The following is a 115,343-nucleotide window of genomic DNA, read 5'->3' as shown; positions in this document are numbered from 1 at the left end:
CGGAAAGCTTCCAGAACGCCATAGATGCCGGTGGCCCGGCGGGGACATCGCCAAATCCGCCTTTTTCGGCAATCGCAGCTTCAAGCGGTAATTGCGGTGCAAATCCATTTGCCACATCCCCCTGACTGGGCGGGGCGCCGGTTTTATAATCAATGATCGCAATCCCGCCATCGCGAAGCGCATCAATCCGATCCGCACGGGCATAGACCTGAAAACCGCTGCTGGTATCAAGGGTGCCTTCCTGTTCGGTATAGGATTTGCGCACCGAATCGCGCCGGGACGCTTCGGTCTGGATGAACCATTTGGCAATGCGTTCAAAGCGCGGCCACCAAAACGCCCAAAGCCCCGGACGGGCCGCCATTGGTTTAAAGACCTCCCGCCCAATGATCAGCAATTCCTGTTCGCCATCTGGCGGCAAATGGTCAGGATAGCGCGCAATGAACTGATCAAGTGCGTCATGGATCAGATTGCCATAATCGGCCGCACCGGGGTCTTCATCGACCCCGTCCAGCTTGCGCAAGCCCAGAATATGGCGGGCATAAATCGCATAAGGATCGCGCATCCATGTTTCGATCTGGGTCACCGACAAACGTTGCGGGCGCGCAAACACGGGGGGTTTGGGGGCTGGACGGCCGATTTTAAGGCGCATCTCATCGGCGGGTTCATCCAATGTTTCGGCCAATGCCCGCCAATCGGCGGCCTCGGATGTTTCCATTGCCACACCCCATTTGCGCAGAATGTTTTCAATCCTGAGCAACCAGCGCGACGGCACGGTTGGCGTGCCTTCAATACGCAAGGCGCGGGTCATCACGACATTGGGCGAGCAAAACAGTTGCTGAAAATCATGGGCGGACTGACCGACCCGATGTTCGGGGGCAGGCAGACCAAAATTCCGGCGCATCGGGCGGCTCATCCACGGATCGGCCCCGGCTTCGGGTGGCCAGACACCTTCATTCAGGCCGCCTAAAATCGTCAGGTCAGCTTGTTGCATCTGGGCTTCGACCGTACCCCAGATAAACAGGCGCGGATGTTTGCCATAACGCGGGCGCACCGCACGATCCGCCATCAACGCATCAAGAAACGCGCCATACCGATTGCCCGGCATGGCAACAAATTCACCCAGTGCATTGAGCAATTCATGGACAAAATCGGCCAAAGCTTCGCCTGCTTCACCGCGCCATAGGCGATCTGCCCCCGATTGGGTATCACTTGCTGCCAAGGCCTCAGCCGCGGTGATGTGACTGCGCAAGGCATGGACCGGCGAGAGTGTCTTTTCCGCATTCAAATCAGAAAGCGGGGCCAAACAGGCTTCAAACCGGGTGACAAGATCGCTCATGCGGGCATGATCGTCGCGAATGCGTTCAATTCGGGACGCTGCATGTTCTGATTGGCTGTTTTTCAAGCGTTCGATAAATTCATCGCGCCAACCATCAAGAGCCGTTTGTAACCCATCCAGTCCCGGCCCGGGACGCGCACCGCGCAAAACGTGTTGCTCCAGCAAGCGGGTCAAAACACGGAAGGTTTCAGGCGGCAATCCGGCTGCGGACAGCGGATGTTTTAACAATTCAAGCAACGGCACAGGTGCGAACTGTTCCTGCACCGCACGGACGACCAAGCGCAGATAAATCGCAGGGGCCGTGTCATGAAGCGGGATACCGGCTGAATCATCGATTTCGATTTCCCAGCGGCGCAATTCAGTTGCAACACGCCGGGCCAAACCACGGTCCGGTGTCACCAGCGCACAGGTCATGCCGGGATTTTCAAGGGATTCACGCATCATCACCGCAATGGTGGTGGCTTCTTCGCGTGCACCGGAACAATCGACACGCAACACCCCGTCCAACACATCCGGGACGAAGCCCGTGATATGACGCCAATGATGGGTGGTTTTGGCCGGGCGCAGGGCTTCGCGTGCCAAACGGCGGCGTTCGATGGTGGCGTCATTTTCCTGTGCGAGTGCCGGCCAGGGTAAAACACTATCGGGATGACGGCCCATATGGCCCAATGTCTTGCCCAGCAGATGTTGGGGGTGGGTGGCATCCTCATGAATTGCCGACCAGTCTTCATGGTTAAGCCCCATCATCAGACCCGGCAGGACCACGCGGCCCTTTGGCATGGCAAGAACGGCCTTCATCAAATCCCGCAAAGCCGGAAACGGTCCGGTTGACCCCACAATAAGAACCGGGGTTTGCGGCGTATTTTCCCGCCACAGATCAATCTGGGCCTTGATCAGGGCATTACGGCGCAGTGCCCGGTCACTGACATCCTGCGTTGCCAGAATGCCCGGCCAATGCAAGGTCAGGATTTGCAGAAATTCTAGCGTGAGCTGCCAGTGTTCGGCGAATTCTTCAGGCACCAGACCTTTGAGGTCATCAAAGACGCAATTTTCGGTTTGAACCTGATCAAGAAACCGGGCGAGTTCGCCTGCCAGACGGGCGGCTTGGTCTGCGGTCGGTTTTTCGCCGCGATGATCGGGCCGGTTCATGATCAGGCGGGTAAGCAGCAATTTACGCTGTAAATCGGGAATGGCTGGCGGCAGGTCAAGGGCGGCCTGTTGCCCGCCTGCGCCATAGATTGCCAATTCATCTTCATCCGCCTCCCCCAAGGGGCGAATGGTTGGCAGCAATGTTACTGCCCCACCCGACTGACGCAAGAAGGCATCGCGCATCACCTTGGCAGATCGACGGTTGGGCACCATTAAAACGTAATCGGGCAGTTCAACCGGCTGATCGGCGGTTTCGGTAATCAATTGTTTGGCGATCAGGTCGGCAAATGCTTCGCCCGGCGGAATGAAAAACAGGTTTTCCGGGTTTGCAGGCGATCCTGCAAACGGATCATCGTTCGGATCAGATGCGTCCATGTAATCAAACAGGTCCGCCATCAAATTCCCCCGGATGTGGATTGTTTTGCCCGTTCGATCGCCAAGGCGTCGGCGATCACGGGGGCTGAGTCGGTCAGTGCTTCGGGCGTGCCGATATGGAAATGCCCGCCATCATGAACCAGACCATAGCACCGCCCGGCCACCAGGGCCTTGTCATAAACAACATTCAACGAAAAGGCGCCATCTGGCGTATTTTCAAACAATCGCGGCGAAAGGATTTGAACCCCGGTAAAGAAATAAGGCGCCGATGGCGCATCCCCGCGCCGTTTCAATCGGCCATCCACCTGCCAGAAGAAATCCCCCGCCCCGTCATAACCATAGCCATCCGTGACCGGATAAAGGGCGAGCAACGCATCCATATGATCGGGATCAAAACCGGCAATCAGACGATTAAAAAGCGGATCAGCACCTTCGGTCCAGAACACATCGGCATTGGCAATCAGAATGGCGTCCTGATCAAGCATCGATAGGGCGTTTTTAACCCCGCCGCCAGTTTCGAGAATGTCTTGTTCCGGGGAAGTCAGAACCCTAGGTGCTGTGCGATCTGCAACATGATCAACGATCATCTGACCGAGATAGTGGCTATTGACCACCGCCTGATCAAATCCGGCCAAGGCCATTTTATCAAGCACATGATCCAGCATCGGCTTTCCGGCAACCGGCACCAACGGTTTTGGCATTTTATCGGTAATCGGCCGCATGCGTTTGCCAAAACCAGCCGCCAGAACCATCGCCTGTGCGCTATGTGCCGTGCTGGTCATTGATCTGCCTCGTTACCTGTATTGGTCGTCGGGATAATGGTGGTTTTTTGCATGTTCGGCGCGTGGCGAGCATCTGGCGGGATGTGGGTATCGACCCAGTTTTGCAAGGCAGGCAAGTTGGTCGCGGCCCCGCGCAGGATCAAATCCCAGCAACGCGGGATAAAATCAAAATACCGCTGCTTTCCCGCCTTAACCGCAAGCCAGCCAAACCGACCAAGAATGCGGAAATTGCGCACCATGGAGGTCGCAATATAGGCGGTTTCGAAATCAGTTTGATGGATGCTCGGGAAGGCTGCGAGATAAAACTGCTTCATCCGGTCTTCAAGGTCCGGGCCAATGTCATGACGGACATCGCGCAACAATGAGGCCAGATCATAAGGCCGGGTGGCAATGGCGGCGTCCTGAAAATCAATGATGCCGCAATCATCACCGCCATCGCCGTTTTCAACCAGCATCAGGTTATCAACATGATAATCACGGTGAATGATGACTTCCCCCGCCAGCCAACACAGTGGCAAAACTTCATCAAGCAATTGATCAAACGCGGCGATTGCCGCAGCACGCATTGACTCATCATCAATGATCAGGGGCAAATAGTCATTCTTGAAACTGGCCAGCATCCGGCGAAGGTTTTCGGGCGCATAGTGCACAAGCCCGCATTCCGCCATGCCGCCATCATCACAAAACCGATGCAAGGTAACCAGTTGTTCGACCGCGCGAAGATAAAGGGCGTCCTGTCCCGCACCGTTTAAAACACCCCCCGCCTGCAAGGCGCGGGTAAAGGTCAGTTCGCCAAAATCCTCGATCAACACAAGACCGCGTTTTTCATCCGATGTCTGAATTGCCGGTACGCGCCAGCCCGCCCGTTTAAACAAGGAAGTTGTGTGCAGGACCGGTGCCACCGATGCCGGGCGTTCGGGATCATCGTAAATGCCATGCGGATCGACATGGATCGCATCTGGCGGGAAATCCATCAGAAGGGCTGTGTCATGGCGACGTTCAAGCCGGAAATATTTCCGGGCCGAGGCATCATCAACCAGCGGGGAAACTTGCGCATTTTGCCAGCCGCAGGACACCAGAAAATCCAGACGTTCAAAATTGCGGCGTTCCTGATCGGGGTTTGGATGGGTCATTGGGCATCCCCAGACAGGGCATCAACCCGGTTTGACCAATCATCGCCATGCGGATCAAGCTTAAACACCCGTCCATCAACGCTCGATCCGGGTTCGATATGAATATCAAGCCGGTTTTCCGGCGTGAGATACTCCAACCGATCGGGCCATTCGATCAGGCTGACCGCATCGGCAAAGGCATCTTCGATATCAAGTTCGTGGATTTCTTCGGGGTCTGACAACCGATAAAGATCAAAGTGCCATACCGGCAAGGGATCAAGTTCGTAGACCTGCACCAATGTAAATGTCGGACTGGGGACTTCTTCATGGGGGTTATCGGCAATCGCGCGGATAAAGGCACGGCAAAAGGCACTTTTGCCCATGCCAAGGGTGCCATGCATCAAGATCACATCGCCGGGTTTGGCCATGGCGGCAAGCGCGCCTGCAAGGGCTTCGGTCCCGTTTTGATCACTGACAGTAAATGTCTTGCTCATAATGTCCGTTTATCGGTTTGGATGTCTTTGATGTCCTCTTTTGTAGGGTGTGAGGCCCTTTGTTCGCAATGATTTTACGTTGCGATAATTGTGCGCACAGCAAATCGGATCAAACACAGCTTATTTGCCCGGTTTACATTGCGATAAATGGCCCTAAATGCTATTTCGCCCATGTTAGTTTTCCCGCACATCGACGGGCGCACGGTTAGACCAAGCCCAAATTCAATGTTATTTGGATGGAATAAATATGTCAGACGCATCAAACAGCACAGATATTGCCATTATTGGCGCAGGCCCGGTCGGGCTTTTTGCGGTTTTCGAAGCCGGTATGCTGGGGCTTAAATCCCACGTGGTTGATGCGCTTGGCATGGTCGGCGGCCAGTGCAGCGCGCTTTATCCGGAAAAGCCGATTTTTGACATCCCGGCCCATCCGCAGATCGCAGGTCAAGACCTGATTGATCAGCTGGCCAAGCAGGCTGAACCGTTTGAGCCGACCTATCACCTTGGTCAGCAGGTGACCAAGCTTGAAAAACGTGACGATGGTCGCTTTACCCTGATCACCAATACCGGCACCGTGATTGATGCCGGTGCGGTTGTGATTGCGGCTGGTTGTGGGGCGTTTGGCCCGAACAAACCCCCCATGGACGGCCTTGAAGATTATGAAGGTTCCGGCGGGGTTCAGTATTACGTCAAACGCCGGGCTGATTTCGCAGGCAAGAAAGTCGTGATTGCCGGTGGTGGCGATTCGGCCGTCGATTGGGCATTGTCGCTGCATGATGTCGCGGAAAAGGTGATGGTTGTGCACCGTCGCCCGAAATTCCGTGCCGCACCCGATAGTAGTGCCAAACTTCAGGCCTTGGCCGAAGCCGGCAAGATCGAAATGGTCATCCCCTATCAGCTTAAGGGCCTTAAGGGCGAAAACGGTATATTAAGCCACGTTGTCGTCGCGACCCTTAAGGGCGAAGAGCTTGAACTTGAAGCCGATCACCTTCTGCCGTTCTTTGGTCTGGCGATGGAATTGGGCCCGATTGCCGATTGGGGCCTTAATCTTGATAAAAACCATATCGGGGTGACGCAGGCGACTATGCAAACATCGGTTCCGGGCATCTTTGCCATTGGCGATATCGCAACCTATGAGCATAAATTGAAACTGATCCTGTCGGGCTTTGCCGAAGGGGCGAGTGCCATTCATGCCGCCCGGTCCTATCTGTTCCCGGACAAAGAATTCCATTTCGAATATTCGACCACCACGGGTGTTCCGAACGAATAATCACGTTCCAGTATTTTGGGGAAGCGCACCATGACCGCAAATCAAACGCTACATTCCGGTGGATGTCTTTGTGGCGCGGTGCGCTTTTCTGCTTCTGGCGACCCGATTGGCGGCAATCATTGCCATTGTGCCATGTGTCGCAAGGATAGTGGTTCGGGTGTATCGACCTTTGTCACCTTCCCGACCAATGCGGTTACATGGAACGGCACGCCGACCGATTACGAAAGCAGCCCGAACCGGTTTCGCGGATTTTGCCCGAAATGCGGGTCCAGTTTGACATGGCGCGATGGTGGCTCGGCCGAGAGCATTGATTTGCGTCTTGGCAGCTTTGACGACCCGACACCTTTCAAAGCGACCAAACACCTTTGGGTGAGCACGGCCCTTCCCGGCTTTGTCGAACTTGATCCTGACATCGACCATTTCGATCAGCGCAGCTAAAGCCCCCCGCGTTAAATCCGGCCTATTCCAAAGCGATTGGAATGATAAGCCTTACTTCTGGCTCTTGGTTCGCATTCATGTCAGGCTGTAAAATTCGACTGCAGATAGAAATCTGCATGTAACGCAACCAAGGGGACTTTTATGAGCGACGAAAATCCGGAAACACAAAAGAACCCAAGCAAGATTAGCAATATGCACAAACTCATCCTTTTCGGGTCTGGCACCTTGCTCCTTGGAACTTTGCTTTTGCTGGTGACGTTTCAGGCCGCACTTCAAATGATGATGCATGGCCAGTCTGCGGGCAGCTTCGTCGTTGTCATTGGCACGGCTGTTGCCATCGGCCTTCTTGTTGCCGGTTCGACCATTATCTCGAAATGGGTCTCGCACAAAGTTCAGATGATTTTGCAGGAATAGCCAAGGGCAATGAAGTGCGATCCGATGGTGGGATCAGATCGCACCAACCTTCAAAAAATCCGTAAGCACATCGACAATCATTCCGTGATCTTCATGTGATGCAAGGCCCGATACCGTAATCGCCCCGATCACACCAACACCGGCAACCCGGATCGGGAAACTGCCACCGTGATCGGCATAGTCGGCGAAATCGATCCCGTGATCAGCAAGCGTCTTGCCGTTGGCCTTCAATCCCGAACCAAACCGCATTGAGCTTGCATGTTCACGCAAGGTCAGATTGCTTTTGCGCCGCGCCCACGCGTCATTTGCCGGTTTGGCACCGGGCAGAGCCGCATGAAACAAGGTTCTGTCGGACGTTCGGATATTGATAACCACCGGGGCAGATTGGGCCGTTGCAACAGCCACCAATTTCGATCCGACTGCCCACGCGGTGGTTTCATCAAAGCGATCAAAAACCAGCGTCTGTTCTTGTTTGGCAAGCAGTTCTAGGTCCATTGCGTGGCTCCTGTGGCAAATGATTTAGCTGCCTCATGCATAGCGCAGCATCGGATATTCTGAAAGTATGAAAGAAAAAGGCTGTATCCTGAACGGGATACAGCCTTTGTTTCGGAAGCGTAATTTCAATTGGTTACTTATCGTCGCTCATTTTCAGGGCGTTGATAAAGGCCGATTGTGGAATTTCGACCTTACCGAATTGACGCATCTTTTTCTTACCGGCCTTCTGTTTGTCCAGAAGTTTGCGTTTACGCGACACGTCACCGCCATAACATTTGGCTGTAACGTCTTTGCGCATCGCAGAAACGGTTTCACGGGCAATCACCTTGCCCCCGATGGCGGCCTGAATGGCAACCTTGAACATCTGGCGCGGGATCAGGTCTTTGAGACGTTTGCAAATCTCGCGGCCGCGATGTTCGGCAGCGGAACGGTGAACCATCAATGCCAATGCATCGACCGGTTCTTCGTTCACAAGGATGGATACCTTGACCAGATCACTTTCGTCATAGCCACCCAGTTCGTAATCGAAGCTGGCATAGCCGCGCGAAATGGATTTCAGACGGTCATAGAAATCAAACACCACTTCGTTCAAGGGCAGTTTGTAAACCGCCATTGCCCGGTTCCCGACATAGGTCAGGTCCTGCTGAACGCCACGACGTTCGGTGCAAAGGGTCAGGATCCCGCCAAGATATTCATCGGGCACCATGATCGATGCTTTGATCCATGGTTCTTCGATCATTTTGATTTTGGTGACATCAGGGAAATCTGCCGGGTTATGCAGCAGAATTTCTTCACCCTTGCTCATCGTGATCTTATAGGACACCGAAGGTGCGGTCGTGATCAGGTCAAGTTCGAACTCGCGTTCGAGACGTTCCTGAATGATCTCAAGATGCAGCAATCCAAGGAAACCACAGCGGAAGCCAAGACCAAGTGCGGTCGAGTTTTCCGGTTCGAACTGGAACGATGCATCATTAAGATGCAGCTTTTCAAGCGCATCACGCAGGGTTTCATATTCGCTGGTATCAACCGGGAAGATGCCACAGAAAACGACCGGAATGGACGGTTTAAAACCGGCCAGCGGTTTGGCGCATTGGCGTTTTTCTTCGGTAATCGTGTCACCGACTTCACATTCGGCCACGGTTTTCATACCGCAATTGATAAAGCCGACTTCACCCGGACCAAGTTGATCAAGTGCAAGCGGCTTTGGTGTGAAGACCCCGACGCGATCAATCGTGTGGGTAACCTTGGCATTCATGAAGCGGACCTTCTGGCCGCGTTTGAGCGTGCCTTCTTTGACACGCACCAAAATCATCACGCCAAGATACGAATCATACCAGCTATCAACCAGAAGAACTTCAAGCGGTGCGGTTGCATCGCCGGTCGGTGCCGGAAGACGGGTCACCAGTGCTTCAAGCACATCAGGAACCCCAAGACCGGTCTTGGCCGAAATCATCACAGCGTCAGAGGCATCAATGCCAATAACTTCTTCGATCTGTTCTTTGACACGATCAGGTTCCGCAGCCGGAAGATCGACCTTATTGAGAACCGGCACGATTTCGTGATTGTTTTCAATTGCCTGATAAACGTTGGCAAGGGTTTGTGCTTCGACACCCTGCGCGGCATCAACCACCAGAAGCGATCCTTCGCACGCAGCAAGGGAGCGTGAAACTTCATAGGCGAAGTCAACGTGGCCGGGCGTGTCCATCAGGTTGAGCGTGTATTCGATCCCATCCTTGGCCGTGTATTTCAAACGCACGGCCTGTGATTTAATGGTGATGCCACGTTCACGTTCGATATCCATCGAATCAAGAACCTGTTCGGCCATTTCACGTTCGGTCAGACCGCCGGTCAACTGGATCAGGCGATCCGCCAGGGTCGATTTTCCGTGGTCGATATGCGCGATGATCGAAAAATTACGAATATGATTAAGGTCAGTCATTTTGGCTGCTTCTGGCACTAAAATTGGCTGGCATTTCGCCGCGTGGCACATTTGTTTCGAAACGATGTGATTGCCATTATCTGGCCGATATCTAACCTGCAAGCCGCACGGTTTCTTTCTGCGCTCCGTCCCGGTCAGCGGACCTTACCTTGGTCGCGACGCTGGGTTGGATCACATCCGTTTATCGGACTGGCATAACCAGGAAAACCCATCTTGCATGATCATCATATCGCTGGGAAAATCGGATATCCAATTGCCCGGATCAATCACCAGCCGGTTTATAGGGGTTTTTGCCCGCAATTAGAAGCGTTGTGTTGCGTTCAATCACCAACGATTTCACATGCCAGACACGCAAACCCACTGACAAATCCCCCACACAGGCACAAGACAGCCAACATCGCCTGCCAAATAGGCGGCGTTAAAGGCTTTTTCTGAACCCACGCGCGCGAATTCATCCGTTTGTCTCCTTTTCATCCGGGCCAAAAGAACATAAGTTTTATGTGAGGAAACGATAAACAACCCTGATCGGGCCCCTTTAGAACATGTTCACGACGTCAATCGAGCCATCCCTGTCCCGGCGCAGCCTTGTAAAATTGCGCAAGCGGCTCGCAGCATTGACCCTGACAGGCGTGTTTGTTCTGCTGTTTTCTTTCTTCTTCATCCAGAAGACCCTGTATGACAGCGCCGTCGAACATGCCAGCGCCCAGCTTGAAGCAACCTCCTATCGTTTGGGATCGATGTTGCTGCAGCATCGCGATGTTAATCTGCAAACAATCGTTGAAGATAATTCCGGCATCACGATTGGCGTGTTGAACAATCAGCTTGAACAGATTGACGGTTTTATCCCGCCACATTTGATCGGGGACCTTGCCGAATATATCGGGAAACAGGAAGCCAGCCGCGATTCGCTTCTGTGTGTTCATGGGCAGCAGGTCATGGTGATGGCCTATAGCAAATTACCGCAAATTGACCGGATTGTGGTTGCCTTTACCCCGCGCAGCACATTGATGGAAAACTGGCGTGATGCCATCATTTTGCACGCGTTGCTGTTTGTTATGGCCATGGCCATTTTATGCGGGTTGGCCGTGTGGTTGTGGCAGCGCCTTAAACGCCAACACATGCGGGCCGCCCACCTTGCAGAGCATTTCAGCGATACTGAAAACACCCTGTCAGAATGCGGCTGTGCGGTGATCAGTTGGCCGATAAGCACCGAAGACGGGAAACTCAGCACGCAAATGAACTGGCCGGAAATTCTGGGCCCGACAGATGAAACGGTCGGTCCATATATGACGGAGTTTCTGGATCGCCTGTCGCCGGCCTCCCGCGAGAAGCTGCGCGGACCTTTGATCGACAATATCTGGCCCGATGCCCGCGTTGGCGCAATGGTTGATATCCGTACAGACGCCAACATGATGCAGCGATTTTATCTGATGGCGCATCGTATTGACGATAATGAGCGCGGATTCATTTCGGTTTTGCTTCTTGAAACCGCCGCCCAGCAGGAACTTTGCCATCCGTTTGAGACCTATCTGCATCACACCCCTGAACCATCGGTTGCGATTGACGAAGACGGCATTTTGTGTGGCTTTAGCCCCGCCCTTGAAGAACTGGTTGGCTTGCAGCTCAACAATCATATCGGGCAGCCCTTCTTTAAGCTGTTTGAACCCGAAGACCAGCAAGCAGCAATGGCGGCATTTCATCGGAAACGCGGAAAACAGCAAGTCGGCGATGGTAAATCCATCCTGCGTCTGCGTGACCGCAATGGCGATTTACGCTGGTTGTCATGGCACGGGATTGGTCCGTTTGATGGCATGGTATTTGGCAGTGCGCGCGATGTGACTGAATTTGTTGAAAACGCCAACAAGCTGCGCGACACCATGGATCAGCTTAAACGCAGCAATGAAGACCTTGAACAGTTTGCCTATGTTGCCTCCCACGATTTGCAACAGCCGCTGCGCATGGTGGCAAGTTATACCCAGCTTCTTAAGCGACGCTATGGCGGAACGCTTGATCAGGAAGCCGACGAATATATTGATTATGCGGTTGATGGCGCAAAACGGATGCACAAGCTGATCAGTCATCTGCTTGAATATGCCAAAACCGGAACCAACGAGGATTTTGTCGAAATCGACTGCGATCAGGTCCTGAACGAAGCACAGGCGGACCTGAAAACCGACATTGCACAGGAACAGGCAACCATCATTCATGGGGGCTTACCGACCATCAAGGGGGATCGTATCGCCCTGTCCCGCCTGTTTTTGAACCTGCTGTCCAATGCGATCAAATATCGTCGTCCCGGCGTGGCGCCGCATATTGAAATCACCGTAGAACCCGATCCGGTCAACAGCGAATTCTGGCGATTTGCCATTCGCGATAACGGCATTGGCATTCACCCGGAACATGCCCAGCGAATCTTCCGCTTGTTCCAGCGCCTGCATAAGGACGAGTTTTCCGGCACCGGGCTTGGATTATCCCTGTGCCGTAAAATTGTTGAACAGCATGGCGGGCGCATCTGGCTTGATACCACCCGCCCGATCAGCGATCCCGGCGCAACCATCATCTTTACCCTTCGCGCCAATCGCGCAGAATAACCCACGCTCACGGCATTCCATGCAGTCGCGCTGACATGCGGTCCAATTTACCGACCAGAAGTGGCAAGCATATTGCTTATGAAACGAGGTAATTGGATGGCCGGGTAAAAGCTGCCCTGTCTTGGCTGATGGAGTATTGCATGTTCAAAATTACTGCCGGATCGCGGCCCTCAGTCAAAAGCATGGTCGCAATGCTGGGTCTTATGGCCCTGAGTGCGTGTAGTTCGGACATGCGGACCATGAATGACAGCCACATGCAAAATCTTGCCCATTACTTCGCTACCCATGAACCGGGTGAACCCTTACCGCGCGGCTGGCGCAAGCTGAATGGTGCGGAAATCAATTACCGTTTCGTACACGAAACATATGCCATCTACTCAATCGACGAGGATGAGCAGCTTCTTGTCCTGCATCTATATGACAATGGCGAAGGCCGTCTTGAGGCAGATGATGATCGTGAACGCTGCATCTGGAACAGCATGATGGATCAGCTCACGATCGAATGCGACGACACGGATATGGAATGGCACATTTTTACCAATGGTCCCGATTTGATCGCACTTGATCTGGATGAAGATGAATATGCCATCCTGCGCAAACGCCCCGGTCGGTAAATTAATCCCTATTGCACTAAATGCCTAGGCTCAGGGCTTATCCCAACACTTTAATCAAATAAAAACGGGCCGCACAAGGCGACCCGTTTTTGATATTTGATCGGCTAGATGCGTTACATGCTTAAGCGCGCAAGGACCCGCCGGTTGCTTTTTCAACAGCCTCGACGACCTTTTTGCAGACCGCTTCAATTTCTTCTTCGGTCAAGGTTGCCTTGGTCGGCTGTAGCGTGATCGAAAACGCCAGTGACTTCTTGCCATCATCAATGCCTTTGCCGGCATAAAGATCAAAGATCGACACATCGCTGATCAAATTACGGTCAGCACTGCGCGCCGCCTTAATGATCGCTTCGGCCTTGACGCCCCCATCCATCAGGAAGGCGAAATCACGTTCAACCGACTGGAAGCTTGATGCATTCAGGGCCGGACGCGAGGTGCCTTTTTTCTTTGGCATCGGGACGTTTTCAACAAACAGTTCAAACGCCACAACCCGGCTTTTTACACCCAGCGCCTTAAGCACTTTGGGGTGCAATTCACCGAAATAGCCAAGCACGTTTTTCGGACCCAACTGCAAGGCTGCTGAACGTCCCGGATGATACCAGCTTGGCGCACCATCGGTGTTCAGCTGCACATTGGCGGCATTGGTACCAAGTATCTCAAGCAAGGCTTCGGCATCGGCCTTAACATCAAAGACATCAACGTCACGGCGCGAACCGGTCCAGCTGCGCTGTGTGGTTGCACCGGAACGAAGGCCCGCAGCCACCAGACGCTGGTCCCCCGGTTGATCCCCGAAGAATTCCGGACCGACTTCAAACAGTGCCAGATCGGCAAATCCGCGTGCCTGATTGCGACCGGCAGCAGCGATCATGTTGATCAATGCATTGGGACGCATGACGTCAAGATCAGAACTGATCGGGTTGGCCAAAAACAGACCTTCTTTAAGCTCGCCAAACAGTTTCGCCCAACGAGAATCGGTAAAGGCCCATGTCACGGTTTCATACAGACCGCGCGATGCCAGAACACGACGGGTCAGACCAACGCGCTTTTGCATCGGTGACAAAGCCGGAACCGGAAGACTGGTTTCACGTTCCAGTGCCACGGTCGGAATTTTGTCATAGCCGACAATACGCAGGACTTCTTCGACCAGATCGGCTTCGCCAATCACATCAGGACGCCAAGTCGGTGCCACTGCGGTAATCACCGGTGCGGAACCGCTCACCTCAAAGCCAAGCGATGTCAGGATTTCAATCGCTCGATCCGCCTCGACGGCAACCCCGCCAAGTTCAAGAATGCGATCAATGCGCAGATCAAAGCTGTTGCGCGGGTTTGGAACTTCGCCCGCTTTGACGACGTTCGAAACTTCACCACCACAGATTTCCGTAATCAGATGGGTAGCGACTTCCATGCCCCACGCAATCGATTGCGGATCAACACCACGTTCAAAACGATAGCGCGCATCAGAATTGATCTGAAGCTTACGCCCGGTCTTAGCAACGCTGATCGGATCAAACAACGCGCATTCGACAAACACATTTACTGTGTCTTCAAGGCAGCCGGTTTCTTCGCCACCGATGATGCCACCAATGCCAAGTGCCTTTGCCGTATCGGCAATGACAACCATGGTGTCAGACAGCGTGTATTCCTTGTTATCAAGGGCCGAAATCTTTTCACCATTGGTCGCATAGCGCACATTGATGTCACCCGACAATTTGTCGGCATCAAACACATGCAATGGACGACCGAGATCGTGGGTGACCAAATTGGTGATATCGACAAGGGCCGAAATCGGACGCAGGCCGATGGCTTCCAGACGGGCTTTAAGCCAATCGGGGCTTTGCGCATTTTTCACGCCGCGAATATAGCGGCCATAGAATGCCGGAACCGCGTTGTTTGCGGCGATATCGCTGCTGATCGTGACACCAACCGGACTGTCAAACGTACCAGCAATGGCTTCCTGACGCGGATCGACTTTAAGCGTCCCAAGACCGGCAGCCGCCAGATCACGGGCTATCCCGCGCACACCTGTGCAATCGGGGCGGTTCGGGGTCAGACCGATTTCAATGATCGGATCATCAGCCCCCAGAACAGTTGCAACCGGTGCACCGATTTCAGCATCTTCCGGCAGCTCGATGATCCCGTCATGGTCATCGCCCAAGCAAAGCTCGCGGGTGGAGCACATCATGCCCTGGCTTTCGATGCCACGGATTTTACCCGGTTTGAGTTTGGAGCCATCAACCGGAATGATCGCACCTGGCTGTGCCAATGCGACTTTAAGGCCGGTGCGGGCGTTTGGTGCACCACAGACAACCTGAATGATCTTGTCACCGGTATTGACCCGGCACAATTTCAGACGGTCGGCATCTGGATGCTGGCCTGCTTCCTCGATATGGGCGACACGAATGTCGGCCAATGCGGCCGCGCGGTCGGTAAGACCTTCGATTTCCAGACCGATATCGGTCAGTTTTTCGGCAACCACATCGATCGAGGCATCGGTATCAAGATGCTGTTTTAACCAGTTAAATGTGAATTTCATGATCTCAGCCCCTTACCATGTTCGGTACATCCAGCGGCACGAAACCATAATGTTTCAGCCAGCGCAGATCGGTATCGAAGAAGGTGCGAAGATCAGGAATGCCGTATTTCAACATGGCGATACGTTCGATCCCCATGCCAAAGGCAAAGCCCTGATATTCTTCCGGGTCAAGGCCACAGGCGCTGAGCACGCGCGGGTGCACCATGCCGCAGCCGAGAATTTCCAGCCAATCGTCGCCTTCGCCAATTTTCAGCTCCCCACCTTTGCGTGAACAGCCGATATCCATTTCAGCACTCGGCTCGGTAAACGGGAAGAAGCTCGGACGGTAGCGCACCGGCACATCATCAAGTTCGAAATAGGTTTTCACAAACTCAAGCAGGCAGCCCTTAAGGTGGCCCATATGGGTTTTCTTGTCGATCACCAGACCTTCGACCTGATGGAACATCGGTGTGTGGGTCATGTCGCTATCTGAACGATAGGTACGCCCCGGCGCAATGATGCGGATCGGCGGGGTTTTGTTCTGCATGGTTCTGATCTGCACAGGCGATGTATGGGTGCGCAGCACAAGGCGCGACCCGTCTTCGCGTTCGGGCAGATAGAAGGTGTCTTGCATTTCACGCGCGGGATGTTCCGGCGGAATGTTAAGTGCTGTAAAGTTATGGAAATCGTCTTCGACGTCGGGGCCTTCCGCCAGTGCAAAGCCCATCTCGCCAAAGATCGAGACAATTTCGTCAATCGTCTGGCTGATCGGGTGAATGCGGCCTGCGGTTTCATCCGGGCGTGATGACAGGGTCACGTCGATCCGCTCGCCAGAAAGACGCGCCTCAAGGGCTGCATCTTCGAGGCCGTTCTTGCGGGTTTCGATTGCGCCTGCAACCTGGTCTTTGACCGCGTTTAGCGTCTGACCAAATTCACGACGCTGATCGGGGTCCATCTTGCCAAGGTTTTTCATAAGGCCGGTAATGCGGCCTTTCTTGCCAAGGGCGCTGATGCGGACATCTTCAAGTGCAGTCAAATCAACCGCATTTTCGACTTCCGCCAGAACCTCTTCGCGCAATGCTTCGATGTTTTCCATAACTTCCGACGCTTTGGCTTGGGTTTAAAAAACAAAAAGAACGTAAAAACAAGAAAGGGGACGGCCAATATGGCCGCCCCCGATCAAATCAGGCAAGTGCCTATATAAACCTTTTTACAAAGGTTTATTAGCCGAGTGCAGCCTGCGCCTGAGTTACCAGAGCTTTGAAAGCTTCTGGTTCACGCACTGCGATGTCAGCAAGCACCTTGCGGTCCAGTTCAACGCCAGCCTTCTTAAGGCCGTTCATGAACTGCGAATAGCTCAGACCGTTCTCACGTGCACCGGCGTTGATACGCTGGATCCAGAGCGAGCGGAACTGGCGTTTCTTAACGCGACGATCGCGGTATGCATACTGCAGACCTTTTTCCACAGCCTGAACGGCGGTGCGGAATGTATTTTTGCGGCGACCGCGGTAACCCTTGGCAGCCTTAATAACCTTGCGGTGACGGGCGTGTGAAGACACGCCCCCTTTTACACGAGCCATTTAACTCTCCTTCACCTTAACCGTACGGCAGGAATTTTTTGACGATGCGGGCGTCTGCGTCACAGAGAATCTCTGTGCCACGTGCCTGGCGCTTCATCTTGGTCGATTTCGCAGTCAGAAGGTGGCGCTTGTTTGCCACGTTGTGACGCACTTTCCCGCTTGCGGTCAGGCGAAAGCGTTTTTTCGCACTCGCTTTAGTCTTCATCTTGGGCATTTTTCTATCCTTGCATAAGCAATGAAAACGAAATCCCCCACGGCGGCTGGGCATGCCCTGAAAGTTCATAACAAACTCTCCAGCCTCACCACCTGTTTTGGGGACGGGTGGTTATAGACTCCGGAATTGCCTTTTTCAAGGGCCAATTCACCCCTTTCCCCTTGCTTTTTGCGGGCCTGACCCGCCATTGTGCCTTTGCTGCGCCCGAGCTTACCTCATCCGCCAACCTGATTTCAGCTATCTGACTGAACATATGACACAAATCACCTCTATCATTCTGCCCTTCTTCGCCCTGATCGGACTTGGCTGGATTGGTGGCAAATTCAAAATCGTTTCGCCCGACGGAATGCGCGGGATCAATGGATTTGTCTTTTACTTTGCTTTACCGGCCCTTTTGTTCCGGGCGTTGGCAACCCGAACCCCGGCTGAGATTTGGCAACCTGATATCATGTTGGCCTATGGCGGGGCGACATTGTTGGTCTATGGCGGATCACGTTTGATCGCAGCCAAGATGTTTGGTCTTGATCCAGCCAGTCAGACGCTGTTTTCCTTTGCCGGGACCATGCCAAATGTCGGCTTTATGGGTCTTCCTTTGATTATTGGACTTTTGGGGCCAGAGGCCGTCGTGCCAGTGATCGTCGCCCTTGCCTTTGACTTGATTGTCATGCTGTCCCTTTCATTATTGCTGCTTGAAGGGGCCAAACATGCCAATGGCACAAACCCGACAGGCAAGATCATACGGGGCGCGCTGACCAATCCGGTTGTTGTGGCCATTATTCTCGGGGTTATTGCCAGCTCGCTTAACCTGAGCTGGCCAGACGGGGTGGATTATCTTTTGGAACTGCTGGGCGGAAGTGCAGGCCCTGCGGCACTTTTTGCCATTGGCGTTGCCCTTGTTGGTCGCCCGATTGCCGAAAAACGTGCGGAACTTTTCGCCATGTCGCTTGCCAAGCTCGTTGTCCATCCGCTTGCGGTCTTTATCGGATTTTACATTGTCGGGACAGTTGCCGACCTTGAAACCAAGGCCGTATTGCTGCTTGCAGCCCTGCCGACAGCAGGCAACGTCTTCGTCGTTGCCACCACCTATGATCGCTATATCGTGCGAAGCTCTTCGATTGTTTTGGTGACCACGGCCGTCGGTGTGATCAGCTTTTCGCTCTTCTCACTTTATATCGACCCTATCGTCGGCCTTCTGACCGGCACCACCCCATAGGCACGTAAAACCGGCCCACAGAAATTCGCCGCACAGCTAAGCATGCGGTAAAGCCTGAGCACTACAACAATAATTAAATTGGGATCGTGGTGAGGTTATCTGATCAAACAGCCGTTTTGATCGTATGGGCCCGGCCGATCCATTTTTCGACTCGGCTCATCAGCTTTTCACGGTTGATCGGCTTTAAGACGAAATCATTGCCACCAGCCGCAACACCACCGCGAAGGTCTTCTTCGCCCTGACGGGCCGTCACATAGATGATGGCACAGGCCAGATCAGGGAAATAGGTCCGCACATTAAGGGCGGTTTCAAAACCGTTCATGTCCGGCATCATGATATCAAGCAGAATTATGCGCGGACGCTTGGTTTTAAGAAGCTTGAGCAGGTCCTTGCCAGAGGAAACACCCTGAAACATGAAACCGCCGCTTTCGACGATTCGTTTCAGTAAGACCAAGCTCTTGGGGTCATCATCGACTCCAACGATCAGAAGATCATTTCCAGCTGGCATGGCATTCCCTCTTTGGCTTGGACCTTTTGGGGCAGAACGGCAAAACGCCGCGTATTAACGCGGCGCCAGTACCATAATCATAACACGGCCTTCCATCTTAGGCATCATTTCCGGCTTGGCGAGGTCCTCTAGGTCCCCCGAGAAGCGCTGGAGCATGCTAAGACCGAGATCCTGGTGAGCCATTTCACGTCCGCGGAAGCGCAACGTAACTTTCACCTTGTCTCCGCCGCCAAGAAACTTCTGCGCGGCACGCAGTTTGACATTGTAGTCATGGATATCGATGTTCGGACGGAGTTTGATCTCCTTGACCTCGATAACCTTCTGTTTCTTTTTGGCCTCGTTCTGCTTCTTGCTTTGTTCGTATTTGAACTTGCCGTAGTCGATCAGCTTGCACACAGGCGGTTCAGCATTGGGAGCGACTTCGACGAGATCGAGTCCAACTTCCGCTGCCTTTTCAATGCCTTCACGCACCGTCATCGGATCGGACATATTGCCTTCAGCGTCGACAACACAGATGGCTCGGGCTTTGATATCCTCATTGACGCGCGGACCGTCCTTGGTCGGCTGCATCGGTTTGCGTGGTCGTGCTATGGATAATCTCCTATGGTAATCAAACAAATCGGTCAGAAACAGAAACAAGGAAAGCACCGCTGCGTTCAACAGTGTTTTCCTTAAGACCTGACCTAGCATATCTGTATACGTTCAGAAAGCAATGTTTTTAGGCAATTACACTGGTTGCAAAGCGCCATTTTCTGCGCCTTTGCTTTAGAGCACCCAGATCAATGCAAGTCTGGAAATTTTAATCGGTCAGATCAAGCCGACGGCAGACTTCTTCCATGACCCGATTTACCGTCAATTGCCGCAAATCACTTTCACGTACAATGCTGACCGCATTCTTGCCAATCCCACGTGGCGCACTAAGCTTGGGATCAGATTCGCGTGAAAAAAGCACGATTGATGGCGCACCGGCAGCAGCGGCAATATGCATCGGCCCGGTATCATTGCCGATTGTCAGGACTGACCGTGCGGCCAAGGATGCAATATCGAGAAATCCGGTTCGCCCCATCAGATTGCGTGCCTTTGGGCACATCTGATCAATCTTGCTTAGAACGTCACTTTCCTTGTCCGTGCCAATCAACACCGGGGTTAAGCGATAATCTGCAAGTTTTTTGGCCAGCAACCCGAAACGCTCGGCTGGCCAACGCTTTGCCGGACGATGCGGCGCACCACCAGGGCAAATCAGGACAAACGGGCTTCGAATGCCAAACCGATCCAATTCGATGTCCGGACCGGTAATAAAAGGTGCAGGCACATCCATGATGCCCGCATCAGCAAGCTGATCTGCCGTACGGTCAATCGAATGCATATTGTCGCGGTCCGGATTGGCATGCGGATGCGAACATCCTCTGGCAATGCCTGACCATTCCGGTTTGGGCCCCGGCCAGAACAGCTTGTAGTAAAAGCCGCTTCGGTCTGATGTTTGCAGATCATAGACCCGATCGAACTTACCATTTCGCAGGAAACGACGCAGTGCCAACACTTCGCGCGGCTGGGTCAGTTTCGGCCGGCGGTCAATCGCAATGGAGTCAAAAAACCCGCTGGCCTTGATCAGATCAACATAAGGGCGCGTGGTCAAAACCGTAATATGCGCGTTCGGATGTGCCGCACGAATGGCCGCAAACGGCCCCATTGCCAATATAACATCACCCAACGCCGAAAGCTTGATCACAAGAATCCGCTCACGGGCAGGTTCATTGGTTTGCACAGCATATTCCTCAGCCGCAGCTATAACTGCAGTGTCCTGTACAGTGTCAACTTTCTGATCTGTCATGCTGCGGTCCTGGAAGCGCGCTTCAGCGCCTTGGCATAAACGCCAAGCGTTCTCTCGGCCATTTGCTCAAGCGAAAATTCATCAATCACGTGCTGGCGCCCTTTGGCTGCGAGTCTCGCGCGTTTTTCCGGGGTTAAGCTAAGCACCTGAATAAGCGCACGCGACAGCTGCTCAACCTCATTTGGGCTTACCAGCCAACCGGTCTCGCCCGGCAAAACCGTTTCCATTGCGCCGCCATGGGCGGTCGAAATAACGGGCCTGCCCATCGCCTGTGCTTCAGATGGAATACGACCGAATGCTTCTGGCTGAATAGAGGGACAGGCAACCACATCTGCCAACATATAGGCCGCAGGCATATCTGCGCAGTGATCGACAATATGGACAACATCTTCCAGGGCCAGCTTGCCCGTCAGCTGAAGCAATTCATCGCGATAGCCAGTTCGGCCCTGATCAGACCCGACAATCAGGCATCTGATCTTACGATGGCCCAACTCTTCAAGCACTGCTGGCAAAGCGCGGATCAGGAAACAATGCCCTTTCCAGCGCGTGATGCGTCCGGGCAACATGATGACATATTCTTCACCATCCAGACGCCACTGGTTTGACAACGTGATCAGGCGTTCCTGACTGACATTCTCCGGATTGAACAGGTCAACATTGGTGCCGCGTGGCACAATGTTCAAACGTTCCGGATCGACTTTGTAAAATTTATTGATGTGGTTGGCGATATGCTTGGAAATCGCAATCACCTGATCGCCCATGGTCATGATCGCGTTATAGCGACGCTTGAACGGATTGGTATATCCGGAATACGTCCCATGGAAGGTCGTCACAAACGGAATACCTGCCTTCCGCGCAGCAAAATAGGCACTCCAGGCCGGCGCACGTGAGCGGGCGTGAATAATATCCACACCTTCGTCCCGGATAAGCTTCACCAGCGCATCGACATTCTTGCGCATGGTCAGGATGTTCTTTGATTTCAGCGGCAAATTGATATGTGTGGCACCAAAGCGTGCCAGTTCACGCTCAAGCCTTCCCCCTTGGGATGCGACAAGTGCCTTGCCACCGCCATCAACAATTGCGCGTGCAATATCGACCGTGCCACGCTCCACACCACCGGCGTCAAGTTCGGGTAACACCTGCAAAATTACTGCAGGACGATAGTCACCACCTTGCGCTTGGGGCTCTGATCGATAGACTGTTTCTGTCATTACTTCTGACGCGCTCATGCAACTCCAACCATCAACACCCAAGGATTCCGCCCCGGATGACACATGACATGCCGACGCCACAGCTTGAAAAGCCTAAATATCTTAACCGGCCTGACGGATTGAAAATCGCATACCATCACGTGCCGGGCAAGCAATCTGACGTACAGGCGCCCAATACTCCCGGGGTTATGTTCCTTGGCGGTTTCATGTCAGACATGACCGGCACCAAGGCAACCCATCTTGAAACACACTGCATTCGGCAGGGGGTGGCTTATACCCGCTTTGACTATTCCGGTCACGGACAATCGTCGGGTAAATTTGCCGATGGCAAAATCGGTCAATGGGCTGCTGATGCCATTGCCATTCTTGATGAAATCACCAAAGGTCCACAGATACTTGTCGGCTCTTCCATGGGCGGCTGGATCATGTTGCTGACCGCCCTTGCCCGCAAAAAACGTGTTGCCGGTCTGATCGGCATTGCAGCGGCCCCGGACTTCACCGAAGACCTGATGTGGGCACAATTTAGCGAAGCCCAGAAAAAAACGATCATGGATGAAGGTGCGTTGATCGAACCGACGGAATATGGCGATGATCCTTATACAATCACCCGTGATTTGATCGAAGATGGTCGCAATCAGCTGTTATTACGCAAACCGCTTGAGCTCACCTGCCCGGTCCGCTTGGTTCAGGGCATGCAGGACCCAGATGTGCCATGGCAAACCGCCATTCGCCTGACCGAAGCACTGGCAAGCAAAGATGTGCGGGTTGATCTGATCAAAACTGGTGATCATCGCCTGTCTGAACCCGATCAACTTGATGTCATAACCAAACATGTTGATGAAATGATTGCACAGACGGCAGGTTAACCCGCCGTCTGTGCATTTGGAATTTGCCCCAAGATCAACAAAGGAGAATCAGGCGAGAAGAACCATCTCGTCCTGAACGTAGACTGCAACGGGTTCAAGCACATCCCCCATGCAGGGGCCAGATATGCATTCGCCGTCTTCTATGCGAAAACGTGCACCATGGGTCGAACAGATGATTTCACCGCCAAATTCACTGATGAATTCATCTGGTTCCATATCAAGCGGAACCCCGACATGCGGGCAACTGTTCACGTATCCAAAGACGCCTTGGTCACTGCGGACAACGAAAATGCCCTTATCTCCCAGATGAAGCCCCTTGGCGCCTGTCGCATCAAGATCGGAAAGCTTGCACAAAACAGTGCCTGCTTTTGGCAGATCACTCATGGTGCAACACCACCCATTTCACAGATGGCAGACCAGGATGCATCATCAATCGGCATCACGGATAAACGCGACTGTTTGAGCAATGAAAGATCGGCAAAGCGCGGATCCGCTTTGATTTCGGCAAGGGTCACAGGCGATTTCAACGGCTTGACCGTTTTAAAATCAACCTGAACAAACTTGCCCTTGGCATCGGTTGGATCGGGATAGAATTCGCGCACCACTTCGACAATGCCAACAATGCGTTTTTCATTTACCGAATGATAAAAGAACGCTTTGTCACCAATTTGCATGGTGCGCAAATTCTTGGCTGCCTGGTGGTTTCGCACGCCATCCCAGCCCTCGACACCCTTCTTGACCTGATCGTCCCACGACCAGCTTCCCGGTTCGGTTTTGATCAGCCAATATGCCATGGATCAGAAAACCTTCTTGAACGGACGGATTACAACAGATTCAAAAAGACCGGCTTTGCCATAAGGATCATTCGCGGCAAATTCACGGGCATCTTCGATCTTATCAAAATCGATAATAAAGACCGAACCGTTCATGCCTTCCATATCTGGATCAAGGGTCGGGCCTGCTGCAACGATACGATCAGCAAAACCGTCCTTGATATAGGCAATATGGTCATCACGATTGGCCTTGCGAACGTCAAGGTGGCCGGGCTTATCAACACAACGGATGTAGAAATGCATGGACTGCTTCCTGCTTTTTTATGAGATCAGTGCCCATAAACTGCCAGAAGGTCGTCGCATTCTCAAGCCGAACCAATTGGGAGTGCAATTCAGACGTTCAAATTAGTCCGCTGCTTCAAGCTCATCGCGAAACGGGCGCTGCAACAAGGCATTGATCGTACTGCGCAAATCAGCACCGTGATTGGCCACCTGATCGACTGCCGAACAAATCGGCATTTCAATGCCGTATTTCTCAGCAACAGCTGTGATAGAGGCCGCGGTATGAACGCCTTCTGTCACCGAACGGCGTTCGCCAAGAATGTCTTCGGATTTCCGGCCTTCGCCAAGTGCGACCCCGAAAGTGTAATTACGCGACAAAGTCCCGGTACAGGTCAGGGTTAAATCCCCAAGCCCCGCCAGTCCCATCATGGTTTCAACCCGCCCCCCCATGGCACCCGCCAAACGCGACATTTCGGCAATACCCCGGGTAATCAGCGCAGCACGGGCATTATCGCCAAGTGCAAGCCCGGCAACCACACCACTTGCAATCGCCAGAACGTTTTTGATCGCACTGGCAACTTCAACACCGGCAACATCGGTGCTGAAATAAGGGCGGAATTCAGGTGTCCCGATCAGTTCAACCAGACGCTTGCCCAAGACCCGATCTTCACAGGCAAGGGTGATGGCGGCTGGCAAGCCAACGGCAACTTCCTGCGCAAAGGTCGGACCAGAAAGGACGGCAACCGGAACATTGCCAAGGGTTTCTGTTACGACCTGCGCCATCAAGGCACCGGTTTGTTTTTCAATGCCCTTACAGCAAATCACCGCAGGCAGGCCATCGACCCAATGGGCCGCAAGCTTGGTCAGGGTTTCACGAAGATGCTGTGCCGGGGTCACCAACAAAACCGCATCAGAATCACGCAATCCGTCATAAGTGGTTGTCGCACGCAAGGCACCGGGCAAAGAAACACCGGGCAAGTACAGATCATTTTCGCCCTTGGTATTGATCCGGTCTGCCAATTCCGGGTTGCGCAAAATCAGTTCGACATCTTCACCGGCACGCACCGCCTGCACAGCCAAAGCCGTTCCCCAGGCACCGCCACCAACAACTGTAATGCGCTTTTTCATGTCTTGTGTTCCGGCAAAATGTGAAGTCGTTCTTTATCTTTTCAGCAACACGACCAAGGGGTCGTCAGTACCTTATGCCTTAACGCCCGCACCCGGACGTTTAGGGGCCTCGGGATCAAGCGGCCAGCGCGGACGTGGTTTGAAATCAAGATCATCGCGTTCACCAAGACGGAACCGTTCCAGTCCAGCCCAGGCAATCATCGCAGCATTATCGGTACAAAGATCAAGGGGTGGTGCTACCAGCTGCATCCCTGCCTGATCAGTCAGTTCTGTTAAACGCCCACGCAGATATTTGTTGGCCGCAACCCCACCCGCCAGAACCAGTGACTTACCGGTCGGATAATCGCGCATGAACTCAAACACTGCGTTCCGCGTCCGATCAATCAGGGTATCGCCCACCGCACGCTGAAAAGATGCGGCAAGGTCGGCTTTGACTTCTTCGGTCTGCTGGTCAATCGGGAAGCCGTCCATATAGGTTCGGACCGCCGTTTTAAGCCCCGAAAACGAAAAATCACAGCCTGCGCGGCCACGCAAAGGGCGCGGCAGGCCGAACCGGTTCGGATTGCCTGTGGTTGCAATCTGTTCCAGTGCCGGGCCACCGGGATAACCCAGCCCCATCATCTTGGCGGTTTTATCAAATGCCTCGCCAACGGCGTCATCGATGGTGGTGCCAATACGTTTGTATTTGCCAACACCTTCGACAATCAGAACCTGACAATGGCCGCCAGACACCAGCAACAGCAAGTACGGGAATGGCACATCGTCGGTCAAACGCACGGTAAGGGCGTGACCTTCAAGATGGTTTACCGCAAGGAATGGCTTTTGGGCCGCAAAGGCAATCGCCTTTGCCGTCATGGTTCCGACCATCACCCCGCCAATCAGGCCCGGCCCCCCGGTACAGGCAACCGCATCAAGATCAGAAAATTCAAGACCGGCATCATCCATGGCTTCAGCCACCAGACGATCAAGATGTTCAAGATGCGCACGGGCGGCAATTTCGGGGACAACCCCGCCATAAGGGCGATGGTCATCAAGCTGGGACAAAACACGGTTTGCCAATATCTCGCGCTTGTCATTTACGACAGCAGCGGCGGTTTCATCACAGCTTGTTTCGATACCAAGTACGATCATGCTTTTGATCCGGTCAGGGTCTGCCATAAAGTCCGGCAATCGGAATCCAATATACGCGTTGCGCAGATGTAGCGGAAACTTTACCTGCTTTCCACCCCCGACCGGCGCATTTGCCATATGCAGTTATCGCGTTTCACGCAGGGTTTCGGCGATAACAAAGCCGCAACTCCCCAGCAGTCCATCAACATAGATCAATGAAATATGCCGAGGTCTGACTAAAATCATGATGCGATTGAGGCGAAATTTTCGGCCCCGAACCGCTCCGCCAGACCTTGTTTTCAAACAGTTTTAAGACTAAGACTCCACCCATGACAGATACAGCAAAACTTCGCATTGGCACCCGTGGTTCGCCCTTGGCTTTGGCCCAAGCGCATGAGGTCCGTGACAAACTGGCAGCCGCCCATCCCGAACTTGCGCAAGATGGCGCAATTGCCATTACCGTGATCACAACGACCGGCGACAAGATCCTTGATCGCGCCCTGTCTGAGATCGGCGGCAAAGGACTGTTCACCAAGGAAATCGACGATGCCCTGATGGGCGGGGAAATCGACCTGGCCGTGCACAGTATGAAGGATGTTCCGACGGTCCTGCCAGATGGCATGATCTTGCCAACCATTCTGCCGCGCGAAGATGTCCGTGACGCGTTTATTTCATTGAAATATAAAAGCTTCGCCGAAATGCCTGCGGGATCTGTCATCGGATCCGCATCCCTTCGCCGTCAGGCCATGATCCTGAACAAATACCCGGATCTTAAAGTCATCACCTTCCGCGGGAATGTTCAGACACGCCTGCGCAAACTTGGCGAAGAACAGGTTGATGCGACATTGCTGGCGATGGCCGGACTGAACCGCTTGGGTCAGCCCGAAATCGCCACCGCACCAATTGCCGAAGACGATATGTTACCTGCCGTTGCCCAAGGGGCGATTGGCATCACCGTTCGCCAAGAAGATACCCGAACCAAAAACTGGATTGCGGCCCTGCATTGTGAAACCTCGGCCATTCGTGTCGCAGCTGAACGTGCCGCCCTTCGTGCATTGGATGGATCATGTCGAACTCCGATTGCGGCCTTGGCCGAATTCCAGGATGACGGCAGTTTGCGTCTGCGTGTCTCGATCGTGCGCCCGGATGGCAGTGAACGGCTTGATACCGAACGCAGAATTGCCAATCCGGATATTCAAACTGCAATGGCTGCTGGCACCGATGCCGGTGAAGAGCTGAAACAGCGTGGCGGGCCAGACTTTATTTCGGCCTGATCAAAAACTGACGGGAACGTAGATGGGACCATTGGTTTTAAATACTCGGCCCGACACTGATTCTGCTGAGCTTATTGCTGCGCTGGAAACGCGTGGCTACCGTCATGTGTCCGCACCTATGTTGCACATCGCGTTCCCTGAACCGGAAATGCCGCTTGATACCACCCCCTATCAGGGCCTGATTTTTACATCCGCCAACGGGGTTCGGGCCTTTGTCCGGCTATCTGATAATCGCAGTCTGCCTGCTTTGTGCGTTGGCGATGCTACGGCTCGCATGTGTCGTGAACTTGGCTTTGCGCAGATATATTCAGCCAATGGCGACATTCATGATCTCGCCACGCTCATTCGGGGAAATATTGATCCGGCCACGGGCCCCCTTTTTCATCCCGCAGCGCGCAAAACAGCCGGTGATCTTGGTCAAATTCTGCTTGAGGATGGCTATCAAATTGATCGACAAACGGTCTATGAAGCCCATGCCAGCACCGAACTGCCACAAGATGCTTTGGATGCTTTAATCAGGCATGATGTTGATACAGTTTTATTTTTCTCTCCCCGCACTGCGGAAACCTTTGTTAAGCTGGTGCACAGCTATAAGCTTGAAGGGGATTTGGCCGGGATAAGTGCAATTTGCTTAAGCCCGGCGGTGCAATCGCGGATATCCGACCTTACATGGCATAGAACGCACGTTGCATCACAACCAACACAAGAATACCTTCTTTCTTTGTTAGATCAGTCCCTTTCGTAATGGCTTCCTGCGCCTAAAGCCGTTTTGGGCATAACCGCAAACTGCAATGGTCCGATCGTGAAAAAACCAGAAACGCCGAAACCAACTGCTCCCGCAAAATCGGCCGATAGCGAAAAGTCGTCCGAAACCATTTCCGTTGATAGCAAAGGCAATGCGAGTCCGGATCCCAAAAAGGCGGATGCCTCACAAGCGGCAAAATCGGACACAACCAGCGCAGACAAAGCCAAACCGGCTGACAGCGCGGGCCCAAAACCGGCAACCACTCACGCCCCGATCAAACCGGGCGGCAGTTCAAAAACCGATGACAGTGCGAAGAACACCAGCGCTGCCACCAAGGAAACCGCAAAATCCAAAGGTGGTGGTAAGGCACTTCTGCTGTTTGTGATCATTATCGTTGGTGCCCTTGCAGCGGGCTGGTTGACCCGCGCGTTCTGGTGGCGCGATGCCGAACCGATTTTGACCCAGTATGTCCCCGATCAAATCCTGGCAGAAATCACGCCAGAAGGATTTGGCACCGCGGATGATCAAAACAATGACATTGCACTCACCAATGAACCGAGCACATCAACCCCGGCGTCAGACGACAGCACAAACACCCCTCCCGCCCCCAATGAAGACGCGGCGATGACCGAAAAGGATGACGGCGAACTCCAGTCCGAGGATTTGCTGCCAAGCCTATCTGATAACCCGTCCGACATGGCCAATGCTGATGCGATCCCCGATGGATCGGTTGTCATTGATCCGGCCTTGACCGAACGCCTGTCGCGACTGGAAGGCACGATTGATGCCCTGCGCGAACGTCTGAGCAATGAACGTGGCGATACCCTAAGCAACACAGTTGCGCGCCGCATGGCCGAGATCGAAACCCGATCCACCCCGATCGAAGAACTGGCCCGCGTTGAAAGCGAACTTGCCGGTGTCGCCAATGAAATGCGCGAACTTTCCGCACGCCTGTCGACAATGGAAGAAGAAGTCCGCGCGACTGCCGGCCTGCGGGTGGAAAGCCGTGGTCAGGCAATTGCCATGGCCGTCACCATCCTGCGCGATGCCTTACAGCGCGGCGGACCTTTCGTCATTGCCCTGAACCAGCTTGAACGCAGTGCCGGTGATGACGCCATGATTGCCGAACAAATTGCGACCCTTAAGCCGCTTGCCGATCAAGGGGCACCGACCATCGAAAAGCTGCGTCAATCCTTCCCGGTTATGGCTCAGCAAGCCGTTCAGGCCGCGACCGATGATCATTCGGGCAGTGTCCTTGAAGCCACTTGGGCCAATATCAAAAAGCTGGTTCCGGTCCGTCGCGTCGATGCCGCAGGTGAAGAATCGCTTGAAGGCCGGCTGGTTCTTGCTGAAAACGCCCTTGCCCAAGATGACCTTGATGCTGCTGTCGCAGCCCTTCAAGGGGTCGAAGGCGAACATGCATATGCTGCGGTCAGTGAATGGCTTAGCGAGGCAGAAAACCGCCAAACCCTTAACGCCGCGATTGCCAGCCTCAGCGCCCATGCCATCGGTCTTCTGACCGGGACGGAGGGCAGCCAATGATCCGTCTTCTGACCTTTGTCCTCATTACCACTGCCTTGGTTTTCTGCACGGTCTGGTTTGCCAATAACCCGGGCAACATGACGATTGTCTGGCTTGGCTATCGTTTTGATGGCTCCATCGGCATGGTTGCCCTTGGTCTGCTTGCCCTGACCGCCGTTCTGGTTCTGGTATGGCGCGGCTGGACAATGATTGCCAATTCACCGGGCTGGGTCGGTCGCCTTCTGGGCAGCCGCCGTCGCAAGAAAGGCCAACAGGCCCTGACCATGGGATTGCTCGAACTGGCATCTGGTGATGTCCGGCAGGCGTTGAAACATACCCGTGCGGTGGATCGTTATCTTGAAGATGACACCCTGACCCGTCTTTTGACCGCACAGGCAGCGGAACTTGACGGCGACAATGAAGCTGCGAAGCGCCAGTTTGAAGCGATGCTTGAAAAACCCGACTCGGCGTTCTTTGGTCTGCGCGGATTGCTGCAACTGGCCCTGAAATCCGATGACCGGGCCGCTGCCCTTGATTACGCCGAACGTGCCCACCGGTTGCGCCCGCGTAATCCGGCAGTGATCGTCACCCTGTTTGATTTATTGCTCACGTCCAAACGCTGGGACCGTGCGCTGAGCCTTTTGGTCGATGCGCAAAAGGCATCGGTGTTTGGCGAACAGGAACTTACCCGTCGACGCGCACTGTTGATTACCGCCAAGGCAGAAGATGCCATTGCATCGGGTGAAAATGCCGAAGCAATCAAACTTCTGCGTAAGGCGCTTAACGCAGCCGGTGACTTTACCGGTGCGGCAGTCTTGTTGGCCGGTCTTTATCGCGATCTGAAACAGGATGGCAAGGCGCGTGAAGCTGTGATGCAAAGCTGGCGCGTTGCACCGTCTGCTGCCCTTGGTGCGATTTACCGTGAAACACTTACCGGTGATCCACTGACCAAGGTTAAATCCGTTGAAAAACTGGTGGCAACCAACCCCGATCATATCGAAAGCCAGATTGTTCTTGCCGAAGCTGCCCTTGAAGCTGACCTTTGGGGCATTGCGCGACACAACATTGAAAAGGCCATGGCGACCAAGGCCGAAGCCCGCCATTACCGTCTACTGGCCGATCTGGAATTGCGTGAAAATCAGGATGGTGCGAAGGCACGTGATCTTCTGATCAAGGCCAGTCACGCCAATACGGACCCGGATTGGCGGTGTGGGGCTTGTGGTACGGAAACAGATCGCTGGGTGGTTTCCTGTCCGTCTTGTCATTCGTTTGGCAGCGTTGAATGGCGCGCGCCATTGCGTGTGCATCAGAATGACGCACCCAAGCCACGCGAGGACACTCAAAAGGCAAACGTTACCACCCCTGCCGCGATCGAGCAGGATGGTGCCATCATTGAACATAGCAACGATGATGAAACCGCCAAAAAACAGGCCGAAAAGGGCACACAACCTGCTGTCTAAGGTCAGCCTGGACGGTGCTTTATCGACCAAGACACACAAAAACCCCGGGGACATGCCCCGGGGTTTTGCATTTTATCGTGCCAAAACTTAGTGGCGGAAATGACGCATGCCGGTAAAGACCATGGCAATGTCATGTTCGTCAGCCGCAGCGATGACTTCTGCATCACGCATCGAACCACCCGGCTGGATAACAGCCGTTGCACCGGCCTGAACCGCAGCCAGAAGACCATCGGCAAACGGGAAGAACGCATCAGATGAAACAACCGAACCCTTGGTCCGAAGTTCACCTTCACCGGCATTTTTGCCAGCTTCTTCTGCTTTCCATGCCGCAATGCGCGAGCTGTCTACGCGGCTCATTTGTCCGGCGCCAACACCAACGGTTTTACCGTCTTTGACATAGACAATGGCATTCGATTTGACGTGCTTACCAACGCGGAAGGCAAACAAAAGGTCGTCAAGCTCACTATCCGTCGGCGTGCGCTTGGTCACAACTTTAAGCTCTTCGCGTTTTACACGGCCCGCATCGCGGTTCTGCAGAAGATACCCTCCCGCAAGCGAACGAAGCGTCATGTCTTCGCCTTCCGGATCGGCCATGCCACCCGTGATCAGAACACGCAGGTTTTTCTTGGCTGCCAGAACTTCGCGGGCCTCATCATCTGCATCCGGGCAAATCACGACTTCAGCAAACAGTTTGGCGATTTCTTCGGCCGTTTGCTTATCAAGAATCCGGTTGACCGCAATGATGCCGCCAAATGCCGAAACCGGATCACAAGACAAGGCCTTGTGATAGGCTTCGATCAAGGTCGCACCTTCGGCAACGCCACACGGATTGGCGTGCTTGATGATGGCAACAGCCGGTTTTTCATCAAATTCGGACACCAGTTCAAACGCGGCATCGGTGTCATTCAGATTATTGAACGAAAGTTCCTTACCCTGAAGCTGGATCGCGGTTGAGACACCCGGACGGTTTTTACCGTTGGTGTAGAACGCGGCCTGCTGGTGCGGGTTTTCGCCATAACGAAGGGTCTGTTTCAGTTCAGCTGAAACATTCAGACGCTGCGGGAAAGTTTCACCCAGTTCACCGGCAAACCAACTTGAAATGGCCGAGTCATATGCACCGGTACGGGCAAATGCCTTGGCGGCCAGAACGCGGCGGGTATCAACCGTGGTGGCACCGGCATTGTCTTTCATCTCGGCAACGACGCGGTCATAGTCGCCTGGATCTACAACAACCGTAACCGATTCATGGTTCTTCGCCGCAGAGCGGATCATGCTTGGCCCGCCAATGTCGATATTTTCGATGCAGGTGTCAAAATCGGCACCCTTGGCAACGGTTTCTTCGAACGGATAAAGGTTCACCGCAACCAGATCGATCGGGGAAATGTCGTTATCTTTCATTGCCTGCATATGGCTTGAAAGAGGACGACGGCCCAAAAGACCCCCGTGAATTTTCGGATGAAGCGTTTTAACCCGGCCATCCATGATTTCAGGGAAACCGGTGTGATCGGCAACTTCCTTGACCGGGATACCAGCAGCTTCAATCGCCTTGGCGGAGCCACCGGTTGACAGGATTTCAACACCCTGTTCGTGAAGGGATTTGGCAAATTCGACCAAGCCGGTCTTGTCGGAAACGGAAATAAGCGCGCGCGCAATACGAGCAGTCATTGGGTTCGCTTTCATGCATCAATGTGATGAAGGTTGCGGACCCATTGATGATATATCGGCCCACAAATACAGATTGCGCATGGCTGCTCGTGCATGTGCAAGTGATAGTGTTGCGGGCAAGACCGGCCTTTAACGGGATCAGAATGCCCCCCTAAAGAATGGCACTCCAATCCGGGCCGACACATGATCAATGAGTCCGAACCATGGTTGTTTCGCGCGGAGCTTTACCATGTGCAGCGCAAAAAGTGGACCCCGAATTCTTGCATGGCGGGTTTTAGCAATCTGGCCATCCAGGCTCTGAACCCGCACCGAAAACGGGGCCGCCATTGGATTGCACCAAAGACTGCCCCGTCCAGACGATGCCAACTATCAGATCAGGCAACGTTTTTCTTGATCCCCAAAACATCAAGTGCCTGTTTCAGGGATGCGGTTTCACGGTCGGCATACAGGGTCAGCTCATCACGCACTGTTACCCCCAAGCACTGTTCAAACACGCCCTGATTTGAATGTTCCTGATAGTTTTTCTGCGCGTCACCGCCAAGATTTGACTGGAAAATCCCCGCAGCACTGACCGGCAGGAAGTCTTCGTAAATGATCGGATCCGCGTGCAGATATCCCCGATCAATCAGATCATTCACCGAAGTACCAACGTTTTCAGCGTTTGCCGCCTTTAACCCGGCTTCGGTCACGCTATAGTGGAAAAATGCCAGTTTTTCGACGCGAAGGGTTTCATAGTCATCGGGAAATGCCGCAAAGCGTTCAGACAATTCGGTTTCATAATCACGCGCGTTCGATCCACCGGCATTGATCTGCACCGCCTGGCGGGTCGCGGACAAAAGCGTGTCATAAAGCTTGCGCCCTTCGGCGGTTAAGGCGATCCCGCGTTGCTCAATCTCGCCAAAACGGGCGGTGTGGGTGCCAGCCGTACCTTTGGGGTTGTCTCCAACGAAATAAACCTGTTCTTCAAGTGCCTTGAAACTGGTTTGACGCAGCAAGATCGGACAGTTACGCGCAGGTGGACCTTCGATAATTGCCTTGGGCGCAATGCCACGTTCAGGCATTGCACGCTGAACCGCATCAATATCTAGCGTGCGCGGCGTTAAATGATTGATATGCGGTCCTTTGAAACAGACCACATCGGCAATCAAACGATGCGCCTCGCAAAGTGTTTGATAGGTTTCCAGCGATACTGTTGCGTCACTGTGCCAACGGAATGTTTCAAGTGCCTCGGTCACAAACTGTTCGGCCTGAACGCGTGTAAGGCCGCCATTCTTTTCTGCCAGATAGATCAGCTTGATGGCATCGGCGGTAAATATATCGCGCTTTGCCAAAATCTGTTCGGCCTTGGTCCGAAGGTCTTCATCTTCGATCAGCTCCAGCCGCAAGAGCGAGGTAAAGACACGAAACGGATTGCGGCGCAGGGCAGCATCATCAATCGGGCGAAAGGCCGTTGAATGTACCGGCACACCGGCGACCGAAAGATCATAATACCCGACCGGATGCATGCCCATGACCGCAAACAGACGGCGCATCGTGAACAGTTCTTCCGGTTTGCCCAAACGGATCGCGCCGTGGCGTTCCAGATCAATGCGATCCAACTCGTCATTGCGGACCAACCCGTCATGCAAAGTGGCATCATCGGCAAGCTTCTGCCCGTTTATGCCCGATACCAGTTCCATCAGGGTGCCATATTGCGGCACCTCTGCGCGGTACATGTCCGACATCGCGCTGGAAAACATTGAACGGATTTCATCCGCATGGATAAAGGCGTCTGCCGACATGGGGCCTCCAATAGACGGGGTCAGGTTGGGTTTTTGAACGACCGCGTAAACAAGATCATTCCTATTCGTCATTCTGATCGCAAGATATTGCCCTAAAACGGCAATGACAAACGACAAATCCGCACGAGTTCATTCCATCAAAGAATGAACGTCGTCGTCATGCTGGGTAATGTTTTGGATGGTGTGGAATGGCGTTGGTCGATGTTGATCGTGCGCGGATTAAGCCGAACGACCGGCTGCGGCGTCCAAAGCAGCAGGCGTCGCATCATCTGATGTCGCTTTACTATCTTTGGCAAAAATCGACTTCACACCGATTTCGGGTGGCTGGAATTCCGGCACCAACTGGCTGATCAATTCCAGCGTTTTGTAGGTATTCCGGCTGGTTGCACTGTCTTCAAGGGCATCAAACACCTGTTGGATCAAAGCGTAATCAACCACACGCGGGGCCGCGAGCATCACGCCATCGGTATCGGTTGGCGCGGGCGGTTCAGAATCATGAAACAGCTCTTCATAAAGCTTCTCTCCCGGACGCAATCCGGTGACTTTAATCTCGACATCCTTGCCCGGCTGCAATCCGGAAAGCAAGATCATTTGACGGGCGAGATCAATAATTCTAACCGGCCGGCCCATATCAAGAACAAAGATTTTCCCGCCATCGGTCACACCATGACGACCAAGTTCAGCCGATTGCAAAACAAGTTCCACTGCCTCGGCAATGGTCATGAAATAACGGGTGATGCCTTCATGGGTAACGGTCAGCGGCCCACCGGATTCAAGCTGGCGCTTAAACAATGGCACGACCGACCCGGTCGATCCCAACACATTGCCAAACCGAACCGTGACAAACCGCGTTGCCCCGCGCTGGTCGGCCGGCAAGGTTTCAAGTGCCTGACAATAACATTCCGCCAGACGTTTCGATGCACCCATGACATTGGCCGGATTTACCGCCTTATCCGTCGAAATCAAAACCATGGTGGCGACACCGGCTGCACGGCAGGCCTCGGCAACATTTCGAGTGCCCAACGTGTTGGTCAGGATGCCTTCATTGGGGTTATGTTCGACCAGTGGCACATGCTTATAAGCCGCAGCGTGGAAAACGATCTCCGGCGAGATTTCTTCAAAGACCTTTGCGATACGGGTGCGATCACGGACATCACCCAAAATGCTTTCGCGCGGCAATTCAGGATATTTTTCCGCCATCTCCATATCGATGGCATAGAGATTATATTCCCCGGCATCGACCAATGTCACACTGGCCGGACCATATGATGCAATCTGGCGCACCAGTTCTGACCCGATGGAGCCACCTGCCCCGGTGATCAAAACGCGCTTGCCGCCAATCATTTCACGCACGCGGTCGCGATCAAGCCGCGCCTGTGGGCGCCCCAGCAAATCTTCAATCGCCACCGGGCGAATTTGTAGCGGATCGGCAAGGCCTTCGCGCAGATCGCCCAGTTTCGGCAACCGGGCCAGTGTCATGCCATAGCGATCAGCAATCTCGACCCATTTGGCATTGTCTTCATGGCGCAGGGCATCACCGGTCAGAACCAGTCGACGCGGAAGGCCATGTCGGCTCATTTCGAGTTTCTTGATAACCTCTTCAAGCTTATCGACCGTGGCAAGAACATCCACGCCGTGCATATTACGGCCAACCCGCCCATCGGTCAGCGACACAATCCCGACGACTTTAAATGGGGTATCGGCTGAACGTTCGGTTTCGCGGATGAAGGCTTCTGCTTCATCCCCGGCCCCGATCAACAACACACTGAGACGTGTCGTCCCCTGACGCACAAGTGCGCGTGCGGTCGATTTATCTTTGGCAATCCGGTATGTCAGGCGCGATCCGCCCAACAATGCCATCAACAGGAACCATTGAATAATCGGTGCCGAACGCGGCATCCAGTCAAGGCGGGTTGTCAAAAACAGCACAACAAACAGAACGGCAACCGCAACAGAAACGGCCTTGGCAATACGGGTTAAGTCATTTAGCGACGCATAGCGCCAAATGCCGCGATAAAGACCAAAATACCAGAATGAAACCGCGGCAATCAGGGTAAAGATGCCCGACGAAAACAGAATGTTTTCCATCGCATAAAAGCGCACGCCATCGCCAACCCGCAGATAAAGTGCGAGTGGGAAGGAAATTGCTGCCATGAAAATATCATGGGCAAAGGCGATATAGCTTCGCTGTAAAATACGCGACATGCGGTCCCTTACCGGCAGTTTTCTGTTTTTAAAAGGATATACCCGCTTCTGCAAAGACGGATAAGGCTTTCTTTTCGCGCCCACCTAAAAACAAGTCAAGCAATCCACGCACCCCAAGCACGGCTTAGACCTTTGGCGCGCCCTTAACCGGCATGCGAACCATCATCCCGACAAGGCCCAGAACAACAAACAGAGCGGCAATCACACGCAACCAATCAGGTGTGTCATTTTGCGCAAAGCACACCCCGATCAGAATAAGGTTACTTACCCCGATCATCACCGAAACTTTGGCATGTGATAGGCCGCGTTGGGTGGCCTGCTGATAAAAATGTTCGCGGTGGGCCTGCCAGATTTTTTCGCGGCGAAGGGCGCGTTTGATCAATGTAAAGGTTGCATCAAACAGATAATAGGATGGCAGGATCAGGGCGATCGCCCATGCCCCCTTTGATGTAATATCCAACAACACCCAACCTAGAATAAAGCCAAGCGGGATTGATCCGACATCGCCGAGAAACAGCTTGGCCGGATGCCAGTTCCAGATCAGAAACCCGATCATGATCGCAGTTATGCCAAGCCCGATATAGCCGGTTCCGATGAACTCCGGCAGCGGAACAAGCAGGGCAAGAATGAAAACACCCAGCCCGATTGATCCGGCTTCAACCCCAGAAATGCCGTCAATCCCATCCATGAAATTAAACAGATTAATGAACCACACCCAGGCAAACACCACCAAAACATGATCAAGCCAAACCGGCACCATGCCGCCCAGAACCGGTTTATCCAGGGCAAAGACCCCAATGATCACGGCAATGAATTGAAGGGCAAATCGCACGGCCGCCGAAAGATCATGACGATCATCAAGCCAGCTTAACAGGCCAAGCCCGGCGGCAGCTGCCAGCATCAACCAATGGCTGATCGTGCTTACCCCGGTATGGATAAAGACCACCGCGACCAGAATGATCAAAAGCGGTGTCACACCAAGACCCCCGCCACGCGGGGTTGGCACGGCATGACTGGAACGGTGGTTTGGCATATCAAGGATCGCCTTGCGCCGCAGATAGTTCAGCACCCACCATGTCAGCAACATAGAGCCAATCAGAAAAATGCTGGAAAAGGTCGCGAGTCCGGCGAAAGTCATCGTTTGGGTCGTCCTTGTCCCTGCCCGGTCAAAATCGTCTGTCTGGATTAGCCGTGCCGGGTTTTCATCGCAAGGTTTTTCACCGCAACGGTTTGTCCATCAGATGTTAAACACAACACAGAACAACGCAGCCATGCTGCACAAACCGACGCTTGATACTTTACACTTTGGCACGCGGCGCTTAACTACACCACATAACACGAAACCGGAGATATACCTTTGACAGAACGTCGTTCCCGTCCGCCACAGCGCAATGCATCCCGCCATCAGGCGGTCGAGGCACCCGATCCACGCATGCTTGCACTGAAAACGTTGCAGGAATTGCGGGGCGGCGAAGTCACGCTGGACGAACTTCTGTCAAAGCACGGATTTGGCCTGCCATCGCTTGATCGCAATTTCTTGCGTCATTTGCTGGGCACCACTTTGCGGCATCTGGGCGAAATTGATGCGGTTCTGGCCCCGCGCTATCAACCGCCACAAGACCGGGTTGCTGCACGTCTGACTAACATCATGCGTCTGGGCGTCGCACAATTGTTCTTTATGGACACATCCGATTACGGGGCGGTCGACAGCACGGTCAATCTAACCCGCGATGCTGGTCTTCATAAATATGTGAAACTGGTGAATGCGGTCCTGCGCAGCTTGCAGCGCGACGGGTTTGAATGGCCCGAAGGGGTTGAAGACTGGCAGCTGAACATCCCGGCATGGCTGCGCGGATCGTGGAAAAAGGCCTATGGCGCCGAGATTGCACAGGAAATTGCCGAATCAAGCCTTGGCCACGCCATGCTTGATCTGTCGATCAAGGATCGCACCCAGTCTGCCGACTGGGCTGAAAAGATGGATGGTCTTGTTCTGCCAACCGGATCGGTCCGCCTTGAAAGCGGTCGTCGTATCCGGGATCTGCCGGGCTATAAAGACGGCCACTGGTGGGTTCAGGATGCGGCTGCGGCCATTCCGGCCACCCTGTTTTCTGCCTATAAAGACAAAACCATCTATGATCTGTGTGCGGCCCCGGGTGGTAAGACCATGCAATTGGCATCCCTTGGCGCAAGTGCGATTGCAGTGGATAAGTCCGAAGGTCGCCTGAAACGCGTTTATGAAAATCTTGAACGGGTTGAACTCGGTGCGGCGGTTGTTACCGGCGATGCCACCGATCTGGCCCCCGACACCCCGCGTGCCGATGCGGTACTTCTGGATGCACCTTGTTCGGCAACCGGCACCATTCGCCGTCACCCCGATATTTTGCTGCGTCAAAGCGACAAATTGATGCGGTCGCTTTTGCCGATCCAGACCAAGCTGCTTAATCAGGCTGACAAACTTCTGAATGTTGGCGGTGAGCTGATCTATTGCACCTGTTCGCTGCAACCCGAAGAAGGCGAACATCAGATCAAATCGTTCCTGGCCGATCATCCGAATTTTGAACGCAAAGCTATCACCGCAGATGAACTTGGCGGTTGGGATGAAGCCATCAATGACCTCGGCGAATTGCGCGTTTTGCCAATTCATATGGCCGAGTTTGGCGGTATGGACGGCTTTTTCTGCGCAAGACTTGTCAAAAAGTCCTGATTTTGAGTCAGCCTAGCTGATGTCCATGCACACAAGGCTGCCATGACATCCCATTCGGGTGACAGGGCAGCCAATTTGCGTTAATAAAGCTGCAAATTTCCCATATCCCGCAGTGTTTCAGGACCGATGAGCATGACCACCTCGAACATTAAAATCGCACCTTCGATCCTTTCGGCCGATTTCGCGCAGCTGGGCGTTGATGTCCGTGCTGTTGACGCAGCAGGTGCCGACTATATCCACATTGATGTGATGGATGGCCATTTCGTGCCAAACATCACCATTGGCCCGGACGTGGTAAAGGCGCTTCGCCCGCACAGCGACAAGGTGTTTGATGTGCATCTCATGATCGCACCGGTCGATCCGTATATCGAAGCATTCGCCAATGCCGGTTCTGACATCATCACCATCCATGCCGAAGCTGGCCCGCATCTGCATCGTTCCTTGCAGCTGATCAAGTCGCTTGGCAAAAAGGCCGGTGTGTCGCTGAACCCGTCGACGCCGGAAAGTGTCATTGAATATGTCATGGACATGGTTGATCTGGTTCTCGTCATGACCGTGAACCCGGGCTTTGGTGGTCAGAAGTTTATTCCAAGCCAGTTGGAAAAGATCAAACGCATCCGCAAAATGATCGATGCAACCGGCCGCGATATCGATCTTGAAGTCGATGGTGGTGTGAACCCCGAAATCGCCCCGCAGGTGATCGAAGCTGGTGCAAATGTTCTGGTTGCCGGTTCCGCAACCTTCAAAGGCGGCCCGTCCGAATATGCCAATAATATCAAGGCAATCCGTGGCGCGTAAACCAGCACAATACTGCAAACATCCTTATCAGGGCCGGAACCATATTGGTGGTTTCGGCCCTTACTGTTTCTATGCGTATTTCAAATCGTGATCGCTGCGTTTGATAAATTTCTTCTATCACCCGATTAGGTATGCATACTTGACCTAATTTGCGATATCGCAAATAGATGCCCCATGAACGAAAGCTTTATTGGTAAAAAATCATCGGCGGCTGGCGGATGGGGCGCATTGAAAAGTTGCGGCAAGCAGCTTTTGCAAAGTGGCAACCCGTTGTCCGGCGCACGCGCGATGCTTAAGGCAAATCAACCCAATGGGTTTGATTGCCCCGGGTGTGCATGGGGCGATCCCGCGCATGGATCATCCTTTGAATTTTGCGAAAACGGTGTGAAGGCCGTTTCGTGGGAAGCAACGGAAAAACGTGCCACACCGGCCTTTTTCGAAAAGCATACCGTTTCTGAATTAAGCAAACTTTCCGATTACGAGCTCGAACGCAACGGTCGTCTGACCCACCCGATGCGCTATGACGCGCACAGTGACAAATATCTACCTGTTGCGTGGGAAGATGCCTTTGCCGAAATCGGCGATATTCTTAAAAGCCTGGATTCTCCCGATCAGGCCGAATTTTACACATCCGGCCGGGCCAGCAACGAAGCAGCTTATCTCTATCAGTTGTTCGTGCGCCTTTATGGCACCAACAATTTCCCCGATTGTTCGAACATGTGCCACGAGGCCAGTGGCGTCGGCCTGCGTCAGGCAATTGGCGTTGGCAAAGGTACGGTCTTGCTCGAAGATTTCGAAAAGGCCGACGCCATTTTCGTGCTTGGACAGAACCCCGGCACCAATCATCCGCGCATGCTGGGCGACCTTCGCCGGGCATCCCTTCGCGGGGCAAATATTGTCGTCTTCAATCCGGTTCGTGAACGCGGTCTGGAAAAGTTTTCAGACCCGCAAGCCAAGCTTGAAATGCTGCACGGCGGATCAACCGATATTGCCAGCCATTATTTTCAGCCCCTGCTGGGCGGTGACATGGCCGCGGTGCGCGGTATGAGCAAAGCAGTCTTTGCCGCCGAAGATGCCGCCATTGCATCGAACTCCCCCTCCGTGCTTGATCATGATTTCTTGGCGGAACATTGCGCGGATTTTGCCGATTATCGCGCCGCTGTCGATGCAACAAGCTGGGCTGAGATTGAAGATCAATCAGGACTGTCGCGCCAGGACATCGAACAGGCCGCACAGGTTTACATATCGGCCGAACGTGTGATTTGCACATGGGCAATGGGCATTACCCAGCATCTGCATTCTGTGGCGACCATCCGCGAAATTTCCAATTTCATGTTCCTGCGCGGCAATATCGGCAAACCCGGTGCCGGATTGTGCCCGGTGCGCGGACATTCCAACGTTCAGGGCGACCGCACGGTTGGCATTAATGAACAACCATCGGATGCCTTCCTTGATGCGTTGGAACAAGAGTTTGGATTCACTGCACCGCGCAAACACGGCCACAACGTTCTGGGGGCCATTGGCGCGATGCTTGATGGCAGTGCCAAGGCATTCATTGGCCTTGGTGGCAATTTTGCCCGCGCAACGCCTGACAGTACACTTGTTGCCAAGGCGCTTAAGAACCTGAAACTGACAGTAAATATCGCAACCAAACCCAATCATTCGCACCTGATGCCAGGCGAGGTCAGCTTTATCCTGCCATGCCTTGGCCGGACTGAAATTGATCTGAACTCAGCCGGTCAATCACAGGTCGTCAGTGTCGAAGATTCCATGAGCATGGTTCACGGATCCGCCGGGATCAATCGCCCGGCATCGCCACATCTATTATCCGAAGTCGGCATCATCGCAGGCATTGCCGAGGCAACTGTTGGCACCCAAACGGTCTCATGGGCCGCCCTTGCCGATGATTATGAACGCATCCGCAGCCATATCGAGGCAACTGTGCCCGGCTTTGCGGATTACAACACCCGCCTTCGCACACCGCGCGGGTTCCATCTGCGCAACACGGCATCTCATCGGGAATGGAATACCCCAACCGGCAAGGCCAATTTCTTTGCCGGGGCCCTGCCATCCCAAACCGTGCATCAAAAGGCCCGCGTGGCACAAACCAGCTTCGCGCTACAGACATTCCGTTCGCACGATCAGTACAACACAACGGTCTATGGCCTTGATGATCGCTATCGCGGCGTTTACGGCGAACGAAATGTCATTTTCATTCACCCGGACGATCTTGCTGCCCTTGGCGCGAAGTCCGGGGATCGGGTGAATGTTGTTGGTGAATATCACGATGGAATCGAGCGCATTGCAGCCGATTTCCGGTTCGTGTGCTATGACATCCCGCGTGGCAGTGTTGCGGGCTATTACCCGGAACTCAACGTGCTGGTTCCGCTTGGCAGTGCCGGGGATCAAAGCGACACACCAACATCAAAATCTGTCATGGTGTCATTTCACACAGGCACAGCCGCGTGACGTCTGACAAAGTTGATCCACAACAGGGGCCCGATGCATTTCTTGATCTGGTAGGGCAGCTTATTGCTATCCAACCGGACCTGACACCCATACAGGCAAGCATCCTGATCGCGGCACAGCAAGACATCGCCCATGACAGCCGCACATTTGCCCGCCTACTGGGTCTTTCGCACGCGCTTGTCCTGCGGGAGCTAAATACCCTTTTGCAGACTGATGATGTTCTTAAATTGGTAAAGCGCGACGACCGGACATTGCGCACGCACTACGATCTAGGAAGGCATTAAGCAATTGTTCGACTTAAAAGCGTGACAAAATACGCCAAGAACATCTAACCAGCGCCGCCTCAAACAAAACGTTATTCTTGCAACCTACTACTCAACTAATGAAGAATGGAAATCTAGTTTTTATATAGAAGTTAGGATAGCTGATGGCATTGAACGCCAGTCATAAGAAGTTGATTGATAGTCAGTTCAATGACCTTCCTGCAACGCTCGAAGATCAGAAACTTGCTGAGTGGCTGACAAGCGACCACAATGTTGATCGCATTGAAGAAGCCTTTAAAAAGAAATCGAGGTCATATTCAAGAGCTTTAGTCATCCTGCTCATTTGCGATCTATTGTTCTTAACTGTCACAAATAATCCTGATCTCAAGTTCACGCTCTTTGGCCTAAACATATTCAAATTCAAAGGGCTCAATGAAATTCTAATCGCATTCACTACTTACGCGTTCTTCGAATTTGTCACTGAGTTGATTGCCGCAATGTCACTTAATCGGCTAGCTTCAGAGCTCATAAACAAAGCCTTCGCTGGAACAAATTCTTTTTATGTGCATGCTTCGCTCGGCAGAACATATTGGGCTGAGAATGTATTTAACGGGCATGAGCCTCAACAACGTCCCATCGCATTTAGGATAATCTATAAAGCAGCAATAGTGTCGATGTCATTGATGGTCACGATGATCCTGATACTGCATGGATACGCTATCTACGCTATGTCGAAAGAGATAATAAGCAGCCAAGTATTCGACAGTACAATGATAGCTACAGTTATTGCATTATCCGCAATCATCAACGTGACCGCTCTGATAATGTTCGTTTGCAGCCTCATGATCCGCTTCAAAGCTCAATAGCTAACCTCAGAAATCGATACAGCGACCCTTGTTCTCCCAATCACCAAAGCGGGTTGGTTCCGGGCCTTTTGGTCCGCCAATTTCGCGGGCCTTGGCGGCTTCTTTAAATGCCTTGGCTTCAGCCAGCGCATTTATGGCATCTTGCGAAAGTTGTGGTGTGGCATCCGCACCGGCGATCTCGCCTGTTGTGTCATCCCTGGCCGTGTCGGGCTTTGATTCGGCCTTTTCTTTTGGCACCTGATGAATGACGGTCTCGCGGAACTTTCCGGCCATTCGAATTCTCCTGCTGCGGGCGAATCGCCCAGTAATTTCACATTTGCCAAAGAAATAGCGTCCAAAACGCCGATGGGCAAGCATTGGCACAGACACGACCGAACCGGGCAAAACGCATGGGATTTCAGTCCCTTGGAATCAAAGACAGAATCGTAATATGCGGTTTGGCAAAAATTTGGCGAAAACTGACTCTTTCCGATCAGTGTCAAAGCAGCTATTTCAGGCATACGAGCAAAACAAGGAGAAACCATGCGTCCAATTCCCCAGCGTATCGCCGAAGAACTTTCCGTTCGTCCGGAACAGGTCATTGCCACCATTGAAATGCTTAATGAAGGGTCGACCGTTCCGTTTATCGCCCGTTACCGCAAAGAAAAAACCGGTGGGCTTGATGACACCCAACTTCGCACGCTGGAAGAACGCTTAAGGTATCTCACCGAACTTGAAAGCCGCCGGTCTTCGATCCTTGAAAGCATCCGCGAGCAGGAAAAACTGACCCCTGAACTTGAAGCCGCGATCAACGAGGCCGATACCAAAACGCGCCTTGAAGATTTGTATCTGCCCTATAAGAAAAAGCGCCGCACCAAGGCACAGATTGCCCGTGAAGCCGGGCTGGAACCATTGGCAGATGGCCTGTTTAACGATCCAACGCTGGATCCGGAAACCGAGGCGGCAAAATTTGTCGATGCGGATAAAGGCGTTGAAGACATCAAAGCCGCCCTTGATGGCGCGCGTCAGATCCTGATGGAACGCTTTGCCGAAGATGCCGATCTTGTCGCCAAGCTGCGTGATCGTCTGTGGAATGACGGCGAAATCACCGCAAGTGTGATTGACGGCAAACAGGCCGAAGGGGCGAAATTCTCGGACTATTTTGAACATTCCGAAAAAATCAAAACCTGCCCGTCGCACCGCGCCCTTGCTTTGTTCCGTGGTCGAAACGAAGATTTTTTACAGCTTAAACTGACCCTGGGTGCCGAAGACGAAGCCCGTCCGCGCAGTGAACAGGGCCGTGCTGAAATCATGATTGCAACCCATGTCGGGATCAGGGATCAGGGACGTGCTGCCGATAAATGGCTTGTCGATACGGTTCGCTGGACCTGGCGGGTGAAATTGTCGCTGTCGATCGAGCTTGATCTGTTTGGATCGCTTCGCGACAGCGCCGAAGAAGACGCGATCAAGGTCTTTGCTGATAACCTTAAAGACCTTCTTCTGGCCGCCCCTGCCGGTCAAAAGGCGACCATGGGTCTTGATCCGGGGGTACGTACCGGGGTTAAGGTTGCCGTGGTTGATGCCACCGGAAAACTGGTTGATACCGCAACGGTTTACCCCTTCCAGCCGCGCAATGATGTCGAAGGGGCAATTAACACCATGGCCGCCCTTGCCGCACGCCATCAGATCGAACTGATCGCGATTGGCAATGGCACATTTTCGCGTGAAACCGATGATCTTGCCGGTCAGATGCTCAAACGGTTTCCGGCATTGAAGGCGACCAAAGTCATCGTCAACGAATCCGGGGCATCGATCTATTCGGCATCGCAATTTGCCGCCGAAGAATTCCCTGATCTCGACGTTTCGTTGCGTGGGGCCGCCTCCATCGCCCGTCGTTTACAGGACCCATTGGCCGAACTGGTCAAGATCGAACCGAAATCCATAGGGGTTGGTCAATATCAGCATGACGTATCAGAAACCAAACTGGCCAGATCGCTTGATGCCGTGGTTGAGGATTGCGTGAACGGGGTTGGGGTGGATCTGAATACCGCATCAATCCCGCTTTTGACCCGTGTTGCGGGCCTGACCGAAACGCTGGCCCGTAATATTGTCGGTTATCGCGATTCAAATGGCGCGTTTCAGTCGCGAACCGATTTGAAAAAGGTCGAACGTCTTGGACCCAAGGCGTTTGAACAGTGCGCTGGTTTCTTGCGCATTCGGGGGGCTGCCAACCCGCTTGATGCATCGGCTGTTCATCCGGAAGCCTATCCGCTGGTGAAAAAGATCGGTGCGCAAGCCTCCAAATCGCTTGCGGATCTGATCGGGGATTCGGCCTTTATCAAAACCCTTCGGGCCGAAGACTATGCCGATGACACATTCGGTGTGCCGACCATCCGCGACATTATCGCCGAACTTGATAAGCCCGGCCGTGATCCGCGCCCGGAATTCAAAACCGCGAAGTTCACCGATGGTGTGAATGAAATCAAGGATTTGAAAACCGGTATGCGGTTGGAAGGAACGGTTACCAACGTCACCAATTTCGGGGCATTTGTCGATATTGGCGTCCATCAGGACGGCCTTGTTCATATCTCCCAGCTGGCCGATAAGTTCGTTGAAGACCCCCGTCAGGTGGTCAAGGCAGGCCAGATTGTTTCGGTCACCGTCATGGAAGTCGATGCGCCGCGCAAACGGATCGGGCTTTCGATGAAATCAGACCCGGATTACGAAGCAACCCGCGAACGCCGTACGGAACAACGCAATGATCCGCGCAGCACATCCCCACGCAGTGGCAATGCCAATCGCGGCCAACAATCATCTGGTCCGCGCAACAATCCGGGCAACCCGAACCGCGGCAATGCCGGGAACAACAGTAGCAGTGGCGGCGGTGACGCCGGTGGTGCGATGGCAGCCGCCCTTAAGGCGGCAATGGAACGCCGTAAATAACGCGACCAGAAAAGTTGAACATCATCAAGGCGGCGGATTGGCGAAAACCATCCCGCCGCCTTTTTATCTGGCCGTCTTTATTTGACCACGGCTTGTGCGCTCAATTGACAGAAAGCACGGAAAACCCCATCTTGCACCTTCACCAAGGGGAGCCCCGTCAGGGGGCTGAGAAACTGCCGTGCGAAATATCAGCGCAGTGACCCGTTGAACCTGATCCAGTTCATACTGGCGTAGGGACGGTGCGAACGCTGTTACCAACGTTCTCCATCTTTCCGACTTCGAACTGGGTCTCCAACGCCGCGACATAAGATGCATTGGAGCCTCGATATGACGACCGACCTTACCCAAACCGCGACCGATCTTTTTGAACGCATGCGCGCGACCAATCCATTGGTTCAGTGCATCACCAATTATGTCGCGATGAATTACGCTGCCAATGTCCTGCTGGCAGCGGGCGCTTCGCCTGCCATGGTCCACACACCCGAAGAATCCGGTGAATTTGCCGCCATTGCCGGTGCGCTGACGGTTAATATCGGCACCCTGTCGCCCAACTGGGTTGATGGCATGATTGCTGCGGCCAAATCGGCTAATGATGCAGGCAAACCATGGGTACTTGATCCGGTTGCCCATTTCGCCACCGGATATCGCCGCGACACTGTGGCTGATCTGCTGAAACTTCGCCCGACGGTTATTCGTGGGAATGCGTCTGAAATCATTGCCCTTGGTGGCGGTCAAAGTGCCGGTCAGGGTGTTGATAGCGGCGATCCGGTCGAACAGGCAGAAGACGCTGCACGTACCCTTGCCGCTGCGCAAAATGCGATTGTTGCCGTCACCGGCGAAACTGATTTCGTCACCGATGGCACCCGTTCGGTCCGCATTGCCGGTGGATCAGACCTTATGCCAAAAATCACCGCAATGGGCTGTGCGCTGACCGCCCTTGTCGGCGCCTATATCGCCATAACACCCAATCAGGCGTTTGAGGCAACCATTGCCGCCCTGACCAATTTTGCCGTTGCCGGTGAAATTGCAGCCAAAACCGCGAACGGCCCGGCATCCTTCATGACCGCCTTTGTTGATGGTCTGCATAATCTCGATGCAGGAACCTTTAACACCAATTCCCGGATCGAGGTTCTATGAAGTCTTTTGACCTATCCCTTTATCTGGTTCTTGATCCCGATCTTTGCCGCACCTATTCGATGGTTGAAACGACCATGGCTGCCATCGCCGGTGGGGCAACCATCGTGCAATTGCGCGATAAAAAGGCCGGAACCGAAGGCCTTATTCGCATTGGCCGTGAATTGATGGATGCGATGGCCGGAACCGGTGTGCCCCTGATCGTCAATGACGATATTGATGCCGCCATCGCAATTGGTGCGCATGGCCTGCATGTTGGTCAGGACGATCTGCCGTCGCGGGCGGCCCGCGAACGGTTGGGGCGTGACAAGATCATTGGTCTTTCGATTGAAGATGAAGCCGTGGCGCGCAAGGTTGACCAAGGCATTGTCGATTATGTCGGCATTGGCCCGGTCTTTGCCACCCCGACCAAGCCCGACCACAAACCGGCCATCGGTTTTGACGGGTTGGCTGAATTGATCAAGATAGCAGGCCTTCCATCCGTTGCGATTGGCGGGCTTAAGCTTGAACATGTCGCGCCGGTTATAAAAAGCGGTGCCAACGGATTGGCGGTTGTTTCCGCCATTTGCGGTCAACCCGATCCCGAGTCTGCTGCGAAACGTCTTTCTGACGCGCTAAAGGCCGCCCGTTCATAAGCCCCAAACACGATCTGGGGTCCGCCCTGATCCGCGCTAAAACATGACATCTGACGAACGTCCAATCCCCGCGGCGCTAACCTTCTGCGGGGATTGGTGTTTTTGCTATGACGAGATTTCGCACCTTCTGGTCTGTGCATGGCAGTTCATCACCCTATGCACGAACCGGCACGGAAATGCCTCAATTGCGCCGCTAATTCTTCTGCTTCGCCGGTCATATTACCCTGCATGAAGAATGAGAAACCGCGCGAGGAAGGCCATGCCCAAATCTTTGCTCAGTAAACCGGTTGTCATCGCCCTGATCAGTCTGATGACGATCACCACAGCCGCGTTGGCTGCGATCAAGGTCGCCCCAAGACCAACCACGGACAGTGTCACGATCCATTCGGAAACCAAAAAAGGTGAAGTCATCCTGAGCCATCCTGACGGCACCATCGCGTTTTTGCGCGATTGTCTAAAATTCCCCTGTCAGATTGATATTTCGTCCCTTGGTCGCGGGGAATATGACGTCATGATCCGCAATGGCACCGACATTCAGCATATGGTCGGACTTTACAAAGAATAGTCGACCGACTCTGCTGATCATCCGCAAATTGCGAAAAAATCGCAGATTTTCGGGAACGTTTTGCCCTGCAAATTGTTCATCAGATGTGTTTAAGCAACAGACCCTTGCCAGACGACGCATTGCATAACCTGCCCAGCGTCTTAGATAACTGAGCAAAGGCACTCTCTTGCCGCGTTTAACGATCCTGCAACAAAGGTTTCCAACAGGTTGCACGGGATTTTCACTTTCACCAAACGTGCAAAAAGGGATATGTTGCGTTACCGCACAGACCCATAATGAAAGTCGAGGAACTGTATCATGGCATTTGAACTCCCAGCACTTCCGTATGCATATGACGCGCTTGCGCCAGTCATGTCGTCTGAAACCCTTGAGTTTCACCATGACAAACATCACAACGCATATGTTGTGAACGGCAACAAGCTGCTCGAAGGTTCGGGCCTTGAAGGCAAATCACTCGAAGAAGTTATCGTTGCTTCCTATGGTGACGCTGCCAAAGCCGGCCTGTTCAACAACGCTGCCCAGCATTGGAACCATATCGAATTCTGGCAGATGATGAAGGGCAATGGCGGCGGTTCTATTCCGGGTGAACTGGAAAAGAAAATCGTCGAAGATTTCGGCTCTGTTGATGCCTTCAAAGAAGCCTTCATTCAGGCTGGCGTTACCCAGTTCGGTTCGGGCTGGTGCTGGTTGGCAATGGACAAATCGGGCAAATTGGTTGTGACCAAAACCCCGAATGCGGAAAACCCGCTTGTCCACGGTCAGACCCCGCTGCTTGGTTGTGATGTTTGGGAACACTCCTATTACATCGATTACCGCAACGCGCGCCCTGACTACGTCAAAGCGTTCCTCGACAGCCTGGTTAACTGGGAATATGTCGCAGAGCGTTTCTCCAAAGCTGGCTAATTAGCCCAAGTTTTGAGACGACTTCAAAAGCGGTCCCTTCGGGGGCCGCTTTTTATTGTTCAGAATTCATCAGGCCAACGGCGCGCTGCATGCAAAACGGCAATGATCGTGACCATGTTTTCGTCAACGCGATAGGCCACAAGATATGGAGTGCCGTTGACAATCATTTCGCGGGTCCGCTCCACACGCCCCATCCGTCCGATAAACGGGTGGATGGCCAATTGTGAAACCGATCCCGTAATCAATTGAAGGGTACTCTGGGCTGCTGACGGGTTGCGCTCATCAATATAGTCGATAATCCCGTCCAAATCCTCGACAGCCCGGCTGCCCCACGCGATCTTCATCCGACTTGTTTGTCTGCAAAGCGTTTTTCAAACGTGGCAAGAACATCTTCGTGCGATATCAGCACTTCCTCGCCAGCTTCAATGCTTTGAACGCGTTCGGCAATCAATGCTACCTGCCATTCCTGATGGTCGGCATATTGCCGCAGAGCATCATTGATGATGCTTGATCGTGTCTGGCCAAAGGCATCTGCAAGTTTATCGAGCCGCTGGCGCAAATCGGAATCGACACGAATGGCCACTGTATCCTTGCTCATAACCGGCATCCTGTTTGCGTTGTCATACAACGTATTCTATCGCATTTTCACACAAACAAAAACCCCGCCGGAAACCAGCGGGGTTTTCTTCATCAAGTCCAATCAGTCACGCGATCAGATATCAAACTTAATACCCTGTGCGAGTGGCAACTCACGGGAATAGTTAATCGTGTTGGTTGCGCGGCGCATATAGCCTTTCCACGCATCCGAGCCGGACTCACGACCGCCACCGGTTTCTTTTTCACCACCGAATGCACCGCCGATTTCCGCACCCGACGGACCGATATTGACGTTGGCAATGCCGCAATCCGAACCGACCGATGACAGGAACAACTCGGTCTCACGAAGATCGGTCGAGAAGATGCAAGATGACAGGCCCTGGGGCACATCATTCTGAAGCGCGATGGCTTCTTCAAGCGTTTCATAGGTCATGACATAGAGGATCGGCGCGAAGGTTTCGTGCTTCACCGTTTCGGTCTGACCGGGCATTTCAACCACCGACGGGGTGACATAAAATGCGTTCGGATATTCCGCTTCAAGGGTTCGTTCACCGCCATGCACCTTGCCACCATCTGCCTTGGCTTTGGTGAGTGCGGTCTGCATGTTGTCAAAGGCATCCTTGTCAATCAGTGGCCCGACAAGCACACCGTCTTTCAGTGGATCACCGATTTTGACCGACTTGTAGGCTGCAATGATTTTCGGAAGAAGCTGGTCTTTAACATCCTTGTGGACAATCAGGCGACGCAAGGATGTGCAACGCTGACCGCAGGTGCCAACAGCCGAGAACACCACCGCACGCACAGACATATCAATGTCTGCAGACGGGGTGACGATCATGGCGTTGTTGCCACCAAGTTCAAGAATGGTGCGGCCAAAGCGCTGTGCAACACGCGGGGCAACTTCGCGGCCCATGCGGGTCGAACCGGTTGCGGAAATCAGGGCGACATCGCGGCTGTCGGTCATGATTTCACCGATTTCACGATCACCAACAATCACCTGATGCAGGTTTGCCGGGGCATCACCAAATTTCGCCAGCGCCTTTTCAACGATTTTCTGACAGGCAAGGGCAGTGACCGGGGTTTTTTCCGACGGTTTCCAGATCACGGCATTACCGCAGACCAGTGCAAGGGCAGTGTTCCACGCCCACGGTGCGACCGGGAAGTTAAACGCTGTGATCAGGCCAACAACACCCAACGGATGCCAGTTTTCCATCATTTTGTGGCCCGGACGTTCGGATGCGATGGTCAAACCATAAAGCTGACGCGACAGACCGACTGCAAAATCGCAGATGTCGATCATTTCCTGAACTTCGCCCAGACCTTCCTGATAAATCTTGCCGCATTCAAGCGACACCAGACGGCCCAGCGGTTCCTTGGCAGCGCGAAGCTCGTCGCCCAGAAGGCGGACCAATTCGCCACGGCGCGGGCCGGGAACCTGACGCCATGCACCGAATGCCTTTTTGGCATTGCCAATAACATCGGTCATTTCGGCTGGTGTGGTTTCGGCGACAGACGCAAATTCCGACCCGTCAACCGGGGTCTGGACTTTCAGCGTCCCGCTGGCAATTTCAGCATCGGTCAGACCAAGCTCGGTCAGGATGGATTTAAAACTCATGGTAAAACTCCCTTCTTTTTAAACTTTCGGTGACCTCACCGACCATTCCAGTGATGTTAATCTGCGATCTCTGCCACTTTCGGCAAAAGTCTGGTGATGATGGCAAAAGCCTCATCGACCTGATCAAACGGAATGGTCAAAGGTGCCAACAGGCGCACCACATTGGCGTGTTCACCACTTGGCATTAACAATAGCCCGTTGGCACGGGCCAGTTGCAATAAGCTTTGCAGACGTTTGGGCGATGGTTTCCCGTCATCTGCAATCATCTCAAAGGCGCGCATGGCGCCAATTCCGCGCATATTGCCGATCACATGCCCGCCGGGCAGATCGCGCAACCATGCGATATGGGTCGCGTATTTTTCACCAAGCTGCTTGGCACGACCCAGAATGTTATCGGTTTCCAATACGCCAAACACACCGGTTGCTGCCGCACAGGCCACCGGATTGCCCGAATAGGTCCCGCCAAGCCCACCGGGGGCCAGCGCATTCATAACATCTTCGGCCCCGGTGATGGCGGCCAATGGAAAACCGCCACCAATCCCCTTGCCCATGACAAGGATATCGGGTGCCACACCGGCATGCTCAATGGCAAACATCTTGCCCGTCCGCCCGAACCCTGACTGGATTTCATCGGCAATCAAAACCATGCCGTTCGCATCACACAGGCGGCGCAGCGCGACCAGAAACGCCGCGTCACAGGCGCGAAAACCGCCTTCGCCTTGCACCGGTTCGATCACAATGGCCCCGACCGAAGCCGGATCGGCTGAAACGGCAAATAACTTATCAATCGCTGCCATGGCATCGCCAACAGATATCCCGGTTTCAGGGCAAGGATATGGCAAATGCCAAACCGGCCCCGGAAGCGGCCCAAGCCCGGTTTTATAGGGCTTGGTCTTTCCGGTCAGGGCCAATGTCGCCAAGGTGCGGCCATGAAACGCCCCGTCAAAGGCAATCACCCCGGTCCGTCCGGTAAAGGCGCGGGCCAGTTTCAGGGCATTTTCCATCGCCTCGGCCCCGGAATTGGTCAGCATGGATTTTGCCGGACCTTCAATCGGGCAGTTTGCGGCCAACCAGTCGGTCACCGCGACATAGGGTTCATGAGGCAGCGCGTTAAAGCAGCTATGGGTAAAGCGTTCGCACTGTTTGGCCACACGGTCCATCACCACCGGATTGCGATGCCCGACAGTTAAAACACCAATCCCGCCAATGAAATCGATGAAACGGTTGCCATCAACATCCCATGCTTCGGCATTTAGCGCGCGGTCCAGATAAACCGGATGAAGGTTGCGCACCCCTGCTGACACCGATCCGGTCTGACGATCACGGATTGCAGTGCTGTTATCTGGCATGTCTGCCGTGTTGGTATCATCACGGGGCATGTGGGGCGTGCTCCGACCTTTTGGGTTAACAGTTTGATTTCGCGTTATCGTTACGAAATCGAATTAAATTACGTTTAGCTCCAGCACCGGAGCATTGTCGCGGATACGCTCATAGCCAAACACGGATAGATCAAGGGTTTGATAGGCATTGGTCGCGATCAGCTCAGATATGCCGCGCCCGACCGCCGGGCTTTGCTGCAATCCGTGGCCGGAAAAGCCGTTGGCAAAGACAAAGTTCGTAACGTCCGTATGGCGACCAAGAATCGCGTTTTGATCAAGCAGGTTATAGGAATAATGACCGGCCCAGGCATTCACGACCTTGATTGCTTCAAACCGTTCACAGCGTTCATAAAGGCCGGGCCAGATGATGTCGTCAAACAGGCTGTGATCAACGTCGAAATCCCAGCATTCCGGATCGCGATCCTTGGGCGGGGCAATGCCGGTGATGAAAAATTCGCCTTCGGGGCGGACATAAAGCCCGCTTGGATCAATCAGCATCGGGCAGGATGCGCTGATATCGGCGGCATCCCGGCAGTTAAAGACAAAAATGCAGCGTTTGCGCGGCTCGACCGGGATTTCAAGACCGGCCATCTTGGCCACCTTGGAACACCCGGTTCCCGCGGCATTGACCAATGTGCCGCAACCAAACCGACGGCCATCTTTTAGCACAACACCGGTAATCTGATGACCATCGCGCAGGACCTCGACCACTTCACCGTCGATATAATCCGCCCCGCGACGGCGCGCCTGTTTGCGGAAAGACTGCATCAGGCAATAGGCATCAAACCATCCCTCGCCCGTGCGGCCCCAGCAACCTGCTGCCAGATCGGATGTGTTCATCCACGGGTATTTGGCGGCCAGTTCATCGGGTTCCATCCAGACGATATCAGCGCCAAATTCGGTCTGGGTCGCATGGTTCTGACGCAGGATATCGCGACCATCATTGGTTGCCAGAACAAGATAGCCCTTTTCATGCAGGGCAATATCAACGTCCGGGTCAAGGTCGCGTTTCAGGTTACGCAGGAAATCAATGCCATAGGCCGACATTTCGATATTGATCGGGGTTGAAAACTGCTGACGGATTGATGCGGCCGACAGGGCGGTCGAGCAAAATTCGTAATTGGGATCTTTTTCAATCACCAAAACCCGGCCCTTGAAATCATCCCGGCCGGTCAGATGCAACGCGATGGAACTGCCAATAACCGCCCCACCGACAATGATCACATCATAATTTTCGTTCGCCAAACCCATTCTTGCGATCTCATCCGATACAGTGTTGAAGCCTTCTGACCGTTCTCATTCCCGGACATTATTGTTGTTCTGCCTTGAATACCGTCATGTTTTGAAAGGATACATCCTTCCAAAACATTCCAAACTAACAGCATCCCGGCACTTCGCCCCACGGCCCGAACGCTTCATGTGGTGGCGCGAGGGGGCTTGGAACCGTTTAAAACGTTACGCCTTGGAGGAGAAGCAAACAAACGATATATTCGCACCACATCATTCCGTTTTGTTATGAACTGGATACTCCATGCGCCGTGTGCTTCCGTCCCTGACCGCCTTGCAATTCTTTGAAAGTTCAGCGCGTCATTTGTCCTTTACCCGCGCTGCCGAAGAGCTCAACGTCACGCAAAGTGCGATCAGCCGTCAAATCCGCGCGCTGGAGGAATATCTCGGCCGTGATTTGTTTCGCCGGGTTAAAAAACGCCTGAAACTGACGGCTGCGGGCGAAGCTTATGCCGCACAGGTACGCGATCTTTTGGACCGGGCAGAGGCCGCAACGCTTCAGGTCATGGCCTATTCCGATGCGGGCGGGATGCTGACGGTTGGGACGCTTCCGACATTCGGGGCACGCTGGCTGGTCCCACGTTTGGGGGACTTCAAGGCAACATGGCCTGATATCCAGCTTAATCTGATTACCCAGACGCGTGAGTTCAATTTTGACCGCGAAGGCATCGATATTGCCATTCACTTTGGCGATGAAAACCTGCCGGGCTGCGTGTTTCATCGCCTGATGGGCGAAACCCTGATTGCGGTTTGTGCGCCCAAGCTTCTGAAAGAAAATGACGATCTTCCGATTGCGCGCGAACGGGTGCGCAACTGTACGCTTTTGCAACATTCCACCCGTCCGCGTGCATGGCAGGACTGGCTTGCCGCAACCGGCGTTGCGGTGGTTGATGAATTGGCCGGTCCACGGTTCGAGCATTTCCACATGGTCATTCAGGCCGCGGTCGCCGGACTTGGATTGGCATTGCTGCCGGAATTTCTGGTGCGCGAAGAACTTGAAAGCGGACGACTGGTCGCACCCTTTGATGTTTCAATCCCCAATCATCACGCTTACTACGTTGTTTATCCAAAAGAAAAAGAGAACAATTTTGCCGTCCGTGCCTTCCGGGACTGGTTGCTAAATTCAACGCAGAATATCAACTGATCGATCTGCACTTAAAACGTGCCAGCTTGATCGGTCATACAGGAATGACGATTAATATACTGGCATTGTCTTCTTGAACTGATGTTGCGAAATCCCAAATTAAACTGGACGACAACAAACCATTGTTCCCGTTGATTTGTTTCTTTCAAAGTCGGTTTTCTGTAATTCGCACGTGAAAACAAACCCGTGCCAGTCGCCAAATCCCGATGCAAAATGAGTGCCCAGGCAAAATGACCAGTGAACTTGCATCTACTGACGGTGTTGATCTGGATAAGGAAACGTTCCTGATTGACCTTATCCGTGGTCTGAGCGGCACACTTCAGGACCTGATTGGTCTGGAAGAAGCATCTGGCATGATCAGCGTCGTCGGCGCGACGATCGGCAAAAATCTGAATGATCAATATCGTCGGGAATTCAAAACCGACAAAATGAACATCGATCAGGTGTGTCATGCCTTGGTCGATCTCAAAAAACGGATTGATGGCGGTTTTCGTGTCTCGGAAGTCACCGGCAATACCATTGTTCTGGTCAATTCGGCCTGCCCGTTTGGCAAGGCGGTGATTGGACGCAAATCGATGTGCATGATGACATCGAACGTATTTGGGAAAATCGCGGCTGAAAATCTGGGATATGCCCGCGTGGAGCTTGAAGAAACCATCGCCCAGGGTGATCCGGGCTGCCGTGTTGTGATCCGACTGGCCCCGTCGGAGTCTCTGGATGCAATTGATGGGCGTGAGTATTTCAGGGAAGATGACTGACAGCCTCCCAAAACTTGTCGCCCACACGGCGAGAGCACTTATCGGTGCAATCAGCGACCCGGTCATGCTGTGCGCAGGCAACGGAACAGTCACGGCGACCAACAAGGCCATGCTTGTCTTTCTTCAAAAAACCGGTGCGACGGACAGCACCAAAATCGACGGTATGAGCATTTTTGACGTCTTCCCGACCAATGAAGAACAACTCAACAAGATCATTTCGCTGTGCAAATCCCAAAGCGGCATTTTCCCCGCCACCCTGCAAATGCCCGATACTGCAAACAGCAGTGATCAGGATCGCATACCGTTGCAGGCTTCCATGCTGCAGCTAAATGGCAATCGGCCAAGTCATATTTTAATGCGGTTCCTGACCCTGAACTCTGTATCCAAGCACAGGTTTGAAGAACTCAACGCGACATTGCGCAATAAAAACAAACAATTGCTGATCGAACGGGAAATGGCCCGCAAAGACGCTCATACCGGTGTCTGGCAACGGGCGACATTGTTTGAAGAACTGCCGCGTTACATCCAGACCAGCAAGGACCAAAGTACCCCGACTTCATTTGTCGTGATCGATCTTGATGACTTCAAGGAAATCAATGACCGCTATGGCCATCCCTGCGGTGATCTGGTTCTGTCATCTGTCGGCGGACTTTTGCTGAAGGCATGCAGGTCCAAAGACAAGGTCGCGCGGATTGGCGGTGAAGAATTCGCCATGATTCTGCCCAATACCAGCATTTCTGAAGCCCAAAGGGCATGTCAGCGCATCCGCCACAACATCAAAGAAACCATAATCAATTACGACGACCAGATCATTTCCATAACCGCCAGTTTCGGCGTGACCGAAATTGCCGACGGTGACGATAGCGAAGACGTTTATAAACGTGCTGACTATGCGCTCTATAGTGCGAAAAAGGCCGGTCGTGACAAGGTCGTCAGTGTTGCCGCCGCACTTGACGATATCAATATCGATGCTGATGACGGTCTTTCCAACGATTGATCCGCGAATTGACAGCACCCTTTGACGGCATTGCGCCAAATTTCCCCCGCCGAAGCGCGCATCATTAAATTTTGTTGATGAACGCAATACGCAACCCTACAGTCTACATTCTAACGTATAAGATCAGTCATTCTGACGGACAGCACCGTCATATCTGCGTTCTGGGTCATGTGTCTGGATCATGCCCCCAGGGACTGAATAAAAGGGGATAGGCCTTGTCGCTGCTTGAAGATCGTCTTGAACGCTACAACGTCCTCCCCACCACTTTTGATATTTTGCGCCGGGCATCAAAAGAGATCCAAGACGGTTCCGCCAAACGGGCACAAATCTTTTATCAGAACATTCAGAACAAACCCGACCCCGGCCAGACTGCCATCCCGGACGACAAATTGCTTGATTTGACAAACACCCTTCAGCGCCACTGGCAGAAATTGTTTGACGGTAAAATTGACGATGATTTTGTTCACCAATCCATCGCCATTGGTGAACGCCATGAAGAATTTGGCATCACACCCAAGCTTTATATTGCCGCCTATAACGCGGTGACCGATGCGCTGATTGAAACCATCATTGTCAAATTTCGCTGGCGCGCAGGCGAAGCCGCCAAAATCGTCACGTCACTGACTTCGGTGATGCTGCTTGATATCGAACTGACCCTGACGGCCTATTGTGATGCCAGCGCGCAAAAACGCCATACCGCATCGGAAAATGCCTTTGCTGATCAGCAGCTTGATCGCACCATGGATCTGTCGGTTGCGATCAATGAAAGTGCGATTTCCAATGCACGGATGATGAACGTGATCGAAGATGTCGATCGGCAAGCACAATCAATCTCGGCTGCCGTTGATCAAATGGTATCAGGCATCAGCCACATTGCCGAAAATGGCCGGATGGCGGCGGATAATGCCGAAGATGCGATTAATGTCACCCGCACCGGCCAGGAAACCGTCAAAGGTGCTGTGAACAGCATGGATGAAATTGCCAACGCCGTCAGCGATGCCGCACAGCGGGTTGATATCCTGGCCGAAGCATCGGCAAAAATCGGTGAGATCATTGAATCCATCGAAGCCATTGCCGCCGAAACAAATCTTTTGGCGCTTAATGCAACGATTGAAGCGGCCCGCGCGGGTGATGCGGGCAAGGGTTTTGCCGTTGTCGCCAACGAGGTCAAAGCCCTCAGCCAGCAAACCGCACGCGCAACCGACGAAATCCGAATCCGTATCGCCAATCTTCAGGACGAAACCCGTGGCATTGTCGATGCCATGAATTTAGGCACCGAGGCCGTTTCACGCGGTCAGGACGTTATGGGCGAAGTGGCCCGTGAAATCGGTGACATTGGCACCAAGATGGAAGACACCACCCGACGCATTGCCGATATTTCCAACATTCTTGATGAACAGAACCGCGCAACCGATGCGGTGCGTAGCGGCATTACGGGCATTGCCAATCAAACCGGCGGACAGGTCAGTGCGATCAGATCGGCGATTGAAACCGTCGGCGAAGTCGAACATCTGATTGATCAGCAAGTCTCCGAACTGGTGCGCTATGACATTCCCAACCGCACCATCCGCAGTGCACGCGCCGAACATGCGGTTTATTTCAAGGCAATTGCCGAAGTTCTTGCCGGCCTGACCGATCCGGCCAAGGTCGATATGGGGGCGTCTGAAACCTGCCGGTTTGGCAAATGGTATGACAGCGATGCTGCCGAACCCTTCCGCAAACTCCCCGGATTTGCCGCCGTTCGTGCCCCCCATGACATGCAACACAAAGCCGGACACGCGGCTCTGTTGGCCTATGCCAATCACGACACCGACGCCGCCGAGGCCGCGTTTTCAAAAATGGAAACCGCCACCATCGACGTTCTCGCAGCACTTAAGCAACTGGCTGCAGAAGCCCGCGAAATTATCACTTAGTGCGGTTTCTAATACTCGCCTGACTGACCAGAACGGCACCACCTTTCGGATCAGGAACCGCCCGGATCGGACTGTTAAACACGTCTGACAGCAAATCAGGGCGCATGACATCGTCCACAAAACCTTGCGCAACCATTTCACCCTTTTGCAAAACAACAACCCGGTCGGCATAGGCCGTGACCTGATTGAAATCATGCAGGATCATAAGAACACCGATGCCATTTTCCCGCGCTTCTCGTCGCGCAACGGCCAACAAAGCATGTTGATGGGAAACATCAAGCCCCGAGGTCGGCTCGTCCAGCAGCAAGAACCGGCCGCTTGTTGTCGGAGAACCAACTTCCACGCCGTCAGGATGTTGCGCCGAGGTCACGGTTTTGGCCCCGTCCATGCCCCACACCTGAACCAACGCACGTGCAAGATGCACACGCTGTTTTTCCCCGCCTGAAAGGGCCGGATACGCCCGATCACTCAGATGATCAATATCGGCAAGCGTAATGGCGCGTTGCACCAGTCGCTGATCAAACTGCCTTGTCGAAAGTTTGCGAAAAGGCGACCGTCCAAGGGCAACAACATCGCGGACCACAAACGGGAATGTCATCGACGCTGCCTGTGGCATCACAGCACGTTCTTGCGCCAATTGAAGGGCGGGGATTGCGGCAATCGCCCGCCCGTTCTGGGTTACAGTTCCCTTTGCTACATGAATTTCTCCTGAAAGAACTTTCAACAAGGTGGATTTTCCCGCCCCGTTTGGCCCCAGCACAGCAAGTACTTTGCCAACTTCCACCGAAACAGAAATATCGCGCAGAAGATGACGCCCACGGGCCATGAAACTGATGTTGTCCGCAATCAGACTCATAGCCGACGCCTTTTCTTTTCGCGCATCAAAAGTCCAAGGAAAAAGGGCCCGCCGACAATACCGGTCACCAGACCAATCGGCAGTTCCGCCGGAAGAACAATGATCCGGGCCACCGCGTCGGCACAGGTCAGGATGATCGCACCACATATTGCCGATGCCGGCAGGACATAGCGATTATCCGGCCCCGTTACCAAGCGCACCAGATGCGGCGCGACCAACCCGACAAAGCCGATAATGCCTGACACAGCAACCCCAGCCCCCACCACAAGTGCGGTGACAACCGTTGCCCTGCGTTTAAGATGTTCAACCTCCACCCCCAGATGGCGTGCTTCGGCCTCGCCCAGTAAAAACAGATTAAGCGGCGTGCCCAACCGCAAAAGATACAACACACCAACCGTCATCACGACCAAGGCAGGTGTATCGGCCGGACCATTGCCCGACAAAGCCCCCATCTGCCAGAATGTCAGACTGCGCAATTGGGCATCGTCAGCCATATAGGTAAAGACACCAACCCCGGCAAAGGCGATGGCATTGATCGCGACCCCGATCAGCAACATGATTGCCGCATCTGTCTGACCATCCTGACGCGATAAAATCCGGATAATACCGGTCGCCAAAACAGCACCGCCAAAGGCCGCAACCGGCACACCATATGGCCCGACAACCGGATAATGACTTCCCAGAATGATGTGACCTGCCACAATCATCGCCACCGCCCCCAAGGCAGCACTGGCCGACACCCCGATGATACCGGGATCGGCAATCGGATTGCGAAACAGGCTTTGCATCACCGCCCCGGCAAGTCCAAGACCCGAACCGATCACTATGGCCCGCAAGATGCGCGGCAGACGCAGCGTATCAAGCACACGTGCGTCAAACGCATCAATGCCTGTACTGGCAAAACCGATACGATGTGCGATATGACCGACTACATCCCCCCACGCGATTGCCGCACCGCCTGTACCAAGTGAAACAATCGCCGCAGCAATCAATCCAAACATCAGAAGAATCAAAACCACACCCGGCCCACGGATCGGCACATGATTATGAAACGATGCCACCATCTGCTTCACGCGCTCACTGCCCCTGTTCTTTTTGATGCAGTGTTTCAGCAATCTGGCGAATTTCCGATGCGGATTCCGGCCCGAAACCCAGAATCGTCGAAGACGAAACCGACAACACGTTACCTGCGGCAACCGCCTTGTTCAGGCCCAGAATAGGATGTTCTTTCAAACCACCCAGACCACCCAGACCATCAATCGTCGATTGCGCGATCAGAACATAATCTGATCGATCAGATGCAATCACTTCTGGTGAAACCGGCTTGTAACCATCAAAGGCCGCCATGGTGTTTTCCCCACCAATCAGACCAATGATTTCGTTGGCAGTCGTATGGTTCCCACCCGAAAGCGGTTGGCCATGCCCGACCGCCATCAAAAAGACAATGCTTGGCCGTGGATCGGCAGAAGCCCCGCCCAGATTTGAAATGTCATCTTGAACCTTCCGGCCAAGGCTGGCCGCCTCGTCCGGACGTCCCAGCGCATCCCCGACAAGGGCAATTGCAGCCGGAAGGTTTTTCATTTCATCAAGGGACGGCAATTTGAGAATTGGTATTCCAAGACCGTCAAGTTCCTGCAGCACCGTGTCCGGACCGGCTTTTTCGACCACAACGATCAGATCGGGTTGCAGACTGATGATGCCTTCGGAGGCCAATTGCCGCATATAACCGACCTTGGGCAGATCAGGAACCGGTTCGGGCCGCATGCTGGTGGTATCTGTTGCAATCACACTGTTGCCCGCCCCAAGGGCAAAGACAATTTCAGTCGCCGGTGCCCCAACCGTGATAACGCGGCTGGGACGATCGGCGGCAAAACTTGGCACCCCAAAACCGATAAAACCGGTCAGGGCGATTAAAAAGATGATGAAACGGTGCTGCATCGGTTACTCCGCAACTGCTTGCAGTGCGGCATCGAAACGCGGAAGGCTTTCGGCCAATGCCTGCCATGCCGGATTTTCAGATTCCTTTGGCGGACGCTCGCCACAGAAAATGACAAAATTGTTCAGATCAGAATCATAAAGCTCGACCGTGGTAACAACACCTTCGCGGATCGGTTTACGGACAATCCATGCCTCGGCAATCATATCCATGCGCAGATGCAGGGTGAAACGCGGGTCCATAACATTGATCCAGTCACCCATTTCACGGATGTTTTTCACCGGACCGGTATGGATCTGGATCGCCCCGCTATTACCGACAAACACCATAATCGGCAGGCTGCTTTCGGATGCCTTTTCCAACATGGTTTTCAGTGACTCATTGCTAAGGCGTTCGGCAAATTCTGGGCCGACAAGACGCATGCCCTGCTGACGTCCAACATTGAAATCTTTCAGCAATCCGTGGAACTGATGGACATCCATCATCTTGCGCCAATGTGCCCGAAGGTTCTCTACGTCAACCTCGTCATCTTTTCGCGTGACCGACTTAGGCAATGGCGGCAGGGTTTCGATACCCGGTGTCTGATTTTCTGCCTTGAATTCAGCGACCAGCGCGTCATAGCCCTCATCATTGGACTCTGCCGTCAGGAAGACCTTATGAATGGCTTTGCCTTCATGATCAAAGAACTGGATGCTGCGGCGGCGTCCTGCCCGTGGGTTGTTGGTTTCAACGGCAAACCCATGGCCCCAACGCCCAAGGAACAGGCGCAAATCCACATCCCCGTTCAGAACCAGACCCATTTCACCATTGATGCCGACCTTACCGAAGGTTCCGATTTTTTCATGAACAACGCTCGGATTGCGGGTAAGGATCTTGACCTCGCCAAGTTCCTCAAGACGCTTGATCAGGTCACCCCAATCGGCATCAAGACGGGTAACGTTAATGCCAATACCTGCTGCGACCAGTTCACCTTCACTCAGGCCAAGCTCGGCTGCGATATCAACGGCATATCCTTTTGCCTCACCCGCAGAAAATGCAGACCAAGCATCGGATGGGGTTTTGAAATTATTTTCACTCATGGCGTTTCTTTACCTCTCAATAAAGATCCGGTGATCCAGGCGATGCAAAAGCTGCATCGCCTGATCCCGTGACCTAGAATTTCATGCTTGCGGAGATTTTTACGTTGCGACCCGGCTCATACAGTCCGTTGTCAGCCGTCTGATAGTTATGATCGAGAATGTTATCGATCCCGGCATTCACCGTCAGCCCGGGCAGGGTTTCGCTTGCATCCCAGCTGGCAAAAAGATCGAAGGTTGCATATCCCGGAACCTCGTCACCCGAAGAAATCCGGGTCAGTCGGTCAACCATGTTTGCCCGCCCGCCAAGCTCGACACCGACGTCAACAAAGCGATATCCACCAGAAACCGAAACCTTGTCGGCAGGAATGTTTGAAAGATTTGCACCTGTCTGCGTGTTTTCACCGCGAATACGCGACCCGGCTAGTCCGGCGAAAACAACGCCCGTATCGTAGGACAGTTCTGCTTCGAACCCTTCGATCTGCGCTTCCGGGACGTTCACACTTTTGGTTTCCGCACTGCCCATCACAGCGCCTTGTTGCTCGATATAATCGCTAATATCGTTCTGGAAATAGGCAACCTTGGCACGGAAGGCATCACCTGCGCTTAGCAGGTTGTCCGACTTGAAATTGGTCCCGAATTCCCACGTCTTGGCTTTTTCAGCTTCAAGATCGGGGTTCGCGACAAAATTGTTGCCGGGGAAGTGATAGCCGCTTGCATACATTTCAGTCATGGCCGGTGCACGGAAGGCCTCGGCATAACTGACATAGGGCTGCATCCACGATGTCACCCGATAGCTTGCCGAGAAGCGTGGCGAGATCGCACTGTCTTCGCGCGAACGTTGTCCGTCAGCAGACAGATCGTATGAATCAAACCGCACACCCGCCGTGACATCAAGCGCGTCCGTTAGCGCCAGATTGTTGTCGACATACAGGCCATAAATCACCATATCGGCATCCGGGAACAGGTTGGATACGGCAACCCCGTTGCGGCGACCTTCCTGTGAATCCTGATAAAGCTCGCCGCCTATCGTTACCGCCAGATCGCGACCGGCCAGATCAAACCGTGACGTGTTGTTGCCATCAAGTCCGATGGTATCAAGGGTGCGTTCATCATGGCGACCATCACTGACACGCTTTTCATCCAGATCGGTCCGCATGCCATAGGCATTAAGCTTTGCATCAACCCAGTCATTGCTGGAATCCCGATAGCTGTAGCCAAGGACCAGTGATGTTTCTTCGCTTTCGCGATCTACAAGAAAGTTACTCGTCGCGTTAACAGCAGCACCGCTATCGGGTGCCGCAGGCAATTGGTGATCATCGCTATAGCGCTGCAAGGTAAGGGTCAGACGACTTGCATCATTGATGTCGACCCCGCCTTTGAACAACCCGTTGATGTAATCATCATCGGTATAAGGTTGCTTGTCACCATCCCCGGATTCAAAGTTTCCCGTGCTTTCGCGGGTCACACTGACAAGCATGTCGGTATTGTCGGACGGGCGACCATAGACCATTCCGTTCGTTGTCAGCCCGTGATCGACACTGGCATATCCCACCTTCACACGCGCACCGATATTCTGACCCGGATCAAGCAGATCATCGGCATCCTTGGTGGTCAGGGCAATCACCCCGCCAAGTGCGCCCGTACCCTGCATCGTTGACGCCGCACCGCGATAAACTTCCACGGACTTCAGAACTTCGGGATCAAAGAAAAAGCGCCCTTTGTGGCCAACACTCATGTTGGCACGCGCACCATCTACCCGGACAACAACCCGATCCCCAGTCAGACCACGAATGATCGGTTCCTGAACCGTGCTTCTTGGACCGCCGTAAATCTCAACCCCGGGCATGCCGCGCAAAATGTCACTCAGATCAGAAGGCTGGCGACGTTCCAGTTCTTCCTGATCGACAATCGAAATCGATGCCGGTGCATCAATTGCCGATGTTTCCAGCTTGTTCGCGGTGATCGTGATCGCATCAAGTGCAACCACAGTTTCCGCAACGGGCAGTTCTTCAGTTCCGGTAACGTTTTTCGCACTGGTCGCAGATGTATCTGCCGCTTCCTGGGCATGTGCCGCGACGCTAAGTGCAATTGTGGATACTGTCGCCAAAAGCAGGCGCGCAGAGATGGCTCGAACCATAGATTTTCCCCTGTAAGGCAGCTTTTACCGATTTCGGCTGGCTGGCTGGCTTGTGCAGGGAGGCACTGGCGCGCTGGCTGGCAAATCTGGTCAGATTTAATGGTGTGGCGTCGTTTTGACGCCTTATTTGGTCAGAATTAGTTTGTTGTTTGACGTCATACGAAGGCGGTATTCGTCCCCTTGATGAAGAATGATGACCTCTCGGTCATCCCGCATCAATTCTTCCACCTGTATCTGTCTTGGCTGATCGGCTTTTCCGGTCTGTTCCGGTCTGGCTGCGATGTCAGGCATCGCAAACTCCTTGTCCAATTTCTTTTTAATATTAATAATGATTTGCATTCCTATAAGAAAATGAGAATGCAAGTCAACTGCATAATCGCACCGGAGATGCGATCCCCCCGTTCCGAGGTTCCATGATGTGAAAAAGGCCACACTCCAAGTTCCGGAATGCAGCCTTTTGGTTAGAAACCTATCTGTCTGGTTGATTTATGCCGCTAGTTTCCGCCGATCTTTTCCGCCGATCCCGCACGCATCGCAGCGACTAGCTGGATGGCCACGACGACAAACAGGAAATAAAGCGCAACCTGCCAATCGCCCAAAAGATCGTGAAGGGCGCCAAACAGCACCGGACCAATGGCGGCAAACAAATACCCCACCGATTGGGCCATGCCCGAAAGCCGGGCCGATGTTTGCGGATCAGCACCACGCATCCCCACCAAAGTCAGGGCAATACTGATCATGCAGCCTTGACCAAGGCCAAGACACACCGCCCAAAGATACGGCAGTTCCGTGGTGGCAAAGACAAAGCCGGGAACCGCAATAATCAGGGGGATATGCAAAACAAGCATCGCAAGTTTTTTATTGCGGAACTTGGAATAGATCAGCGGTGCGGCAAAGGCCGCCGGAATGCCAAATACGTTAAACACGGTCAAAAGAGTCGCGGCTTCGGCCTCGGAAATTCCGTGATCGATGAAGACTTTGGCGACCCATGCTGTGCCGGTATAAAACATCAACGACTGGCACCCGAAAAACAGGGCCAGCCACCATGCTTCAACATTTTTCCACAGCGATATTTGCATAGTCGGTGCCGCTGCGACCGTCTTGTGGCGATAGCGCAGCATCGGCAACCAGCAGACAAAGGCAATCGCGGCAAACACTGCCCAAACACCAAGCGACCAGCGCCAATCGCCATCTGCGGCATTTCGTATCGGAATAGAAACGAATGCCGCGACCGTCGCACCGGTTGACATGGTAAAGGTATAAAGGGCGGTAACCAACGCCACATGGGTTGGAAAACTGCGCCGCACCAATGACGGTGTCAGCACATTCATGACTGCAATCGCAGCGCCCAGAATGATCGTCCCGATCACCATGATGTCATAGGCACCACTGGCGCGAAGCCCCTGTCCGACCGCGATAAACAGCAACATCGCAAGCAAAGTTGCCTCAATCCCGAAACGCTGCCCCAATCGCGGGGCAAAAATGGACAAGACACCAAAACTAAGCACCGGCAAGGTCGTTAACAGACCAAGTTCCGTCCCCGAAAGCGACAGGTCCGTTCCAATAATTTCGGCAAGCGGGCCAAGCCCGACGATGCTGCCGCGCATATTGGCCGCCAAAAGCAGGATCGCGATTAAAAACCAGATATGCGCACCAAGGCGGTTAAACCCGCGCCCGGCATCAATGTTGGGGGCGGCATGTGGGGCAGTCTTCTCAGTCATCGGATGGCTCCGTTTGGGTCTGGTGTGACCCATGTTAATCCGTGGTGGTGGCACGTATGAAATCTGGTTTGATGGATCAAGTATTGATCAAAATTGACATCGTCGGTCTATATCGCACTCAGCCCCCAAAGAACACGTAGCGCGACAAGTACGAACAAAATCGCAATGATCCGTTCAATCCATCCTGCATGATCGCGCAACCATGGCAGGACAGCCCCGTGCGACAATCCAATCGCCACAAGGCAGTACCATGCCGCATCGATCGCTGCTGCGGTAAAGGCCAGCAGGAACTTGCTGCTCCATTCGAATTCGGGCGATACAAACTGGCTAAACAAGGCAAGGAAGAAAAGGGCGATCTTGGGGTTTAGAAACGCAATCATGAACCCGTCACGGGCGGCTTGGAACAATGATCCCGAAACCGCATTAGCGCCATCGACATTAAACTTCGCACCTGCCCCTGCGGCCCGCCATGCCTTGATGGCAAGCCAGATCAGATAGATCGCGCCAAGAATGCTCACCGCATTGTGAAACACAGGAACAGTTTGAAACAAAATGCCAAGCCCGGTCATGGTGATAACGGCGTAAAAGCCGATCCCCAAACCATGCGCCACGGCACAGGCAAACCCGGCCTGACGGGACTGTCCGACAGAGTAACGCAACACAACCGCCAGACTGGGTCCCGGCGTCATTGCGCCAAGAACACAAATGGTTGCAACGGACAACCAGGCGGTAAAGCTCATGACGTTTCCTTTTGGTGGCGCAGGATGACGTCCTGCTTTATTTGCCTGCAAAGCTATCTGCTTGCCAGAACCGTTTCAACGGAAATGAACTATCGCTATGATGCGCATATGCGCCCCCACGCAAACCAACACACATTTCCCGCAAGCTACGGTTTTAAATAATGTTTCTGCTGTTAAAGAACGCCAATATTTTCGCCCCCACGCCCCTTGGCGTGAACGATATCCTGATCTGTCATGACAAAATCATCGCCATTGCCCCTGATCTGGTTGTTTCTGTTCCAGCCGATCTGCACGTCATCGACCTTGGCGGCAAAACCACGGTTCCGGGCTTTATTGATGGCCATGCCCATTTGATTGGCGGCGGCGGCGAAGGCGGATTTGCCACCCGCACACCCGAAGTCGCGGTTGGCAAACTGATCGAAGCGGGCATTACATCGGTGTGCGGTTTGCTGGGTACGGATGGCGCCACCCGCCATATCGCATCGCTTTATGCCAAGACCAAAGCATTGAGGAATGAAGGTATATCGTCCTGGTTCTTTACCGGTGGCTACCGCGTCCCATCCCCGACCCTTACCGGCAATATCGGTGATGACGTAACGTTTCTCGATGCCTGTATTGGCCTGAAAACAGCGATCTCTGATCATCGTAGCAGTCAAAGCACGGTTGATGAAATCGCGCGCATTGCATCACAATCTCGCATTGGGGGGATGACATCGGGCAAGGCGGGATCTGTTGTTGTCCATCTTGGCGATGGCACCGGGCATTTTGATCCGTTATGGGCTGTGATTGATCAAACCGAAATCCCGATAGGCCAATTCATCCCGACCCATGTGAACAGAAGACGTGCCTTGCTGGATGTTGCCAAGGATTGGGCAAAGCGTGGTGGCAATATCGATTTCACCACCGGCATTGATGCCGAACCGCAGGATGGCGGTGCGGTTAAAACATCCAAGGGCATTGCAGAATGCCTTGGCGATGGTGTCACGATTGATCGTATTTCCATGACATCGGATGGCAATGGATCGCTTCCTGATTTTGATGCCAATGGGACAATGATCGGGCTGAGTGTTGCCGGGTTTGACACCATCGGGCGTGAATTTGCCGATCTGGTCGAAACAGAAAAACTTGATCTCGAAACTGCCCTTGCCCCAATCACCATCAATCCGGCCCGGATGTTGGGGCTTGGCGACCACAAGGGACAAATCAAAACCGGCTTTGATGCCGATATTCTGATCCTTGATGACGGGTTGGCCCCTGATACGGTCATTGCACGCGGCAAACCGGCCATGACTGGTAAAGAACGCCTTTTGCGCGGTACTTTTGAAGATTAATTCCCCATAAGTCGCGTTTAAAAGCGGAAAAAGGGCGATATTTCCCCATACTTGCGGGATTGGCGCCTTTTTATCGCCCTAACTGCCCGAAATAACCCCCAATATCGCCAAACCCCTTTCGTATTTCCCCTTCAGGCTCTCATTCCTCGGCACAGGCCAACCTATGGTCTGCGGTGGATACGGATCGAAAGGGTATGGAAAATGCGACAGGTCGCCATGGTTATCGCGATTGCCAGTACGTTGGGGCTTTCAGCATGTAGCGGTTTGAATGACCGGAACCAGCGAATGCTAAGCGGGGCGGCCATTGGTGCCGGTGCCGGGGTTGTTGGCACGGTCATCACCGGTGGTTGTGTAACCTGTGGTGCGGTTATTGGCGGCGCAATCGGGACCGGTGCTGGCTATATCCTGCACGAGAATGAGCAAGCCCGAAAAGAATGAAGCACGACATCCGCGCCATCCCGGCAAAGGCGAAAACTTTGTCAGGATGATCGCGCCCACATCAGGCTATCGTGAAAGCAGTCAAAGCGAAGCCCGTTCGCGTGCTTATTTCGGAGTCGCACAACAACGATTCCCATAGGCCAACCCGCAACTGGAAAATGCACAACGGCGTTACTGCCCTTGATGTTACCTAGCGGTCAAGATTGGCCGAAAACTGCCGAAATCCGTCGTTCGGCCGATCACCTTCTTTGAGAAATCTTGGAGAATCCAACCCCCAACACCATGCTTAATCTGGTGCATTGAATTTTGGAATTGACCCCGGATCAGCCCCGGTTGATCCGGGATTTTTTGTGCCTTTTTCGAATGGTTTCACAACTTAAAATTTCTTTATTTCAATGCCTTATTAGTCGCTATAGTTTCGCTTTAGTAATTTAGTTTACGTTAACGTCACTTTCTATTACAGTCAGATCACAACATAAAAAAAACAACATCTGAATGAGGGAGGCGTTCGTGGATGACATCCTCGACACCGTAAAAGAAAAGCTGCCGAAGCTTCGTGGCCTGAATGCTGTGATTGCATTTGATTGCGGCGATGACGGACATATTGTGATCGATGCCACCGGCGATGAACCGGAAATCAGTGATGACGATATCTCTGATGCGGATTGCATTCTTAAAATCAAGAAAGCCAACCTCGAAAAACTGATCGCTGGAAAACTTGATCCGATGCTTGCCTTCACACTGGGCAAATTGAAGATCAAAGGATCCATGGGAGTAGCGGCGAAATTGTCATCCATGCTGGACTGACAATGCCAAACTGATCCGTTCTACGGGGGAAACATGCGGAAAAGCGTCCTAAAACGCACCGTATCGGCCGCAATAACCGGTCTTTTTGCCCAATGTGCCGTTTTATCAACGGCATATGCAGGTGAAATCCTGAATTTCCGCGTCCTGAAGGACGGGGAACCGATCGGCTATGAGAAAGTCGAAATCACGCAAACAGCCAACAAACGCACGGTCACGGTTGAAACACTGACCAATGTCCGCGTGCTGTTTTTGCAATTCCATTACGACCATCAACGCACCGAACACTGGGATGGCGATGCGTTGATATCCGTCGATACCACCACCAACGATGACGGCACACACTACACCTATCAGGCAAGTTACCAGGAGGGTTGCTATCAACTTGCCGGAAAAGGTGTCGGGAAACGTGATGCCTGTAACGGGGCCTGGCCACTTACCTTGTGGCTTGAAGACGTTACGGGAAAAGCCAATCTCTATAGCGTCATTGATGCCGAACCTTACGCTGTTCAAACCAGAAAGGTCGGCACAGAAAAACTGATGGTCGAAAACCGGGAAACACCGGCGACCCATTATGTCATGTCCGGCGATGTCGAACGTGACCTTTGGTATGGTACGGACGGAAAACTGCTGAAAACCAGTTTCAAACGAAAGGGTTACGACATCGACTTTATCCGGGTCGATGCGATTGCTCTTCAACACTAGGAAGCGGGCGTTTTAAATCGGGAATTTGAAACGTTTAAAGATTAAGGGAGAAACAGATGTCTCAGTTCAAGAAAGGCTGCCTGTGGGGGGCTGCTTCGGGTACGGCACTTTTGTGCGCACTTGCCAGTGTCGGCACCGCACATGCGTCGGGTTTTCAGGTCCGTGAAACCAGTGGCACGCTTCAAGGATCGAGTTTTGCGGGGATGTCGACACTTTCGACCGATGCTTCGACGATGTCCTACAACCCGGGCACGGTTGGTCAGTATGATGAAACCACGTACAGCACAGGCGTCACAGTTATCAGGCCCGTTGCCAAGGCAAAAAATGTATCTGCATCCGGGGGCACCCTAAACAATGGGCAGAACTTTAGCAGCCCGAGCGACGAGGACATGGCTAATGATGCAATCGTCCCAAACGCCCATGCTGTTTGGAAGCTCAATGATCAATTGAACCTCGGAATTTCAATCACCTCGCCTTGGGGCCTCGTGACGGATTATGAGGGTGATTTTGCAGGTCGGTTTTACGGTACGACGTCTTCGATCAAGACCATCAATATGAAACCTGTTCTGGCATATCGTTTTGATAATGGCTTGTCGATCGGTGCAGGACCTCAGATCCAGTATATGGACGCTGAACTTTCAAAAGCCGTGGATAACCTTGCTGGCGCAGGCGAAGGCAGCAGTAAAGTTAGCGGGGACTCCCTTGATTATGGCTGGACCGCTGGCATTAACTGGGAAATGACCCCATCCACGACATTTGGCCTGTCCTATCTTTCCGAAGTTGAACACGACCTAAAAGGTAAAATCGACTTCGACAGCGCAGCTGAAGGTTTCGCAGCACCTTATGTAGACAGAGATGCTACTGCAACCGTTGCAACACCCGAGTCCATTACATTCGGCATCGCTCAGAAACTAGACGAGCAATGGACCGTAATGGCGGATGCGCAATGGACCAATTGGAACACGATTGACACGCTAACCTTCAATTTTAGCGGCCAAACCAATGCAGCAGCAGGCGCCGCATCTGCAAGCAGTTCTGAAGATTAAAAATGGGGCAGTGCATGGTTCGGTTCGCTTGGTGCCCGATACCAGCATGATGAAAACTGGGCATTTACCGGTGGTATTGCATTTGACGAAACGCCCATCAAAACCCAGTATCGCAATGTTCGCCTCCCTGATTCAAACCGGTATTGGACATCATTGGGAGCCTCATATCAGGTATCCGATCGGGCAATGGTCAGCCTCGGCTACACTCATATATTTGCCGATGAAGCTCGCGTTGACCACACGACTTCCACGCTCGGCACGTTCCGAGCCGACTACGAGGCCCATGTCGACATCATCGCTCTGCAGGCGAACTTCAAGTTCTGATCTGCTATACTGTCGCGGCGCGGGGTGGCGGTTGCTACCCCGACCGGGTTCCTTTTTTTTGCCCGCAAGGTGACGTTAACGTAATGGAGTTAACGCAAGTGAATAAAGCAAACGTTCAAGATGCACCGACCCTGATGAATGGCGTTGATTTCAGCACCCCCATTCATACCCGTCCCGTGCACGAGATTTTCGATCAGGCCGCCGTACGATTTCCGCTGCGTCCATGCATTGATTTTCTTGGCCGGATCTATGATTACAAAACGATCAGTGATCAGATTGATCGCGCGGCTGAAGGCTTCAAGCAACTTGGCATCCGCAAAGGTGACAAGGTGGGGCTGTGCCTGCCCAACACGCCATATTATGTCGTGTGTTATTACGCGATCCTGAAATGCGGCGGTGTGGTGGTAAATTTCAACCCGCTCTATGCCAAACGCGAAATTGCCTATCAGATCGACGATTCCGGCTGTCGCCTGATGGTGACCTTGAACCTTAAACAGATCTATCCCAAGGTCGCGGCCTGTCTGGATGAAACCTGTCTCAAGCGGATTGTCGTCTGCGAAATGAGCAGCATCCTCCCGCCGGTCAAAAGCGTTCTGTTCTCGTTGTTTAAACGAAGCGAACTGGCCGACGTTCCAACCGATTTGCGTCACATCCCCTATTCACGTGTCCTTGGCTGCAAACCGATTGATACCGTGGCGGATATTGATGTGAATGATCTGGCCGTATTGCAATATACCGGCGGAACAACCGGACGTCCCAAAGGGGCGATGCTGACCCACGCCAATCTAAGTGCCAATGTCGATCAGCTGACCCGATGGATGCCAGACGCCCATCCGGGGCATGAAGTCACCCTGTGCGTTTTGCCGTTTTTCCACGTCTTTGCGATGACGGTTGCCTTGAATACATCAATCAATCTCGGTGCCGAACTTGTCTTGCATCCGCGCTTTGAACTGGGTGCGTTGTTAAAATCGCTTGATAAGAAAAAGGCCACCATCTTCCCCGGTGTGCCGACAATCTATACCGCGATCAATAATTCACCCGAAACACCCAAACACGACCTGTCACATATCAGTTGCTGCATTTCTGGTGGTGCGCCGCTGCCGGTCGAAGTCAAACATCGGTTTGAAGAAATTACCGGATCAAAAGTTGTCGAAGGCTATGGCCTGACCGAAGCCAGCCCGGTTTGCACCTGCAATCCGGTCAAGGGCATGAACAAGGAAGGATCCATCGGGATTCCCCTGCCAGGCAGCGAAATTGAAATCCGGTCGCTGGAACATTCCGATCAAACCATGCCCTTTGGCGAAAAAGGCGAAGTTTGTGTACGCGGCCCGAACATCATGCCCGGTTATTGGCAAAATGACGCTGCCACCCAAGATACATTTATCGATGGTTGGCTCCGCACGGGCGATGTCGGATATCAGGATGATCAAGGCTACACGTTCCTGGTTGACCGCTTAAAGGACGTCATTTTGTGCAGTGGATACAACGTTTATCCCCGTGCAATCGAAGAAGCCCTTTATTTGCATGACCAGATTGCCGAAGTGACCTGTATCGGGGTTCCTGACCAGTATCGCGGGCAAGCTCCCAAGGCGTTCGTTCGCCTGAAAGACGGGGTCACGGATGTAACCGCCGAAGATCTTCGGGCGTTTCTCGATGACAAGATTTCAAGAATCGAGATGCCGCGCGAAATCGAAATTCGCGAAGAGCTTCCCAAAACCATGGTCGGCAAATTGTCGAAAAAGGAATTGGTCGAAGAAGAACGCCTGAAACGTGAAGAAAAAACGAATTAGTTCCAACGCGTTAACGTCGCACCACACACACTGAAAAAAATCAATGTGACGTTAACGTAAACTAATTGACGTTAAGAGAAAAATATATACGATAAGGGGTGAGGAATGACCAAATTTGATGACCGGTTCTATACCGTTCCCGAATTGGCCGACGATCTTGGAATTACGCCGCGCACCATCCGGTTTTACGAGCAAAAAGGGCTTTTGAACCCGCAGCGTGCCGGTACCACCCGGGTCTATACCCGCCAGGATCGCGCCAGATTGCTTCTTATTTTAAGGGGCAAGCGACTTGGGTTCAGCCTGAAAGAGATTGCCGATTATCTCGATCTTTATGGCGCGGACCCAACCCAGGCAGAACAGATCAAAATGTTGCTGGGGCGTGTCAGGGAACGGATTACCGATCTGGAAGAACAACGCCAGGCGCTGGACGTCACGTTGGATGAATTACGCGAAATCGAACAGCAATCGGTTGATGCGCTTAAAGAAAAAGTACTCGATCCGGTTTCATAACGATATCGGGCACGAGGACAGCTCAGGAAGGAAGACACAGTCATGACCAACGCCGTAATTGCCGGATATGTCCGGTCGCCATTCACCCCGGCCCGTAAAGGTGCGCTTGCCAAGGTTCGTCCTGACGATCTGGCAGCACAGGTAGTCAAAGGCCTGATTACGAAGACCGGCATTGATCCCAACGACATTGAAGACCTGATCCTTGGCTGTGCCTTCCCCGAAGGCGAACAGGGTTTCAACGTTGCCCGGCTTATCACCTTCCTGGCCGATCTGCCGCGTTCTGTTGCCGGTGTTACCGTCAACCGGTTCTGTGGATCATCGATGCAATCAATCCATCAGGCGGCTGGTGCCATTGCCATTGGCGCAGGCGATGTTTTCATCTGTGCCGGCGTTGAAAGCATGACCCGTGTTCCAATGATGGGCTTTAACCCGCTGCCGAACCCGGACCTTTATAAGGCCATGCCAGAAGCCTATATGGGCATGGGCGATACCGCCGAAAACGTCGCCGCCAAATACGGCCTGTCGCGTGGTGATCAGGAAGCATTTGCGGTTGAAAGCCATAAAAGGGCCGCTGCCGCGCAGACTGCTGGCAAATTCACCGATGAAATCATTCCGATCCAGACCAAAGACGGTGTGGTTTCCGAAGATGGCTGCATCCGCGCTGAAACCACCGCGCAAAGCCTTGCTGATCTGAAACCGGCCTTCAAGGCCGACGGCGTTGTCACCGCCGGGACGTCTTCGCCGCTGACCGACGGGGCATCGGCGGTTCTGGTTTGCTCGGAAGACTATGCGAAGAAACATGGCCTGACACCACTTGCCCGCATCAAATCGGTTGCGGTCGATGGCTGTCTTCCGGAAATCATGGGCATCGGCCCGGTTGGCGCATCGAAAAAAGCCCTGTCCCGCGCAGGTCTGTCTGCTTCTGATATTGATGTCACCGAGTTGAACGAAGCATTCTCGTCACAAGCCATCGCAAGCATGTCCGATCTTGGTCTGGACAGTGCCAAGGTCAATATTGATGGGGGTGCGTTGGCCATTGGCCATCCGCTGGGTGCCACAGGTGCGCGTATTGTTGGCAAGGCCGCGGCCATTTTGAAACGTGATGGCGGCAAATATGCCCTTGCCTCGCAATGTATTGGCGGGGGTCAGGGAATCGCGACCATTCTGGAGGCGATGTAATGACCAACATCAAACAGGTCGCCGTTATCGGCGCCGGTGTTATGGGGGCTTCGATCGCTGCCCATATCGCCAATTCGGGGACTCCGGTCCTGTTGCTTGATATCGTTCCCGAAGGTGCCAAAAACCGCAATGCGGTTGCCGAGGGTGCGGTTGCCAAAATGCTTAAAACCGATCCGGCCCCGTTCATGTCCAAACGGGTCGCAAAACTGATCACGTGCGGCAATATCGAGGATGACCTTGATAAGATTGCCAAATGTGACTGGATCATCGAAGCGGTCATTGAACGCCTTGATATCAAGCAGGATCTTTACCGCAAGATCGATGCGGTTCGCGCCAAGGGATCGGTGATTTCATCCAATACATCGACCATTCCGCTCGCGACCCTGATCGATGGCATGGATAAGACCTTCGCCGAGGACTTCATCATCACCCATTTCTTCAACCCGCCGCGCTATATGCGTCTGCTGGAACTGGTCGGGTCTGATGTAACGCGGGGCGGCGTCATTGACATGGTTGCCGATTTTGCCGATCGCAAATTGGGCAAAACCTGTGTCACCTGCCATGACGAACCCGGCTTTATCGCCAACCGTCTTGGGGTCTACTGGATTCAGGCCGCCATGACCGAAGCGGTTGATCGTAAACTGACCGTCGAAGAAGCTGACAGTGTCATTGGCCGCCCGTTCGGTATTCCAAAAACCGGCGTGTTTGGCTTGATGGATCTGGTCGGTCTGGATTTGATGCCCCATGTGCAATCAAGCATGGCGGGCCTTTTGGATAAATCCGATCCGTTCCACGCGATTTACCGCGAAAGCGAACTGGTCAGTAAACTGATTGCTGATGGCTATACCGGGCGCAAAGGCAAAGGCGGGTTTTACCGCCTGAACCGCGAAGGCGGCCAAAAGGTCAAGGAATCGGTTGATCTGCAAACCGGTGATTTTTCCCCATCGGAAAAAGCCCGCGTTTCAAGCGTCCGCGCAGCCGGTAAAGACCCGCGCAAGATGATGGAAGCAACCGACAAGGGTGGTCAATATGGCCGCGCTGTCATGGGCAAGACCCTTGCCTATGCTGCCTTCATTGCCGAAGTTGCTGCCAATTCGATTGTCGATGTCGATGATGCGATGAAGCTTGGCTATGCTTGGAAAACCGGCCCGTTTGAACTGATTGATGCGATTGGTGTTGATGCGCTGATTGCCATGCTTGAAGCAGACGGTGTTGAAATCCCGCCATTGCTGAAAAAGGCCGCAGGCAAATCATTCTACAAAGTCGAAGACGGCGATCTGTTCTATCTTGGTTTTGACGGCACCTACGCCAAAGTCACCCGCCCGGATGGCGTCATTCTGCTTGAAGACATCAAACGCAAATCCGAGCGCGTTACGGGCAACCGTGCGGCATCGCTTTGGGATATTGGTGACGGTGTTGCCTGTCTTGAATTCCATACCAAGATGAATGCCCTTGATGGCGATGTTCTGGGCGCGATCAAAACGTCGATCCGGACTGTCAAAAAGCAGTTCAAGGCGATGGTGATTTACAACGAAGCCAGCAATTTCTCGGCCGGGGCCAACCTTGGACTGGCATTGTTTGCCGCCAATATCGCCGCATGGCCGGAAATTGAAAATCTGGTTGAAACCGGACAGGACACCTACAAGGCCCTGAAATATTCACCCTTCCCGGTGGTGGGTGCCCCAAGTGGTCTTGCCCTTGGTGGTGGCTGTGAAGTCCTTTTGCATTGTGATGCGGTTCAGGCACACGGGGAAACCTATATCGGGCTTGTTGAACCCGGTGTTGGCCTGATCCCGGCTTGGGGCGGATGTAAGGAAATGATCCGTCGTTGGGCGGAAAATCCGAAATTCGTTAAAGGCCCGATGGCGCCAAGTGCCAAGGCGTTTGAAATCATCTCGGTTGCGACGGTCGCCAAATCGGCGATGGAAGCCAAGGAAAACCTGTTCTTCCGTGAAACAGACGGCATCACCATGAACCGCAACCGTTTGCTGGCAGATGCCAAGGAACGGGCACTTTCGATGGTTGATGGCTATGAAGCCCCCGAAGAATTCACCTATCGCCTACCGGGCGAGTCCGCACGTGTTGCCTTTGAAATGGCGGTCGACGGGTTCCACCGCCTTGGCAAGGCAACCGATTACGACCGTGTTGTTGCCGGTGAACTGGCAAAGGTTCTTGCCGGTGGCGATACCGATGTGACCGAAGAATTGTCCGAAGACGACATGCTTGAATTGGAACGCGAAGGCTTCATGCGTCTGGTCCGCAACGAAGGCACCATGGCCCGGGTCGAGCATATGTTGCTGACCGGCAAGCCGCTGCGCAACTAACCGGTCCAGGAGGAAACAGAAAATGGCTGAATATAAAGCACCCTTGCGCGATATGCGCTTCGTCCTGACCGAGCTGTTTGATTACAACGATATCAATCAGATGCCCGGTTGCGAAGATTTCACCCCCGACGTAGTTGACGCGGTTCTGGAAGAAGCCGCCAAGCTTTGTGAAGAAATCCTGTTCCCGATCAACCGATCCGGGGATGAGGAAGGCTGTCACTGGGATGACGGGGTTGTCACAACCCCCAAAGGTTTCAAAGAAGCCTATCAATCCTTTGCTGAAGGCGGCTGGGTCGGAATTGCGTGTGATCCGACCTATGGTGGTCAGGGCGCCCCTAAATCCATCAATGCCCTGGTCGAAGAAATGATTTGTTCGACCAACCTGTCCTTTGGCATGTATCCCGGCCTGTCTTTTGGTGCCTATGCCGCCCTTCACGGCCATGCATCGGATGCCCTCAAGGACAAATTCCTTCCCAAGATCGTCGAAGGAACCTGGGCCGCGACCATGTGCCTGACCGAACCACATTGCGGAACCGATCTTGGCATTATCAAAACCAAGGCAGAACCGCTGTCCGATGGGTCGTATTCCGTCACCGGGACGAAGATTTTCATCTCGGCCGGTGAACATGATCTGACCGAAAACATCATCCATCTGGTTCTGGCAAAACTGCCCGATGCGCCCAAGGGCACCAAAGGGATTTCGTTGTTCCTTGTCCCGAAATTCATGGTCGGTGACGACGGATCGCTTGGCGAACGCAATGAGGTGAAATGTGGGTCCATCGAACATAAAATGGGGATCAAGGCATCGGCCACCTGCGTCATGAACTTTGACGGTGCCGTTGGCTATCTGGTGGGTGAACCCCATCAGGGCATGCCCGCAATGTTCACCATGATGAACCAGGAACGCCTGTCGGTTGGCATTCAGGGTCTTGGTCTTGGTGAAGCCGCCTATCAGGGCGCACGCGCCTATGCCAAGGACCGCTTGCAGGGTCGTGCGCTTACGGGTGCAAAATCGCCAGACAAACCTGCTGACTCGATCATTGTCCATCCCGATGTCCGGCGCATGCTTTTGACCGCAAAGGCCACCAATGAAGGCTGCCGTGCCATGGGCATGTGGGTCGCACGCGCCCTTGATACCGCCAAACATCACCAAGACCCGGTCAAACGCGAAGAAGCCGACGAATTTGTTCAACTGATGACACCCATCGTCAAGGCGCTGTTCACCGATTGGGGCTTTGATAACACCAATCTTGGTGTGCAGGTCTTTGGCGGGCACGGCTATATCCGTGAATGGGGCATGGAACAATATGTTCGCGATGCCCGTATTGCCCAGATTTACGAAGGCACGAACGGCATTCAGGCTCTTGACCTTGTCGGGCGTAAAATGCCGACCAAGGCCGGTCGTTATCTGCGCCGGTTCTTCCATCCGGTTCAGGAATATATCGAAGCCAATGTCTCCAATGGTGAGCTTGGCGACTATGTCCAACCACTGGCCAAGGCGTTTATGCGCCTGCAACAGGCCACGGGTGAACTGGCCCAACGTGGCATGAAAAACCCGAATGAGGCCGGTGCCGCCGCGACCGAATTCCTGCGTTTGTTTGGCTTGGTTGCGGTTGGGTTCATGTGGGCACGCACCGCTGAAATCGCCCTTGCCAAAAAGGACGACGATGCGGACGGGTTCTATAAGGGCAAGCTGATCACGGCCAAATTCTATATGGAACGGGTCTTGCCGCAATCGGGCGCCATGTTCAGTCAGATCATGGCGGGTTCTTCGACCATGATGGCGCTGGACGAGGAGCTGTTCTGATCATGGTATCGGGCCGCAAACATCGCCAATCGGCATCATCGCACGGGGAAACGTCGTGAACCTGATTTTCCGACTGATCCGTGTCGTGATCCTGTCGATGTTGCGGCCCGGCCTGCATCCGCTGGATCCATCAAGCTTGCGTTTCCGGGCCTGGCCACTGGATCTGGACATCAATGTGCATATGACCAATTCGCGCTATTTCGCCCTGATGGATTTGGGACGTACTGAATTGATCATGCGCAATGGCATCGCCAAACAGATGTTTAAACGCAAATGGCAACCCGTGGTTTCGGGATCGACCATGCGGTTTAAACGCGCGATCAAGCCGTTTCAGTCCTTTGTACTGGAAACACAGGCACTCTATTGGGACGACAAGGGGTTTTATCTTGAACAACGCTTTGTCTCAGGCGGCAAAACCTTGGCCCTTGGTGTCGTAAAGGCCGTGTTTGTCGGCCCAAATGGCATTGTCGCCCCTGATGAAGTCTGTCGTCTGGTCGGGGCGGATGAAGCATCCCCTTCGATGCCGGACTGGCTGTCGGGATGGCCCGATATGGAAAGTGCCATCGAAGCACGTCTTGCGACCTAAAAAACCGGGTAACCCCCCGCGGGAGGAACCAAATGGCATCGAATGACGCCGTCTTGCTATCAATCACCGATCAGATCGCGACGATCACGCTTAATCGACCGGACAGAATGAACGCGCTTGATCAGTCCATGATTGCCGGTCTGTCTGACGCACTTGATCAAATCGAAGATGACAGTGCCAATATCGGTGCGGTCATCATCGAAGGATCGGGCGGTACCTTTATGGCCGGTGGCGATGTGAAATTCTTCTATCAGATGGCGCAATCCCCTGCTTCCGAAGCCCGCCCATTGATCGAAACCATGATCAACCGCGTTCATGACATCATCATCCGCATCACCGCCCTGCCCTGTCCGACCGTGGCAAAGCTTGACGGTGCGGTTGCCGGGTTTGGTATTAGTCTGATGAATGCCTGTGACCTTGCGGTTGCTGCCGAAGAAACGGTTTTCACGCTGGCCTATATCCATATCGGCACATCCCCCGATGGCGGATCAACCCATTCGCTGACCCGATTGGTCGGCATGAAAAAGGCCAAAGAGATTGCCCTTCTTGGGGATCGGTTTAGTGCTGAAGAAGCTTATGACTGTGGTTTGATCAATAAGGTCGTCCCGGCCGATCAATTGCCATCGGCCACCGCGAAATATGCCACCCGTCTGGCATCGGGTCCTCGTTCTGCCATCGCCCGGACCAAGGCATTGCTGAATGCAGCGCCCGAGGCAACGCTGAGTGATCAACTTGCCGCAGAGGCCAAATCATTCGCCGAATGTTCGCTCAGCGATGATTTCCGCGAAGGTGTCACTGCCTTTGTTGAAAAACGCAGCCCCCAATTTGGCAAATCATAAAAAGAATTCAGGGAAATACATCCATGACTAGTCTTGCTGGCAAAACATTGTTCATCACCGGCGCATCGCGCGGAATTGGCAAGGAAATCGCCCTGCGTGCGGCCCGTGACGGGGCAAATGTCGCCGTGATCGCCAAAACCGATGAACCGCACCCGAAATTGCCCGGCACGATCCACAGCGCGGTTGCCGAGATTAATGAAGCCGGCGGCAAAGGCTTGGCCCTAAAAACCGACATCCGCGAAGAAGACCAGATCGCCGAGGCGGTTGCCAAAACCGTCGAGACGTTCGGAGGCATTGATATCCTGATCAACAATGCCAGTGCGATCAATCTGACACCGACATTGCAAACACCGATGAAGCGGTTTGATCTGATGCATCAGGTCAATACACGGGCAAGCTTTGCCTGTGCGCAGGCCTGTTTGCCGCATCTTTTGAAATCAGACAATCCGCATATCCTGACCATGTCGCCCCCGCCCAATCTGTCGGCGCAATGGTTTGCCAATCACACCGCCTATACCATTTCGAAATACGGCATGAGCTTGGTAACACTGGGTCTGGCGGCGGAATTCGCCGATGAAGGTGTTGCGGTTAACTCGCTTTGGCCGGTCACCGTGATTGAAACTGCCGCCCTTAAAATGATCCCCGGACTGGAACAGGGACGTGCCCGCACCCCCGATATTCTGGCCGATGCCGCGCATGCGATCCTGACCGCACCAGCGCGCGATATTACCGGCGGTTTCTTTACCGATGAATGCGTCCTTGAGGCCATCGGTGTGACTGGTTTTGAACCTTACAATCTGACACCGGGCAAACCGCCTTATCCAGATTTCTTCCTTGAGCTTGATCGCAACGGCAAAAACGATCCGCAGGTTGCCAAGCTTTTGGAAAAACTCAGCCGCTTTCACCAGGCAGCCTAGGGTCAGGACATATTCGTTTGACGCCGGAGAAGTGTGTGCTTCGGCGTCTTGTAGGGGCCTGATTTAACCATGATGGTTTTAATCAGGTTCTCTCGCCCGCTGAACTCAACCCGCCCTTTGTGGCGGGTTCTTTTTTGCAGAAATTCGGCCCGGATAAGACGCCAGACAAAAATAAAGACACCGCCAAACATCTATGGCGGTGCCTGCCTTCGCAAAGCATATTAACGTTGAGGGTAAGACGAAAAAGCGTAGAACGAAGGTCTGCTTGTTGGTTACGAAGCCCGGCGATCCAGGGACTGGCGCGGCATTTCACAAGCTTTCAGGCTTGGTGTCGGCAGCATCATCTGAACCGAAAGCGCCATTGCCAAATCACGATGATCTTGTTCGGCATCAAGGAAAATCTCCGACCAGATCCCGTCGCGGTTGGCCGACAGGAACGCACAGCGCAGCATCGAAAACGACGCTGACCCATAACAATCATGCTGACCGGTTACTTTGACAAGCCATGCGGCAATCGCATCATGTGCCGCCTGATCGAGGATATCTTGCATGTTTGCACGATCATTCGCCGCGAAGCTGTCTTGGGCAAGCGCATCGCGCAAACCATTGACCAGACGCTGATTGGCCACAGCGTTGCGCACACCAAACGACCGAAGCCACGCACGCGCCGTATCTTCGATAAGGCGGGTCATCGCAGCCGACTCAAAAGCAGCATAGGAAAATCCCTGTGTTGCGACGGTCATATCAGTCATCTATTCGGCCCTCCGGGCAGTAAACGATCATGGGTGATTAACGTCTCGTTAAGAAGTAGAATCACCGATAAAGCGCGGGATAATTTGCTCAAATCTGGGCGTTTTTGTGGCGCACCAGATGGTTTTAAAACAAATAGTTACGATGGTTTTGTTGGATTTTCCGGCGGATGAATGTCCCGACCCGCCATGATCTGATCAAGCGGCTTGACCGGCCATGACAAAATCAGAAGTTTTTCATCGCGTGTCAGGCTTTCAATACCAAGACGCGCAAGCTTTTCGTAAATGATGCCGATCTCAATCGCGGTCCGGGCATCGGGTTTGCGCGCCGGAAGCAACGCCGAATGCAACGCATTGGCATAGGGGTCTTCAATCAGGCGCATCAAACCGTCTTTGACATTGCCTTCACCGGCCTCTGCGGTGAACTGTGCCAAGGCCCGCAATTCTTCGGGGCTGTCATATTCTTCTGGCGTGACAAACAGCTTCATCCGGCGCGCAGCCTTGCCAACTGCAAGGCTACTGGAATAATGGGTAAGCCACGGCGACAGAACCAAGCCCGCCAAAATCGGCGACAACCACCAGAAAAACGCTGTATCGACAAAGATCGCCACCGCCCCCCAGACCAGACCAATCACAATGATCGTCCGATGGGTTTTAAACGCTGCCTTCAGCGGAACACCCGCATCATCGCGTTCCTGCGCATCCCAACCCACCTGATTGCCGGTCAGAACAGAGAAAACGAATTGCGAATGCAACATCATCATGATCGGTGCCTGCAACGCGGAATACAGCGTTTCAAGCAGACCACTCATCAGAACCATGACCCCGCCATACTGCTTGCGGTCCCGGCCAAGACACACCATCAGGATCGAGATGATTTTGGGCAGCACCAACATCCCGATGGTAAAGATCAGAAGGACAAGCATCTCGAACGACCGATCCACCGGCCATTGCGGGAACATGGTGAAATGCCCCGGAAAGAAGCTGTGGGTCAGCTGAGTGTTCTGCAATGTCGCAATTGTCGAGCTGAGCAACAGCAACAGCCAAAGCGGCGAGGATACAAAGCTCATCACCCCCATAAAGAAATGCAGGCGGCTCAGCGGTTTGAACCCGTGGGCCACCATCAGGCGCCCATGTTGCATATTGCCCTGACACCAACGGCGATCACGAATGGCAAAATCAATCAGATTGGGCGGAAGTTCTTCCCAACTGCCTTCAAGTTGCGGGATCAGCCAGCACCGCCAACCCGCCTTACGCATAAAGGCGGCCTCGACGAAATCATGGCTGAGGATATGTCCGCCCAGTGGCGGCTTGCCCGACAAAACCGGCAGACCACAGCACTCGATAAACGCTTTAACCCGAATGATTGCGTTATGGCCCCAATAGTTTGAACTGCCCATGCACCAGAATGACAGGCCGGCCGACATGGTCGGACCATGCACGCGCGAAATAAACTGCAAGATACGGGCAAACAGGGTCTGACGGCCGGTTGGCTGCGGCGGGCTTTGGATGATCCCGGCATCGGGATTGTTTTCCATCAGATAGGCCATATTGACCATGGCCTCGCCCGACATGACACTATCGGCATCAAAAACGATCATATGTTCATAATTGGCCGCATAGGTCTCGCAGAATTCTTTAAGATTGCCCGATTTGCGTTCAGTGTTTTCGGAACGTCGGCGGAAAAAGATTTTGCCACGCGCATTCAAGTCCGCACAAGCCTTCGCCCATGCCATTTCCTCGGCAATCCAGATGTCCGGATCACGGGTATCTGACAGGACAAAGAAATCAAACGCATCAATCTCGCCGGTTTTGACAAGGCTTTCATAACTTGCCCGAAGCCCGGCAAAAACACGGTCCGGGCTTTCGTTATAAACCGGAATAACGACAACGTTCTTTGATCGTAACGATCCTTTGCGTGCAATCGGTTTAAGACGTTTTAGCGTGATTGCATCACGCTTCAACCCCCGCAGGACCAAGCCGACAATACCGGTAAAGAACGAAAGCGAAATCCAGGCAAAGTTGATGGTAAAGAACGCCACCACCACCATTTCCATGGTGGTCAACTGATCCGCACCCAAAACATCGGCCATCAACCACGCCGCATAGGCGGTCGCGGCAATCGATGCGCCAAACAGGAAAAACCGCCGCTTCCCGACGCCCGGCCCGTACAATTTGACGGTCGGGTCATAGGCTGTGCCGCCCATATCGCTTTCAGATATGGGGTCAGACATCTTTTCGGTCTTGGGATCAGACAACTGGCTCATACGGCTCTACCTGAATATGCGTGGATCAACGAAACGGTCGGCATCACAAAATACGCGGAAGTCAGAACACCCACGGCATCGTCCATGTCTCGCTCAAGACCTGTCGATCATACAAAAGAAACACCCGCAGATTGCTCGACGCGGCATCGCTGTTACGCACCAGATCAAACATCACCCGCACGCCGCCATTTTCCGGGTCGGCCATGATGCGAATATTTTCAACGCTGCCTTCTGATGCGCTGATATCGGCTTTGATTTCATCAATATTCTTGATGAAATAATCCAGATCCCCGCCGGCAAAGTTCAGAACAAACCGCGTACTGGTCTGATCTTCATCCTCTTGCGGGGCAATCCGCACCATGCGCGTATCTGTTGCCTGCGCCAACCCATGCAGACCTGCACCATCGCGGGTTGCTGTGATGCTGTAGTCAACCTGCATCTCGCCACCGGCAACCGGTTTGGTTTCAGGCACCCAATAGGCAACGATATTGTCATTGGTTTCAGACGGGCTCGGGATTTCGACCAATTCAACATGGCCTTTGCCCCAATCGCCTTTGGGGGTCACCCAATAACCGGGTTGCTGATCAAACCGACGATCCAGATCCTGATAATGGTCAAAATTACGATCGCGCTGCAAAAGACCAAACCCGCGCGGGTTTTCATCGAGGAACGAGCTCATCTGTAAATTGATCGGGTTATCAAGCGGACGCCACAGCCATTCACCACGGCCGTTATTGATCAACAGCCCGTCACTTGAATGAACTTCGCTGCGATAATCGTTAAACGACCGTCGGCGCTGCTCACCAAACAGGAACATGCCGTTTAACGGCGCCAAACCAATTTTATCCACACCATCGCGGAAAAAAAGATTGGATCGAACATCGGCCCGGCTTTGCGCACCCGGCGTAATGTCAAATCTATAGGCCCCGGTCACGCGCGCACTATCAAGCAGGGCATAAACCGTAATCTTGCGATCACCCTTTTTCGGCTCGACGATCCAGAATTCACGGAAAACCGGGACTTCTTCACCGGTTGGTCCGGCAAGATCAAGCGCAAGCCCACGGGCCATCTGCCCGATAGACTGGCCTTCGCCCTGAAGCCGGAAATAAGAAGCACCCAGAAAACGGGTCAACTCGTCATTGGCGTCAACATTCGACAACGGATAGCGCAACCGAAACCCGCTATAGCCCTGTGCCGAGAAATCATTGGCCGACAGGCCCGCATTGGCGAAATCAAACAGACCAGCGGAATAAGGAATGACCTGTATTTCCCCATTGCGCACCAAATTGATCGCAACGGGCACATCATACATATTGCCCGGATGAAACAGCTCAAGCGAGAAACCGGAATTGGCCGGATTAAAGAAGGCCCGCTGTGATTTAAAGCGGATCTGCTCATATTCCTCTGTGCTCAGATTGGCCAAGGCATCGGGTAATTCGCGATGCGGATCTTCAAAGGGCTGTTGCGCAAGCATCCGTGCGCGATCAACGACCATCGCCGGATCAAACACAACCGGCACAGTAACCACTGGTTTCTGTGCATCCTTTGCCGCCGCTTCATCACTTATCGGCACGACACCCTGATCAGGTGCAACGTCATCTGGCGTCTCGGCCTGATTGCCTGTTACTTCTTCCGGCACTTCTGATGGAACTTCTGTCGGAGTTTCCTGTGCAGACGGATCATTGGGCAAAACAGATGGTGCGGGCGCGACATCGGGTACGGATGCCTCTGACGAGGCTTCTGTACCAGCGGCCTGAATATCAGGGCCAGCATTCTGTGCGTCCTGTGCGCGAAGCGGCAAAGCCGTTCCAAGCAGAAAGGTTCCGGCTGCAAACGCAACCAGAAGAGCATGCCTTGAGATCAGCGCAGGGCGCTGTTGAAGAAGTTGCGTCATACTTTTGTGCGCCACCAACCGTTGGATTTTTCTAAATTGTTGAGTGTGCTTGTGCACAAAAAACAGGGCAGGAATGTGTCGTCATCAGGGAAAGAATCCGCAAAACCTGATCTCATGACCCGCCACAACTACCTGATCTATACCCGGATATGCACGTGACGAAGCGACATTTTTGCATGGGCTATCCCACTGAAATGCGCAAACTTCTATCTTGACAGAATCCAGAAATCACAAGGCGTCCTAACCTGTGACTCGGCCCACCGATCAAACACGAAAAAGGGCCGGTCCATTTCTGGACCGACCCCGTATTTCAGATGACTGCGATGCCGATCTGAAAAGTCTGAAAAGCCGGAATTAATCAGTAGCCAACGGCACAACCGTCTTTACGTGGATCAGACCCGGCAACATAACCGGCATCCGTCTTGGCAATAAGCTGTGCGCCACCAAACCCGAAATTGGTGCTGTCTGGTGTTTCAACTGCAATGGCGTGACCTTTGGCGTTCAGACCCTCAATCACATCCGCACCAAGAGATGCCTCAACCGCAACATTCAACCCCGAAAGAGCCTGCCAGCGCGGTGCATCAACTGCCGTTTGCGGGTCCTGTCCCCAAAGCTGGGTCCGCAATGTCATTTGCAAATGACCCTGTGACTGCATCGGGCCCCCCATGACACCAAAACTCATGATCGGATTGCCGGTATTGCTCATCAAAAAGGCCGGAATGATCGTCTGGAACGGACGTTTACCCCCCGCAACAAGGTTCGGATGCCCCGGTTTCAGGCTAAAGCCATGACCACGGTTCTGAAGGCTGATCGACGTACCCGGCACCACAACGCCGGACCCGAAGCCCATATAGTTCGACTGAATAAACGACACCATCATGCCGTTTTCATCGGCTGCGCTGACATAAACCGTGCCACCATGTTTTGGCGCACCGGCTTTGAAATCCTGCGCCTTGTTGGTATCGATCAGGGCTGCGCGGGATTTAAGATAATCGTCAGACAGAAGGTGTTCGACCGTCACATCGGTCATGTGATCAAGATCGGCGACATAGGCCCGCATATCGGCAAAGGCCAGTTTCATCGCTTCGATCTCAAGATGAAGGGCTTCGACCGAATCAGGGCTGTAATCGATGATGTTGGTATGACGCAAAATGCCAAGGGCGATCAGGGCTGAAATACCCTGCCCGTTTGGCGGAATTTCATGCAGCTTCACCTTGCCAAAGCTTTGCGAAATGGTGCCAACCCAGTCAGCTTTGTGATTGGCGAGGTCGTCTTCGGACAGCACCGCGCCATTTTCCGCAGCAAAACCCGCAATCTTGGTCGCAAGTCGACCGCGATAGAAGCTCTCACCCTTGGTTTCGGCAATATCGATCAGGCTTTCGGCAGCAGCTTTATTGACGAACAATTCACCGGCCTTTGGCGCCTTGCCACCGGGCAGGAAGGCCTCGGCAAAGCCCGGCTGCTTGCCCAAAATATCGCCGCCCTTTTCCCAAAGGGTGGCAATGATCGGGGAAACGGCAAAACCGCGTGATGCATATTCAACAGCCGGTTCAAACAGCTTCTCGAACGGAAGTTTACCGAACTTGTCAGAAATTTCGCGCCAGGCCGAAACCGCACCGGGAACCGTTACAGATTCCCAACCACGCTGGGGCATCTTTTCGGCACCGGCAAACCGTTCCGGTGTCCACGCCGCCGGGGCACGACCGGATGCGTTCAAGCCATGCAGTTCCTTGCCATCCCAAATAATCGCATAGGCGTCCGAGCCAAGCCCGTTGCCGGTTGGTTCAACCACGGTCAGCGCAATGGCAGATGCCAGTGCCGCATCAGCAGCATTACCGCCCGCAAGCAACATGCGCAAACCCGCCTGTGCCGCAAGCGGCTGGGATGTCGAAACCATGTTGCGCGCCAACACCGGTGACCGGCGTGAGGCATAAAGCCCATCGTGACGAAGTTTCATTGGAGTCTCCTAATCGCCGTCTTGTTCATCGGTGGCAGGACGGTCTTTTTTTCGCATTTTCAGAACCGAGCGGACGCTAAAGACTACCGACAGCAAGGCTGCTGCCAGCAATACAGCTGAAATCGGTCGGGTAAAGAACACTGTCCAGTCCCCGTCACTCATCAGCGCGCGCCGCAAATTGGTTTCGGCAATCGGACCCAAAATCACACCGAGCACCAAGGGTGCCAACGGATAATCAAGGGATTTCAACCCATAACCAACCAAACCAATCGCGCCCAAAAGATACAGGTCCGTGACACGGTTATTTAAGGCAAAGGCACCAATCACACAGCAAATCATCACGGTGGGGATAATGAACTGTTTGGGAATGTCGGTCACGCGCAGGAACAACCGCATGGACAGCACACACACCACCAGCATCATCAAGGATGCCACGACCATGGCGACAAACATGCCATATGCCAGATCAGGATGATCCATAATCAGGCGCGGGCCAACCGAAATGCCATGCACCATCAGGGCCGCCATCAAGATCGCATCAACTGCCGACCCGGGAATACCCAGGGCAATCATCGGGATCAAACCGCCACCCGCCGTGGCAGAGTTGCCGGCCTCCGATGCAATTACGCCATCCGGCGTACCTTTGCCAAATTCTTCGGGCGTTTTTGAACTGCGTTTGGCCTGATCATAGGCCAGCAAGTTGGCAATCGAGCCACCCGCACCGGGAAGGGCACCGATAAATACGCCAATCAGTGATGACCGCACCAGATTAACCGGATGCATCAGAACTTCGCGCATCACCGACCAGGTCTTAAATTCGATCACATCAGGGATCAGCGCCCCTTTGTTTTCGGCTTTGCCGTCATCTTCGACTTCGCCCATCAACTGGCTGATGGCGAAAATACCGATCAGAACAATCAGGAACGGAAGGCCGGGCATCAGAATGTCTGATTCAAAGGTCAGGCGCGGGCGTCCCATCATCGGGTCCGGGCCAATGGTCGCCAGACCAAGGCCAATCACACCCGCGATCAGGCCGCGCATCAATGAATTCCCGACAAGGCTTGCAACAATCGTCAGGGCAAACACGATCAGCGAGAAATATTCCCACGGACCAAGCTTGACCGCGATCAGCGCCAATGGCGGGGCCGCAACAATCAGAATGATGGTCGAAATGACCGTCCCGAAGAACGACGACCACACACCAAGCGAAAGTGCGCGTCCCGGTTCACCTCCACGCGCCATCGGATAGGCATCAAAGGTGGTCGCAACCGAACTTGGCGTTCCGGGAATACCAAGCAACGCCGCACTGATCAGACCACCGGTATATCCACCGACATAAACTGACAGCATCACCGAAACACCCTGCAGCGGGTCCATGGTAAAGGTCAGCGGCAAGGTCAGGATAATCGCCATGGTCACGGTAAAACCGGGAATGGCCGCAGCAACGATCCCGGCAACGGAACCGATCAGCATGTAAATCAGGGTATCAAATGCGAAAACCTGATGGGCACCGGCAAGAAATGCATCCAACATGATCGTAAACTTCTATTAGCCCGCGAACAAAATGCCGCGCGGAAGAAACACGTTAAAGACCTCGGCAAACAGCAGATTCAAGCCAACCGAGAAAATCAGGGCGGCGATCAGAGACTGAATAACGGTCTTTTTCGAAATGCCTGCGATCATAAGCTGGGTGATCAGCAGAAAAACAAAGGTCGCAAGCGAGAACCCGGCATAGGGTAAGACGCCAAGATAAATCACCAGAAGACCAAACAGCGCAAACGAGATCCGGCGGGTTTTGATCCAACCGCACAGCGCTTCGCCAAGGCCGTCAAGCTGACCGGCTTTGCGGATATCGACAACTGCACGAACCGCCGAAATCAGACACAGCACTGCCAGAACGCCAAAGACAAGCTGCGGAAAAGACCCCGCACCAAGTGGCTCCCAACGCGACGTTGGCAATTCCCCTGCCCGAACGGACAGATAAACCGATCCAAGACCGAAAACGATGTATGAAACCAGCCGCGCGAATTCTGTTCTTGCACGAGAAGCAGCGGATGCCAATGCACCCGCTGCTGCTGATTTCTCAGCCCCGTTCGTCATCCTGCGAGCTTGCCAACCAGACGGTTAACAGTGTCGGACAGTTTGCCGAGATAGGCTTTGTATGCGTCCTGACCAAGGAAGACCGGTGCCGAACCAACATTTTCGATTTTGGCGCGAACATCTTCGTGCTGCATGACTTTTTCCAGATACGCTTCAAGCGCATCGGCAACATCCTGCGGGGTGCCTTTTGGAAGAACCACACCACGGGTCACGGCCAGATCAAGATCATGACCAAGTTCCTTGAAGGTACGGACGTCCGGTGCTTCTTCGGTGCGCTCTGGCATGCCAACAGCAGCAAAGATCAGATCGCCATTTTCAACAAACTGACCGGCTGACGAAACATCGCCAATCGCAACGTCAATGTTCCCACCTACCAGCGCACGGATACGCTGACCGGTACCTTCATACCCGACATAGGAAAACTCGATTCCAAACGCGTCTTCAATCATCGCCATGTGCAAATGCGGAACACCTGCAAGCGTTACACCGGCGCGAACTGCACCCGGATGTTCTTTGGCATAGGCAACCATTTCTTCAAAGTTCGAGAAATTGTCGTTCTTTGAAAGGGTCAGATATTGCGGCGACGAGGTCACCAAAGCGATCGGCATGAAGCTGTCCCAGTTCAGATCGGTAATACCGGTACCGTTCGAGATCAGAAGACCTTCATGGATCTGGGAAATGGTATAGCCATCCGCCGGGCGCTTGGCGAATTCAGCCAAACCGACATTGCCGCCAACGCCGGGCATGTTGATCACGGGAACGGCTTTGCCGGTTTCTTCGGCAAGACCCTGTGCAACAAGGCGCATCAGCGTATCACTGCCGCCACCCGGGCCCCAAGGGACGATGAATTCGATCGGCTTTGTCGGATAGTCCTGTGCCTGGGCCGGGCCTGCAATGGCAGCAGCCATCAGACCAGCGGCAACAGCAATCTTGCGGAACATGTCAGTGCCTCCTGATATAATCTTCTGAATCAATTGAAACCAATATCAATTTGGTTCCTACATTTTGTCGTCATATTGTTGTCATCTGAATATTGTATCCGCAAGCCTAAAAACGCAGAACAGCAAATTTTTGGCGATATTTTGCGTTTTATTGCGTAAATTCGTTGCCAAGGAGCGTATTCTGGCGTTAGTACGAATAAGATATAACCGTAAAAATTGGTTTGGATTGGTTTGCGATGATTGAAATTGAAGGCACCATGAGCCTCTATCTGATTTGGGGCGCCGCCATGCTGTTCGCAGGCGTCGTGGGCGGAATCATGGCCGGGCTTCTGGGGGTCGGCGGCGGGATCGTCATTGTCCCGGTGCTGTATCATTTTTTGACCACCATGGGGGTCGACGAATCCTTGCGCATGCAGGTTGCTGTCGCGACCTCGCTGACCACAATCATCGCCACCGCCATTTCATCAACACGCAGCCACTATAAAAAAGGGTCGGTCGATATCGCCCTTTTGAAACACTGGGGCCCGGCGATTGTTGTCGGTGTGATCATTGGCACCACCATCGGCGGCCTTGCCGATGGCCGTGTTTTGACCATCGTCTTTGCCGTTGTCGCCCTTCTGGTTGCGGCAAACATGATCCTGGTCAAGGACCGCGAAACCGACGCGGCCAAGAACCCACCGAAATCTGTCTGGGCCATCCTTGGCATCATCGCCGGAAGCCTGTCGGCCATGATGGGGATTGGCGGTGGTACCATATGCGTGCCGGTTCTAAACTTCCTGGGTTATGACATCCGCCGTGCGGTTGGAACGGCCGCGGCCATTGGTTTGATCATCGCCCTTCCCGGCACGATTGGTTATGCCATGTCCGGTATCGGTGTTGATGGCAGGCCACCGTTTTCAATCGGCTATGTCAATGTGCTGGCAGCGGCCCTGCTGATCCCGATGACGGTTCTATGTGCGCCAATTGGTGCGCGCATTGCCCATTCGATCCCGCGCCGTGCGCTTCGCATGTGTTTTGGTCTGTTTCTTGCCATTACATCTTTGCGGATGTTCTATGATCTGCTTAGCTGATATCAGATCACTATGATCTTCGGTCCGAACCAGTCCTCTGGGAATGAGCGCCATAAAAATAAGGGTGCGGATTGGTTCGGCTACAGGGAACGCCATAAAAAAGAATAAAGACCATGAATGACTTTGCGACCCAAGGGCTGGCTGAAAAGCTTAAATCCGGTTTTGCCAACGGTGCGTTTGTCAAAGACGGCCGCGTAATTGCCGAACGCCACCTTGCCGAGGAACTTGACGTTGGCCGCCGCGCGCTGCGCAAGGCGCTTGATCTGCTTGAAGCAGATGGTCTTATCTGGCGCCGTCAGGGGCAAGGCACCTTTGTCGGCACCCCGCCAACCCCGCGCCTGCGCAAACTTGAAGGCATTGCCACCAAAACCAGCCCGTTTGAAATCATGGAAGTGCGTCAGGAAATCGAACCTTCGATGGCGCGTTTTGCAGCGCTCCGCGCATCCCAAGGCGACATCGATACCATGCGGAGCATGGTCGAAAACGCTGCCCTTGCCACCACACAGGGCGAATATGAAAAATGGGACGCTGCCTTTCACCAGAAACTTGCCGAATCGGTTAAAAACACCCTGTTTCTGGCCGTGTTTGAAGCCGTCAATGCCGTGCGCCGTGATGCGGCATGGGCCCGCATGCGCGAAAGCAGCCATTCCGGCAGCCTGATCCATGATCTAAGTGCGCAGCACCGCGACATTGTCGATGCTATCGAACAGCGCGACCCCAAACGCGCCGAAGATGCCATGCGCCGCCATCTGGCACAGGTCGAACAGGCCCTTAAACAAGCCTGACCTGATCCCATGAAAAACGGGCCAAGGTTTCCCCGGCCCGTTTTATGTCGCCCCTAAAAGGCGGTGTAATTCTGATGGTTTAGACCGATGGTGCGAACCCGGCAAACATCCCGTGATAGGCCTTCATTGGCGGGCTGGCATAGGCCCCGGCCTTACTGGTGCGAAGGCCCAGCATTGCCATCGCTTCAATCATTTTGACCGCGGCACTCACCCCGTCAATGACCGGCACACAAAGTTCATCACGCAATCTGTCGGCAATGTCGGTCATGCCGGCACAGCCCAGAACAATTGCTTCGGCTCGATCATTCAAAAGGCAGGCCTCCGCCTGGTTTTTCAACGCAGCATAGGCCGCGCCGGCATTCGCCCCTTCAAAATCAAGCGTCCGAACCCCGGCTGAGCGCACCACGCACTGCGACGCTGCCCCGTATTTCCCCACCAGATGTTCAAGCGGACGGACGGAAACCGCCATCGGGGTGACAATGGCAAAGCGCGATGAAACGGCTGCTGCCATGCGAAGGGCCGCTTCGCACAGACCCAAAACCGGGGCAGAACTTAAACACCGCGCAGCATCGACCCCGGTATCGTCAAAGCAGGCAACAACATACCCACCGATCGGATCGGTAAGTTGCGCAGGTGTAGCTTCAAGTTCACGAATGACCGATAACAGCCCGACACTGGCAAATGCTTCGTCGTAATAACCTTCGATGCTATCTGGGCCAAATTTCGGATTAAGGGCGATGACATCGGTATCTGCTGCGACAATCTTTTTGGCCTGATCACCGACCTTTTTGGTAAATCCCGCCGACATATTGGGATTGATCACCGCGATCTTGCTCATGCTTTCGCCCCCTTACGACGGCGCAAAAGCAATACCGATCCAAGGGCAATGCCAATCACAATAAACGAGAACCCGGTGGTCACTGTCCCCAGCGCATAAAGAACCGGCGTGGTGACATTTGTTGTCATGCCATAAATCTCAAGCGGCAAGGTATTGAGCGATCCCGCTGTCATCAAGGTACGGGCAAATTCATCGTAAGACAGGGTGAATGAGAACATCGCAACCCCGATCAAGCTTGGCCCGACCATCGGCAAGACAACATATTGAATGGTTTGCCAGTTGCTGGCCCCCAAATCGCGGGCTGCTTCCTCGAAGGACGGATCAAACCGGTTAAACACGGCAAACATGATCAAAAGCCCGAACGGGAAGGTCCATGTCAGATGTGCACCAAGGGCGGATGTGAACCATTGTGGCTGCCATTCGATGATGTTGAACAGCAAACCAATCCCGAGCGAAATCAGGATCGACGGCACGATCAGGCTGGCAATCGCCAGATAAAAGATCACGCTGTCCCCCTTGAACCGGCGGCGGAAAGCCAGACCGGCCATAAAGGACACAACGACCGTCACCATCATGACAATCAGGCCAAGCTTGATCGATCTGGTAAAGGACCCGCCAAAATCACCCACCGCCTGACGTTCAAACAGATTGCCAAACCAATGGAACGAAAACCCGTTCATCGGGAAGGTCAGGCCGCCATTTTCACCCTGAAAGGACAGGATAAAGATCGTCAGCATCGGCCCGTACAAGAACAGGACAAACAGGGTAAAGAAGGCCGCCAGGATATAGAAACTCAATGGGCGCCGTTCACGTGTTTTCGGGATGCTCCGGGCCATGATCACAGCTCCTTTCGGATATCAACAAGGCGCAAAAGCCCGGTCACGATCAAAAGTACCGTGATCAACAGCACCACCGCACTGGCTGCCGCCGCAGGATATTGCAAAAGCCCGATTTCGTTGGAAATCTGCAACCCGACCGACGCACTTTGACCGCCACTCATCAAACGCACCGTGATGAAATCACCCATCACAACCGTAATGACAAAGATCGATCCAATCGCAATACCCGGTTTGGACAGTGGCACGATAACGGATTTAAGCGTTTCAAACCCGCTGGCCCCGGCATCGCGGGCGGCTTCGATCAAGGAACGATCAATGCGCATCATGGAATTGAAAATCGGCACCACCATGAACAGCGTATAGAGATGCACATCTGCCAACACGACTGCGAAATCGGAAAACAAAAGGAACTCCAGCGGTTCATCGACGATCCCGAGATTGATCAGCGCCGAATTCAAAAGCCCGTTGCGCCCCAGAAAAGGAATCCACGAAATCATGCGAATGATGTTTGATGTCCAGAACGGGATGGTACAGACCATGAAAAGCACGATCTGCCATGTCAGGCTGCGGACATGGAAGGCGAGGAAATAGGCCACGGTGAACCCGATCAACAGGGTAAACACCCATGTCAGGGCCGCGTATTTCAATGTATTAAGATAAATGCTCCAGGTCACCGAAGACCCAAGCAGATAGCTGTAATTTTCAAAAATAAAATCTGGCAGAATCCGGTATTCGTCATAGTCCCAGAAACTGACAACAACGATGGTCAGCAACGGAATGACAAGAAAGACCGCAAAGATCGCCGCCATCGGCGAGATCAGAAAATAAGACGATCGTTTGGACGTATCAGAAGCCATGGTCTGTCCCTGAATGCCTGCCGGAATAAATGGTCAAATAAGAAATGATCAAGTCTGGCATTTGAAATCAGTTAATCGGGGTGCCGGGCGCGGCATGAACCGCGCCCGAACAATGTCTGTCGCCAAATTATGCAGCGATGAATTCGTTCCATTTGCGGATCATGTGCTTGTTCTCGTCCATGACAGAGTTCCAGCATGCGACCGAACCCATACGGGCTTCGTAAGAACCGCCATCGCGAACCGCACCGGCTTTTTCCATAACCTTGCCATCCGGGCTAAGAACGTCGCCCTGTGCCGCTTTGCCTTCCATCCAGAAGCCCCATTCGTCTTCGGACATGAATTTCTGCGCGGTTGCCGGTGCAGCACTGTAGTAACCCTGACGGTTAAGATATGCACCAACCCAGCCAGACAGATACCAGTCGATATATTCATAAGCAGCTTCAAGTTCGAGACCCGAAAGATGCTTGGCCAGACCAATGCCGCCGCCCCATGCGCGGTAGCCTTCTTTAAGCGGCTGATACTTACAAGCAATGCCTTTGGAACGAACAGCAGCAACAGCAGGTGACCACATCGACTGAATAACAACTTCGCCAGATGCCATCAGGTTGACCGACTCATCGAAGCTTTTCCAGAATGCGCGGAACTGACCGGCTTTCTTGGCATCGATCATAACCGCGATGGTTTTGTCGATTTCTTCCTGCGTCATGTTGCCTTTGTCACCATAGGTAACTTCGCCCATGGCTTCGCAGACCATTGCCGCATCCATAATCCCGATCGACGGAATGTTCAGGATCGATGCTTTGCCTTTGAATGCCGGATCGAGAAGATCGGCCCAGCTGGTGATGTCGCGGTCGATCAGATCCGGACGGATACCAAGGGTATCTGCATTATAGATGGTCGGGATCAAAGTCATCCACTGGGTCGGAGAAGTGGCAAATTCAACGCTGTCTGCACTTTCAACGAAACCAACCGTATGCGGCGCGGTGCCCTGGGCAATTTCGGAATCCGGGGTCAGTTTGCCGTCAATGAACAGCTTCGAGATGTATTCATAGTTTTTGAGCTTGGTGGTATCCATCGGCTGCATGGTGCCGGCCGGGAAAACCTTCTTACAAATCCAGTATTCGATATCGGCGATATCAAACGAATTTGGCTGGGTTACTGCGCGCTGTGCAACCGCATCGGAATCAAGGGCGGTCATCTGCAGGGTAAAACCAAGGTCTTCTTTAACCTTGTCCGCAACTGCGTTGATGTTTGAAACACCGGTACCGAACTGGCGCAGCGTCACATTTTTGATGTTCTGCGCCCAGATGGTCGGAAAGCCGGTAATGGCACCTGAACCGATGGCGGCACCGGTTACGGCTGCTGCACCTTTAACAAAACCGCGGCGCGATACGCCGGTATCGGTAAGAAGATTCTTGGATGATTTTTTCATATCAATCGTCATGTGAAGCACTCCTGATAGTTTGTTTGGTTTGGTTGATTATTTACGCCAGAACGTGCGCGTGTTCCGGTTTCCAGTTGGCGATAAATTTGTCCTGTCGCCTTACAGGCGCCTGCCGAAATTCGCTTTCGGTCTTCATCAGGGTTATTTCTTTGCCGTCGCTTGTGCTCGCGACGATCCTTACCCACAGGCCGAGATACTCGACCGTGGTAATCTCAACAGCGATTTGGCCGTTTTTGGTCTCTTCCGGGGCGATTTCATCCAGACCGATAAGGTCGGTACGAATGGTGAATTCAATATCTTCACCCGCTTTCCCGTCTGCAAAGCCCGGCAGGAAAAAGCTATCTGGACCACGCGCAAGCAAGGTGCCTGCGGGACCGGATTGCGAAACCGTGCCTTTGAAAATGTTTTGACCGCCCATGAAATTGGCGATGAACCGCGATTTGGGCTGATTGAAGATTTCCTGCGGGCTGCCTTTCTGGCGAATGATCCCGTCTTCCATCACCACCACCATGTCCGACAGGGCCAATGCCTCGTCCTGGGCGTGGGTGACATGAACGAACGTAATGCCAAGTTCCTGCTGCAGGCGGCGCAACTCATCACGCATCCGGGCCCGCAAAAACGGATCAAGTGCTGATAACGGTTCATCAAGCAACAGAACCGATGGTTCCGTGATCAATGAACGTGCCAGTGCGATACGCTGTTGTTGGCCGCCGGAAAGCTGATCGGGCTTACGGTCCGCAAACTGTTCCATCTGGACCCGTGCCAGCATCTCTTTGGCCCGCTCTTTACGATCGGACGGCGAGACACCTTGCATCTTCAGACCAAAGGCGACGTTTTCCGCACAGGTCATATGGGGGAAAAGCGCGTAATTCTGGAACATCATTGCCGTGCCGCGTTTAACCGGCGGCAATTCAGTGACATTGCGATTTCCGATCAAAAGATCGCCTTCGCTGATCACTTCGTGACCGGCAATCATCCGAAGCGTCGTTGACTTGCCGCAGCCCGACGGGCCGATCAAACAGCAATACGCCCCGGCCGGAATTTGCAGGTCAATCGATTTGACCGCCTGTGTGCTGCCATAGAACTTACTGACAGCAATTAACTCTATGGCTCCGTCGCCCTTCATCCGTCCACCCATCGCTGCATGCAAAATTGTTAACAATCCTGTTGTCGATCGTAGGCAAAATGCATGCCAATTGTTTTATTGGCTGTTTTATGCGGGAGTCCGGGAATGGGACCTTGCAGACATTGGGCTTTCTGCTTGTTTTCTACCCATCTTTTGTACAAATTTTACGCACTTTGGTTTCATTGTTTAGAATGTATGCAATTTTATAGAAAGCGGGGATATAGTTCAGCGCGTTTTTTTATTGTCTAAATCGTCAACAATTTTGTAGAAATACATCACGCATAAAAATATGAACCGACGGAAAGTAACGTCACGATGGCCAAGGCCGAAGAAACCGGCAGCTATAAAGGCAGCGGCAAGCTGCGCCCGGAGGAAATGATCTATCAGGAAATGCTCGGCGCGATCCTTGATCGTCGGCTTGAACCGGGCATGAAGCTGATCGAAGAAGATCTGGCCAAGACATTTAGCGTCAGCCGTGCGCGCATTCGTGCGACGTTCCTGCAATTGGCCCATGACAAGCTGATCAATCTTGTTCCCAATCGCGGCGCCTTTGTTGCCGAACCAACCATTGATGAAGCCATCGAAGTCTTTTCTGCGCGCCGCATGATCGAAGACGGGGTTGCACGCAAAGTCGCCACCACGATGACCGATGCGCGCGCCGCACAGATCAAACACCATCTTGATCGCGAACATGCCGCCCATCATGACGGCGATCACCGCGCTGCGATCATTCTTTCAGGTGAATTTCACCTTCTACTCGCCCGACTGACCGGCAATCTGGTGATTGAAGAATTTCTTGAACGTCTGATTTTGCGAAGCTCGCTGATCATTGCGATGTATGAAAGTCCGCAGCCTGTTGATTGTTCACATACCGAACATGACCGGTTGCTAAGCGCACTTCTTAGCGGTGATCCCGATATCGCCGCGGCTGAAATGTCCCGCCACCTTGATGCCATTCGCGACCGGCTCCAGCTTCAACGCCCAAAACCCGGAAAAACCGACTTTGCCAGCATCTTTGGCCGTGCACCAAAGTCAGAAGCCAGCTGATTTCCAAAGTTTCCCGGGATATTCGGGCATGTAGCGAACTATAGCGCATAGATTTCATATGCGACTGCGAACGCTATGTCTGCGCACTGAATGCTAACAACATTCCCGATAAGAACTATTATACCCGCGTCGCAGCCAGTTCGACCGTCACCTATCACGGGGACGGCGCATAACTTCTTCCCCCGCCCGCACAACAGGTTCCAAGCCGCCCAACAATCATCAGACAATTTAAAAGGCGGGAATGCCCTCCTCCCTTTTTGCTCTTACTGCTCTTACTGCGCTTCCTGCTTCAAACACTTGGTTACGTGCCAATATTTGCACTGCTCAATAATTGTATAAAATATTCGAAACTTAAGAGCTGATCTGTTAAGGTGCCCGAACGCAGTATCCGGGCAGCGCCTTGATATTATCATATTGTATGATGTTTACTTCTCCTGCCCGAGAATCTAAGCTGCGCCCAGATTATCAAGGCTGCGCCATTTGGCGGCCCGACCGGAACGACATTTCATAAAATGTCCGTTCTTCATTGGTCATAAGGAAGGTCAAACAGAATTGCGCAGTTCTATCAGGCACAGGATTAACCCCACAGGAGACCCACATGCTTAGTGGACAGCATTATATTGCAGGCGAATGGCTAAACGGCCCGGATGTGTTTCAGGCTGACAATCCATCAACCGGCGACAAACTTCCGACCAAATTCCAGCATGGCACCGAAGAACTGGTCAATCAGGCCGTTGTTGCGGCCCAGAATTGTGCCGAAGAATTCGCAGCAATGCTTCCGGCCAAACGTGCAGAATTCCTGCGTGCAATTGCCGATGAAATTGATGCCCGTGGCGATGAAATCACCGAAATCGGCACGCTTGAATCTGCCCTGCCTGCAGCACGCCTGACCGGCGAGCGCGGCCGTACTGTTGGCCAGTTGCGCTTCTTTGCCGACTGGATCGAAGAAGGTTCATGGTTTGAAGCCCGCATCGAAACCGCACAGCCAGATCGTCAGCCGCTGCCAAAACCAGACATCCGCGTGATGAATAAGGCCCTTGGTCCGGTTGGTGTCTTTGGCGCATCGAACTTCCCGCTGGCATTCTCGACCGCTGGTGGCGATACCGCATCTGCTTTGGCTGCGGGTTGCCCGGTTGTCTTTAAAGGCCATGCCGCCCATCCAGGAACGTCCGAAGTCGTTGCCAAGGCGATTGAAGCTGCTGTTGCCAAAACCGGCATGCCCAAAGGCGTGTTTAGCCTGATCCATGGTGGTACGCGCAAAGTTGGTCAGGCACTGGTTGCCCATCCTTTGATCAAGGCTGTTGGCTTTACCGGTTCGACCGGTGGCGGTCGTGCGCTGTTTGATATTGCGGTTTCCCGCCCCGAACCGATCCCGTTTTACGGCGAACTTGGCTCAAACAACCCGGTCTTCCTGCTGCCCAAAGCCATGGGTGAAAAGGCCGCTGACATTGCCAAGGGCTGGGTCGGATCGCTGACCATGGGTGTTGGCCAGTTCTGTACCAATCCGGGTCTTTTGATCGCGCTTAAGGGTGCTGATCTTGATACCTTTGTTGAAACAGCCGCGGCCGAACTTGGTCAGGTTGGCGGTGCCGCCATGCTGACGGACCGTGTTTCAAGCGCCTATCAGGACGTAACGGACGCCATGAGCAAACATAGCAAAGTGACCTGTGCGCTGAAACGTCGCGAGTCTGACAGCAAATTTGAAGGCAGCCCGGCAATCTTCCGCACCACTGCCGCCGATTGGAAAGCCAATCCGGAACTGGCCGAAGAAATGTTTGGCCCGGCCGGCATCATTGTTGAATGTGATAGCGTCGATGAAATGGTCGCCCTGTCCGCAACGCTGATTGGGCAGCTGACCGCAACCATTCACATGATTGATGGCGATTCAGATACGGCCGCAGCCCTGCGTCCGGCATTGGAAAAATGTGCTGGCCGCATCCTGATCAATGGATGGCCAACCGGTGTTGAAGTGTGCCATTCGATGGTGCATGGCGGCCCATATCCGGCAAGCACGGATTCACGGTCGACCTCGGTCGGGTCGCTTGCGATCAAACGGTTTATCCGTCCGGTATCCTATCAGGCTTTCCCGGATGCGCTTTTGCCTGCCGCGATCAAGGATGCCAACCCGTTGAACATCCCACGTCTGGTCAATGGCAAATGGCAGATGGCGAAATAAGCCAAACGCTGTAATCACATGATGAAAGGGGCGCGGCCAATTGGCCGCGCCCCTTTTGTTTGTGCAACTTAATCTGATATCAGCCGTGCTCACATCACGATCACAAAATGCCCGCCTGACCAAAGATCACACCAAACACCGCACAAAGCCCCAGTACCTTAATGGTGCCAATGCGAAACCAAAAAACGGCCAGCAGTGCCAGCAGAGTCAATGCTGCCGCCGCACCATTCACCGACGCCAATTCCGGAACGACGAAATCAAGCCCAAAGCCCGTTACGGGATATAGCTTTGCAAACACCACATGCAGGCCGAACCAGACCGCAAGGTTCAAAATTACCCCGACAACAGCCGCTGTGATTGCGGTTAGGGCTGCTGTCAGGTGATGATTGTCGCGCAACCGTTCGATAAACGGGGCGCCAAGGAAAATCCAAAGAAAGCACGGGGTAAATGTAACCCAGGTCGTCAGCAACCCGCCCAAAGTCGCGGCAATCAGCGGCGGCAAAGTTCCCGCCTCGCGCAATGCCCCCATAAACCCGACAAACTGTGTCACCATAATCAACGGTCCGGGCGTGGTTTCGGCCATGCTCAAACCATCAAGCATTTCTCCCGGTGCCAACCAGCCGAAATTCTGAACGGCTTCCTGCGCAACATAGGCCAAGACAGCATAGGCACCACCAAAGGTCACCACCGCCATAACACTGAAGAAGCCGGCAATCTGGCTAAAGACATTCGCCGGGCCAAGCGCAAGGAACAGTGCGGCAACCGGCAAAAGCCAAAGCGTCAGCAAGATAACCGAAACGCGGAACGCCCAATGGCGGTTTACACGGGTATGTTCAGGGGTCTCTTCGCCCAATACCGTATCGGCGTCAGCAACTTGCACAGATCCGATTTTTCCGTGCCCGCCCCCGTCGCGAAAAGCCGCAATATCGGCACGTGCCGCAATATACCCAATCAATCCCGCACTCAGGACAATCAGGGGAAACGGCACACCGAAGGCAAAGATTGCAATGAATGCCACCGTTGCAATCGCAATCATGGCGCTGTTTTTCAAGGCGCGTTTTCCAATTCGGATAACGGCCTGTACCACAATTGCCAATACGGCTGCCTTCAACCCAAAAAACAGCGCTTCGACAATCCCGACATTGCCCCAGAATGCATAGATCCAGCTTAACGCCATGATCGCAACAATACCCGGGAGCACAAACAACACACCGGCAATGACGCCGCCAAGTGTTCGATGCATCAGCCAGCCGATATAAACGGCAAGCTGTTGGGCCTCGGGTCCGGGCAGCAACATGCAATAATTCAATGCATGAAGGAACCGCTTCTCCCCCAGCCATTTACGCTCTTCCACCAATATCTGGTGCATTAATGCGATCTGTCCGGCGGGACCACCGAAACTCAAAAGACCAATGCGCGCCCAGACTTTTGTTGCCTCGCCAAGCGTCGGGTAATCTAGTTTGCGCATGTTACACCCGTGGCTTGTTGGTCGGCCAGTTATGGGCTTCCTCGCTGGCATCCCGCGTCCAGCGATAAAAGGCGTCATAAAGCAACATGCCGGCATCAAGCTGTTCCAGATCGTCGGAATACATCCGCGACAATCCAAGTGATGCCGCCAAAAGACCGGCGGATTCCGGGGCAAGATCAAGTCTGGCCGTATCCGCACCACGGATTATAACGGCAAGTCGATCAAGGGCAGGAATGGACAGACCAAATTCCGACACCATGACATCAAAAGTGCATAGCGCGTCTCGGTGACTCCAGAAAACGTCTTCAATATCAAAGGGGGCCGCATCATATCGTTCGGCCACACCGATAACTTCGGCCGGTGCAACAAACAGGATAACAGCACGCGGATCAAGAAACCGCCGGATCAGCCAAGGACAGGCAATGCGATCGACCTTTGGACGCGAACGGGTAACCCAGACTGTACGTCCCTGAGCATCGCGAGGAGGCAACTTTTCCGGTCTGATTACAGGCAAACCGGACGTCATCCAGTCTTCGAAGCCGCCTTCGAGATATTCTGACGAACACCCTTCGGCCCGAAGCCATGCCGCAGCCCCCTGACTGCGTTTGTGACCTGCCTGACAGATTACGATAGATGACATTCCGCCCAAGCGTGATGCCAGCTCAGGCAAGGCCTGATCATTTGTTCTAATTGCCCCGGGTATAAGGCGCGGATCGGCATTGAAATCTTCTTCGGACCGGACATCGAGAAGAACAGGGGCACGTGGAGTACCAATAATTTTGGAAAGTTTGTCGCTGGAAATTGCGTTGGGCGCAGACATGTGCGTTCCTCCTTTGCAGGCTTTAACTGGAACGCGATCTTTAGCTGGCGCCTCGTGGGGAGTTCGCGTTTCCCCATGACATGAGGAAACGATACCGTGATGAGATAGTCAAGGCCAAAGCAGTCGTGGCCGTAATTCTGAAAGATTCCCGGCCGATTTCACGGCTTGATATCACGCAGCACGCCATTGGGATCATCACTGCCCCGGTGATATTTAAACGTCCCGGTCGAAGTCCCGATCACATTGCCATCGGCGTTATAGGCGGTTGCTTCGGTAAAGACGATCTTGCGTCCGCCCCCCTGCTTTCGCGCAACCACACGCACGACACCGTCCTTGGCCATCCCGATGAAATTGGTGGTCAGCGACAGGGTCATGGTTTTGCGGACATTGCCCGCCACTGGGCAAAAACACACTGCATAGCCACATGCCGTATCCATCAAAGTGGTCAGAATCCCGCCATGCAAAATGCCGATGCGGTTGCGATGGAAATCCTTTAATTCAAGTTCGACCACCGCATGGTTTTCCGCCCATTCCACCAGCTTATAACCAAGATGATCCTGCACAGCACTGCCATTGGCCTGCTCATAGGCAAGGTTTTCGTCAATATCGGTCATGTGCGGGGGCCCTTGTTCTGAATGTTTTCCAAGCTATAGCAGATATCGCGCGATGCGAAAATCGCGCTGAATTTCGGGTATCTGGATCGGAAGAGTCGCACATTCCACGCCCCCTACAAAGCGATCAAACAGCATTTTTCATCGTAAAGAATCAATATTGTTGCGCAGCGCAACATTGAATAAATGTTTATTTTCAAATGATTAATGACATCGTTCTCCAATCAAGAACGGGATAGCAGTGAGGCGAGAATAGTCGGATGTAAACCCGTTTGGTATTTCTGAAATCACCAAAGACAAAGACGCTGTCGCAAAGGAATAAAGCCATGACGACGATTGCTTACAAAGACGCAACCAGCATTGAACGTGAAGTCCGTACCGGCTGGTTCACCAGCTTTGTTCGTGCCCTTCAGGTTGCTGTGATCATGAAAGCATCCCAGGCCAAAAATCACGCAGAACTGACTGCGGATTGGAACAAAGCATGGCGTCAGGTCGAGGGTTAATTCCCCCTCGCCAATGCTGGTTGCGACGATCTGCACATCACTGCACCAGTAAAGCTCTTGACGCTTCGGGTTGAACCACCGAAAACGGTTCCATGCAAAAGTTTGATATTGTAACGATCCGGCTTTTCGTCGCCATCGTGCGCGCCGGAAGCATCAATGAAGCCGCAAGGCGCGAACATATCGCAACCTCGGCTGTTTCACGCCGCATTGGTGAACTTGAAGCCATGCTGGGCGTCAAACTGTTGCGCCGCCTGCCACGCGGGGTCGAACCGACCGAAGAAGGCACGATCTTTGCCCGCTACGGCGAAAAGCTTCTGGGCGATCTGAACCATCTTTCCAATGAATTGCGCGATTTCAATGCCGGTGAAAAAGGCAAAATCTATCTTGCTGCTGTCACCTCGGCGATATTGACCGGACTTCCGGCCTTTCTGGCCGATTTTGAACGCGATTTTCCCCACATTACCGTCGATGTCCGCGAACTTACATCGCGCGAAAGTGCCGAGGCCGTGCGCGAAGGCCGCGCCGATCTTGCCATTCTGGCCGATAACAGCCCGCTTGGTAATCTGGCCCATGATGTGTTTTGCGATGATCCGATCTGGGTAGTCACCCCCAAAGGTCATCCTTTGATTCCCAATGCAGACAATCCCAAGCCGGTCAAATTCACCGAAGCTGCCAAATATGACATCATATCGCTGCATGAAGGCGGGGTGATTGATGATCTGATCTCTGAAGCCGCATCAAAGATCAAACTGGATATGCATCCCCATATCAAAGTTGTCCGGTTCGGATCCTTGCGTCAGATGATTGCAGCGGGACTTGGCATAGGGTTCCTGCGCAAAAGTTCGGTCGCTGGGTATCTGGGCCATATCGACATCGCCGGTGCGCCAATTGCCGATGACTGGGCCAAACGCCAATTACTCATTGCGCATGAAGGGGATGCCAATCTGACCAGTGCGGCACGATTGTTCCGGGACTATCTTTTGAAAAAGTCATCAGAAACCAGCTTTAAGCCGGTTTTGGGATAAGACCCGCCCGACGGATCAGATCATTCATGAAACGTGCGTTATGCCGACCGTGCCACCTGTTCGGACAATATGTCATGCCCGGTCGGGCCAAGCGGGACGGCCTGCCCGCCAAAGCGGACAACATGGCGTTCTGCCTCGGCCAGAATAAGGTCGGGAAGTTCTGCCCATTGACCGATTGGCGGCAAAATCTCGATTTCCTCGCCGTTCTTGGCATCAATCATTTCCGGTAAATCTTCACGGGCGTGCATTCCCCCACCGGCCAACATCGGCAGGATCAGGACGTTTTTGCGCGATCCGATATCACGCCAATCGGTAAGGGATGGTTTGCCTTCGATATTGCCGATGCACATTTCCGCACCACCACAGATACGCCCAAGGCGTTGACCAAACTGAATGGTTTCGGGCAAAGGTTCGGTCAGCGTTTTCAATCCATGCGGAACCAGAAACACCGACGTTTCATCCGCCTTCCAACCTTTACGCGCCATAGCTGCCCGCACATGTCGGGCGACCATTTCGTCAAATCCCGGAAGATTCAGGGCCGGTGGCAGCACAACCGCATCATGCAGACCTGCACGATCAAGATCACTTGGCAATTCTTCGGACACCAGATAGCCTTCGCTAAAGAACAGTGGAAAAACGATCAGACGCGCCGCGTCCCCTGCATTTTTCAAGGCATCCAGTTGGGATGAGAACGACGGATTGCTGCGCATATAGCCATGGCTGACCACCCCGTTCCAATCGGGTGCAACGATCCTGGCCAGATCACCTGCCGGATCACCGCCATTCCCGCTATTGCCATGCGACACCATCATCAGTGTTGGCATTTCAAATTTTGTCATGTCATGCCACCTCATCCGTATTGCGTTCATTAAAGCCTAGTTCGTATTACGCAGGACGCAAGGTGTTGGATCGCACAATCTGAAAATTATCGCGGCAAAATTTCTGATTTCATATTGCTATTGCACGAGATCCCAGCGTGGATGATCGCCAAACCGGTCATGGATAAATTCCACCAACAGCCGGATACGCGATGCCAGTTGTCGACTTGGCGGATACAGCAAATATAAAAACAGCTCTGCCGGGGCATACTCACACAGGACTGTCACCAAACGCCCGGTTTGCAGTTCCGGCCCGGCGATAAAAGTCGGCAATTCGGCAATCCCCAACCCGGCCAAAGCCGCATCGCGCAGGACTTCGGCATTGTTGCAGCAAAACACACCATTAACCTGAACCGCAGCCGGTCCGTTCGGCCCGGTCATTTTCCAACTCGCCCCAGATGGTAAGTTGCCATAATGCAAACAGGGCAGATGCGTCAGATCGCGCAAATCTTTGGGTTCGCCATATTCGCGGACAAAGTCAGGCGATGCGCACAAAACCCGGCGGACAGGAACAATTTCATGGTCAATAAGCGCCAATGTCTCGGACGGGCGACTGATCCGGACGGTCATATCAAACCCGTCGGCAACCGGATCAATGAAATGATCATCAAGGGCCAGTTCCACGCGTATATCGGGATAAGCCCGCGCGAACTCGACCAAAGCCGGTCCCAGATGCAGGGTGCCAAACGACATTGGCGCATTGATCCGGATATCCCCGGCGGGTTTATCACGGCTTTCACGAATGGATTCTTCCGCATCCCCCAAATCCGCCAAAATGCCCTTCGCCCGTTGGTAAAAGGCTTGACCCGTCGGGGTGACGGAAACCTGGCGGGTTGTCCGGTTTAAAAGCTGCACCCCCAAATCATCTTCAAGCGCTGCCACAGCCCGGTTCACTTGCGATCGGGATTGGCCAACCGTTCTGGCCGCTGCGGCAAAGCTGCCATCTTCGACGACGCGAATGAAGTTTTGCAGGCTTACCAGCTTGTCCATGATGATCGATCCCTGTGGTCAACAGCGCAAGATGACGCATGATTGTCGCATAACACGCAACGCTGTGGGTAATATTACGATAATTGTCTCATTTTGTGAAAAGGGTATTCTGTCTCCAACAGCAAACATCCTTATTGGAGGTTCAGATGATTATCAAAATAGATGCAGACACCCGTGGCCGTGCACAGTTTGGCTGGCTTGATTCCAACCACACCTTTTCGTTCGGTCACTATTACGATGCCAACCGCATGGGTTGGGGCCCGCTTCGGGTTATCAACGAAGACCGCGTTATTGCCGGTGCCGGTTTTGACACCCACGGCCACAAGGACATGGAAATCATTTCCTACGTTCTTGACGGTGCGCTTGAACACAAAGACAGCATCGGCACCGGATCAGTGATCCGTCCCGGACGCTTGCAACGCATGACGGCCGGAACCGGCATCCGTCATTCGGAATACAACCATTCCAAAACCGACCCGGTTCATTTCCTGCAAATCTGGGTCATTCCAGAAGCAGCCGGACTGGAGCCGGGTTACGAAGAAAAGGAAATCGCACGTAGCGATACCGGATCGGGTCTGACCCTGATTGGCAGCCGGGATGGTCGTGAGAATTCCGTCACCATTCATCAGGATGTCGATCTTTTTGTCGCCCACCTGAATGACGGTGAAACAGCCAGCCACAAGATCGAAAAAGGCCGCATTGCCTGGGTTCAGGTTGCCCGCGGCAGTCTGACAGTGAATGGCGAAACGCTTAATGCCGGTGATGGTGCCGCCATCAAAGACGAAGACGAACTTGTCTTTAGCAATGCCGACACCGCCGAAGCCCTTGTATTTGACATGGTGGCCTGAGCTGCGAAAACGCGCTCGCCATCTTCAGGAGACGTATTATGACTTCAAACATATCAACCCAGAAACCCCGCACGATCATTCCGGCCCTTGGCGGCCTATGGTCGGCTTTGGAACCGCTTTCCCCGGTTATTATCCGTGTCACCGCCGGTCTCTTGATGGTGCCGCACGGCGCACAAAAACTGTTTGGTGCCTTTGGCGGCTATGGCCTTGAAGGAACCGCAGGATGGCTTGAAAGCATTGGCTTTGTCCCGGGCTTTGCCTTTGCCCTTATGATTGGGCTTCTTGAATTTGTTGGCGGCTTGATGCTGACAGTTGGTCTTTTGACCCGCCCGGTTGCCGCAGCTGTCTTGATCTTTATGGCTGTTGCAGTCAGCACCCATCTTCCAGCCGGTTACTTCTGGAACGAAGGCGGATTTGAAATGCCCTTGATGTGGGCACTTCTGGCCCTGTCGGTTCTGATCCACGGTGGTGGGAAATTCTCGATTGATCGCAAGATCGGTTACGAATTCTGATCTGTTGAATATGCGATGACATACCAAAACGGGCCGTCTTCAAGACAGCCCGTTTTTTCATTCCGGTTTCGGATATTTAGCGCAGTATTGTTTTTAGATCATCGGTGCCTTCAGCAGAATCCCTAGAAGATTTATGCGCCGCATTCTGATCTGGTTTTGGCAACCTGATCACGAATTCTGCCCCGTCGATATAATCAGACGATAATGTCAGATCGCCATTGAAATCGTCTTGGATCAGTTTGCGACAGATCGGCAAACCCTGTCCGGTGCCGACACCACGTTCCTTGGTTGTGAAGAAATAATCAAAGATGCGGTCCCGCAATTCTTCTGGCACACCCGTTCCGCTGTCTCGCAGACGAATATAGATATTCGTGTCATCCGAGCTCACGGCAAGATCAATCCGGCCGCGCCGCTGTCCACTTTCCTTGATCGCCTGAGACGCATTGACAATCAGGTTGATCAGGGCCTGGGACAGATGGTTTCGACGGCCCTTTACCTCGACCAGATCGGTCTGCATCACCACTTCAAGATCGGCAATATGCTTGACCTGATTGCGGGTCAGCGTGATTGCCGTATCGATTTCTTCGGTGATCGAGATCAGTTCAACAATATCGGCGGCAGGATGGGCAAATTTTCGAATGCCGCGCACAATTTCAGCAACCCGGTCGAGCCCCTGAATACTTTCATCAATGGCCAGCGGAATTTCTTCGGACATGAAATTGATCTTGTCTTTATCAAGATTAAGCGTCGCCGGCGCCCCTGAATCATCGCGTTGAATGGCACGGACAAGCTCGGAAAAGCTGTCAGACAGAAATTCCAGATTGTTCTGGATATATTGTGCCGGTGTATTGATTTCGTGCGCCACGCCACCTGCCAATGTTCCCAATGCATGCATTTTGGCATAATCGGCGGCTTCTTCGATGACTTCCTGTTCCTGACGCGCTTTTTGTGCCGCGATGTCAGCAGCAAACATCCGTTGGCGTTGGCGGATCATAAACCCGCCCAAAAGCCCCATGACAACGACACCGGTAAAGAACAAATAGGACAGGGTCTCAATATCGGACTTAACACCGCTAATGTTATTGGCATTATAGTCCGATACAAAATTCGTTGTTCGAACGACAGCCTCCTGAAGGGGACCATCCATCTGCTCAAGCAGGCGATAAAGTTCGCTGAGCTTGGTTTGCGGATCTTCTGCCTTGGCAAGGGCCACATCAATTTTTTCGATTTGCGCTTCAAGCAACTCGATCATTGCCAGAACTTCGGGAATGGAAAAAAGGACTTTAAAACCATCCCCGTCGCGCAGCAAATGGGCCCGGCTTACAAGGATTTCATAATCAAGCAGGATTTTTTCAACGGCTTCGTCATGCATGCCTGCACGGCCAAGAGCTGCTTCAATATCGCGCTGCACGACAAAATACTGGCGCTGAATCTGGAAGACTGCCCAGACAAAGTTTTCACGGTAATTGAACCGCTCATCTTCAAGCTGCCGGACAATTGCCGTCGACAAAATAGCATACAGGGCCACAAACAGGACCAAACCGACAAACATCGGTCGTCCTGATGTGCCAAACAGGAAGTCTTTAATTCTGCGCATCAACCGACTTCACTTGCCAAACGGAATATGACCAATAGCTGTCGGTTTGAAACCGTACGTCCGAATCATAGGGGAAAATCACCCAGAACGGCCCCTTTTCGCGGATCGACATTTCGGCATCATTGAGATGATAGGTCAGGATCGCGCCATCTTCGCGCAACACATTGGTCGGGACCATCACACTGTAATCATTGAGTGCTGAAACGCTTACAGTGTCGGAATCGATCCCGTGCGTCTCAAACAGTTCCTTGAAGGAAACCCCGCGAAACTTTTGCACACCTGTGGTCCAGGGTGTTGAGGTATAGAATTCGGTCGCAGGCATTTCCATGAGTTGTTCCATGGAAAGCTTAATGACGCTGCCATCCGCTTTTGTCATGCTGAGCGTTCCACCGGCAATTGCAGGTGTCACAAACAAACCGATGATGCTCGCCACCATTACAAGCAGCTTCGTACCGATTTTCATCTTCATATCCACGCTCCATTACATGTGGAAAGAGAGCTCACGACCATTAGGAATCGCAATGCCTGTGAGGCCATTTTAGCGGAACTTTTGATCATCCAGAAGCACTTAGCGGCATGAAAGCCGTTGCTTCCCATTCTTCAAGTGGCACCGGACTGCCAAAATGGAACCCCTGCAACTCGGTAATACCGTAAATTCGCAGTTTTTCGGCGAGTTTGGCGCTTTCAATCCCCTTGGCCGAGATCGAAAGGCCCATTTTTGAACAGACCTGTGCGATCCATTCGACAAAGGCATCATCAAGAAAATCGGACATGCAACCGCGCACCAGATCCCGGTCAAGTTTAATCCCGGCAAATACTTCGTGGCGCAGCAGTTCAAGCGAGTTGTTGCCCGATCCGAAATCGTCAATCAGAAGCGCAATACCGCGCTCGCGCAATCGACTGGCACTGGCCAGCAGATCATGATCATTTGGCGTGATCTGACGTTCCGGAACTTCGTAGGTCACCCGCACACCGCGCATACGCATTTTTTCATAGAACCGCACGATCAGTTCCATAAATTCCGGCGTCTTAAGCGAATATGTCGAAAGATTGACCGCAAGATTGGCGCTGTCACCCATCACCGCACGATAGCGCGGGGCCTGATCGACCATAAGCGCCATCAACTGACTGGTCAGGCGATTGATCACCGGATGGTCGCGACACGTTTCGAAAATCTCGTCAATGCCATAGTCTTTTTCAAGCAACGGCATACGGCACAGAACCTCGCCACCACACAGTGCAAGGTCACTGGCCCGATAGCGCGGCTGCAGAACGGTCCGAAAATCGGCACGATCAATAGCCGCATTCACCATCATCGGCGACAGACCGAATACAGGTTTGGCAACCGGCACTTTGCTTTGGATCACCCGGTCCATCGCATCCTTGAGAACCGCAACCGAAACCGGCTTTGCCAGAACACGGGTTACCATTGCCTGATTGATCGCCTCGCGCAGGGAAATGCTTGATACATTTCCAGACAGCAGCATACGACCGACCGTCGGGGCCATCCGCGCAGCCTGTTTTAGAAATGAAATCCCGTCGAGAGTCGGCATCACAAGGTCGGCAATGATCAAATCGGTCCGGTCGCGGTTCTGCGACAACCAATCCAATGCCAACTGCCCGTCGGTGAAGGTGATGAATTCAAAGCTGTTTGACAGGGTGCGACGCACCGAAGCCAACAGTTTTTCATCATCATCAACCATCAGAATGACGGGACGCTTATTGCCGACCATTGCCATAAATGGACAACCTCATACTTCCAAAACAAAGTGAACTTCTGCGTCAAATCGCCCCGGATCGCGGTGTCATGCAAGCAAGGCTTTGAAGCGTCCGAGAATAGTGTCAGACTGCCTGTGTCCGATATCCCCATTTGAGGAGGGCGCTTTTTGATGGCTGCGGAAAAGTCGGTCCGAATTGCCTTTGTTGATGATGACGAACATCTTTTGTCGTCCCATCGGCGGAACTTTGGCCGTCTGCGGCCCGAATGGGATGCGGTCTATTTCAATGATCCATTGAACGCACGCGATGTCATTTCTGAAGACCGCAGCATCAATGCTGCCATCCTTGATATCCATATGCCCGGAATGACCGGGCTGGAATTGGCCGCCGAATTGCGGACCCATCGACATGATTTGATCATTGTCATGTTAACCGGCTATGCCGATCTGCAATCGGCACTTCTGGCCGTCAATGAATTGGGCGTCTTTCGATTTTATCCAAAGCCAACCACGCTTCAGGCCATGCTTGAAGGCATTGAAGGTGAAATCGAAAGCCGGGCGGGTCAAAGCGAAGAAACACTGCCGACCGACTTTCTGGATCTTTTGGAACTGGGTGTCATCGCGGTTGATGACAGCCTTTCAATCTTGCACATGAATGCGCAGTCCGCTGAAATCATGCGCCGGTCATCGCTTGTGCGGTCGGGCACGCAAGGACGGCTGGTGGTTGATCCGGCACCGGAAGGACTAAACGCATTTCTGAACCCGCCCGCCAATCAGGCCCCGCGTGCACAGCAAAGCTTCTCGCTTGAACGTGATGAGGAAAAACTGTCGTTTTTGATCCGGCGCGTTCCGAAAAAGGCTGATGGCAAAACAACTTTCATGGTGATCCTTGTCGATCCGACCCAACAAAAACCACCGGCGATTGATGACTTGATGGATCTGTTTGGTCTGACCCGATCAGAAGCAAAACTCACCCAAAAACTGGCCGAGGGACTTGCACTGGATCAAGCGGCCGAACTTGTTGGCATCTCACACAGTTCTGCACGGACCTATCTGAAAACCATCTTTGCCAAGACCGGTGTGAACCGGCAACCACAATTGATGAAAACGGTGCTTTCAGCGATTCCATCCCTGCGTTAAGCATATGAAAATCAATAAAAACAATCCACTATCCGACCAAAGATCAAAACATAAGTGCTTGAAAAACACCCAAACTCCTCTACCCTGAGTTAAATTCATATTGAACGGGACATTGATGGTGTGGGGGCATCAGGGTTGGCTGGGGCAAAATTCAACGCAAATCAGACATCTGAGATTTTCCAACACGTCCTTTGTGGATATTCCCGATTTAATCGCCGCTTAAAATGCCTTTGCAGCCTG

Annotated in this window: 104 protein-coding genes, 1 pseudogene and 1 riboswitch (2 of these 106 only partly in view); of the genes and pseudogenes, 48 read left to right on the top strand and 57 right to left on the bottom strand. The window is 53.3% G+C overall.

All coding sequences use genetic code 11. The annotated features are described in order from the left end of the window. The 4 genes in view from addB to tsaE are tightly spaced (each overlapping or abutting the next) and all read right to left on the bottom strand, a layout consistent with a single transcriptional unit that may run on beyond the window. Positions 1–2,881, bottom strand: the 5' portion of a protein-coding gene (addB, locus tag RIC05_RS06220) for a double-strand break repair protein AddB (protein WP_350044896.1). Its footprint begins 290 nt before the window's first position; 2,881 of the gene's 3,171 nt are visible here — the first part of the coding sequence; its start codon is at positions 2,879–2,881; its stop codon lies off the left edge, out of view. Then, positions 2,881–3,642: a nucleotidyltransferase family protein gene (locus RIC05_RS06215; protein WP_350044897.1), complete on the bottom strand. Its 762-nt coding sequence runs from the start codon at positions 3,640–3,642 to the stop codon at positions 2,881–2,883. Before RIC05_RS06215 ends, addB begins: the two co-directional genes overlap by 1 nt. Continuing rightward, positions 3,639–4,775, bottom strand: coding sequence for an aminoglycoside phosphotransferase family protein (locus tag RIC05_RS06210; protein WP_350044898.1), 1,137 nt, complete (start codon positions 4,773–4,775; stop codon positions 3,639–3,641). Before RIC05_RS06210 ends, RIC05_RS06215 begins: the two co-directional genes overlap by 4 nt. After that, entirely contained in the window at positions 4,772–5,248 is a 477-nt protein-coding gene (tsaE, locus tag RIC05_RS06205) for a tRNA (adenosine(37)-N6)-threonylcarbamoyltransferase complex ATPase subunit type 1 TsaE (protein WP_350044899.1), read from the bottom strand. Before tsaE ends, RIC05_RS06210 begins: the two co-directional genes overlap by 4 nt. A gap of 247 nt (positions 5,249–5,495) precedes the next feature. On the opposite strand from tsaE, the gene RIC05_RS06200 reads away from it, so the two are divergent. The 3 genes from RIC05_RS06200 to RIC05_RS06190 all read left to right on the top strand — a co-directional run bounded on the left by RIC05_RS06200 (position 5,496) and on the right by RIC05_RS06190 (position 7,370). Next, positions 5,496–6,518 carry an NAD(P)/FAD-dependent oxidoreductase gene (locus tag RIC05_RS06200; RefSeq protein WP_350044900.1) on the top strand — a complete coding sequence of 341 codons (1,023 nt, stop codon included), beginning with the start codon at positions 5,496–5,498 and terminating at the stop codon, positions 6,516–6,518. A gap of 30 nt (positions 6,519–6,548) precedes the next feature. Then, complete coding sequence (locus tag RIC05_RS06195) at positions 6,549–6,956, top strand: GFA family protein (RefSeq protein ID WP_350044901.1); 408 nt, start codon at positions 6,549–6,551, stop codon at positions 6,954–6,956. Between the two features lie 141 nt (positions 6,957–7,097). Continuing rightward, positions 7,098–7,370 (top strand): hypothetical protein, encoded by a 273-nt coding sequence (locus RIC05_RS06190; RefSeq protein ID WP_350043646.1) that lies wholly within the window; start codon positions 7,098–7,100, stop codon positions 7,368–7,370. A gap of 33 nt (positions 7,371–7,403) precedes the next feature. Here the strand turns inward: RIC05_RS06190 and RIC05_RS06185 are convergent, their stop codons facing one another. Beyond that, a complete protein-coding gene (locus tag RIC05_RS06185) occupies positions 7,404–7,865 on the bottom strand; it encodes a heme-degrading domain-containing protein (protein WP_350044902.1) in 462 nt (153 codons plus the stop codon). 133 nt (positions 7,866–7,998) lie between these two features. Continuing rightward, complete coding sequence (gene lepA / locus RIC05_RS06180; RefSeq protein WP_350043644.1) at positions 7,999–9,804, bottom strand: translation elongation factor 4; 1,806 nt, start codon at positions 9,802–9,804, stop codon at positions 7,999–8,001. A gap of 542 nt (positions 9,805–10,346) precedes the next feature. Here lepA and RIC05_RS06175 point away from each other — a divergent pair. Continuing rightward, positions 10,347–12,395, top strand: a complete 2,049-nt coding sequence (locus RIC05_RS06175; protein WP_350044903.1) for a sensor histidine kinase — start codon at positions 10,347–10,349, stop codon at positions 12,393–12,395. Positions 12,396–12,535: 140 nt separating this feature from the next. Continuing rightward, positions 12,536–13,009, top strand: coding sequence for a hypothetical protein (locus RIC05_RS06170; RefSeq protein ID WP_350044904.1), 474 nt, complete (start codon positions 12,536–12,538; stop codon positions 13,007–13,009). Between the two features lie 121 nt (positions 13,010–13,130). Here the strand turns inward: RIC05_RS06170 and pheT are convergent, their stop codons facing one another. The 4 genes from pheT to rpmI form a co-directional block, all read right to left on the bottom strand. Then, a complete protein-coding gene (gene pheT / locus RIC05_RS06165) occupies positions 13,131–15,539 on the bottom strand; it encodes a phenylalanine--tRNA ligase subunit beta (protein ID WP_350044905.1) in 2,409 nt (802 codons plus the stop codon). Between the two features lie 4 nt (positions 15,540–15,543). After that, the gene (pheS, locus tag RIC05_RS06160) at positions 15,544–16,614 is read right to left on the bottom strand and encodes a phenylalanine--tRNA ligase subunit alpha (RefSeq protein ID WP_350043639.1); all 1,071 of its coding nucleotides are present in this window, start codon (positions 16,612–16,614) and stop codon (positions 15,544–15,546) included. Positions 16,615–16,741: 127 nt separating this feature from the next. Next, positions 16,742–17,098 carry a 50S ribosomal protein L20 gene (gene rplT / locus RIC05_RS06155; RefSeq protein ID WP_350043638.1) on the bottom strand — a complete coding sequence of 119 codons (357 nt, stop codon included), beginning with the start codon at positions 17,096–17,098 and terminating at the stop codon, positions 16,742–16,744. A gap of 16 nt (positions 17,099–17,114) precedes the next feature. Next, complete coding sequence (rpmI, locus tag RIC05_RS06150; protein WP_350043637.1) at positions 17,115–17,312, bottom strand: 50S ribosomal protein L35; 198 nt, start codon at positions 17,310–17,312, stop codon at positions 17,115–17,117. Positions 17,313–17,565: 253 nt separating this feature from the next. Between rpmI and RIC05_RS06145 the strand changes: the two genes are divergently transcribed. Further along, positions 17,566–18,525 (top strand): AEC family transporter, encoded by a 960-nt coding sequence (locus RIC05_RS06145; protein ID WP_350044906.1) that lies wholly within the window; start codon positions 17,566–17,568, stop codon positions 18,523–18,525. 103 nt (positions 18,526–18,628) lie between these two features. Here RIC05_RS06145 and RIC05_RS06140 read toward each other — a convergent pair whose 3' ends face one another. The 4 genes from RIC05_RS06140 to RIC05_RS06125 all read right to left on the bottom strand — a co-directional run bounded on the left by RIC05_RS06140 (position 18,629) and on the right by RIC05_RS06125 (position 22,093). Next, positions 18,629–19,033 carry a response regulator gene (locus tag RIC05_RS06140; RefSeq protein WP_350043635.1) on the bottom strand — a complete coding sequence of 135 codons (405 nt, stop codon included), beginning with the start codon at positions 19,031–19,033 and terminating at the stop codon, positions 18,629–18,631. Between the two features lie 54 nt (positions 19,034–19,087). Beyond that, the gene (gene infC / locus RIC05_RS06135) at positions 19,088–19,603 is read right to left on the bottom strand and encodes a translation initiation factor IF-3 (RefSeq protein WP_350043673.1); all 516 of its coding nucleotides are present in this window, start codon (positions 19,601–19,603) and stop codon (positions 19,088–19,090) included. A gap of 229 nt (positions 19,604–19,832) precedes the next feature. Then, complete coding sequence (locus RIC05_RS06130; RefSeq protein WP_502989538.1) at positions 19,833–20,864, bottom strand: glycosyltransferase family 9 protein; 1,032 nt, start codon at positions 20,862–20,864, stop codon at positions 19,833–19,835. Beyond that, positions 20,861–22,093, bottom strand: coding sequence for a glycosyltransferase family 4 protein (locus RIC05_RS06125; RefSeq protein ID WP_350044907.1), 1,233 nt, complete (start codon positions 22,091–22,093; stop codon positions 20,861–20,863). The genes RIC05_RS06130 and RIC05_RS06125 overlap by 4 nt, the downstream gene beginning before the upstream one ends. A gap of 38 nt (positions 22,094–22,131) precedes the next feature. Here RIC05_RS06125 and RIC05_RS06120 point away from each other — a divergent pair, with 38 nt between their 5' ends. After that, positions 22,132–22,941 (top strand): alpha/beta hydrolase, encoded by an 810-nt coding sequence (locus RIC05_RS06120; RefSeq protein ID WP_350044908.1) that lies wholly within the window; start codon positions 22,132–22,134, stop codon positions 22,939–22,941. 48 nt (positions 22,942–22,989) lie between these two features. On the opposite strand, the gene RIC05_RS06115 is transcribed toward RIC05_RS06120, so the two are convergent. The 5 genes from RIC05_RS06115 to tsaD all read right to left on the bottom strand — a co-directional run bounded on the left by RIC05_RS06115 (position 22,990) and on the right by tsaD (position 26,255). Beyond that, positions 22,990–23,325: a Rieske (2Fe-2S) protein gene (locus RIC05_RS06115; protein ID WP_350044909.1), complete on the bottom strand. Its 336-nt coding sequence runs from the start codon at positions 23,323–23,325 to the stop codon at positions 22,990–22,992. Beyond that, positions 23,322–23,735: an EVE domain-containing protein gene (locus RIC05_RS06110; RefSeq protein WP_350044910.1), complete on the bottom strand. Its 414-nt coding sequence runs from the start codon at positions 23,733–23,735 to the stop codon at positions 23,322–23,324. Before RIC05_RS06110 ends, RIC05_RS06115 begins: the two co-directional genes overlap by 4 nt. Before the next feature lie 3 nt (positions 23,736–23,738). Then, entirely contained in the window at positions 23,739–24,017 is a 279-nt protein-coding gene (locus RIC05_RS06105) for a YciI family protein (RefSeq protein WP_350044911.1), read from the bottom strand. A 102-nt stretch (positions 24,018–24,119) separates the two neighbouring features. Next, complete coding sequence (locus tag RIC05_RS06100; RefSeq protein WP_350044912.1) at positions 24,120–25,124, bottom strand: NAD(P)H-dependent glycerol-3-phosphate dehydrogenase; 1,005 nt, start codon at positions 25,122–25,124, stop codon at positions 24,120–24,122. A gap of 72 nt (positions 25,125–25,196) precedes the next feature. After that, positions 25,197–26,255, bottom strand: coding sequence for a tRNA (adenosine(37)-N6)-threonylcarbamoyltransferase complex transferase subunit TsaD (tsaD, locus tag RIC05_RS06095; protein WP_350044913.1), 1,059 nt, complete (start codon positions 26,253–26,255; stop codon positions 25,197–25,199). 308 nt (positions 26,256–26,563) lie between these two features. Between tsaD and hemC the strand changes: the two genes are divergently transcribed. Genes hemC through RIC05_RS06075 form a run of 4 tightly spaced genes read left to right on the top strand, consistent with a single transcriptional unit; the run spans position 26,564 to position 31,234 of the window. Next, positions 26,564–27,508 carry a hydroxymethylbilane synthase gene (gene hemC / locus RIC05_RS06090; RefSeq protein WP_350044914.1) on the top strand — a complete coding sequence of 315 codons (945 nt, stop codon included), beginning with the start codon at positions 26,564–26,566 and terminating at the stop codon, positions 27,506–27,508. A gap of 22 nt (positions 27,509–27,530) precedes the next feature. Then, the gene (locus RIC05_RS06085) at positions 27,531–28,253 is read left to right on the top strand and encodes a uroporphyrinogen-III synthase (protein ID WP_350044915.1); all 723 of its coding nucleotides are present in this window, start codon (positions 27,531–27,533) and stop codon (positions 28,251–28,253) included. 57 nt (positions 28,254–28,310) lie between these two features. Then, entirely contained in the window at positions 28,311–29,795 is a 1,485-nt protein-coding gene (locus RIC05_RS06080) for a uroporphyrinogen III synthase (protein WP_350044916.1), read from the top strand. Continuing rightward, positions 29,792–31,234 carry a heme biosynthesis protein HemY gene (locus RIC05_RS06075; RefSeq protein WP_350044917.1) on the top strand — a complete coding sequence of 481 codons (1,443 nt, stop codon included), beginning with the start codon at positions 29,792–29,794 and terminating at the stop codon, positions 31,232–31,234. Before RIC05_RS06080 ends, RIC05_RS06075 begins: the two co-directional genes overlap by 4 nt. A gap of 87 nt (positions 31,235–31,321) precedes the next feature. On the opposite strand, the gene purH is transcribed toward RIC05_RS06075, so the two are convergent. From purH to RIC05_RS06055, 4 genes are all read right to left on the bottom strand, one after another. Further along, positions 31,322–32,899: a bifunctional phosphoribosylaminoimidazolecarboxamide formyltransferase/IMP cyclohydrolase gene (purH, locus tag RIC05_RS06070; RefSeq protein WP_350044918.1), complete on the bottom strand. Its 1,578-nt coding sequence runs from the start codon at positions 32,897–32,899 to the stop codon at positions 31,322–31,324. Between the two features lie 374 nt (positions 32,900–33,273). Further along, a complete protein-coding gene (gene hglS, locus RIC05_RS06065) occupies positions 33,274–34,680 on the bottom strand; it encodes a 2-oxoadipate dioxygenase/decarboxylase HglS (protein WP_350044919.1) in 1,407 nt (468 codons plus the stop codon). A gap of 219 nt (positions 34,681–34,899) precedes the next feature. Then, on the bottom strand, positions 34,900–36,885 hold the full coding sequence (locus RIC05_RS06060; RefSeq protein WP_350044920.1) for a polysaccharide biosynthesis protein: 1,986 nt from the start codon (positions 36,883–36,885) through the stop codon (positions 34,900–34,902). Between the two features lie 124 nt (positions 36,886–37,009). Next, positions 37,010–38,023 (bottom strand): MraY family glycosyltransferase, encoded by a 1,014-nt coding sequence (locus RIC05_RS06055; RefSeq protein ID WP_350044921.1) that lies wholly within the window; start codon positions 38,021–38,023, stop codon positions 37,010–37,012. A gap of 219 nt (positions 38,024–38,242) precedes the next feature. Here RIC05_RS06055 and RIC05_RS06050 point away from each other — a divergent pair, with 219 nt between their 5' ends. The 5 genes from RIC05_RS06050 to RIC05_RS06030 all read left to right on the top strand — a co-directional run bounded on the left by RIC05_RS06050 (position 38,243) and on the right by RIC05_RS06030 (position 43,985). Continuing rightward, on the top strand, positions 38,243–39,589 hold the full coding sequence (locus RIC05_RS06050) for an RsmB/NOP family class I SAM-dependent RNA methyltransferase (RefSeq protein ID WP_350044922.1): 1,347 nt from the start codon (positions 38,243–38,245) through the stop codon (positions 39,587–39,589). Positions 39,590–39,721: 132 nt separating this feature from the next. Then, entirely contained in the window at positions 39,722–40,387 is a 666-nt protein-coding gene (gene rpe, locus RIC05_RS06045) for a ribulose-phosphate 3-epimerase (RefSeq protein ID WP_350043618.1), read from the top strand. Positions 40,388–40,561: 174 nt separating this feature from the next. Further along, positions 40,562–42,856 carry an FdhF/YdeP family oxidoreductase gene (locus RIC05_RS06040; protein WP_350044923.1) on the top strand — a complete coding sequence of 765 codons (2,295 nt, stop codon included), beginning with the start codon at positions 40,562–40,564 and terminating at the stop codon, positions 42,854–42,856. After that, positions 42,853–43,140: a hypothetical protein gene (locus RIC05_RS06035; protein WP_350044924.1), complete on the top strand. Its 288-nt coding sequence runs from the start codon at positions 42,853–42,855 to the stop codon at positions 43,138–43,140. The genes RIC05_RS06040 and RIC05_RS06035 overlap by 4 nt, the downstream gene beginning before the upstream one ends. A 143-nt stretch (positions 43,141–43,283) precedes the next feature. After that, a complete protein-coding gene (locus tag RIC05_RS06030) occupies positions 43,284–43,985 on the top strand; it encodes a hypothetical protein (protein ID WP_350044925.1) in 702 nt (233 codons plus the stop codon). 6 nt (positions 43,986–43,991) lie between these two features. Here the strand turns inward: RIC05_RS06030 and RIC05_RS06025 are convergent, their stop codons facing one another. After that, entirely contained in the window at positions 43,992–44,258 is a 267-nt protein-coding gene (locus RIC05_RS06025; protein WP_350059742.1) for a DUF1674 domain-containing protein, read from the bottom strand. Between the two features lie 249 nt (positions 44,259–44,507). Here RIC05_RS06025 and RIC05_RS06020 point away from each other — a divergent pair, with 249 nt between their 5' ends. From RIC05_RS06020 to RIC05_RS06000, 5 genes are all read left to right on the top strand, one after another. Next, positions 44,508–46,907: a Tex family protein gene (locus RIC05_RS06020; protein WP_350044926.1), complete on the top strand. Its 2,400-nt coding sequence runs from the start codon at positions 44,508–44,510 to the stop codon at positions 46,905–46,907. A gap of 135 nt (positions 46,908–47,042) precedes the next feature. Further along, positions 47,043–47,161: riboswitch (TPP riboswitch) on the top strand. Positions 47,162–47,234: 73 nt separating this feature from the next. Beyond that, a complete protein-coding gene (gene thiM, locus RIC05_RS06015) occupies positions 47,235–48,044 on the top strand; it encodes a hydroxyethylthiazole kinase (protein WP_350044927.1) in 810 nt (269 codons plus the stop codon). Beyond that, entirely contained in the window at positions 48,041–48,676 is a 636-nt protein-coding gene (gene thiE, locus RIC05_RS06010; protein WP_350044928.1) for a thiamine phosphate synthase, read from the top strand. The genes thiM and thiE overlap by 4 nt, the downstream gene beginning before the upstream one ends. A gap of 259 nt (positions 48,677–48,935) precedes the next feature. Beyond that, a complete protein-coding gene (locus tag RIC05_RS06005) occupies positions 48,936–49,241 on the top strand; it encodes a hypothetical protein (protein WP_350044929.1) in 306 nt (101 codons plus the stop codon). 297 nt (positions 49,242–49,538) lie between these two features. After that, positions 49,539–50,144 (top strand): superoxide dismutase, encoded by a 606-nt coding sequence (locus tag RIC05_RS06000; protein ID WP_350043610.1) that lies wholly within the window; start codon positions 49,539–49,541, stop codon positions 50,142–50,144. 59 nt (positions 50,145–50,203) lie between these two features. Here the strand turns inward: RIC05_RS06000 and RIC05_RS05995 are convergent, their stop codons facing one another. The 5 genes from RIC05_RS05995 to RIC05_RS05975 form a co-directional block, all read right to left on the bottom strand. Continuing rightward, positions 50,204–50,488: a type II toxin-antitoxin system RelE/ParE family toxin gene (locus RIC05_RS05995; RefSeq protein WP_350044930.1), complete on the bottom strand. Its 285-nt coding sequence runs from the start codon at positions 50,486–50,488 to the stop codon at positions 50,204–50,206. Then, positions 50,485–50,742 (bottom strand): CopG family ribbon-helix-helix protein, encoded by a 258-nt coding sequence (locus RIC05_RS05990; RefSeq protein ID WP_350044931.1) that lies wholly within the window; start codon positions 50,740–50,742, stop codon positions 50,485–50,487. The genes RIC05_RS05995 and RIC05_RS05990 overlap by 4 nt, the downstream gene beginning before the upstream one ends. A gap of 114 nt (positions 50,743–50,856) precedes the next feature. Next, positions 50,857–52,356: an L-piperidine-6-carboxylate dehydrogenase gene (amaB, locus tag RIC05_RS05985; protein WP_350044932.1), complete on the bottom strand. Its 1,500-nt coding sequence runs from the start codon at positions 52,354–52,356 to the stop codon at positions 50,857–50,859. A gap of 56 nt (positions 52,357–52,412) precedes the next feature. After that, complete coding sequence (locus RIC05_RS05980; protein ID WP_350044933.1) at positions 52,413–53,735, bottom strand: aspartate aminotransferase family protein; 1,323 nt, start codon at positions 53,733–53,735, stop codon at positions 52,413–52,415. Between the two features lie 63 nt (positions 53,736–53,798). Continuing rightward, the gene (locus RIC05_RS05975; protein WP_350044934.1) at positions 53,799–54,986 is read right to left on the bottom strand and encodes an NAD(P)/FAD-dependent oxidoreductase; all 1,188 of its coding nucleotides are present in this window, start codon (positions 54,984–54,986) and stop codon (positions 53,799–53,801) included. A 280-nt stretch (positions 54,987–55,266) separates the two neighbouring features. Between RIC05_RS05975 and gcvA the strand changes: the two genes are divergently transcribed. The 4 genes from gcvA (at position 55,267) to RIC05_RS05955 (ending at position 59,834) form a co-directional block, all read left to right on the top strand. Continuing rightward, on the top strand, positions 55,267–56,166 hold the full coding sequence (gcvA, locus tag RIC05_RS05970; protein WP_350044935.1) for a transcriptional regulator GcvA: 900 nt from the start codon (positions 55,267–55,269) through the stop codon (positions 56,164–56,166). A 230-nt stretch (positions 56,167–56,396) separates the two neighbouring features. After that, on the top strand, positions 56,397–56,924 hold the full coding sequence (locus RIC05_RS05965; protein ID WP_350044936.1) for a methanogen output domain 1-containing protein: 528 nt from the start codon (positions 56,397–56,399) through the stop codon (positions 56,922–56,924). Further along, a complete protein-coding gene (locus tag RIC05_RS05960; RefSeq protein WP_350044937.1) occupies positions 56,917–57,921 on the top strand; it encodes a GGDEF domain-containing protein in 1,005 nt (334 codons plus the stop codon). The genes RIC05_RS05965 and RIC05_RS05960 overlap by 8 nt, the downstream gene beginning before the upstream one ends. Before the next feature lie 215 nt (positions 57,922–58,136). Continuing rightward, positions 58,137–59,834 carry a methyl-accepting chemotaxis protein gene (locus RIC05_RS05955; protein WP_350044938.1) on the top strand — a complete coding sequence of 566 codons (1,698 nt, stop codon included), beginning with the start codon at positions 58,137–58,139 and terminating at the stop codon, positions 59,832–59,834. On the opposite strand, the gene RIC05_RS05950 is transcribed toward RIC05_RS05955, so the two are convergent. The 8 genes from RIC05_RS05950 to RIC05_RS05915 all read right to left on the bottom strand — a co-directional run bounded on the left by RIC05_RS05950 (position 59,827) and on the right by RIC05_RS05915 (position 68,303). Further along, complete coding sequence (locus RIC05_RS05950) at positions 59,827–60,690, bottom strand: heme ABC transporter ATP-binding protein (RefSeq protein ID WP_350044939.1); 864 nt, start codon at positions 60,688–60,690, stop codon at positions 59,827–59,829. The two genes, RIC05_RS05955 and RIC05_RS05950, sit on opposite strands and share 8 nt — an antisense overlap. Next, entirely contained in the window at positions 60,687–61,754 is a 1,068-nt protein-coding gene (locus RIC05_RS05945) for a FecCD family ABC transporter permease (protein WP_350045335.1), read from the bottom strand. Before RIC05_RS05945 ends, RIC05_RS05950 begins: the two co-directional genes overlap by 4 nt. Positions 61,755–61,767: 13 nt before the next feature. Beyond that, on the bottom strand, positions 61,768–62,628 hold the full coding sequence (locus tag RIC05_RS05940) for a heme/hemin ABC transporter substrate-binding protein (RefSeq protein ID WP_350044940.1): 861 nt from the start codon (positions 62,626–62,628) through the stop codon (positions 61,768–61,770). 3 nt (positions 62,629–62,631) lie between these two features. Continuing rightward, positions 62,632–63,705, bottom strand: a complete 1,074-nt coding sequence (locus RIC05_RS05935; protein WP_350044941.1) for a hemin-degrading factor — start codon at positions 63,703–63,705, stop codon at positions 62,632–62,634. A gap of 73 nt (positions 63,706–63,778) precedes the next feature. Beyond that, positions 63,779–65,842, bottom strand: coding sequence for a TonB-dependent hemoglobin/transferrin/lactoferrin family receptor (locus tag RIC05_RS05930; RefSeq protein ID WP_350044942.1), 2,064 nt, complete (start codon positions 65,840–65,842; stop codon positions 63,779–63,781). Positions 65,843–65,965: 123 nt separating this feature from the next. After that, positions 65,966–66,133: a hemin uptake protein HemP gene (hemP, locus tag RIC05_RS05925; RefSeq protein ID WP_350044943.1), complete on the bottom strand. Its 168-nt coding sequence runs from the start codon at positions 66,131–66,133 to the stop codon at positions 65,966–65,968. 203 nt (positions 66,134–66,336) lie between these two features. Next, complete coding sequence (locus tag RIC05_RS05920) at positions 66,337–67,563, bottom strand: CynX/NimT family MFS transporter (protein WP_350044944.1); 1,227 nt, start codon at positions 67,561–67,563, stop codon at positions 66,337–66,339. Positions 67,564–67,670: 107 nt separating this feature from the next. Beyond that, complete coding sequence (locus RIC05_RS05915) at positions 67,671–68,303, bottom strand: LysE family translocator (protein ID WP_350044945.1); 633 nt, start codon at positions 68,301–68,303, stop codon at positions 67,671–67,673. A 161-nt stretch (positions 68,304–68,464) separates the two neighbouring features. On the opposite strand from RIC05_RS05915, the gene iadA reads away from it, so the two are divergent. From iadA to RIC05_RS05850, 13 genes and pseudogenes are all read left to right on the top strand, one after another. Next, positions 68,465–69,634 carry a beta-aspartyl-peptidase gene (iadA, locus tag RIC05_RS05910; protein WP_350044946.1) on the top strand — a complete coding sequence of 390 codons (1,170 nt, stop codon included), beginning with the start codon at positions 68,465–68,467 and terminating at the stop codon, positions 69,632–69,634. Positions 69,635–69,835: 201 nt separating this feature from the next. Continuing rightward, positions 69,836–70,072 carry a YMGG-like glycine zipper-containing protein gene (locus tag RIC05_RS05905; RefSeq protein ID WP_350043599.1) on the top strand — a complete coding sequence of 79 codons (237 nt, stop codon included), beginning with the start codon at positions 69,836–69,838 and terminating at the stop codon, positions 70,070–70,072. A 510-nt stretch (positions 70,073–70,582) separates the two neighbouring features. Beyond that, positions 70,583–70,879, top strand: a complete 297-nt coding sequence (locus tag RIC05_RS05900) for an SCP2 sterol-binding domain-containing protein (protein WP_350044947.1) — start codon at positions 70,583–70,585, stop codon at positions 70,877–70,879. Positions 70,880–70,912: 33 nt separating this feature from the next. Next, positions 70,913–71,581: a DUF6134 family protein gene (locus RIC05_RS05895; protein WP_350044948.1), complete on the top strand. Its 669-nt coding sequence runs from the start codon at positions 70,913–70,915 to the stop codon at positions 71,579–71,581. A 56-nt stretch (positions 71,582–71,637) separates the two neighbouring features. Next, a pseudogene (locus RIC05_RS05890) lies at positions 71,638–72,951 on the top strand (OmpP1/FadL family transporter). A 98-nt stretch (positions 72,952–73,049) separates the two neighbouring features. Continuing rightward, positions 73,050–74,741 (top strand): long-chain-fatty-acid--CoA ligase, encoded by a 1,692-nt coding sequence (locus RIC05_RS05885; protein ID WP_350044949.1) that lies wholly within the window; start codon positions 73,050–73,052, stop codon positions 74,739–74,741. A 105-nt stretch (positions 74,742–74,846) separates the two neighbouring features. After that, positions 74,847–75,251, top strand: coding sequence for a MerR family transcriptional regulator (locus tag RIC05_RS05880; RefSeq protein WP_350044950.1), 405 nt, complete (start codon positions 74,847–74,849; stop codon positions 75,249–75,251). A gap of 42 nt (positions 75,252–75,293) precedes the next feature. After that, positions 75,294–76,430, top strand: a complete 1,137-nt coding sequence (locus RIC05_RS05875; protein WP_350044951.1) for a thiolase family protein — start codon at positions 75,294–75,296, stop codon at positions 76,428–76,430. Beyond that, on the top strand, positions 76,430–78,754 hold the full coding sequence (locus RIC05_RS05870) for a 3-hydroxyacyl-CoA dehydrogenase/enoyl-CoA hydratase family protein (protein WP_350044952.1): 2,325 nt from the start codon (positions 76,430–76,432) through the stop codon (positions 78,752–78,754). Before RIC05_RS05875 ends, RIC05_RS05870 begins: the two co-directional genes overlap by 1 nt. A gap of 22 nt (positions 78,755–78,776) precedes the next feature. Further along, positions 78,777–80,561, top strand: a complete 1,785-nt coding sequence (locus tag RIC05_RS05865; RefSeq protein ID WP_350044953.1) for an acyl-CoA dehydrogenase C-terminal domain-containing protein — start codon at positions 78,777–78,779, stop codon at positions 80,559–80,561. 55 nt (positions 80,562–80,616) lie between these two features. Further along, positions 80,617–81,147: an acyl-CoA thioesterase gene (locus RIC05_RS05860; RefSeq protein ID WP_350044954.1), complete on the top strand. Its 531-nt coding sequence runs from the start codon at positions 80,617–80,619 to the stop codon at positions 81,145–81,147. Between the two features lie 32 nt (positions 81,148–81,179). After that, positions 81,180–81,986: an enoyl-CoA hydratase/isomerase family protein gene (locus tag RIC05_RS05855; protein WP_350044955.1), complete on the top strand. Its 807-nt coding sequence runs from the start codon at positions 81,180–81,182 to the stop codon at positions 81,984–81,986. A 23-nt stretch (positions 81,987–82,009) separates the two neighbouring features. Then, the gene (locus RIC05_RS05850; protein WP_350044956.1) at positions 82,010–82,903 is read left to right on the top strand and encodes an SDR family oxidoreductase; all 894 of its coding nucleotides are present in this window, start codon (positions 82,010–82,012) and stop codon (positions 82,901–82,903) included. A gap of 272 nt (positions 82,904–83,175) precedes the next feature. Here RIC05_RS05850 and RIC05_RS05845 read toward each other — a convergent pair whose 3' ends face one another. The 7 genes from RIC05_RS05845 to RIC05_RS05815 all read right to left on the bottom strand — a co-directional run bounded on the left by RIC05_RS05845 (position 83,176) and on the right by RIC05_RS05815 (position 92,811). Next, a complete protein-coding gene (locus RIC05_RS05845) occupies positions 83,176–83,655 on the bottom strand; it encodes a hypothetical protein (RefSeq protein WP_350044957.1) in 480 nt (159 codons plus the stop codon). A 137-nt stretch (positions 83,656–83,792) separates the two neighbouring features. After that, positions 83,793–85,919, bottom strand: coding sequence for a glucans biosynthesis glucosyltransferase MdoH (gene mdoH, locus RIC05_RS05840; protein WP_350044958.1), 2,127 nt, complete (start codon positions 85,917–85,919; stop codon positions 83,793–83,795). Positions 85,920–85,980: 61 nt separating this feature from the next. Further along, positions 85,981–87,813, bottom strand: coding sequence for an OpgD/OpgG family glucan biosynthesis protein (locus RIC05_RS05835; RefSeq protein WP_350044959.1), 1,833 nt, complete (start codon positions 87,811–87,813; stop codon positions 85,981–85,983). Positions 87,814–88,171: 358 nt separating this feature from the next. Next, positions 88,172–89,770 (bottom strand): gamma-glutamyltransferase family protein, encoded by a 1,599-nt coding sequence (locus tag RIC05_RS05830; protein ID WP_350044960.1) that lies wholly within the window; start codon positions 89,768–89,770, stop codon positions 88,172–88,174. 9 nt (positions 89,771–89,779) lie between these two features. Further along, a complete protein-coding gene (locus tag RIC05_RS05825) occupies positions 89,780–91,303 on the bottom strand; it encodes a tripartite tricarboxylate transporter permease (protein WP_350044961.1) in 1,524 nt (507 codons plus the stop codon). A 15-nt stretch (positions 91,304–91,318) separates the two neighbouring features. After that, positions 91,319–91,870: a tripartite tricarboxylate transporter TctB family protein gene (locus tag RIC05_RS05820; RefSeq protein WP_350044962.1), complete on the bottom strand. Its 552-nt coding sequence runs from the start codon at positions 91,868–91,870 to the stop codon at positions 91,319–91,321. Next, positions 91,867–92,811, bottom strand: coding sequence for a tripartite tricarboxylate transporter substrate binding protein (locus tag RIC05_RS05815; protein WP_350044963.1), 945 nt, complete (start codon positions 92,809–92,811; stop codon positions 91,867–91,869). Before RIC05_RS05815 ends, RIC05_RS05820 begins: the two co-directional genes overlap by 4 nt. A 236-nt stretch (positions 92,812–93,047) precedes the next feature. Between RIC05_RS05815 and RIC05_RS05810 the strand changes: the two genes are divergently transcribed. After that, positions 93,048–93,881 carry a sulfite exporter TauE/SafE family protein gene (locus RIC05_RS05810; protein WP_350044964.1) on the top strand — a complete coding sequence of 278 codons (834 nt, stop codon included), beginning with the start codon at positions 93,048–93,050 and terminating at the stop codon, positions 93,879–93,881. A gap of 113 nt (positions 93,882–93,994) precedes the next feature. Then, positions 93,995–94,666 carry a FadR/GntR family transcriptional regulator gene (locus RIC05_RS05805; protein WP_350041194.1) on the top strand — a complete coding sequence of 224 codons (672 nt, stop codon included), beginning with the start codon at positions 93,995–93,997 and terminating at the stop codon, positions 94,664–94,666. A 79-nt stretch (positions 94,667–94,745) separates the two neighbouring features. Here RIC05_RS05805 and RIC05_RS05800 read toward each other — a convergent pair whose 3' ends face one another. From RIC05_RS05800 to RIC05_RS05780, 5 genes are all read right to left on the bottom strand, one after another. Continuing rightward, positions 94,746–95,504, bottom strand: coding sequence for an aspartate/glutamate racemase family protein (locus RIC05_RS05800; RefSeq protein ID WP_350044965.1), 759 nt, complete (start codon positions 95,502–95,504; stop codon positions 94,746–94,748). Next, positions 95,501–96,340: an ABC transporter permease gene (locus RIC05_RS05795; protein ID WP_350044966.1), complete on the bottom strand. Its 840-nt coding sequence runs from the start codon at positions 96,338–96,340 to the stop codon at positions 95,501–95,503. The genes RIC05_RS05800 and RIC05_RS05795 overlap by 4 nt, the downstream gene beginning before the upstream one ends. A 2-nt stretch (positions 96,341–96,342) precedes the next feature. Beyond that, entirely contained in the window at positions 96,343–97,200 is an 858-nt protein-coding gene (locus RIC05_RS05790) for an ABC transporter permease (protein ID WP_350044967.1), read from the bottom strand. Positions 97,201–97,327: 127 nt separating this feature from the next. Then, entirely contained in the window at positions 97,328–98,644 is a 1,317-nt protein-coding gene (locus RIC05_RS05785; RefSeq protein ID WP_350044968.1) for an ABC transporter substrate-binding protein, read from the bottom strand. A gap of 40 nt (positions 98,645–98,684) precedes the next feature. After that, positions 98,685–99,770, bottom strand: a complete 1,086-nt coding sequence (locus RIC05_RS05780; RefSeq protein WP_350044969.1) for an ABC transporter ATP-binding protein — start codon at positions 99,768–99,770, stop codon at positions 98,685–98,687. 315 nt (positions 99,771–100,085) lie between these two features. Here RIC05_RS05780 and RIC05_RS05775 point away from each other — a divergent pair, with 315 nt between their 5' ends. Together RIC05_RS05775 and RIC05_RS05770 are read left to right on the top strand one after the other, a co-directional pair. Then, complete coding sequence (locus tag RIC05_RS05775) at positions 100,086–100,817, top strand: GntR family transcriptional regulator (RefSeq protein WP_350044970.1); 732 nt, start codon at positions 100,086–100,088, stop codon at positions 100,815–100,817. Between the two features lie 598 nt (positions 100,818–101,415). Further along, positions 101,416–102,993 carry an aldehyde dehydrogenase (NADP(+)) gene (locus RIC05_RS05770; protein ID WP_350044971.1) on the top strand — a complete coding sequence of 526 codons (1,578 nt, stop codon included), beginning with the start codon at positions 101,416–101,418 and terminating at the stop codon, positions 102,991–102,993. 100 nt (positions 102,994–103,093) lie between these two features. On the opposite strand, the gene chrA is transcribed toward RIC05_RS05770, so the two are convergent. The 3 genes from chrA to RIC05_RS05755 all read right to left on the bottom strand — a co-directional run bounded on the left by chrA (position 103,094) and on the right by RIC05_RS05755 (position 105,895). Next, positions 103,094–104,461, bottom strand: a complete 1,368-nt coding sequence (gene chrA / locus RIC05_RS05765) for a chromate efflux transporter (RefSeq protein ID WP_350044972.1) — start codon at positions 104,459–104,461, stop codon at positions 103,094–103,096. A gap of 1 nt (position 104,462) precedes the next feature. After that, positions 104,463–105,281: a chromate resistance protein ChrB domain-containing protein gene (locus RIC05_RS05760; RefSeq protein WP_350044973.1), complete on the bottom strand. Its 819-nt coding sequence runs from the start codon at positions 105,279–105,281 to the stop codon at positions 104,463–104,465. A gap of 158 nt (positions 105,282–105,439) precedes the next feature. Next, the gene (locus RIC05_RS05755) at positions 105,440–105,895 is read right to left on the bottom strand and encodes a PaaI family thioesterase (RefSeq protein ID WP_350044974.1); all 456 of its coding nucleotides are present in this window, start codon (positions 105,893–105,895) and stop codon (positions 105,440–105,442) included. A 323-nt stretch (positions 105,896–106,218) separates the two neighbouring features. Between RIC05_RS05755 and RIC05_RS05750 the strand changes: the two genes are divergently transcribed. Further along, positions 106,219–106,395, top strand: coding sequence for a hypothetical protein (locus RIC05_RS05750; protein WP_350044975.1), 177 nt, complete (start codon positions 106,219–106,221; stop codon positions 106,393–106,395). A 92-nt stretch (positions 106,396–106,487) separates the two neighbouring features. After that, entirely contained in the window at positions 106,488–107,420 is a 933-nt protein-coding gene (locus tag RIC05_RS05745) for a LysR family transcriptional regulator (RefSeq protein WP_350044976.1), read from the top strand. Between the two features lie 38 nt (positions 107,421–107,458). Here the strand turns inward: RIC05_RS05745 and RIC05_RS05740 are convergent, their stop codons facing one another. Both RIC05_RS05740 and RIC05_RS05735 read right to left on the bottom strand, forming a co-directional pair. Continuing rightward, a complete protein-coding gene (locus RIC05_RS05740) occupies positions 107,459–108,259 on the bottom strand; it encodes a sirohydrochlorin chelatase (protein WP_350044977.1) in 801 nt (266 codons plus the stop codon). Between the two features lie 117 nt (positions 108,260–108,376). Next, entirely contained in the window at positions 108,377–109,288 is a 912-nt protein-coding gene (locus RIC05_RS05735) for a LysR family transcriptional regulator (protein ID WP_350041179.1), read from the bottom strand. A gap of 146 nt (positions 109,289–109,434) precedes the next feature. On the opposite strand from RIC05_RS05735, the gene RIC05_RS05730 reads away from it, so the two are divergent. Continuing rightward, the gene (locus RIC05_RS05730; RefSeq protein ID WP_350044978.1) at positions 109,435–110,136 is read left to right on the top strand and encodes a pirin family protein; all 702 of its coding nucleotides are present in this window, start codon (positions 109,435–109,437) and stop codon (positions 110,134–110,136) included. 38 nt (positions 110,137–110,174) lie between these two features. After that, complete coding sequence (locus tag RIC05_RS05725) at positions 110,175–110,648, top strand: DoxX family protein (RefSeq protein ID WP_350044979.1); 474 nt, start codon at positions 110,175–110,177, stop codon at positions 110,646–110,648. A 76-nt stretch (positions 110,649–110,724) separates the two neighbouring features. Here RIC05_RS05725 and RIC05_RS05720 read toward each other — a convergent pair whose 3' ends face one another. From RIC05_RS05720 to RIC05_RS05710, 3 genes are all read right to left on the bottom strand, one after another. Beyond that, positions 110,725–112,245: a sensor histidine kinase gene (locus tag RIC05_RS05720; RefSeq protein ID WP_350044980.1), complete on the bottom strand. Its 1,521-nt coding sequence runs from the start codon at positions 112,243–112,245 to the stop codon at positions 110,725–110,727. Next, positions 112,232–112,714: a putative pterin-binding protein gene (locus RIC05_RS05715; RefSeq protein ID WP_350044981.1), complete on the bottom strand. Its 483-nt coding sequence runs from the start codon at positions 112,712–112,714 to the stop codon at positions 112,232–112,234. The genes RIC05_RS05720 and RIC05_RS05715 overlap by 14 nt, the downstream gene beginning before the upstream one ends. 85 nt (positions 112,715–112,799) lie before the next feature. Next, positions 112,800–113,984 carry an EAL domain-containing response regulator gene (locus RIC05_RS05710; protein WP_350044982.1) on the bottom strand — a complete coding sequence of 395 codons (1,185 nt, stop codon included), beginning with the start codon at positions 113,982–113,984 and terminating at the stop codon, positions 112,800–112,802. A gap of 150 nt (positions 113,985–114,134) precedes the next feature. Between RIC05_RS05710 and RIC05_RS05705 the strand changes: the two genes are divergently transcribed. Together RIC05_RS05705 and RIC05_RS05700 are read left to right on the top strand one after the other, a co-directional pair. Continuing rightward, the gene (locus RIC05_RS05705; protein ID WP_350044983.1) at positions 114,135–115,103 is read left to right on the top strand and encodes a DNA-binding response regulator; all 969 of its coding nucleotides are present in this window, start codon (positions 114,135–114,137) and stop codon (positions 115,101–115,103) included. A 120-nt stretch (positions 115,104–115,223) separates the two neighbouring features. Then, positions 115,224–115,343, top strand: partial view of a sugar transferase gene (locus RIC05_RS05700; protein ID WP_502989537.1) — the start only. Its footprint extends 618 nt past the window's final position; the window shows 120 of its 738 coding nt (coding positions 1–120); it begins with the start codon at positions 115,224–115,226; its stop codon lies beyond the right edge, outside the window.

The sequence above is a fragment of the Thalassospira sp. genome, from assembly GCF_040218635.1.
GTDB lineage: Bacteria > Pseudomonadota > Alphaproteobacteria > Rhodospirillales > Thalassospiraceae > Thalassospira.
Note: the sequence above shows the minus strand (reverse complement) of the source record. Positions and strands in the feature narration are given on the sequence as shown.

Excerpts from the sequence above, each read along its gene's own strand:
- thiM (WP_350044927.1), top strand. The coding sequence starts at position 47,235 with ATGACGACCGACCTTACCCAAACCGCGACCGATCTTTTTGAACGCATG.
- RIC05_RS05960 (WP_350044937.1), top strand. The coding sequence starts at position 56,917 with ATGACTGACAGCCTCCCAAAACTTGTCGCCCACACGGCGAGAGCACTT.
- RIC05_RS05935 (WP_350044941.1), bottom strand. The coding sequence starts at position 63,705 with ATGAGTGAAAATAATTTCAAAACCCCATCCGATGCTTGGTCTGCATTT.
- RIC05_RS05830 (WP_350044960.1), bottom strand. The coding sequence starts at position 89,770 with ATGAAACTTCGTCACGATGGGCTTTATGCCTCACGCCGGTCACCGGTG.
- RIC05_RS05810 (WP_350044964.1), top strand. The coding sequence starts at position 93,048 with ATGATTGAAATTGAAGGCACCATGAGCCTCTATCTGATTTGGGGCGCC.
- RIC05_RS05755 (WP_350044974.1), bottom strand. The coding sequence starts at position 105,895 with ATGACCGATATTGACGAAAACCTTGCCTATGAGCAGGCCAATGGCAGT.
- rpmI (WP_350043637.1), bottom strand. The coding sequence starts at position 17,312 with ATGCCCAAGATGAAGACTAAAGCGAGTGCGAAAAAACGCTTTCGCCTG.
- RIC05_RS05775 (WP_350044970.1), top strand. The coding sequence starts at position 100,086 with ATGGCCAAGGCCGAAGAAACCGGCAGCTATAAAGGCAGCGGCAAGCTG.
- RIC05_RS06060 (WP_350044920.1), bottom strand. The coding sequence starts at position 36,885 with ATGTCGCGTATTTTACAGCGAAGCTATATCGCCTTTGCCCATGATATT.
- rpe (WP_350043618.1), top strand. The coding sequence starts at position 39,722 with ATGACCACCTCGAACATTAAAATCGCACCTTCGATCCTTTCGGCCGAT.
- lepA (WP_350043644.1), bottom strand. The coding sequence starts at position 9,804 with ATGACTGACCTTAATCATATTCGTAATTTTTCGATCATCGCGCATATC.
- iadA (WP_350044946.1), top strand. The coding sequence starts at position 68,465 with ATGTTTCTGCTGTTAAAGAACGCCAATATTTTCGCCCCCACGCCCCTT.
- hemP (WP_350044943.1), bottom strand. The coding sequence starts at position 66,133 with ATGCCTGACATCGCAGCCAGACCGGAACAGACCGGAAAAGCCGATCAG.
- RIC05_RS06175 (WP_350044903.1), top strand. The coding sequence starts at position 10,347 with ATGTTCACGACGTCAATCGAGCCATCCCTGTCCCGGCGCAGCCTTGTA.
- RIC05_RS05720 (WP_350044980.1), bottom strand. The coding sequence starts at position 112,245 with ATGCGCAGAATTAAAGACTTCCTGTTTGGCACATCAGGACGACCGATG.
- RIC05_RS05735 (WP_350041179.1), bottom strand. The coding sequence starts at position 109,288 with ATGGACAAGCTGGTAAGCCTGCAAAACTTCATTCGCGTCGTCGAAGAT.
- RIC05_RS05785 (WP_350044968.1), bottom strand. The coding sequence starts at position 98,644 with ATGACGATTGATATGAAAAAATCATCCAAGAATCTTCTTACCGATACC.
- RIC05_RS05805 (WP_350041194.1), top strand. The coding sequence starts at position 93,995 with ATGAATGACTTTGCGACCCAAGGGCTGGCTGAAAAGCTTAAATCCGGT.
- RIC05_RS05965 (WP_350044936.1), top strand. The coding sequence starts at position 56,397 with ATGACCAGTGAACTTGCATCTACTGACGGTGTTGATCTGGATAAGGAA.
- tsaD (WP_350044913.1), bottom strand. The coding sequence starts at position 26,255 with ATGATCGTACTTGGTATCGAAACAAGCTGTGATGAAACCGCCGCTGCT.
- RIC05_RS05845 (WP_350044957.1), bottom strand. The coding sequence starts at position 83,655 with ATGACTGATATGACCGTCGCAACACAGGGATTTTCCTATGCTGCTTTT.
- RIC05_RS06145 (WP_350044906.1), top strand. The coding sequence starts at position 17,566 with ATGACACAAATCACCTCTATCATTCTGCCCTTCTTCGCCCTGATCGGA.
- RIC05_RS06210 (WP_350044898.1), bottom strand. The coding sequence starts at position 4,775 with ATGACCCATCCAAACCCCGATCAGGAACGCCGCAATTTTGAACGTCTG.
- amaB (WP_350044932.1), bottom strand. The coding sequence starts at position 52,356 with ATGAGTTTTAAATCCATCCTGACCGAGCTTGGTCTGACCGATGCTGAA.
- RIC05_RS05920 (WP_350044944.1), bottom strand. The coding sequence starts at position 67,563 with ATGACTGAGAAGACTGCCCCACATGCCGCCCCCAACATTGATGCCGGG.
- RIC05_RS05905 (WP_350043599.1), top strand. The coding sequence starts at position 69,836 with ATGCGACAGGTCGCCATGGTTATCGCGATTGCCAGTACGTTGGGGCTT.
- RIC05_RS05865 (WP_350044953.1), top strand. The coding sequence starts at position 78,777 with ATGGCTGAATATAAAGCACCCTTGCGCGATATGCGCTTCGTCCTGACC.
- RIC05_RS06005 (WP_350044929.1), top strand. The coding sequence starts at position 48,936 with ATGCCCAAATCTTTGCTCAGTAAACCGGTTGTCATCGCCCTGATCAGT.
- RIC05_RS05945 (WP_350045335.1), bottom strand. The coding sequence starts at position 61,754 with ATGGTGGCATCGTTTCATAATCATGTGCCGATCCGTGGGCCGGGTGTG.
- RIC05_RS05715 (WP_350044981.1), bottom strand. The coding sequence starts at position 112,714 with ATGAAGATGAAAATCGGTACGAAGCTGCTTGTAATGGTGGCGAGCATC.
- RIC05_RS05940 (WP_350044940.1), bottom strand. The coding sequence starts at position 62,628 with ATGCAGCACCGTTTCATCATCTTTTTAATCGCCCTGACCGGTTTTATC.
- RIC05_RS06000 (WP_350043610.1), top strand. The coding sequence starts at position 49,539 with ATGGCATTTGAACTCCCAGCACTTCCGTATGCATATGACGCGCTTGCG.
- RIC05_RS06030 (WP_350044925.1), top strand. The coding sequence starts at position 43,284 with ATGGCATTGAACGCCAGTCATAAGAAGTTGATTGATAGTCAGTTCAAT.
- RIC05_RS05760 (WP_350044973.1), bottom strand. The coding sequence starts at position 105,281 with ATGTCTGCGCCCAACGCAATTTCCAGCGACAAACTTTCCAAAATTATT.
- purH (WP_350044918.1), bottom strand. The coding sequence starts at position 32,899 with ATGACTGCTCGTATTGCGCGCGCGCTTATTTCCGTTTCCGACAAGACC.
- RIC05_RS05730 (WP_350044978.1), top strand. The coding sequence starts at position 109,435 with ATGATTATCAAAATAGATGCAGACACCCGTGGCCGTGCACAGTTTGGC.
- RIC05_RS06185 (WP_350044902.1), bottom strand. The coding sequence starts at position 7,865 with ATGGACCTAGAACTGCTTGCCAAACAAGAACAGACGCTGGTTTTTGAT.
- RIC05_RS06195 (WP_350044901.1), top strand. The coding sequence starts at position 6,549 with ATGACCGCAAATCAAACGCTACATTCCGGTGGATGTCTTTGTGGCGCG.
- RIC05_RS06190 (WP_350043646.1), top strand. The coding sequence starts at position 7,098 with ATGAGCGACGAAAATCCGGAAACACAAAAGAACCCAAGCAAGATTAGC.
- RIC05_RS06110 (WP_350044910.1), bottom strand. The coding sequence starts at position 23,735 with ATGGCATATTGGCTGATCAAAACCGAACCGGGAAGCTGGTCGTGGGAC.
- RIC05_RS06170 (WP_350044904.1), top strand. The coding sequence starts at position 12,536 with ATGTTCAAAATTACTGCCGGATCGCGGCCCTCAGTCAAAAGCATGGTC.
- RIC05_RS05895 (WP_350044948.1), top strand. The coding sequence starts at position 70,913 with ATGCGGAAAAGCGTCCTAAAACGCACCGTATCGGCCGCAATAACCGGT.
- RIC05_RS05745 (WP_350044976.1), top strand. The coding sequence starts at position 106,488 with ATGCAAAAGTTTGATATTGTAACGATCCGGCTTTTCGTCGCCATCGTG.
- RIC05_RS05855 (WP_350044955.1), top strand. The coding sequence starts at position 81,180 with ATGGCATCGAATGACGCCGTCTTGCTATCAATCACCGATCAGATCGCG.
- RIC05_RS06075 (WP_350044917.1), top strand. The coding sequence starts at position 29,792 with ATGATCCGTCTTCTGACCTTTGTCCTCATTACCACTGCCTTGGTTTTC.
- RIC05_RS06215 (WP_350044897.1), bottom strand. The coding sequence starts at position 3,642 with ATGACCAGCACGGCACATAGCGCACAGGCGATGGTTCTGGCGGCTGGT.
- RIC05_RS05705 (WP_350044983.1), top strand. The coding sequence starts at position 114,135 with ATGGCTGCGGAAAAGTCGGTCCGAATTGCCTTTGTTGATGATGACGAA.
- pheS (WP_350043639.1), bottom strand. The coding sequence starts at position 16,614 with ATGGAAAACATCGAAGCATTGCGCGAAGAGGTTCTGGCGGAAGTCGAA.
- RIC05_RS05710 (WP_350044982.1), bottom strand. The coding sequence starts at position 113,984 with ATGGCAATGGTCGGCAATAAGCGTCCCGTCATTCTGATGGTTGATGAT.
- RIC05_RS06115 (WP_350044909.1), bottom strand. The coding sequence starts at position 23,325 with ATGAGTGATCTGCCAAAAGCAGGCACTGTTTTGTGCAAGCTTTCCGAT.
- RIC05_RS05835 (WP_350044959.1), bottom strand. The coding sequence starts at position 87,813 with ATGACGCAACTTCTTCAACAGCGCCCTGCGCTGATCTCAAGGCATGCT.
- RIC05_RS06105 (WP_350044911.1), bottom strand. The coding sequence starts at position 24,017 with ATGCATTTCTACATCCGTTGTGTTGATAAGCCCGGCCACCTTGACGTT.
- RIC05_RS05795 (WP_350044966.1), bottom strand. The coding sequence starts at position 96,340 with ATGGCCCGGAGCATCCCGAAAACACGTGAACGGCGCCCATTGAGTTTC.
- RIC05_RS06025 (WP_350059742.1), bottom strand. The coding sequence starts at position 44,258 with ATGGCCGGAAAGTTCCGCGAGACCGTCATTCATCAGGTGCCAAAAGAA.
- RIC05_RS05950 (WP_350044939.1), bottom strand. The coding sequence starts at position 60,690 with ATGAGTCTGATTGCGGACAACATCAGTTTCATGGCCCGTGGGCGTCAT.
- RIC05_RS05750 (WP_350044975.1), top strand. The coding sequence starts at position 106,219 with ATGACGACGATTGCTTACAAAGACGCAACCAGCATTGAACGTGAAGTC.
- mdoH (WP_350044958.1), bottom strand. The coding sequence starts at position 85,919 with ATGAGCCAGTTGTCTGATCCCAAGACCGAAAAGATGTCTGACCCCATA.
- RIC05_RS06085 (WP_350044915.1), top strand. The coding sequence starts at position 27,531 with ATGGGACCATTGGTTTTAAATACTCGGCCCGACACTGATTCTGCTGAG.
- RIC05_RS05875 (WP_350044951.1), top strand. The coding sequence starts at position 75,294 with ATGACCAACGCCGTAATTGCCGGATATGTCCGGTCGCCATTCACCCCG.
- RIC05_RS05880 (WP_350044950.1), top strand. The coding sequence starts at position 74,847 with ATGACCAAATTTGATGACCGGTTCTATACCGTTCCCGAATTGGCCGAC.
- RIC05_RS05815 (WP_350044963.1), bottom strand. The coding sequence starts at position 92,811 with ATGTTCCGCAAGATTGCTGTTGCCGCTGGTCTGATGGCTGCTGCCATT.
- RIC05_RS06200 (WP_350044900.1), top strand. The coding sequence starts at position 5,496 with ATGTCAGACGCATCAAACAGCACAGATATTGCCATTATTGGCGCAGGC.
- RIC05_RS05850 (WP_350044956.1), top strand. The coding sequence starts at position 82,010 with ATGACTAGTCTTGCTGGCAAAACATTGTTCATCACCGGCGCATCGCGC.
- tsaE (WP_350044899.1), bottom strand. The coding sequence starts at position 5,248 with ATGAGCAAGACATTTACTGTCAGTGATCAAAACGGGACCGAAGCCCTT.
- RIC05_RS05740 (WP_350044977.1), bottom strand. The coding sequence starts at position 108,259 with ATGACAAAATTTGAAATGCCAACACTGATGATGGTGTCGCATGGCAAT.
- RIC05_RS05790 (WP_350044967.1), bottom strand. The coding sequence starts at position 97,200 with ATGGCTTCTGATACGTCCAAACGATCGTCTTATTTTCTGATCTCGCCG.
- RIC05_RS06020 (WP_350044926.1), top strand. The coding sequence starts at position 44,508 with ATGCGTCCAATTCCCCAGCGTATCGCCGAAGAACTTTCCGTTCGTCCG.
- RIC05_RS05980 (WP_350044933.1), bottom strand. The coding sequence starts at position 53,735 with ATGCCCCGTGATGATACCAACACGGCAGACATGCCAGATAACAGCACT.
- RIC05_RS05780 (WP_350044969.1), bottom strand. The coding sequence starts at position 99,770 with ATGAAGGGCGACGGAGCCATAGAGTTAATTGCTGTCAGTAAGTTCTAT.
- RIC05_RS05995 (WP_350044930.1), bottom strand. The coding sequence starts at position 50,488 with ATGAAGATCGCGTGGGGCAGCCGGGCTGTCGAGGATTTGGACGGGATT.
- infC (WP_350043673.1), bottom strand. The coding sequence starts at position 19,603 with ATGCAGCCGACCAAGGACGGTCCGCGCGTCAATGAGGATATCAAAGCC.
- chrA (WP_350044972.1), bottom strand. The coding sequence starts at position 104,461 with ATGCGCAAACTAGATTACCCGACGCTTGGCGAGGCAACAAAAGTCTGG.
- rplT (WP_350043638.1), bottom strand. The coding sequence starts at position 17,098 with ATGGCTCGTGTAAAAGGGGGCGTGTCTTCACACGCCCGTCACCGCAAG.
- RIC05_RS06125 (WP_350044907.1), bottom strand. The coding sequence starts at position 22,093 with ATGAGCGCGTCAGAAGTAATGACAGAAACAGTCTATCGATCAGAGCCC.
- gcvA (WP_350044935.1), top strand. The coding sequence starts at position 55,267 with ATGCGCCGTGTGCTTCCGTCCCTGACCGCCTTGCAATTCTTTGAAAGT.
- RIC05_RS05915 (WP_350044945.1), bottom strand. The coding sequence starts at position 68,303 with ATGAGCTTTACCGCCTGGTTGTCCGTTGCAACCATTTGTGTTCTTGGC.
- RIC05_RS05770 (WP_350044971.1), top strand. The coding sequence starts at position 101,416 with ATGCTTAGTGGACAGCATTATATTGCAGGCGAATGGCTAAACGGCCCG.
- RIC05_RS05975 (WP_350044934.1), bottom strand. The coding sequence starts at position 54,986 with ATGGGTTTGGCGAACGAAAATTATGATGTGATCATTGTCGGTGGGGCG.
- RIC05_RS06055 (WP_350044921.1), bottom strand. The coding sequence starts at position 38,023 with ATGACTTTCGCCGGACTCGCGACCTTTTCCAGCATTTTTCTGATTGGC.
- RIC05_RS05800 (WP_350044965.1), bottom strand. The coding sequence starts at position 95,504 with ATGAGCAAGATCGCGGTGATCAATCCCAATATGTCGGCGGGATTTACC.
- hemC (WP_350044914.1), top strand. The coding sequence starts at position 26,564 with ATGACAGATACAGCAAAACTTCGCATTGGCACCCGTGGTTCGCCCTTG.
- pheT (WP_350044905.1), bottom strand. The coding sequence starts at position 15,539 with ATGAAATTCACATTTAACTGGTTAAAACAGCATCTTGATACCGATGCC.
- RIC05_RS05870 (WP_350044952.1), top strand. The coding sequence starts at position 76,430 with ATGACCAACATCAAACAGGTCGCCGTTATCGGCGCCGGTGTTATGGGG.
- RIC05_RS05725 (WP_350044979.1), top strand. The coding sequence starts at position 110,175 with ATGACTTCAAACATATCAACCCAGAAACCCCGCACGATCATTCCGGCC.
- RIC05_RS05825 (WP_350044961.1), bottom strand. The coding sequence starts at position 91,303 with ATGTTGGATGCATTTCTTGCCGGTGCCCATCAGGTTTTCGCATTTGAT.
- RIC05_RS06120 (WP_350044908.1), top strand. The coding sequence starts at position 22,132 with ATGACACATGACATGCCGACGCCACAGCTTGAAAAGCCTAAATATCTT.
- hglS (WP_350044919.1), bottom strand. The coding sequence starts at position 34,680 with ATGTCGGCAGACGCCTTTATCCATGCGGATGAAATCCGTTCAATGTTT.
- RIC05_RS05820 (WP_350044962.1), bottom strand. The coding sequence starts at position 91,870 with ATGACGAACGGGGCTGAGAAATCAGCAGCAGCGGGTGCATTGGCATCC.
- RIC05_RS06040 (WP_350044923.1), top strand. The coding sequence starts at position 40,562 with ATGAACGAAAGCTTTATTGGTAAAAAATCATCGGCGGCTGGCGGATGG.
- RIC05_RS05990 (WP_350044931.1), bottom strand. The coding sequence starts at position 50,742 with ATGAGCAAGGATACAGTGGCCATTCGTGTCGATTCCGATTTGCGCCAG.
- thiE (WP_350044928.1), top strand. The coding sequence starts at position 48,041 with ATGAAGTCTTTTGACCTATCCCTTTATCTGGTTCTTGATCCCGATCTT.
- RIC05_RS06130 (WP_502989538.1), bottom strand. The coding sequence starts at position 20,864 with ATGACAGATCAGAAAGTTGACACTGTACAGGACACTGCAGTTATAGCT.
- RIC05_RS06100 (WP_350044912.1), bottom strand. The coding sequence starts at position 25,124 with ATGAAAAAGCGCATTACAGTTGTTGGTGGCGGTGCCTGGGGAACGGCT.
- RIC05_RS05930 (WP_350044942.1), bottom strand. The coding sequence starts at position 65,842 with ATGGTTCGAGCCATCTCTGCGCGCCTGCTTTTGGCGACAGTATCCACA.
- RIC05_RS06140 (WP_350043635.1), bottom strand. The coding sequence starts at position 19,033 with ATGCCAGCTGGAAATGATCTTCTGATCGTTGGAGTCGATGATGACCCC.